Source organism: Polynucleobacter sp. AP-Titi-500A-B4 (genome assembly GCF_018688095.1).
Classification (GTDB): Bacteria; Pseudomonadota; Gammaproteobacteria; order Burkholderiales; family Burkholderiaceae; genus Polynucleobacter.
In genome coordinates this window covers 342057-432763 of record NZ_CP061311.1, presented here as the reverse complement: position 1 = coordinate 432763, position 90707 = coordinate 342057, and the positions used below count along the sequence as shown (strand labels likewise).

The 90707-nt window shown below is 45.9% G+C and carries 101 protein-coding genes and 2 tRNA genes (1 of these 103 only partly in view); 37 read left to right on the top strand and 66 right to left on the bottom strand.

Annotated features, from left to right (window positions below):
• On the bottom strand, positions 1-1892 hold a 1892-nt coding region (locus tag FD968_RS02335; RefSeq protein WP_215367189.1), incomplete at its 3' end, for an autotransporter-associated beta strand repeat-containing protein.
• A gap of 158 nt (positions 1893-2050) precedes the next feature.
• Here FD968_RS02335 and FD968_RS02330 point away from each other — a divergent pair.
• Entirely contained in the window at positions 2051-2317 is a 267-nt protein-coding gene (locus tag FD968_RS02330) for a hypothetical protein (RefSeq protein ID WP_215367188.1), read from the top strand.
• A gap of 100 nt (positions 2318-2417) precedes the next feature.
• Here FD968_RS02330 and dnaB read toward each other — a convergent pair whose 3' ends face one another.
• The 6 genes from dnaB to FD968_RS02300 form a co-directional block, all read right to left on the bottom strand.
• Entirely contained in the window at positions 2418-4871 is a 2454-nt protein-coding gene (dnaB, locus tag FD968_RS02325) for a replicative DNA helicase (RefSeq protein ID WP_215367937.1), read from the bottom strand.
• A 62-nt stretch (positions 4872-4933) separates the two neighbouring features.
• The gene (gene rplI, locus FD968_RS02320; RefSeq protein ID WP_215367187.1) at positions 4934-5386 is read right to left on the bottom strand and encodes a 50S ribosomal protein L9; all 453 of its coding nucleotides are present in this window, start codon (positions 5384-5386) and stop codon (positions 4934-4936) included.
• 13 nt (positions 5387-5399) lie between these two features.
• Positions 5400-5672: a 30S ribosomal protein S18 gene (gene rpsR, locus FD968_RS02315; protein WP_068948002.1), complete on the bottom strand. Its 273-nt coding sequence runs from the start codon at positions 5670-5672 to the stop codon at positions 5400-5402.
• A 13-nt stretch (positions 5673-5685) separates the two neighbouring features.
• The gene (priB, locus tag FD968_RS02310; protein ID WP_215367186.1) at positions 5686-5979 is read right to left on the bottom strand and encodes a primosomal replication protein N; all 294 of its coding nucleotides are present in this window, start codon (positions 5977-5979) and stop codon (positions 5686-5688) included.
• A gap of 59 nt (positions 5980-6038) precedes the next feature.
• Entirely contained in the window at positions 6039-6413 is a 375-nt protein-coding gene (rpsF, locus tag FD968_RS02305; RefSeq protein ID WP_068948000.1) for a 30S ribosomal protein S6, read from the bottom strand.
• Positions 6414-6536: 123 nt separating this feature from the next.
• Positions 6537-7583: an asparaginase gene (locus FD968_RS02300; RefSeq protein WP_215367185.1), complete on the bottom strand. Its 1047-nt coding sequence runs from the start codon at positions 7581-7583 to the stop codon at positions 6537-6539.
• 59 nt (positions 7584-7642) lie between these two features.
• Between FD968_RS02300 and lexA the strand changes: the two genes are divergently transcribed.
• Positions 7643-8362, top strand: a complete 720-nt coding sequence (gene lexA / locus FD968_RS02295) for a transcriptional repressor LexA (RefSeq protein WP_215367184.1) — start codon at positions 7643-7645, stop codon at positions 8360-8362.
• A 71-nt stretch (positions 8363-8433) separates the two neighbouring features.
• Here lexA and FD968_RS02290 read toward each other — a convergent pair whose 3' ends face one another.
• From FD968_RS02290 to uvrC, 5 genes are all read right to left on the bottom strand, one after another.
• On the bottom strand, positions 8434-8892 hold the full coding sequence (locus FD968_RS02290; RefSeq protein ID WP_215367183.1) for a hypothetical protein: 459 nt from the start codon (positions 8890-8892) through the stop codon (positions 8434-8436).
• A gap of 85 nt (positions 8893-8977) precedes the next feature.
• A tRNA-Cys gene (locus tag FD968_RS02285) sits at positions 8978-9051 on the bottom strand.
• Between the two features lie 49 nt (positions 9052-9100).
• Positions 9101-9176 (bottom strand) — tRNA-Gly (locus FD968_RS02280).
• A gap of 116 nt (positions 9177-9292) precedes the next feature.
• Entirely contained in the window at positions 9293-9868 is a 576-nt protein-coding gene (gene pgsA / locus FD968_RS02275; RefSeq protein ID WP_215367182.1) for a CDP-diacylglycerol--glycerol-3-phosphate 3-phosphatidyltransferase, read from the bottom strand.
• A gap of 34 nt (positions 9869-9902) precedes the next feature.
• Complete coding sequence (gene uvrC / locus FD968_RS02270) at positions 9903-11819, bottom strand: excinuclease ABC subunit UvrC (RefSeq protein ID WP_215367181.1); 1917 nt, start codon at positions 11817-11819, stop codon at positions 9903-9905.
• Here uvrC and earP point away from each other — a divergent pair.
• The gene (earP, locus tag FD968_RS02265; protein ID WP_215367180.1) at positions 11818-12888 is read left to right on the top strand and encodes an elongation factor P maturation arginine rhamnosyltransferase EarP; all 1071 of its coding nucleotides are present in this window, start codon (positions 11818-11820) and stop codon (positions 12886-12888) included. The genes uvrC and earP overlap by 2 nt on opposite strands.
• A gap of 87 nt (positions 12889-12975) precedes the next feature.
• Positions 12976-13536, top strand: a complete 561-nt coding sequence (efp, locus tag FD968_RS02260) for an elongation factor P (protein ID WP_215367179.1) — start codon at positions 12976-12978, stop codon at positions 13534-13536.
• Between the two features lie 63 nt (positions 13537-13599).
• On the opposite strand, the gene nagZ is transcribed toward efp, so the two are convergent.
• The 17 genes from nagZ to FD968_RS02175 form a co-directional block, all read right to left on the bottom strand.
• A complete protein-coding gene (gene nagZ / locus FD968_RS02255) occupies positions 13600-14676 on the bottom strand; it encodes a beta-N-acetylhexosaminidase (protein ID WP_215367178.1) in 1077 nt (358 codons plus the stop codon).
• Between the two features lie 35 nt (positions 14677-14711).
• On the bottom strand, positions 14712-15104 hold the full coding sequence (gene acpS, locus FD968_RS02250) for a holo-ACP synthase (RefSeq protein WP_215367177.1): 393 nt from the start codon (positions 15102-15104) through the stop codon (positions 14712-14714).
• A gap of 13 nt (positions 15105-15117) precedes the next feature.
• Positions 15118-15870, bottom strand: coding sequence for a pyridoxine 5'-phosphate synthase (gene pdxJ, locus FD968_RS02245; RefSeq protein ID WP_215367176.1), 753 nt, complete (start codon positions 15868-15870; stop codon positions 15118-15120).
• A gap of 12 nt (positions 15871-15882) precedes the next feature.
• The gene (gene recO, locus FD968_RS02240; protein ID WP_215367175.1) at positions 15883-16617 is read right to left on the bottom strand and encodes a DNA repair protein RecO; all 735 of its coding nucleotides are present in this window, start codon (positions 16615-16617) and stop codon (positions 15883-15885) included.
• A 6-nt stretch (positions 16618-16623) separates the two neighbouring features.
• Positions 16624-17517, bottom strand: coding sequence for a GTPase Era (gene era, locus FD968_RS02235; protein WP_251367664.1), 894 nt, complete (start codon positions 17515-17517; stop codon positions 16624-16626).
• A 44-nt stretch (positions 17518-17561) separates the two neighbouring features.
• A complete protein-coding gene (gene rnc, locus FD968_RS02230; RefSeq protein ID WP_215367173.1) occupies positions 17562-18353 on the bottom strand; it encodes a ribonuclease III in 792 nt (263 codons plus the stop codon).
• Between the two features lie 6 nt (positions 18354-18359).
• Positions 18360-19166, bottom strand: a complete 807-nt coding sequence (gene lepB, locus FD968_RS02225; protein WP_215367172.1) for a signal peptidase I — start codon at positions 19164-19166, stop codon at positions 18360-18362.
• Positions 19166-20971, bottom strand: a complete 1806-nt coding sequence (gene lepA / locus FD968_RS02220; RefSeq protein ID WP_215367171.1) for a translation elongation factor 4 — start codon at positions 20969-20971, stop codon at positions 19166-19168. Before lepA ends, lepB begins: the two co-directional genes overlap by 1 nt.
• A 136-nt stretch (positions 20972-21107) precedes the next feature.
• Positions 21108-22550, bottom strand: coding sequence for a DegQ family serine endoprotease (locus FD968_RS02215; protein ID WP_215367170.1), 1443 nt, complete (start codon positions 22548-22550; stop codon positions 21108-21110).
• Positions 22551-22600: 50 nt separating this feature from the next.
• Positions 22601-23848 carry a beta-ketoacyl-ACP synthase II gene (gene fabF / locus FD968_RS02210; RefSeq protein ID WP_215367169.1) on the bottom strand — a complete coding sequence of 416 codons (1248 nt, stop codon included), beginning with the start codon at positions 23846-23848 and terminating at the stop codon, positions 22601-22603.
• Positions 23849-23869: 21 nt separating this feature from the next.
• Entirely contained in the window at positions 23870-24109 is a 240-nt protein-coding gene (acpP, locus tag FD968_RS02205; RefSeq protein ID WP_028819177.1) for an acyl carrier protein, read from the bottom strand.
• Positions 24110-24211: 102 nt separating this feature from the next.
• Positions 24212-24955 carry a 3-oxoacyl-ACP reductase FabG gene (fabG, locus tag FD968_RS02200; RefSeq protein ID WP_215367168.1) on the bottom strand — a complete coding sequence of 248 codons (744 nt, stop codon included), beginning with the start codon at positions 24953-24955 and terminating at the stop codon, positions 24212-24214.
• 39 nt (positions 24956-24994) lie between these two features.
• Positions 24995-25930 (bottom strand): ACP S-malonyltransferase, encoded by a 936-nt coding sequence (gene fabD, locus FD968_RS02195; protein WP_215367167.1) that lies wholly within the window; start codon positions 25928-25930, stop codon positions 24995-24997.
• Positions 25931-25981: 51 nt separating this feature from the next.
• Positions 25982-26968 carry a beta-ketoacyl-ACP synthase III gene (locus FD968_RS02190; protein ID WP_305848943.1) on the bottom strand — a complete coding sequence of 329 codons (987 nt, stop codon included), beginning with the start codon at positions 26966-26968 and terminating at the stop codon, positions 25982-25984.
• Positions 26965-27978, bottom strand: a complete 1014-nt coding sequence (plsX, locus tag FD968_RS02185; RefSeq protein ID WP_215367166.1) for a phosphate acyltransferase PlsX — start codon at positions 27976-27978, stop codon at positions 26965-26967. The genes FD968_RS02190 and plsX overlap by 4 nt, the downstream gene beginning before the upstream one ends.
• An 82-nt stretch (positions 27979-28060) precedes the next feature.
• Positions 28061-28240, bottom strand: coding sequence for a 50S ribosomal protein L32 (gene rpmF, locus FD968_RS02180; protein ID WP_011902241.1), 180 nt, complete (start codon positions 28238-28240; stop codon positions 28061-28063).
• A gap of 105 nt (positions 28241-28345) precedes the next feature.
• Positions 28346-28921 (bottom strand): DUF177 domain-containing protein, encoded by a 576-nt coding sequence (locus tag FD968_RS02175; RefSeq protein ID WP_215367165.1) that lies wholly within the window; start codon positions 28919-28921, stop codon positions 28346-28348.
• Between the two features lie 41 nt (positions 28922-28962).
• Between FD968_RS02175 and FD968_RS02170 the strand changes: the two genes are divergently transcribed.
• The gene (locus tag FD968_RS02170) at positions 28963-29559 is read left to right on the top strand and encodes a Maf family nucleotide pyrophosphatase (RefSeq protein WP_215367164.1); all 597 of its coding nucleotides are present in this window, start codon (positions 28963-28965) and stop codon (positions 29557-29559) included.
• A 35-nt stretch (positions 29560-29594) separates the two neighbouring features.
• Positions 29595-30365 carry an SAM-dependent methyltransferase gene (locus FD968_RS02165; protein WP_215367163.1) on the top strand — a complete coding sequence of 257 codons (771 nt, stop codon included), beginning with the start codon at positions 29595-29597 and terminating at the stop codon, positions 30363-30365.
• Positions 30366-30407: 42 nt separating this feature from the next.
• On the opposite strand, the gene FD968_RS02160 is transcribed toward FD968_RS02165, so the two are convergent.
• From FD968_RS02160 to FD968_RS02150, 3 genes are read right to left on the bottom strand one after another with little or no spacing between them, the layout of a single operon-like run.
• A complete protein-coding gene (locus tag FD968_RS02160; protein ID WP_215367162.1) occupies positions 30408-31355 on the bottom strand; it encodes a S49 family peptidase in 948 nt (315 codons plus the stop codon).
• A 38-nt stretch (positions 31356-31393) separates the two neighbouring features.
• Positions 31394-32068, bottom strand: a complete 675-nt coding sequence (locus tag FD968_RS02155; protein ID WP_215367161.1) for an HAD-IA family hydrolase — start codon at positions 32066-32068, stop codon at positions 31394-31396.
• Positions 32069-32071: 3 nt separating this feature from the next.
• Positions 32072-33091, bottom strand: a complete 1020-nt coding sequence (locus FD968_RS02150) for an RluA family pseudouridine synthase (protein WP_215367160.1) — start codon at positions 33089-33091, stop codon at positions 32072-32074.
• Positions 33092-33556: 465 nt separating this feature from the next.
• On the opposite strand from FD968_RS02150, the gene FD968_RS02145 reads away from it, so the two are divergent.
• The 5 genes from FD968_RS02145 to FD968_RS02125 all read left to right on the top strand — a co-directional run bounded on the left by FD968_RS02145 (position 33557) and on the right by FD968_RS02125 (position 39613).
• Positions 33557-36172 carry an Rne/Rng family ribonuclease gene (locus FD968_RS02145; protein ID WP_215367159.1) on the top strand — a complete coding sequence of 872 codons (2616 nt, stop codon included), beginning with the start codon at positions 33557-33559 and terminating at the stop codon, positions 36170-36172.
• Between the two features lie 92 nt (positions 36173-36264).
• Positions 36265-37392 carry a GTP 3',8-cyclase MoaA gene (gene moaA / locus FD968_RS02140; protein WP_215367158.1) on the top strand — a complete coding sequence of 376 codons (1128 nt, stop codon included), beginning with the start codon at positions 36265-36267 and terminating at the stop codon, positions 37390-37392.
• Positions 37392-37997, top strand: a complete 606-nt coding sequence (gene mobA / locus FD968_RS02135; protein WP_215367157.1) for a molybdenum cofactor guanylyltransferase MobA — start codon at positions 37392-37394, stop codon at positions 37995-37997. The genes moaA and mobA overlap by 1 nt, the downstream gene beginning before the upstream one ends.
• Positions 37994-39307: a gephyrin-like molybdotransferase Glp gene (gene glp, locus FD968_RS02130; RefSeq protein ID WP_215367156.1), complete on the top strand. Its 1314-nt coding sequence runs from the start codon at positions 37994-37996 to the stop codon at positions 39305-39307. Before mobA ends, glp begins: the two co-directional genes overlap by 4 nt.
• Positions 39308-39319: 12 nt before the next feature.
• Positions 39320-39613 carry a hypothetical protein gene (locus FD968_RS02125; RefSeq protein WP_215367155.1) on the top strand — a complete coding sequence of 98 codons (294 nt, stop codon included), beginning with the start codon at positions 39320-39322 and terminating at the stop codon, positions 39611-39613.
• Between the two features lie 75 nt (positions 39614-39688).
• On the opposite strand, the gene FD968_RS02120 is transcribed toward FD968_RS02125, so the two are convergent.
• Positions 39689-40693, bottom strand: coding sequence for a D-glycerate dehydrogenase (locus tag FD968_RS02120; protein ID WP_215367154.1), 1005 nt, complete (start codon positions 40691-40693; stop codon positions 39689-39691).
• Positions 40694-40791: 98 nt separating this feature from the next.
• Between FD968_RS02120 and fdxA the strand changes: the two genes are divergently transcribed.
• From fdxA to FD968_RS02100, 4 genes are read left to right on the top strand one after another with little or no spacing between them, the layout of a single operon-like run.
• The gene (gene fdxA, locus FD968_RS02115) at positions 40792-41115 is read left to right on the top strand and encodes a ferredoxin FdxA (protein WP_215367153.1); all 324 of its coding nucleotides are present in this window, start codon (positions 40792-40794) and stop codon (positions 41113-41115) included.
• Between the two features lie 24 nt (positions 41116-41139).
• A complete protein-coding gene (locus tag FD968_RS02110) occupies positions 41140-42183 on the top strand; it encodes an NAD(P)/FAD-dependent oxidoreductase (protein ID WP_251367607.1) in 1044 nt (347 codons plus the stop codon).
• 44 nt (positions 42184-42227) lie between these two features.
• Positions 42228-43022: a thymidylate synthase gene (locus FD968_RS02105; RefSeq protein WP_215367152.1), complete on the top strand. Its 795-nt coding sequence runs from the start codon at positions 42228-42230 to the stop codon at positions 43020-43022.
• A 12-nt stretch (positions 43023-43034) separates the two neighbouring features.
• A complete protein-coding gene (locus tag FD968_RS02100) occupies positions 43035-43523 on the top strand; it encodes a dihydrofolate reductase (protein WP_215367151.1) in 489 nt (162 codons plus the stop codon).
• A gap of 42 nt (positions 43524-43565) precedes the next feature.
• On the opposite strand, the gene FD968_RS02095 is transcribed toward FD968_RS02100, so the two are convergent.
• Complete coding sequence (locus FD968_RS02095; RefSeq protein WP_215367150.1) at positions 43566-44405, bottom strand: peptidyl-prolyl cis-trans isomerase; 840 nt, start codon at positions 44403-44405, stop codon at positions 43566-43568.
• A 75-nt stretch (positions 44406-44480) separates the two neighbouring features.
• Here FD968_RS02095 and FD968_RS02090 point away from each other — a divergent pair, with 75 nt between their 5' ends.
• On the top strand, positions 44481-45104 hold the full coding sequence (locus tag FD968_RS02090; RefSeq protein ID WP_215367149.1) for an SOS response-associated peptidase: 624 nt from the start codon (positions 44481-44483) through the stop codon (positions 45102-45104).
• An 8-nt stretch (positions 45105-45112) separates the two neighbouring features.
• Here FD968_RS02090 and FD968_RS02085 read toward each other — a convergent pair whose 3' ends face one another.
• A complete protein-coding gene (locus FD968_RS02085) occupies positions 45113-45448 on the bottom strand; it encodes a hypothetical protein (RefSeq protein WP_251367606.1) in 336 nt (111 codons plus the stop codon).
• Between the two features lie 83 nt (positions 45449-45531).
• Between FD968_RS02085 and FD968_RS02080 the strand changes: the two genes are divergently transcribed.
• On the top strand, positions 45532-46458 hold the full coding sequence (locus tag FD968_RS02080) for a transporter (protein ID WP_215367148.1): 927 nt from the start codon (positions 45532-45534) through the stop codon (positions 46456-46458).
• Positions 46459-46477: 19 nt separating this feature from the next.
• On the opposite strand, the gene msrQ is transcribed toward FD968_RS02080, so the two are convergent.
• The 3 genes from msrQ to FD968_RS02065 all read right to left on the bottom strand — a co-directional run bounded on the left by msrQ (position 46478) and on the right by FD968_RS02065 (position 49865).
• Positions 46478-47065, bottom strand: coding sequence for a protein-methionine-sulfoxide reductase heme-binding subunit MsrQ (msrQ, locus tag FD968_RS02075; RefSeq protein WP_215367147.1), 588 nt, complete (start codon positions 47063-47065; stop codon positions 46478-46480).
• Between the two features lie 84 nt (positions 47066-47149).
• Positions 47150-49357 (bottom strand): xanthine dehydrogenase family protein molybdopterin-binding subunit, encoded by a 2208-nt coding sequence (locus FD968_RS02070; protein ID WP_215367146.1) that lies wholly within the window; start codon positions 49355-49357, stop codon positions 47150-47152.
• 10 nt (positions 49358-49367) lie between these two features.
• Positions 49368-49865, bottom strand: a complete 498-nt coding sequence (locus FD968_RS02065) for a (2Fe-2S)-binding protein (protein ID WP_215367145.1) — start codon at positions 49863-49865, stop codon at positions 49368-49370.
• 163 nt (positions 49866-50028) lie between these two features.
• Here FD968_RS02065 and FD968_RS02060 point away from each other — a divergent pair, with 163 nt between their 5' ends.
• Complete coding sequence (locus tag FD968_RS02060; RefSeq protein WP_215367144.1) at positions 50029-50244, top strand: hypothetical protein; 216 nt, start codon at positions 50029-50031, stop codon at positions 50242-50244.
• 3 nt (positions 50245-50247) lie between these two features.
• On the opposite strand, the gene FD968_RS02055 is transcribed toward FD968_RS02060, so the two are convergent.
• Positions 50248-50547 carry a 4a-hydroxytetrahydrobiopterin dehydratase gene (locus FD968_RS02055; RefSeq protein ID WP_215367143.1) on the bottom strand — a complete coding sequence of 100 codons (300 nt, stop codon included), beginning with the start codon at positions 50545-50547 and terminating at the stop codon, positions 50248-50250.
• On the bottom strand, positions 50544-51272 hold the full coding sequence (locus FD968_RS02050) for a pseudouridine synthase (protein ID WP_215367142.1): 729 nt from the start codon (positions 51270-51272) through the stop codon (positions 50544-50546). Before FD968_RS02050 ends, FD968_RS02055 begins: the two co-directional genes overlap by 4 nt.
• 96 nt (positions 51273-51368) lie before the next feature.
• Here FD968_RS02050 and FD968_RS02045 point away from each other — a divergent pair, with 96 nt between their 5' ends.
• Complete coding sequence (locus tag FD968_RS02045) at positions 51369-51917, top strand: DUF2889 domain-containing protein (RefSeq protein WP_215367141.1); 549 nt, start codon at positions 51369-51371, stop codon at positions 51915-51917.
• On the opposite strand, the gene FD968_RS02040 is transcribed toward FD968_RS02045, so the two are convergent.
• From FD968_RS02040 to FD968_RS02030, 3 genes are read right to left on the bottom strand one after another with little or no spacing between them, the layout of a single operon-like run.
• Positions 51914-52684: an SDR family NAD(P)-dependent oxidoreductase gene (locus FD968_RS02040; RefSeq protein ID WP_215367140.1), complete on the bottom strand. Its 771-nt coding sequence runs from the start codon at positions 52682-52684 to the stop codon at positions 51914-51916. The two genes, FD968_RS02045 and FD968_RS02040, sit on opposite strands and share 4 nt — an antisense overlap.
• Before the next feature lie 49 nt (positions 52685-52733).
• Positions 52734-53279 (bottom strand): isochorismatase family protein, encoded by a 546-nt coding sequence (locus tag FD968_RS02035; protein WP_215367139.1) that lies wholly within the window; start codon positions 53277-53279, stop codon positions 52734-52736.
• A gap of 19 nt (positions 53280-53298) precedes the next feature.
• The gene (locus FD968_RS02030) at positions 53299-53946 is read right to left on the bottom strand and encodes a TetR/AcrR family transcriptional regulator (RefSeq protein WP_215367138.1); all 648 of its coding nucleotides are present in this window, start codon (positions 53944-53946) and stop codon (positions 53299-53301) included.
• A gap of 91 nt (positions 53947-54037) precedes the next feature.
• Here FD968_RS02030 and FD968_RS02025 point away from each other — a divergent pair, with 91 nt between their 5' ends.
• Positions 54038-55627: a 4-hydroxyphenylacetate 3-hydroxylase family protein gene (locus FD968_RS02025; protein ID WP_215367137.1), complete on the top strand. Its 1590-nt coding sequence runs from the start codon at positions 54038-54040 to the stop codon at positions 55625-55627.
• A 14-nt stretch (positions 55628-55641) separates the two neighbouring features.
• Here FD968_RS02025 and FD968_RS02020 read toward each other — a convergent pair whose 3' ends face one another.
• The 4 genes from FD968_RS02020 to FD968_RS02005 form a co-directional block, all read right to left on the bottom strand.
• Positions 55642-56199, bottom strand: coding sequence for a lipocalin family protein (locus FD968_RS02020; protein WP_215367136.1), 558 nt, complete (start codon positions 56197-56199; stop codon positions 55642-55644).
• A 3-nt stretch (positions 56200-56202) separates the two neighbouring features.
• Positions 56203-57165, bottom strand: a complete 963-nt coding sequence (gene msrP, locus FD968_RS02015; RefSeq protein ID WP_215367135.1) for a protein-methionine-sulfoxide reductase catalytic subunit MsrP — start codon at positions 57163-57165, stop codon at positions 56203-56205.
• 66 nt (positions 57166-57231) lie between these two features.
• Positions 57232-57639: a BLUF domain-containing protein gene (locus tag FD968_RS02010; protein WP_215367134.1), complete on the bottom strand. Its 408-nt coding sequence runs from the start codon at positions 57637-57639 to the stop codon at positions 57232-57234.
• 103 nt (positions 57640-57742) lie between these two features.
• Positions 57743-59977, bottom strand: a complete 2235-nt coding sequence (locus tag FD968_RS02005; protein ID WP_215367133.1) for an NADP-dependent isocitrate dehydrogenase — start codon at positions 59975-59977, stop codon at positions 57743-57745.
• Between the two features lie 236 nt (positions 59978-60213).
• Between FD968_RS02005 and FD968_RS02000 the strand changes: the two genes are divergently transcribed.
• Positions 60214-61407: an MFS transporter gene (locus FD968_RS02000; RefSeq protein ID WP_215367132.1), complete on the top strand. Its 1194-nt coding sequence runs from the start codon at positions 60214-60216 to the stop codon at positions 61405-61407.
• On the opposite strand, the gene FD968_RS01995 is transcribed toward FD968_RS02000, so the two are convergent.
• Positions 61404-62420, bottom strand: a complete 1017-nt coding sequence (locus tag FD968_RS01995) for a DUF6352 family protein (RefSeq protein WP_215367131.1) — start codon at positions 62418-62420, stop codon at positions 61404-61406. The genes FD968_RS02000 and FD968_RS01995 overlap by 4 nt on opposite strands.
• Positions 62421-62505: 85 nt before the next feature.
• On the opposite strand from FD968_RS01995, the gene FD968_RS01990 reads away from it, so the two are divergent.
• Positions 62506-62853, top strand: a complete 348-nt coding sequence (locus FD968_RS01990) for an FKBP-type peptidyl-prolyl cis-trans isomerase (protein ID WP_215367130.1) — start codon at positions 62506-62508, stop codon at positions 62851-62853.
• A 74-nt stretch (positions 62854-62927) separates the two neighbouring features.
• On the opposite strand, the gene FD968_RS01985 is transcribed toward FD968_RS01990, so the two are convergent.
• Entirely contained in the window at positions 62928-63917 is a 990-nt protein-coding gene (locus FD968_RS01985; RefSeq protein ID WP_215367129.1) for a transglycosylase SLT domain-containing protein, read from the bottom strand.
• A gap of 528 nt (positions 63918-64445) precedes the next feature.
• Here FD968_RS01985 and FD968_RS01980 point away from each other — a divergent pair.
• The gene (locus tag FD968_RS01980; RefSeq protein ID WP_215367128.1) at positions 64446-65474 is read left to right on the top strand and encodes a DNA/RNA non-specific endonuclease; all 1029 of its coding nucleotides are present in this window, start codon (positions 64446-64448) and stop codon (positions 65472-65474) included.
• Here the strand turns inward: FD968_RS01980 and FD968_RS01975 are convergent.
• Positions 65466-65708: a DUF3820 family protein gene (locus FD968_RS01975; RefSeq protein WP_215367127.1), complete on the bottom strand. Its 243-nt coding sequence runs from the start codon at positions 65706-65708 to the stop codon at positions 65466-65468. The two genes, FD968_RS01980 and FD968_RS01975, sit on opposite strands and share 9 nt — an antisense overlap.
• Before the next feature lie 151 nt (positions 65709-65859).
• On the opposite strand from FD968_RS01975, the gene FD968_RS01970 reads away from it, so the two are divergent.
• The 4 genes from FD968_RS01970 to FD968_RS01955 all read left to right on the top strand — a co-directional run bounded on the left by FD968_RS01970 (position 65860) and on the right by FD968_RS01955 (position 68574).
• The gene (locus tag FD968_RS01970; RefSeq protein ID WP_215367126.1) at positions 65860-66774 is read left to right on the top strand and encodes a DUF6662 family protein; all 915 of its coding nucleotides are present in this window, start codon (positions 65860-65862) and stop codon (positions 66772-66774) included.
• Positions 66775-66786: 12 nt separating this feature from the next.
• On the top strand, positions 66787-67338 hold the full coding sequence (locus tag FD968_RS01965) for an FMN-binding protein (RefSeq protein WP_215367125.1): 552 nt from the start codon (positions 66787-66789) through the stop codon (positions 67336-67338).
• Between the two features lie 7 nt (positions 67339-67345).
• Positions 67346-68167 carry an FAD:protein FMN transferase gene (locus tag FD968_RS01960; RefSeq protein ID WP_251367605.1) on the top strand — a complete coding sequence of 274 codons (822 nt, stop codon included), beginning with the start codon at positions 67346-67348 and terminating at the stop codon, positions 68165-68167.
• Between the two features lie 137 nt (positions 68168-68304).
• A complete protein-coding gene (locus FD968_RS01955) occupies positions 68305-68574 on the top strand; it encodes a hypothetical protein (protein ID WP_251367604.1) in 270 nt (89 codons plus the stop codon).
• Here FD968_RS01955 and FD968_RS01950 read toward each other — a convergent pair.
• From FD968_RS01950 to FD968_RS01940, 3 genes are all read right to left on the bottom strand, one after another.
• Positions 68555-69070 (bottom strand): DUF6803 family protein, encoded by a 516-nt coding sequence (locus FD968_RS01950; RefSeq protein WP_215367123.1) that lies wholly within the window; start codon positions 69068-69070, stop codon positions 68555-68557. The genes FD968_RS01955 and FD968_RS01950 overlap by 20 nt on opposite strands.
• A 67-nt stretch (positions 69071-69137) precedes the next feature.
• The gene (locus tag FD968_RS01945; RefSeq protein WP_215367122.1) at positions 69138-69449 is read right to left on the bottom strand and encodes a metalloregulator ArsR/SmtB family transcription factor; all 312 of its coding nucleotides are present in this window, start codon (positions 69447-69449) and stop codon (positions 69138-69140) included.
• Position 69450: 1 nt separating this feature from the next.
• The gene (locus tag FD968_RS01940) at positions 69451-70323 is read right to left on the bottom strand and encodes an MBL fold metallo-hydrolase (protein WP_215367121.1); all 873 of its coding nucleotides are present in this window, start codon (positions 70321-70323) and stop codon (positions 69451-69453) included.
• 90 nt (positions 70324-70413) lie between these two features.
• Between FD968_RS01940 and FD968_RS01935 the strand changes: the two genes are divergently transcribed.
• Both FD968_RS01935 and FD968_RS01930 read left to right on the top strand, forming a co-directional pair.
• Positions 70414-71232, top strand: a complete 819-nt coding sequence (locus FD968_RS01935) for a sulfite exporter TauE/SafE family protein (protein ID WP_215367120.1) — start codon at positions 70414-70416, stop codon at positions 71230-71232.
• A gap of 59 nt (positions 71233-71291) precedes the next feature.
• Positions 71292-71795, top strand: a complete 504-nt coding sequence (locus FD968_RS01930) for a hypothetical protein (RefSeq protein WP_215367119.1) — start codon at positions 71292-71294, stop codon at positions 71793-71795.
• 67 nt (positions 71796-71862) lie between these two features.
• On the opposite strand, the gene FD968_RS01925 is transcribed toward FD968_RS01930, so the two are convergent.
• The 6 genes from FD968_RS01925 to FD968_RS01900 form a co-directional block, all read right to left on the bottom strand.
• Positions 71863-72591, bottom strand: coding sequence for an ABC transporter ATP-binding protein (locus FD968_RS01925; RefSeq protein WP_215367118.1), 729 nt, complete (start codon positions 72589-72591; stop codon positions 71863-71865).
• Positions 72592-72622: 31 nt separating this feature from the next.
• The gene (locus tag FD968_RS01920; RefSeq protein ID WP_215367927.1) at positions 72623-74551 is read right to left on the bottom strand and encodes an ATP-binding cassette domain-containing protein; all 1929 of its coding nucleotides are present in this window, start codon (positions 74549-74551) and stop codon (positions 72623-72625) included.
• 2 nt (positions 74552-74553) lie between these two features.
• Positions 74554-75432, bottom strand: a complete 879-nt coding sequence (locus FD968_RS01915; protein ID WP_215367117.1) for a branched-chain amino acid ABC transporter permease — start codon at positions 75430-75432, stop codon at positions 74554-74556.
• A 135-nt stretch (positions 75433-75567) separates the two neighbouring features.
• Positions 75568-76752 (bottom strand): ABC transporter substrate-binding protein, encoded by a 1185-nt coding sequence (locus tag FD968_RS01910; protein ID WP_215367116.1) that lies wholly within the window; start codon positions 76750-76752, stop codon positions 75568-75570.
• A 148-nt stretch (positions 76753-76900) separates the two neighbouring features.
• Entirely contained in the window at positions 76901-77800 is a 900-nt protein-coding gene (locus FD968_RS01905) for an EamA family transporter (protein ID WP_371817753.1), read from the bottom strand.
• A gap of 49 nt (positions 77801-77849) precedes the next feature.
• A complete protein-coding gene (locus FD968_RS01900; protein WP_215367115.1) occupies positions 77850-79469 on the bottom strand; it encodes a GMC family oxidoreductase in 1620 nt (539 codons plus the stop codon).
• A gap of 80 nt (positions 79470-79549) precedes the next feature.
• Between FD968_RS01900 and FD968_RS10605 the strand changes: the two genes are divergently transcribed.
• Both FD968_RS10605 and yjgA read left to right on the top strand, forming a co-directional pair.
• A complete protein-coding gene (locus FD968_RS10605; RefSeq protein WP_215367114.1) occupies positions 79550-79759 on the top strand; it encodes a helix-turn-helix domain-containing protein in 210 nt (69 codons plus the stop codon).
• 31 nt (positions 79760-79790) lie between these two features.
• Positions 79791-80318 carry a ribosome biogenesis factor YjgA gene (gene yjgA / locus FD968_RS01890; RefSeq protein WP_215367113.1) on the top strand — a complete coding sequence of 176 codons (528 nt, stop codon included), beginning with the start codon at positions 79791-79793 and terminating at the stop codon, positions 80316-80318.
• 3 nt (positions 80319-80321) lie between these two features.
• On the opposite strand, the gene FD968_RS01885 is transcribed toward yjgA, so the two are convergent.
• The 7 genes from FD968_RS01885 to pcaD all read right to left on the bottom strand — a co-directional run bounded on the left by FD968_RS01885 (position 80322) and on the right by pcaD (position 87351).
• Positions 80322-81380: an acyltransferase gene (locus FD968_RS01885; RefSeq protein WP_215367112.1), complete on the bottom strand. Its 1059-nt coding sequence runs from the start codon at positions 81378-81380 to the stop codon at positions 80322-80324.
• 85 nt (positions 81381-81465) lie between these two features.
• Entirely contained in the window at positions 81466-82044 is a 579-nt protein-coding gene (locus tag FD968_RS01880) for a cytochrome c (RefSeq protein WP_215367111.1), read from the bottom strand.
• 27 nt (positions 82045-82071) lie between these two features.
• Positions 82072-83340 (bottom strand): sorbosone dehydrogenase family protein, encoded by a 1269-nt coding sequence (locus FD968_RS01875; RefSeq protein ID WP_251367603.1) that lies wholly within the window; start codon positions 83338-83340, stop codon positions 82072-82074.
• Between the two features lie 117 nt (positions 83341-83457).
• Positions 83458-85635 carry a TonB-dependent receptor gene (locus tag FD968_RS01870; RefSeq protein ID WP_215367110.1) on the bottom strand — a complete coding sequence of 726 codons (2178 nt, stop codon included), beginning with the start codon at positions 85633-85635 and terminating at the stop codon, positions 83458-83460.
• A 24-nt stretch (positions 85636-85659) separates the two neighbouring features.
• Positions 85660-85845: a hypothetical protein gene (locus tag FD968_RS01865; RefSeq protein ID WP_215367109.1), complete on the bottom strand. Its 186-nt coding sequence runs from the start codon at positions 85843-85845 to the stop codon at positions 85660-85662.
• 58 nt (positions 85846-85903) lie between these two features.
• A complete protein-coding gene (locus tag FD968_RS01860) occupies positions 85904-86482 on the bottom strand; it encodes an HdeD family acid-resistance protein (protein ID WP_215367108.1) in 579 nt (192 codons plus the stop codon).
• A gap of 53 nt (positions 86483-86535) precedes the next feature.
• Positions 86536-87351, bottom strand: a complete 816-nt coding sequence (gene pcaD / locus FD968_RS01855) for a 3-oxoadipate enol-lactonase (protein WP_215367107.1) — start codon at positions 87349-87351, stop codon at positions 86536-86538.
• A 136-nt stretch (positions 87352-87487) separates the two neighbouring features.
• Between pcaD and FD968_RS01850 the strand changes: the two genes are divergently transcribed.
• The 6 genes in view from FD968_RS01850 to FD968_RS01825 are tightly spaced (at most 34 nt apart) and all read left to right on the top strand, a layout consistent with a single transcriptional unit that may run on beyond the window.
• Positions 87488-88483: a tripartite tricarboxylate transporter substrate binding protein gene (locus tag FD968_RS01850; RefSeq protein ID WP_215367106.1), complete on the top strand. Its 996-nt coding sequence runs from the start codon at positions 87488-87490 to the stop codon at positions 88481-88483.
• A 5-nt stretch (positions 88484-88488) separates the two neighbouring features.
• Entirely contained in the window at positions 88489-89400 is a 912-nt protein-coding gene (locus FD968_RS01845) for an amidohydrolase (protein WP_215367105.1), read from the top strand.
• Positions 89401-89434: 34 nt separating this feature from the next.
• Positions 89435-89668 carry a hypothetical protein gene (locus FD968_RS01840; protein ID WP_215296358.1) on the top strand — a complete coding sequence of 78 codons (234 nt, stop codon included), beginning with the start codon at positions 89435-89437 and terminating at the stop codon, positions 89666-89668.
• Positions 89669-89673: 5 nt separating this feature from the next.
• Positions 89674-90045, top strand: a complete 372-nt coding sequence (locus tag FD968_RS01835; RefSeq protein ID WP_215367104.1) for a hypothetical protein — start codon at positions 89674-89676, stop codon at positions 90043-90045.
• A gap of 30 nt (positions 90046-90075) precedes the next feature.
• Complete coding sequence (locus FD968_RS01830) at positions 90076-90357, top strand: hypothetical protein (protein ID WP_251367602.1); 282 nt, start codon at positions 90076-90078, stop codon at positions 90355-90357.
• On the top strand, positions 90357-90707 hold the 5' portion of the coding sequence (locus FD968_RS01825; RefSeq protein ID WP_251367601.1) for a type II toxin-antitoxin system death-on-curing family toxin. 21 nt of this gene lie beyond the right edge of the window; only the first 351 of its 372 coding nucleotides appear in the window; it begins with the start codon at positions 90357-90359; its stop codon lies off the right edge, out of view. Before FD968_RS01830 ends, FD968_RS01825 begins: the two co-directional genes overlap by 1 nt.

Sequence of the window (90707 nt, the reverse complement as noted above, 5' to 3'; positions counted from 1 at the left end):
GAATTATTAAGAATATTTCCTTGTAAGCTGGTCGTGTTACCAGCTAGGGTTCCAGCGGAGACTGTGGTACCCCCACTATACGTATTGGCACCAGATAAAGTAAATGTTCCGCTACCTGTCTTGGTGAGCGCGCCAGTTCCGTCGATAACGCCAGAGTAACTCGTGCTCGCATTGTTTCCCCCTGTTGCAAGCGTTGCACTCCCCAAGGAGGTATTTCCGGCACCAGCTAAAGACCCAATAACTTGTGAGAAATTATTTAAATTTAAGCTTGCGCCAGAATTGACTGTTACTGCACTATTAGGAGACAGTGTATTTGCGGCCCCTGCTTTTATTGATCCAGCGCTAATAGTGGTGGAGCCATTGTATGTATTTGTACCAGAGAGAGTTAAAACACCTGAGCCGGATTTAGTAACGCCACCTGTACCCGTAATATTTCCAGTTAAACCGAGATCATTACCATTGGTATTAATGCTGGCTGCACCTGTAACACCAATATTATTTACAAGAGTTACAGCTGATGCTGCTTGTAGAGTAGTACTGTCTGCCATCGCTAAGCTACCAGTTCCTAGGCCAGCATTATTACCAACCGCAATAGTACCGGCGCTAAGAGTGGTGCCCCCACTATACGTATTGGCACCTGAGAGAGTTAAGGTGCCAGCGCCCACCTTAGTAAGGCTAGAGGCAACCACTGGAGACGCTTGATCTTTAACTACACCGCTGATATTCAACACTGATGTTGCATCTACCGCAACTTGTCCAGTGACTAAGTCATAGCCCACTGAACTAGACAGTACAACATTAGAGCCATTATTGGCATTAATAATATTTAAGCCAGTAATGGCATTATTAAAATTACTATTTGAATAGCCATTAAAAGTTAAAGTTTCCCTAGCGCTATTGGCATTAAAGGCAATTCCGCCATTAATGACTGAGCCATTATTAATATTGAGTGTATTGAAAGCGCCTGTAGGCAATGTTCCCCCAAAATTAATGGCAAGCCCAGAAGATGATCCAATAGTTCCGGAATTCGTGATATTTGCTGCGCCAGAAACATTAATTCCATTTGCACCGGCGCCCAATGCAGAAATAGTCCCGCTATTGGTGATGCCAACAGTATTACGAGTGCTCGTAATACTCATTCCATGCGCTGTACTTCCTGATGTTGTGATAACTCCAGAGTTATTAACCGAATTAGTTCCGGCGACAGAGCTAAATTCGATACCATAAGCAGCGTTATCCTTCGTGGTCGTTAATGTGCCCGTATTCACAATTGAATTGACAACTGAAGTACCTGTTGAGCCTGACATCAAACTAATCGCTGCAGCTGAATTCCCCGAAGTTGAAACGGATCCAGCATTGGTGATTGAATTCCCAGTTGAGCCTGCGGAAGTTGGAGCTACATAAATACCATTTGCGTTTCCGCCAGCAGTAATAATTCGCCCTGATGATGCGTTCAGAACGGTATTACCACCAGTGCTTGATCGATTATTTGCACCAAATGAAATGCCATAGCCATTTGTAAAGCTATTTGAATTCAATACTCCATAGTTAGTAACAGTATTTCCGCTCGCTAAACCTACGGGGGAACCAGATAACTGAATTGTTGTGTATTGAGTAACTGTTGCACTTATACCATCGTAGGCATTTGAACTTAGCAAAGGACTCCCGCCTGGAGGAGGATTGCTAGTTGAATATGTTTGTATTGCAGTTGCTGTAGTTACGGGTGAACCGGAAGTGGCAGCAGTGCTACATGTAATACTTTGATTACCGGTAGTCAAAATTGCAGACGGGCATCCTGCAGCTTGGGCAAAAATAGTTTTAGGAGCTAATACGCCCGTCACAAGTGCTCCAGCGAACCAAATTGGTGCTTTAAGGATTTTCTGCAGGAACATTAGGTAGCCATAAATTAAGAATTAGATGCTAGAAATGATAATTAGCTATAAAGTTAATATCTATTAACCCTAAAGCTAATACCCTTAGGTGGGTTTATTATAAATAATGACCTAAAAGCTGCATACAAAACTTTTCCCTCAACCTAGGAGAATGTCACATGAAGAAAATCATCATTGCTTTAAGTATTGCTTTGAGTTTTGCAGTTCCCACTTATGTATTTGCCGATCAGGCAGCCTGTGAAGCAAAAGCTGTGAGTAAAGATGGCAAGCCGTTATACGGAGCAGCAAAAGATGCTTCGATTAAAAAATGTATGGGCGATGCCAAGCCTAATGATTGTGAAGCTAAAGCGGTTAGCAAAGATGGTAAGCCTTTGTATGGTGCTGCCAAAGATGCATCCATTAAAAAATGTATGGGTGGCAAATAAAATGAGTTAGATAAATTTTATTTATCTCCTTCAGTAAAAAAGCCTCGCACTGCGAGGCTTTTTGTTTATCTACTGTTAAAGATATTGTGTTGACTTATTTCTAGAAAGGCTCGTAACCACCAGAAGAGTATCCAATTGAGCCCATCGCCAAGTTATCGAACTTGGTATACGGACCTTGCCAACTTAATCTCACTGTACCAATTGGGCCATTACGCTGCTTACCGATAATGATCTCAGCCACACCTTTATCGGTGGTGGTATCTGGGTGATAGACCTCATCACGATAAATAAACATGATCAAGTCAGCATCTTGTTCGATAGCACCTGACTCACGCAAGTCAGACATGATGGGACGTTTATTAGGACGCTGCTCAAGACCGCGATTTAACTGTGAGAGAGCAACGACTGGGCACTGCAATTCTTTTGCGAGTGACTTGAGTGAGCGTGAGATTTCTGAAATCTCTGTAGCGCGGTTCTCAGAACCAGAGCCACTCATCAACTGCAAGTAGTCAATTACTACCAAACCTAAAGTACCGCCAAAGTTTCTGGCAATACGACGTGCACGGGCTCGCAATTCAAGGCTAGATAGAGAACCAGTCTCATCAATCAAAATTTGGGTATTGCTTAAACGCGCAATCGCGTCGGTGACGCGTGGCCATTCATCATCTTGCAACTTTCCAGTACGCATACGACCTTGATCAACACGACCAACAGAACCCAATAGACGGGCTGCTAATTGCTCACCGGACATCTCCATCGAGAAGACTACAACTGGTAAACCTTCAGCGAGTGCGACGTTCTCTGCAATATTGAGTGCAAATGCAGTGTTGTGCGTAACAACATAATCATTCGTTACGTAAGTTCTTTGTGGGTGGCTAACTGAAATACATTGCGCCTCAGACATCCTGGAAGGCTCAATACTTTGAAATGAAATTCTACGTTGGCGATCCCAGCTTGCTCTTAACCTTTCAGCCTTTTCAGGCAGAGTAAAAGCTTGAAAACCGGGGCCAAAACTCATATTCAAAACATAAGATAAGCGGCCTTGCTTCTTTTCACCCTTGTAGGTATAGCTCGTTTGCTTTTGTGCTATGGAGCAAAAGCCTCCTAATGACCTAGCTAAAGTTGCAACATCTTCAGATAATTGCTTGCTTGCTGTACAAAAACGAATAGAGCCCCACTTCTCAATCCATCCATCGGTATCCATCAAACCCTGGAGCAATGTAAGACGAGAATTCTTATTGGCCTCAAGATAAGTAGCCGGAATATATTTATCAAAACTCCTGCAACCTAAAACACCTAATTCATCTAAAGCAGCTCTAAAATAATTTGTCTTGATAGCCGCTCTTTGACCATTAGCAGCAATTCTTTCTTTCGAAACTAATCTCCAGTCATATGCATTAGCATGCACTAACTCCATCTCATAGTTCGCAAGCAAATTCATGCGTTCTACAAGCTCAGGTGACTTAGTTGAAAACATGACTGATCTATGAGATAGGGCTAGAGTGCCATCACCTAGCAACGCACCTAAAACCCAAGGGTGAATTGGTAAGGCATTTGAGTGACCAAAATCGCCTGAAACTGGGTCAATCCATAATCTGTTCTTATATCGAACACACTGCAACATTTCCATTAAGCGAGTGGTGTTGATAACTCGTGGCTCGGACCAATCGCGATACATTACCCGCCAGAGATGCTCATCACAGCACTCAGCTTGACGGCCATCTGAAAAAGTGACTTTATAGATCTGCTTTGTGCCTTGTGGATAAATGCCCGTGACCATTGAATGCTGACCATCCACAGAAGCAAGGCGATCACCAAACTTTAAATCGCCCATCAATTTCCAGCCATCAACGGTTTTCACTTTTGCATCCAAAGGCTGCGCTTTACCCATCGAGGGTCTTCCAGCAACAATGACTAAGTCACCTTTTTGTAAACCGCTAGTTTGTTTATCTAAATCAATAAAGCCCGTTGCGATACCGGTGATATCACTTCCGCCTTGACGGTTATAGAGCTCATCAATTCTGGCAACAACTGAGCGCAGTAATGGTTCGATCTCCAAGTAATCGGCTTTGCGACTACCCTCCTCACCAATTTGCAAGATGCGAGACTCCGCTTCATCCAATAGGGTTCGTACTGTACGCCCCTCTGGTACGAATGCTGAGTTAACAATACTGTCAGAGACTTCAATCAAACGGCGCAAAATACTGCGGTCACGAACGATATCGGCATAGCCTTTAATGTTCGCTGCGCTCGGTGTGTTTTGCGCTAATGAATTAAGGTAGTCAATGCTAACCAGATCACCGCCCTGCTCAGACTTAATTGCATCGTGAACAGTAATAACGTCTGCGGGATGGTTATCGCCAACTAAACGTGCAATGACCTTGTAGATCAATGCATGCTCAGGACGATAGAAATCTTTGTCGTTTAAGACTCCACCAAGGTTGTCCCAAGAGGAGTTATCGATCAGTAGACCACCGAGCAGTGATTGCTCGGCTTCTACAGAATGTGGAGGAACTTTCAAAGCCTGCACGACTGCATCCCCAGAACCCGTCATGCCGGGATTCAGCGTAACGGTACGTGAACGGGATTCAGCCATGAGGCTAGTTTACAGACTAATTAAGCTTGCTCGCCAACTACACGAATAGTGATATCCACTACTACGTCGGTATGAACAGCAACCGCAACAGGATGATCACCAACCATTTTCAATGGTCCAGTAGGCATACGGATTGAAGCTTTCTCAATCGTGAAACCTTTGGCTTTCAAAGCATCAGCGATATCGTGGTTAGTTACAGAACCAAACAAGCGACCGTCAACGCCAGCTTTTTGACCGATTTCGAGAACCAAGTCTTTGAGCTTTACACCAACCGCTTCAGCAGCAGCTAATTTCTCAGCAGCTAATTTCTCCAACTCAGCACGACGTGTTGCAAAGTCAGCGATAGCTGCTTCAGTTGCACGACGAGCTTTACGTTGTGGGATTAGGAAATTACGAGCGAAACCGTCTTTAACGCGAACTACGTCACCGAGGTTGCCCAAGTTTGTTACTTTTTCTAAAAGAATGATTTGCATTGAGGGCTCCCAATTATTTTCTATGTTGATCGGAGAATGGCAACAAAGCCAAGAAACGAGCACGCTTGATAGCAGTGTCTAACTGACGCTGATATTTAGCTTTAGTGCCTGTCAAACGAGCAGGAGTGATCTTGGCGTTTTCACCAATAAAGTCCTTCAATGTATCTACATCTTTGTAGTCGATCTGTTCTACGCCAGCAACAGTGAAACGGCAATAACGCTTACGCTTGAACAATGGGTTCTGAGCTGGTTTCTTTTTGAAATCGGGTTTCTTTCCAAACGCCATGATGATTTCCTCTTTAATTTTTCAATTGAATATGGGTAATATGGAAAACCAGTCTTTGATTACGTAGAGTCTTCGGTGCTAAGAATCCTTCAAACACCGCCTCAGCTCCTAAATCCATTTGCTCTAGATCCTTTTGTATTGGACCGATTACTATGGCTTCAACACTCATCTGAATTTTCCTTGCTACCCCTACCTCGTTTGCTTCGCCGCTATGTTCTAGCTGGCAATGCATCACCGGTATTCCTGCAGGTGTAAATCGAATCGCGTCTTTAGATACTAAGATTGCAGTGAGGGTGAAATGATTCAACGCCGCTCCGCTTCTCTAATACGTTCTCTAGTCTGTGTATTCCTCTTCAAATTTCTAACTTATTCCGCTGCTACAGGAGCTTCGGATTGAGCTGATTTGCGTGCCTCTTCGCGCTGCACTTCTTTCATCATGATAGAAGGCTCTGTTTCAGCTTTCTTAGTCTTGATGATGAGGTGACGCAAAACAGCATCGTTAAATTTGAACGCATGCTCGAGCTCTTCCAGAGTTTTCTGGTCGCACTCAATATTCATGCAAACGTAGTGGGCTTTAGCAAGCTTGTCGATCATGTAAGCCATCTGACGACGACCCCAATCTTCAATACGATGAATTTTGCCGCCCGCAGCTGCTAATGTAGCTTTGTAGCGATCGATCATCGCTGGCACTTGCTCGCTTTGGTCCGGATGGACGATAAAGACGATTTCATAATGACGCATCAAACACTCCTTAAGGATGAAGTCACCTGGGCGTCTTGCTAATTTCTGATGGTTTTGAAATTAGCGCCAGTGTGACAAGGTAGTAACAAATTGTAGGTACTGCTCACAACACTTTTTAAACCCTTACCTAAACTCAGGCAAGACCGCTATTCTAGCAAAAAAATCCTGCCAAGTCAGGGATTTAGAGCTGACCACAGCATTTAAAGCTAATTGCAGGGCAATCCTTGCTCTGGGTGCAGAAAGGCCGCCAGCCAACTCGCAGGCAAGCCCGTCTTTTGTGCTTACCGTGGGACCAGCACCTGTGCGAGTGGAACGCACTAGAGCGATACCCTGCTCTTGAGCTTGTTTTAAGGGTCTCAGCCAATTTTCGTGCAATCCACCTAAACCGGTTCCCGCCAGAACTAAACCCTGAACCCCCGCGCTCATCATTGCCTCAATGGGTTGAGCCCTTGCACCAGCATGGCTAGTAAGAATTTCCACCCAGGGCCAAGTCTCAGGAATCGGCAAATCCTCAGTTGAGGCGGCCTGAATTGCCCTAGCCCGAGATAGCCAAGAGGGATTGATTAAGCCTATTGGGCTACTGGGTGAATCTATTAATGGTGCATTGAGAGCCGAGCTGTGGCGTTTTGCCAAATCTCGCGCCAGGCAGACCTTGCCAGCAAATACGGCAAATACCCCTCCAGGACAGTTTTCAGGGGCAGTTGAGGCCCATTTCAAGGCATCCATGAGATTTTGTGGGCCATCAGCTTGGGGTACATTTGAAGGCAGCATAGCGCCAGTTAATACCACCCTTTTGCCTAATTTTTCAGCAAGCTTGCCGCAGGTAGCATGCAAGAAAAACCCAGTCTCTTCTATGGTATCTGTGCCGTGAGTAATAACGATCCCTTGTACGGCAGAGTCTTGAATAGACTCCTTTACAGTATTGCCTATCTGGGTTAGTAGCTCTTCACTAAGATCGCGACTATCGATGTTGGCAAGCTGTTCAGAGACGAACTTTACGGACCCCGGAATACCCTCTTGGATTCGGGCCAAAAGCGCCTCTATACCCACTTGCCCCGCTTGATACGCGCTTGGGTTGGCTGGGTCTTGGGCTAAGCCAGCGATAGTGCCGCCAATACCCAAAACCAAGATATGGGGGGTATTTTCAGGATTGCCATTAATCGTGCTCATACCCCATTATCCCCCTTAAATTGCTTGAATTCTGAAATAGTGCTGTATACAATCCCAGTATGGACATAAATACAGTCGATTTTCATGAGGAGCTGACTGCCCTCCCCAAGCTCACTGCACGCCAGAGTGAGATTTTGGAACTTATCACCAAAGCCATTGATGAGAGCGGTCTACCACCGACTCGCGCAGAGATAGCCACACAGCTGGGATTTGCTTCTGCAAATGCTGCTGAAGAACATTTGCGTGCACTCGCCAAAAAAGGTTATATCGAATTAACGCCAGGCACCTCTCGCGGCATTCGTATTCCACAACGATTTAACCAAACACAACATTCGAATAAATATCGTCAACTGTCTTTACCATCAGGCGCGTTACAACAACTCACACTTCCGTTAATCGGTCGCGTTGCTGCAGGTTCACCAATCATGGCAGTTGAGCATATTGAGAAACAAGTACCGATTGACCCAAGCCTGTTTAGCAAAGGTGCTGATTACTTATTAAAAGTAAAAGGCATGAGTATGCGTGATGCAGGCATTTTGGATGGCGACTACTTGGCTGTTAGAAAAACCACTGAGGTACGCAATGGCGATATCGTGGTTGCACGTCTTGATGATGAAGTCACGGTAAAACGCTGGCAACAGAAGAAGACTGCCAATGGCATGGTGATCGAGTTGCAGGCTGAAAACCCAGACTTTAAAAATATTGTGGTTGATGGTCGTCAACCAAACTTTGCAATTGAAGGTCAAGCAGTCGGCCTAATCAGGGCTGAAGGTCTCTGAGGTAGAGATTCATTTACCAAATAAAAAGGCCTCCAGTGGAGGCCTTTTTATTTCTGATTGTTTCTTACCAATTATTTCTTACTTGGCGCCACTACGTTAGCATTCTTCGGTGATGAAGTGATGGTGATGAGTGTTTTAGGTCCAGTCATGGAACCTTCATTCAATTCCACAGTAGCAGTGCGATCACCTTTGGTAAATACCAAAATACTGGTTTTCGATTTCACGGCACTTACTGTTGTCCACCCAGCGCGCGGATACTCAGACTGGAAGAAGGCATAAATATCAGTTGGTGTTTGCACCCCAGATAAAACAACACGGCCCACCCAGTTATCACCACGTCCAATAATTAATGAATCAGCGCCAATAATTTTTGAAGCTGCAGGTAAAGGCATGTCCCCCAAGAGTTGGGATTGAATTTCCTGGACTTCTTGTGGCGTGCCTGTAGGTGAATCACCAGAAGAAGCGCAAGCAGCCAAGCCCGCTATAAACAATGCGAGGAGGCTAATTTTAAAAGTGTGAATTTTGATCATTTTTCGCTTTAAAAAAGTGATGCGACTTTCTGAAACATTCTGAAAGTATTTTAGGTGCTACACCTATTTCGTCAAGCGAAATCACTGGAGGCGCGTGAGGGAATCGAACCCCCGTACGAAGCTTTGCAGGCTCCTGCCTAACCACTCGGCCAACGCGCCACATACCTGAATCAAAAATGGGAAGCTTTTTAGGGCTTCCCATCGAACTTGGAGCGGGAAAGGAGGTTCGAACTCCCGACCTATACCTTGGCAAGGTATCGCTCTACCAGCTGAGCTATTCCCGCATAACAGGGCGATAGTTTAACAAACAATCCAAAAGAAAGCATTATTCCCCGTGAAAAGGAAAACTTTAGGAATTAAAACAGCCCGATAAGCCTTTATAAATAAGGACCGAAGGGAATTAGTCTATTTTGCCAGCCAATTGCGGCAAGGCTTTTTTCAGGTAATAAAACATCGACCAAAGCGTTAAGAATGCAGCCACCCAAATTAACCAAGTACCAATCTTGGCGCAGTCGAGCCAGCCGAATAAGGTGTCATTCAGTAGTAAAAAAGGAATCGCAACAAGCTGAGCGGTTGTTTTTAACTTACCCACCATATGCACGGCGACACTCTTACCAGCCCCAAGCAAGGCCATCCATTCTCTGAGTGCAGAGATTGTGATTTCGCGACCGATGATGACCAGGGCAACCCAAACCTGAACTCGATCCATATTCAAGAGAACTAACAATGCAGCCGCAACGATTAATTTATCCGCAACGGGATCTAAAAACTGACCGAAAGCAGACTCTTGCTTTAAGCGACGCGCAAGAAATCCATCCAACCAATCAGTAATAGCAGCAAAGATAAAGATTATTGCCGCAATCAAATTCTTCTCAAATGGGGTAAACCAAGTATTGGGGAGATAGAAAATCGCTACCAGCAATGGAATTGCTGCTACACGTAACCAAGTTAGAGCGATCGGTACATTGAATGGCATTGGCTAAGCATAAACCAAATATGATCAATAACTACTAGTGTAATTGGCGATAAATTTGTTCAGCCAAAGTAAGCGATACCCCTTCTACACTGGCAATCTCTTCAATACTGGCATTAGCAACCCCCTTGAGCCCCCCAAAACGCGCTAATAACTTCTGACGTCGCTTTGCGCCAATGCCCTCAATCTCCTCTAATCGAGAAACAGTTCTAGCTTTGGCGCGCTTGGCACGCATACCTGTAATTGCAAAACGATGGGCCTCATCTCGAATCTGCGCAACCAACAAGAGCGCTGCGCTATCAATACCCAGCTCCAAAGGCTCGCGGCCATCAGCAAAGATCAAGGTTTCTAACCCAACCTTACGACCTTCACCTTTAGCAACACCAACAATTAAGCCTACGTCCATACCAAATTCTGAAAGCACTTGCCTTGCCATTTCGACCTGACCTTTGCCGCCATCAATCAAAATGACTTGAGGCATTTTTTCTGGGGGGAGTTCTTGGAAGTTAGCGTAGCGTCTTTGCAAGACTTGACGCATCGCTGCATAGTCATCACCCGGTGTGATGTCATTAATATTGAAGCGACGATACTCGCCTGATTGCATTGTATTCTTGGCATACACCACGCAGGACGCTTGTGTTGCTTCGCCAGAGGTATGACTGATATCAAAACATTCGATACGTAGGTGCTCAAGACCCTCAAGATCTAAAGCCAAAATATCTGCTAATGCGCGTGCTCTAGCTAACTGACCACCTGTCTCTACTAAGCGTTTTGTTAATGCCAGCTTAGCATTGCCTTCTGCCATAGCCAGCCAATGGCGACGTTGACCCTGAGGCTGATGTAAGAAGGTAATTTTTCTACCAGCCTGTGCATTCAATAAATCATGAAGATCTTCGGGAGGCGCTTCATTTGATTGAGTCACATCATCACTCACAGAATGTAAAGAATGATTCAACACCAAAACTGGTGGAATTAGATTCGTCGTTGCGCCTTCTTTTTCGCTCGCATCTTCTAAATAGTGTTGCGCAATAAAGGCTTCAAGTATTTCCGCAGGGGGTGGGAGCTCCCCTGAGGCTGTTCGCAAGCCTTTAGGGAAATAGGCTCTATCACCCAAGTGGCGACCACCGCGTACCATGGCGAGATTCACACAAACCATGCCTTCCATTTGCGCGACAGCAATGATGTCAACATCACCCTCACCCTCGGCAACCGTATCCATTGCCTGCTGTTGCAGAACACTTGAGAGATCTGCAATCCGATCACGAAGTACCGCGGCCATTTCAAATTCCATCGCCTCGCTATGCGCATGCATTTCTTTTTCGAGCTCTGCAAGTACACGACTGTGATCACCCTCTAAGAAGCGTGTTGCTTGTGCCACATCTTGACCGTACTGCTCAACACTAAGACGACCTACACAGGGAGCACTACAGCGATGAATCTGATGCAACAGACAGGGGCGGCTACGATTTTTAAAGACAGAGTCTTCGCAAGTTCTGAGGCGAAATACTTTTTGCAGAATCTGAACGCTATTACGTACCGCCCAGCTATTTGGAAAGGGTCCAAAGTAATGATTGCGCTTATCGACCTTGCCACGATAAGAGGCTAAGCGCGGGAACTGATGTCCCGTTAACATTACATAAGGGTAAGACTTATCATCTCGAAATAAAATATTGAATGGTGGAGCCAACTCTTTAATGAGATTGTTCTCTAGAATGAGGGCTTCCGTTTCAGTCCGTGTTACCGTTGTCTCATAGCGAGCAATTTTGCCCACCATGAGTGCTATTCGAGGTGATAACTGCTTGCTTTGAAAATAACTGGATACACGCTTTTTAAGGTTGCGAGCTTTGCCAACGTACAGAATGTTCCCCGCCTCATCAAAGAAGCGATATACCCCCGGTAATCCGGGTAGCCGTTTAACGTCCTGCTGAAGGGTTTCAAAAAGCGAATTGCTCATGCGTTGGGATATTTTCTGCCAAATCGTAGATAACTATGGTGATGCCGGTGTTTGCTGGCGCCTAGCCCGAAGCTTATCAAGTCTTCATGGCCAAGAGGTGCGTATTTTTTGCGACGACCTACCAACCCTGAATTTACTCGCTTCTGGTGTAGACCCCTCAATTAAAGACAACATTGATATCCAGCCCTGGGAAGGGAGTTACAGCAATGCAAGGCACCCCGTCCACACTCCTGATGTCGTCATCGAGGCCTTTGGATGTGAGTTACCCGAGCGCTATTTAACTGGTTTATTCATAGCCCCAGTCAAACCCCTGATTATCAATCTTGAATATCTCAGCGCTGAACCATGGATTATGGATTTCCATGCAAAGGCATCACCACAATCTCATGGCATACCCAAGTATTTTTTCTTTCCAGGATTTCAAGTTGAAGCTGGTGGAATATTGGTCGACCCAATTCCACCAGTTGGCACAACAGTAGCCAACCAAATTCCAAACGATTTAAATGAAATTTGGTCTGAGCTGCGTAGTAATGCAAAACGCGTCAGCATATTTTGCTACCCAGGCGCCCCTTTGCGAAAGTGGCTAGAGGACTTAAGCGGTCTTGGTGAGGATATCGATGTCTTGCTGACGCATGGACATACTGAGCTCCTTAATCTTTATGGTGAGCATGCATTTGAATTGCCAGCCAATATCCAATTATTATCAATGCCATTTGTTTCTCAAGATGACTATGACTGGGTGCTCTCGCAATGTGATTTCAATATCGTTCGTGGCGAAGATTCTTTTGTTCGTGCGCAATTAGCAGGCAAACCATTTATTTGGCATATTTATCCACAAGAAGATCGCGTTCATGAAGTCAAGTTAGCTGCCTTTTTAGACCTTTACCTTCAAGATGCCAATCAAGAATTGCGCCTTGCAACGATTGCTGCCATGACCTGGGCAATGCCCAGTGAATGGTTTGGCACCCTAGATACTTGGACTGCCCATTCAGAGGCATGGCGCACCCAATTACTCGAAAACCAAGGGGATGGGGGCTTAGCCGCCCGCCTATTGCGGTTCGTAGCCTAAGACCAAGCAATAAAGACTTGCGGGCGGTTACAATCTTGTTTTTGATAAAAACCGCAGAAAAATCAATCTGCACCCAGGAATAGCAAGATGAAAACAGCACAAGAACTCCGCGTTGGTAACGTCGTCATGATTGGCACCGATGCCATGGTCGTTTTAAAGGCCGAATACAGCCGCTCCGGCCGCAACTCTTCAGTTGTGAAAATGAAATTTAAGAATTTATTAACTGGCGCGCCAAACGAAGGCGTTTACAAAGCTGATGACAAATTCGATGTAGTGATCCTCGAAAAGAAAGATTGCACTTATTCTTACTTCGCAGACCCGATGTATGTTTTCATGGACGGTGATTACAACCAATATGAAGTTGAATCAGAATTCATGGGTGACGCATTGAACTACCTCGAAGAAGGTATGCCTTGTGAAGTAGTGTTCTACGAAGGTAAGGCACTCTCAGTTGCAATGCCTAACTCATTGGTGCGTGAAATCACTTACACTGAGCCAGCTGTTAAAGGCGATACCAGCTCAGGCAAAGTATTGAAGACAGCAAAATTGGCTACTGGCTATGAATTGCAAGTACCCTTGTTCTGTAACACTGGTGACAAGATCGAAATCGATACTCGTACAGGTGAATACCGTAGCCGCGCTAACTAATTAGCACACTATAGATGTTCAAAAGCCCGGCATGCCGGGCTTTTTTAATGCTTACCAATTTGCTTAAGCAATCAAATTAAATTGCTTTAACAAACCTTTAGCATGTTGATACTCCAATTCTTTTTGCAAGGCATCCCAGGTTGGAGATGGGGAGCTCGGCATGAGACGATTTAGGCGAGTGGCAGATTCGGCTTGCTTTGCCTTTGATACCTTCAATTGACTAAGCAACTGATCTGCTAAGTCAGGGCGGTTACAGATCAGCACTGCATCGCAACCAGCGTCTAAGGCCATTTCAGCCCCCTTCACTACCGAACCAGCAACACTTGCACCCTCCATAGAGAGATCGTCGCTAAAGATTACACCCTCAAAACCTAATTCCTGACGCAAGATAGAGTGCAACCAAATCTTGGAGAAGCCCGCAGGGTTTTGATCGACTTTAGGATAAATCACGTGTGCCGGCATCACTGCAGCCAAACTTAAATCCAGCCACTCATAGGGCTTAGCATCATCATTAAGAATGTCTGCCAATGAACGCTCATCTACCGGAATGGCTACATGAGAATCCGCCTCAGCCCAACCATGACCTGGGAAATGTTTGCCGCAGTTTGCCATTCCACCAAGACGCAACCCTTCATTCAAGCTCTTAGCCAATGCAAACACAATTTGTGGATCTCGACTAAATGAACGATCTCCAATGACACCGCTACGACCAAAATCCAAATCTAAGACTGGCGTAAAACTAAAATCCACACCACAGGCACGAAGTTCTGCAGCCAATATATATCCACAAGCAGTCGCAGCAGCCATTGCCAGTGCGGCAGATTCAGCCGCGTGAGTCGATTTGCTTTTAGCGCCCCATAACTCGCCGAGCTTACGCATGGCCGGCAAATGGGTAAAGCCATCCGTCTTGGCGCGTTGTACTCGGCCGCCTTCATGGTCAATGGAGATCAATACATCGGGACGTAATTTTTTAATATCAGCCGTTAATTTTGTGAGTTGCTTGCGATTGGCGAAGTTTCTACCAAACAAAATAACGCCGCCTGTTAGAGGATGCAAGATACGGCGACGATCTTCTGCATTTAAGACCTGACCCACTACATCAAGGGTAACTGGTCCCGGATTCATCGTCGCTTTACTCATTTCTTCCTCTATCAATTCTAGATTTTTGAACTTTTTTATCTCTGCGTAACGATGACATGGGCTATTGCCATATCCTGCTCGTCACTCACCGTCACTTGCGCTTCCCAATTTTTTTCTTGCATAAACTGTGCAAGCGCACCTAGGTAGCTTGTTACCGGCTTACCACTAGGCTCATTTAAGGTTTGCAGGGAACGCCAAGTCATAGGCATTCTCATTCCCAAGCCAATCGCTTTTGAGAAAGCCTCTTTCGCTGCAAAGCGTGTCGCTAAAAAAGCAATGCCACGTTTGTGATTTCTGGCAAGGCGGCGTTTGAAGACCAACATTTCATCTGGGCCCAAAATCTTTTCCGCCAAACGACCATTGGTGCGATCATAAGCAGCCTGTAAGCGCCCAATCTGCAAAATGTCTGTACCGATACCAATGATCATGTGGATGTTATCTCTAGGACTTAGCTCTACCTTGAGCCATCAAGGATTTCATATCGGTGATGGCTTTTTGCCAACCCTTAAACAATGCCTCAGCCACAATGGCATGGCCAATATTTAATTCTGATAGTTCTGCAATAGCAGCTACCGCCATCACATTGCCTTCATGCAAACCATGGCCAGCATTAACTCTAAGTCCAATACCTTTACCGAACTGAGCGGCTTTACGAATACGCTCCAATTCTGTTTTTTGTTCTGCGCCTGATAAATCAGCATATCGACCTGTGTGCAACTCAATCACGGTAGCCCCAATATCTTTAGCTGCCTGTATTTGCTTTTCTTCTGGATCGATGAATAGCGAAACCCGAATACCAGCATCTTGCAATTGCTTAGTAGCAGCTTTGACTGCATCAAAGTGCCCCACAATATCTAGCCCACCTTCAGTGGTAACTTCTTCGCGCTTCTCTGGTACCAAACAGACATCGTGCGGCCTTACCTTGCAAGCAATATTCAGCATCTCAGGAGTAACAGCACACTCCAGATTCATCCGAGTCTTAATGAGAGGACGTAATGCTAACAAATCAGCGTCTTTAATATGACGGCGATCTTCACGCAAATGCAAGGTAATTAAATCCGCCCCAGCTTCTTCAGCCAAGTGCGCCGCCTTGAGCGGATCAGGATAGATCGTGCCACGCGCATTGCGTAAAGTAGCAACGTGATCAATATTGATGCCGAGTTCTAGGGCGGGTTTGGCTACTAGGGCTGTCATGTCTCTAGATTACTAGATTTTCTTCAAATCAATCAAAATTTGACGGGTCGTCAAGACTTGATCCTGCAAATGCAGACCCAAGAGAAAACGCATTAACTGCTTACTTTCAGATAGTGTCTCTGGATCAGAAAAATCACCGGCAGCAATAGCCAGTAAAGATTGGCCTTTCAGGACCGGCCAGTGGCCAGGATCATCTCCTTGAGCTGGACGCACACCTCGCTCTGGCTGGTAGACATATTGAGTTTGAGCATCAGGAGCTTGGTTCGTTTCTACGCAACGGTCTAAGGCAGCGGCATAACCTGTCTCTTGCAATAAAGATAACTCAAAGGGGCGGAGGATTTCTTCTAGGCCCTTAGATTCAAATTCGAGATTCGATAAAGCATTAATAGTATCTGCGTAACGATCATAGAGTTTTTCGTACTCATCCTCGCGCGCCAAAAACTTCACCAGCAATTCATTGAGATAGAAGCCACAGAGCAGAGCATCGCCAACTAAGGAAGGCATACCACCAACCCACTCTGATTTGGTGAGCGTGCGTAACTCAGACTTCCCGCTCCAGGAAACTAAGAGCGGCTGAAAACGTTGCAAGACTGGACGCAATGTTGAATGCGGGCGTTTAGCTCCCTTGGCAATCAGGGCCATGCGGCCATACTGCCGCGTAAAGACGTCCAGAATTAAGCTGGTCTCTTTATAGGGAATGCTATGCAAAACAAAGGCAGGCTCGTCAGCAACGCGAATCGAGGCCATAGAAATTTATTCCAGACCCTGCGCCCGTAATTCAGCGCGATCATCTGCCCAACCACGCTTGACCTTGACCCAAGTCTCCAAAAAGACTTTGCCATCAAAGAGCTTTTCCATATCGATGCGAGCATCCGTAGAGATCTTCTTCAAGCGTTCGCCTTTTTGACCAATGATCATAGCCTTATGACTATCGCGGTCTACCAAAATGGTTGCAGCAATACGGCGCATCTTGCCATCCATCTTGAATTGATCAATCACTACAGTAGAGGTGTAAGGCAACTCTTCACCAGTGAAACGAAATACCTTCTCGCGCAATATCTCAGCGGCTAAGAAACGTTCGCTTCGATCGGTAATGGTATCGCCATCATAGACTGCTGGCGCCTCAGGTAGATAGCCCTCAAGCACATCTAAAAGTCTTTCGATATCGCCAGGGCTCTTTGCACTCATAGGCACGATTTCTGCAAACTCACACTTTTGATCTTCATGGCCACCCAACTCACACCAAGGCTTAGACATTTCCTTCATAAAATTGAGTAGGGCTTGATCACGCTCCGATGGAGTCTGAAAGCGACTATTAAATAAGTCCAACTTGTTTAATACCAGCACTACCGGCAGATCATCTGGTAACAGCTTCAATACCTTTTTATCGTCTTCGCCAAAGTAACCCGCCTCGACCACAAAGCAAGCCACGTTTACGTCTTGTAATGCAGTAGTTACAGTGCGGTTCAATGCCTTGTTGAGGGTATTCATCAAGCGCGTCTGGAAACCAGGCGTATCAATAAAAATAAATTGTGCCTCTTCGCGATTCTGAATTCCTAAGATGCGATGACGTGTTGTCTGCGCCTTACGTGAAGTAATGCTGATCTTTTGACCAACCAATGCATTGAGCAGTGTTGATTTGCCCATATTGGGACGCCCAACAATGGCGATAGTGCCGCATCTAAACACGATTAGCCCTTTAGCTTGAGGTTTAACTGCTCTTCGGTCGCTTCTTTCTTTGCTGCTTTTTTCTTGGCTGACCGGGTTTTCTTTGGTTTACGAGATTCTTGAGGCAATGCTTTCAAGACCGCAGCCAACGCTGCCTTAGCAGCTGATTGTTCAGCAGCACGGCGAGATGCACCTTCACCTTTGACGGAGATCTTGAGGCTTGGTATCAAACACTCCACTTCAAACTGTTGATTATGTGCAGCACCACTAGTACCCGTTACGTTATAGGTTGGCAATGGTAACTGGTAACTTTGCAGACATTCTTGCAAGAGCGTTTTATCGTCTTTACCTAATGTCTTGGGATCTACCTGCGTGAGAATAATCGTATACAGTTTGCGCAAACAGGTTTTTGCTGCTTCAAAGCCACCATCCAAAAAGATGGCACCTGTTACTGCCTCTAGGGTATCTGCCAAGATAGATGGCCGACGGAAGCCGCCACTCTTAAGCTCACCCTCGCCTAAGCGCAGATAGTCTGACAAAGAGAGAGTTTGGGCAATCTCATACAAGGCTTGTTGTTTGACCAAATTTGCGCGCACACGAGAAAGGTCGCCTTCATCTAAATCGGAGTAACGCTCGTATAGCAAGTCAGCTACAACACAATTGAGAATGGAGTCGCCCAAAAACTCTAAGCGCTCGTTGTTTTTCTTGCTATGACTGCGGTGAGTCAGAGCCTGATTTAAGAGCTCAGGCTTCTTGAAGGTATAGCCAAGGCGCTCTTGAAGCGGTGCGGTTTCGATGACAGCGCGCGCGTTCATGCTCTTTTACTCAAAGCCACCAATGCGACCTAGATTGCCTAGGTTAAGCCATACAAAAAATGCTCTACCCACAATATTCTTATCGGGCACAAAACCCCAATAACGAGAGTCGGCACTGTTATCACGGTTATCTCCCATGGCAAAGTAATGCCCCTCAGGCACTTTGCAAGTCAAACCACTTGGCTGGTATTGACAGAATTCAGCACCTGGAAAACGTTCTGTTGGAAAGACGGTTGCTGGACGATCTGGATCATTCAGAATCTCATGGCGATTGCCACCCAAATCTACTGGGAATGTTTCTGTGAAACGCTTGGCATAGCGCATATTCTCGGGATCGAGATAGGACTCGCCACCACTGTACTGTAAAGGCTGACCATTAATTCTTAAGCGTTTATCTTCATAGGTAATCACATCGCCTGGCAAAGCAACGACACGCTTGATGTAGTCCACAGACTCGTCGCGTGGGTAGCGAAACACAATAACATCGCCACGCTTAGGAGTTCCTAGATCAACTACTTTCTTATTTATCACTGGTAAACGAATGCCGTAGGTGAACTTATTCACCAAAATGAAATCGCCAATTTGTAATGTTGGGATCATCGATCCTGATGGAATCTTGAAGGGCTCAACAATGAAAGAGCGCAATACAAATACTGCGCAAATGACTGGAAAGAAGCCTGCGGTGTACTCCAACCATAAAGGCATACGATCAACACCAGCCACTTTTCTTTGTGGGGCAAAGTACATCTTATCCGCAATCCAAGCGATACCTGACACGATTACCAGAATGAAGAGAATAAGAGCGAAGTTCATTAATCTTCTACCTGCAAAATAGCCAAGAAGGCCTCTTGTGGAATCTCGACGTTACCCACCTGCTTCATGCGCTTCTTACCTTCTTTTTGCTTCTCTAATAGCTTACGCTTACGGGAAATATCACCACCGTAGCATTTAGCCAATACGTTCTTGCGTAATGCTTTGACGTTTTCACGAGCAACAATATTGCTGCCAATAGCTGCCTGAATAGCTACATCAAACATTTGACGGGGAATAATGCCCCGCATCTTAGAAACCACTTCACGACCGCGATGTTGGCTATTGCTTCTATGCACAATCACGGAGAGCGCATCAACACGATCGCCATTAATCAAGATATCAACTTTGACCACATCTGCTGGACGATATTCTTTGAACTCATAATCCATCGAGGCATAGCCGCGAGAGATGGATTTAAGACGATCAAAAAAGTCGAGGACGATTTCTGCCATGGGTAATTCGTAAGTAAGTTGCACTTGGCGACCTAAATAATTCATCCCTGTCTGAATACCGCGTTTACCAACGCACAAGGTAATCACAGAACCCACATACTCTTGCGGCATATAGAGATTGACAGTCACAATCGGTTCCATGATCGTATCGACCTTGCTGGTCTCTGGCATCTTAGAAGGGTTGTCGACCATCAAGATGGTGCCATCGGATTGTTGTACTTGATACACCACAGTTGGTGCAGTCGTAATCAAGTTCATGCCGTACTGGCGCTCTAAACGCTCTTGCACGATCTCCATATGGAGCAATCCTAAGAATCCACAACGAAATCCAAACCCTAAAGCTTGCGATACCTCTGGCTCATATAAAAGAGAAGCGTCATTTAACTTAAGCTTCTCAAGTGATTCGCGCAATTGATCATACTCACTGGCTTCAACGGGATAGAGGCCAGCAAACACTTGAGGCTTCACTTCTTTAAATCCAGGCAGAGGCTCAGTAGCGGGAACTCGCCCTTGCTGTCCAGGAGAATGCGTCACAGTGTCGCCAACTTTGGCGGCTTTTAATTCCTTAATTCCAGCAATCACAAATCCCACTTGACCCGCAGATAACTCTGGGCGATCAACTGACTTTGGACTAAATACACCGACGTGCTCAACTAAATGACTTGAGCCATTTGCCATTAAGGTAATTTTTTCTTTTGGCTTTAAGGTGCCATTCACTACGCGAATCAGCATGACGACGCCAACGTAGTTGTCAAACCAAGAATCAATAATCAATGCTTGCAATGGATCTGCCGCATTGCCTTTTGGTGGAGGCACCTTAGCAATCATTTCTTCGATCACATCTGCAACACCCATGCCTGTTTTGGCTGAGCAAGTAACAGCTTCTGATGCATCAATACCAATCACGTCTTCGATTTCTTTTTTTGCGCGCTCAGGATCGGCTTGCGGCAAATCAATTTTATTAAGCACCGGTACGACTTCAACACCCAACTCCAGAGCCATGTAACAGTTGGCAACGGTTTGTGCCTCAACACCTTGACTGGCATCAACTACCAATAAAGCACCCTCACAAGCAGATAAAGATCGACTTACCTCGTACGAGAAGTCGACATGCCCTGGAGTATCAATCAGATTGAGGTTGTAAATCTTGCCGTCTTTGGCTTTGTAATTTAAGGCCGCTGTTTGAGCCTTGATGGTGATTCCGCGTTCACGTTCAATATCCATTGAATCGAGAACTTGGGCTTCCATTTCGCGATCAGAAAGGCCGCCACAAAGTTGAATAATGCGATCCGCAAGCGTAGATTTGCCGTGATCAATATGGGCGATGATAGAAAAATTGCGGATTAAATCCATAGCGTCTTATTTAGTGATTCGAAAAACGCCTTGTCAGAACGCACCACAATGATGCGCTGCAAAAAGTCGTCTTAAAGTGATTGTAATGGGTGGCGCCCAGAAGGCGCCGAACCCCATTTTTTAGCCTAAAAAGGGCTTATTTTGGCCTTACAGGGATGACTAGGGTGCTGTCAGCGCGGCGTATAAAGACCGGAACAGCCTTATTGGTATCAAGGCCTTTAACGAGGGTCTCAAACTGCTTCACGCCGGTAATATCGGTATCTGCCACCCGAATGATGACGTCTCCAGGACGAACTCCTGCTCTAGCAAGCGCACCGTCACCCAAACCGGTGACCTCTACACCACTCTTGATGCTCAAATCCTTCTTTTTAGAATCGGACAATTCCGTCACGGTCACGCCTAAGGTATTTGCGCTACTGCCATTTGCAGCAGGTGCATCCGCTTTCTTGGCAGCTTGTGCAGACTCAGTATCGGTAACTGTAACGGTTAATTCACGAGTAGCACCTTTACGCCAAACTTGCACTGGCACAGAGCTTCCCGGTTTCGTATCACCAACCACTCGAGGCAAGTCTGTAGATTTCGCAATCTCACGACCATTAAAACTGAGAATCACATCGCCGGATTCAATACCACCTGCAGCAGCAGGACCGCTTGGCTCCACATTACGAACATAAGCGCCACGAGGCTTACCCAAACCTAAGCTCTCTGCTATTTCTTTTGTCATCTCACCCAAAGCAACACCAATACGACCCCGTGTCATTTTTCCGTTGGTACGCAATTGATCAGCAACACGCATCGCTTCATCAATGGGAATTGCAAATGAGATTCCCATGTATCCGCCAGAACGACTAAAGATCTGAGAGTTAATACCAATCACTTGACCGGCAGTATTCAGTAATGGGCCGCCCGAGTTACCAGGGTTGACCGCTACGTCAGTCTGGATAAAGGGCAGATAGTCGCCAGTGTCACGACTCTTGGCTGAGACAATACCTGCCGTAACAGTATTCTCAAGACCAAACGGCGAACCAATTGCGAGCACCCACTCACCTACGCGCACTTTAGATGAATCCCCTAAAGGAAGCTTAGGCAAATCGCGTGCTTCAATTTTGACAACCGCAACATCGGTGCGCTTATCCATGCCAAGTAACTTCGCCTTGAACTCACGCTTATCCGTTAAGGTGACATAGATCGTCGTTGCACCCTCCACAACGTGCGCGTTTGTCAAAATCAAACCATTCGATTCAATAATGAAACCAGAGCCCACGCCACGATCTGCTTCTTGTGGCTTACCTGGATTTGGCTGCGCTTGTTTAGGTCCATTCGGAATACCTGGAATAGGCACACCAAAGAAACGACGGAAGAATTCAGCTTGATCTTCAGGCATTCCAGGAATACCGCCCTGTTGCTGAACCATGACTTTTTCAGTCGTGCGAATATTGACGACGGCTGGACTTGCGCGCTCAACCAAGTCGGCAAAATCCGGAATAGTGACCCGAGGATTTTGAGCAGCAGCAGGTGCAATAAATGACATCTGCCCAAGACTCAAAATAGCCAAGAGCGCAATAAAGTGCTTTTTCATAATGCTATGACCTACTTGGTAAAAACCAAAAAATGGAGATAAAGAGAATATTAGGTCAGCTTACCAAAAATCAAGGTGCCGTTAGTACCACCAAAGCCAAAGTTGTTTTTGACCGCATGCTCAATCTTCACATCCCTAGCGGTATTGGCGCAGTAGTCCAAATCACATTCAGGATCTTGGTTGAAGATATTGATGGTGGGTGGGGATTTCTGGTGATGAAGCGCCAGAATAGTGAAAACAGACTCCAAGCCGCCTGCGCCACCCAAAAGGTGCCCCGTCATCGACTTGGTTGAGTTAATGAGTGCCTTTTTGGCATGGTCACCAAGCGCTGCCTTGATCGCTTCGGTTTCATTCTTATCGCCCAAAGGCGTAGAAGTGCCGTGAGCATTTAAGTATTGAATTTGGTCTGGATTCAAACCAGCATCGCGCATGGCATTCACCATGCAACGACGTGGACCATCCATATTTGGAGCAGTCATGTGATACGCATCACCGCTCATACCGAAGCCCATCAATTCGCAATAAATTTTTGCGCCACGTGCTTTTGCGTGCTCATACTCTTCGAGTACAACAACACCGGCACCTTCACCAAGAACAAAACCATCACGGTCTTTGTCCCAAGGACGGGAAGCGGTTGCAGGATCATCATTACGAGTGGAGAGTGCTCTTGCAGAAGCAAAGCCACCAACCCCCAATGCAGAGATTGTGGATTCAGCACCACCAGCAACCATCACATCGGCATCACCGTACTGAATTAAACGCGCAGCCAAACCAATGCTGTGCAATCCAGTGGTACATGCAGTCACTGCAGCAACGTTTGGACCTTTGAGGCCAAACAAAATACTGAGGTGCCCAGAAATCATATTAATGATTGAGCCTGGAACGAAGAATGGTGAGATGCGACGAGGCCCGCGAGCGAGAAGCTCAGCGCCAGTCTCTTCAATCATTGGCAGGCCGCCAATACCAGAACCCACCATCACGCCTACGCGCTCGGCATTTTGCTCTGTGATTTCGAGACCGCTGTCGCGAATCGCTTGCGTACCAGCAGCGATACCGTAATGGATAAAGGTATCCATATGGCGCGCTTCTTTGGCAGAAACATATTCTTCGACGTTGAAATCTTTCACCTCTCCAGCGAAATGAACGCTAAGTGGAGCGTGGTCAAATTTGGTGATCGTAGCAATGCCTGATTTGCCTTCCAGCAAATTAGACCAAGCTACGTCAACTGAATTACCAACAGGTGAGATGAGGCCAAGGCCGGTGACTACTACCCGGCGTCGGCCATTTGATGCTGACACAGTAGTACCTAGGCTCGGGAATTAACCCTGAGCTTTTGATTTAGCGAAGTCGATCGCGAGCTGAACTGTGGTGATCTTTTCAGCTTCCTCATCAGGAATTTCGATGCCGAATTCATCTTCCAAAGCCATAACCAGCTCAACAGTGTCAAGAGAGTCAGCGCCCAAGTCGTTCACGAAAGAAGATTCATTTTTGATATCTCCTTCAGCGACGCCCAATTGCTCAGCGACGATTTTCTTAACGCGTTGTTCGATGTTGTCCATTAATTTCCCCAGGGGTTGTAAAAAACGATGAAAAGGATTTTATCAGTTTGGTGGACCGAATTAGCAAATTCGCCTAAAAACGTCCAAATCCTTGCTTTGCCGTTAGGCTAAATAGAGTCCGCCATTGACATGTAGGGTGTTACCCGTAACATAACCGGCTGCTGGAGAGGCTAAAAAAGCCACTGCCTGAGCCACATCCTCAGGGCTACCCAATCTAGCCAGCGGAATGTTCACTTTTAGGGCATTTTGCTGTTCTTCACTCAAAGCACGAGTCATATCGGTATCAATAAAGCCGGGGGCCACGCAATTGACAGTGATATTGCGGCTACCAATTTCGCGAGCCAATGCTCGAGTCATGCCAGAAACGCCCGCTTTTGCAGCGGCATAATTTGCCTGCCCTGCGTTACCCATATGCCCCACGATAGAGGTGATATTAATAATGCGACCACCACGAGCTTTCATCATAGGACGTAAAACCGCTTGCGATAGACGGAACACAGAACTTAAGTTGGTATCAATCACATCAGTCCACTCTTCAGACTTCATGCGCATGGCTAAGTTATCACGTGTAATGCCAGCGTTGTTCACCAAAATATTGATGCCGCCATACTCTTTCACAATGTGATCAATGATGTCTTCACATGCATTTGGTGCGGTGACATTCAATACCAAACCAGCACCACCAGAAGCCTTTAAACGATCGTCGATCGCTTTCGCACCGTTCTCTGAAGTAGCGGTACCAATCACCTTGGCACCACACTTGACCAACTCATCCGCAATCGCTTGACCAATGCCGCGCGAGGCGCCAGTTACCAGGGCAATTTGTCCGCTTAAGTCGAGATTCATATTTGTCTTCCGCTGTATTGTTGCTTAATCTATTTGTTTTTATTTAAAAGTGGCAAGCACTTCATTCAGGCTAGCATCATCAAATACCGGTACACCAGTCACTTGATCATTAATACGCTTAGTCAGTCCTGCCAATACCTTGCCTGGGCCACACTCAACTACTTGAGTAATACCTTGAGTAGCCATTGCTTGAATCGTTTCTTGCCAACGCACTGGTTTTGCAGCTTGTCGTACTAACGCATCTTTAATAGCAACAGGATCATTCAAAATTTCTACGTCAACGTTGTTAATCACAGCAATCGTTGGCGCCTTAAATTCGATATTCGCTAAGTAGCCTTTGAGTTTTTCAGAAGCTGGTTGTAATAATGAAGAATGAAATGGCGCAGACACTGGGAGTGGCAAGGCACGTTTTGCACCTGCTGCTTTTAATAGCTCGCAAGCTTTTGTTACTGCATCACTAGAGCCAGCAATCACCACCTGACCAGGAGCATTGAAGTTCACTGCCTCGACTACGCCACTAGAATCAGCACTTGCTTGTGCACAAACTTTGATCACGGTCGCATCATCCAAGCCAAGAATGGCAGCCATACCACCAGTGCCGACTGGGACAGCAGTTTGCATGGCTTCTGCACGAAAACGCACTAAAGGTACAGCATCTTTAAATGAGATTACGCCAGAGGCAACCAAAGCGGAGTATTCGCCAAGACTATGGCCTGCCATCACTTTTGGAGCGGGGCCACCCGCAGCCAACCAGGCGCGGTAAAAGGCTACTGCGGCAGTCAACATAACAGGCTGAGTATTGGTGGTTAATGACAACGCTTCTGCAGGACCTTCAGCAATCAGCTTTGCAACATCTTCACCTAAGGCATCAGATGCCTCTTGCAAAGTAGTGCGCACTTCAGGACGCTCAGAAATCGAGTTGAGCATACCTACTGATTGGGAGCCTTGTCCGGGGAATACGAATGCAAATGTCATGGGATTAATTTATTGAATAGTCAAAATAGAATAAATACGGATTAACGCTCATTAATACTTTAGAGCAACCGCGCCCCAAGCGAAACCACCACCAACGCCTTCTAACAAGAGATGCTGGCCACGTTTGATTTGACCGGAACGTACGCCCGTATCCAAAGCCAATGGAATCGATGCTGCCGAAGTATTGCCGTGCTCATGAACAGTCACAATCACTTTATCCATGGACATACCCATCTTTTTAGCCGTGCCTTCCATGATGCGAATATTGGCTTGGTGCGGAACTAACCAATCAATCTGCTCTGGCTTGAGGTTGGCTTTTTCCAAAACCTCATGTGCCACTTGCTCTAATACTTTGACTGCCAATTTAAATACCGCCTGACCATCCATAGTCATAAATGGTGAGCCATGCACTGAACCGTTACCAGCACGCCCAGGCACACACAATATGTCGCGTTGACTACCATCGGCATGTAAAGCAGTAGACAGAATGCCAGGCTCACTAGAAGCCTCAAGCACTACGGCACCAGCACCATCACCAAATAGTACGCAAGTGCCACGATCTTGAAAATCCAAAATGCGTGAGAAGGTTTCTGCGCCAATCACTAAAACTTTTTTATAGGAGCCGCAACGAATAAATGCATCTGCTGTAGCGATGGCATAAGTAAAGCCTGCGCATACTGCTTGTACATCGAATGCTGCACAAGCTGTATGAGCCCCCAATTTATCTTGTACTACGCAGGCTGTACTCGGAAAGCCGCCCAAGTGATCTGGTGTTGAGGTTGCCAAGATGATGAGGTCTAAATCTTCTGAAGTAATGCCGGCGCTTGCGAGTGCCGCTTGCGCCGCTTTCACTGCGAGATCACTCGTCAGCTCATTTTCAGCAGCAAAGTGACGCGCAGAAATACCGCTACGAGTGGTAATCCACTCATCGCTCGTCTCTAGGCCGGACTTCGCCAAACGCTCAACTAAGTCTTGATTGGTTAAGCGCTGGGCCGGAAGATAACTTCCAGTGCCGGCAACTCTTGCAAAAATACTCATTCTTTTATCTCCGCCACAAAGGCTGCGGCAATTCGTTCGACCATGCGATTTTTTGCTGCTTCGTACGCACGGTCTAAGGCAAAACCAAAAGCAAAACGATCCGCAGAACCATGGCTCTTAATCACACAGCCCCGCAGACCTAACAATACAGCACCGTTATAGCGGCGATGATCAACCCGCTTACGTACCCGTAGCAATGGCACCATGGCGCAAATTGCCATCAACTTGGTCAATAAGGAGCGATTAAATTCTTCACGAATCATGCCGCTCATCATTTTTGCCAAGCCTTCACTCGCCTTTAACACCACATTGCCTACAAATCCATCGCACACCACGATATCGGTAGTGCCTTTAAAAATATCATTGCCTTCTACGTTGCCGTAAAAGTTTAAATTGGTTTGACGCAGCAACTCACTGGTTTGCTTCACGACTTCATTGCCTTTGATTACTTCCTCGCCAATATTAAGAAGACCAATCGAAGGATTTTGTTTGCCATCCACTACCTGGACCATGACATTGGCCATTTGTGCGAACTGTACTAAGTGCATTGGCTCACAGTCTGCGTTTGCGCCAAGATCTAACATCGTCGTACCGCGCCCTAATTCATTGGGGATAGCAGTAGCAATAGCCGGGCGATCAACGCCGTCAAGGGTTTTTAAGATGTAGCGAGAAATAGCCATCAACGCGCCAGTATTGCCAGAAGAAATGACTGCATCAGCAGCGCCTTCTTTCACTTGCTCAATGGCAACACGCATCGATGAATCTTTTTTGCGACGCAAAGCAACTTCGATGGGATCATCCATCAATACCACTTCACTCGCGGGAATAATTTGAATACGCTCGATTGGCGCTTTAGGAGACTTATTCAAGACTTGCTTGATCAAATCGGGATCACCCACTAGGGCAATCTTGACGTCAGTATGTTTTTCTAGGAAATCGCAGGCGGCAGGAACCGTCACGACGACTCCATGATCTCCGCCCATGGCATCAATAGCTAGAGTAACGCTCATAAACTCATTGATTGCTACAAGTCATTTGTCTAAGAAAAAAGCGGCTTTATATGAGCCGCTTCTATCTGTTTAGACTAAAAAATTAGTCGTTTTTAGTTTTAACAACTTTACGGCCACGATAGTAGCCGTTTGGTGAAATGTGGTGGCGCAAATGAGCCTCACCAGTTGTGGCTTCAACAGCCGTAGCAGGTGCGGTCAAAAAGTCGTGCGCACGGTGCATGCCACGTTTGGAAGGTGATTTTTTATTTTGTTGAACGGCCATATTGAACTCCTAAGCAAGGCGACATTCTAGCATGGAAAAGCGTCTAAATGCTTGATTTATCAACCCAGACTACTGAAAACAACAATGCTAGTTAAAGCCCTATTTTCAGTTTTTCTTCATATTTTTCAATATGTTAAAGGGATTTTCGCGCTTATCCTCCACCTCTCCACCATCTTCACCCCCAAAAACAGAGGCATGCGGCTCGCAAAAGCCTTCTGGGTGCTTAGGTATCAAGGGGATAGAGAGCAAGACCTCGTCCTCAATGGTTTCCAGGAGGTTAAATTGCTGGCTTGCCACTAAAGGCTCCTGCTCCTCGTCTTCCAGGGGGTAATCATCTGCCTCAAGCTCTGAAGTCACCAGGATAAAACGGCGCTTTTCATCTAAATCCACCGCACAATCCTGCAAACAGCGCTGACAAACTAGGTGTAAGCGCCCTTTTAGGCCTAATTCCAGTATTTGACGGGGATCACTGCCTGGAGAATCCTCAAAATGGGTCTCCAAATCCCAGTTAAATCCATCCCCCGAAACCACGGTGGAGACCTCTTCAGCAACCCTGGGAATATCAGAGATGCTTAAAAAACCAGCACCTTTATAGGATTGCGGAGCGCAAAAATCCACCCTTTTCAAAGAGCTAGGATCTGCGGATAACTGGACTTGAGGTAAAACTTGATTACGATTCATGGCATCAGTCTAAATCAAGGCATCCTCGAAAGTCAGTAGCAATGAGTATTTCAAAGAACCCGTCCCTCATCCTAGCGTCCACCTCGGTGTATCGCCGCGAACTGTTAGAACGCCTGCGCATTCCCTTTGAAGTGGTTTCTCCAAAGGTAGATGAAACACCGCTCACTGGTGAAAGCACACTCGATCTAGCACTCCGCCTTGCTAACGCAAAAGCTACTGCAGTTGCTAAGCAATATCCCGATGCATGGGTGATTGGTTCTGATCAAGTGGCAGATCTTTGTGGTGCAGCAATTGGCAAACCCGGTAATTTCGAAAGAGCGATGGCGCAACTCCAACTGATGCGCGGTCAAACCGTCACTTTTCATACAGCGCTCTGCTTGATGAAGGGCGATACACAAACTACCTTGAGTATCCCGACTGAAGTGGCATTTCGAAAACTCTCGGATGAAGTTCTAGAAAGTTATTTACTGGCCGAAGAGCCCTATGACTGCGCAGGTAGTGCCAAGTCTGAAGGTCTTGGTATCAGCCTCTTGGAATCCATTAAAAGCGATGATCCCACCGCACTCATTGGCTTGCCTCTCATTGCCCTGACGGGTTTATTGCGTGATGCTGGCTTTGTCCTTCCATCAAAGAATTAAAAAATAAACCGCGAAGAAAATAGTAAATACTTTTCATGACAAAGCTCGGTACGCTCTATTTAGTTCCCAACACCTTAGGTGACGATGCTCGCGCCGAGCAATTGCCTTGGGTATTGCCAAGCGAAACCATTGCCCACACCTCGAAACTAAAGCATTGGATTGTGGAAGACGCTAAAACGGCACGCGCATTCTTAAAAGCCGTGGATAGCATGTCACCTCTTGTCTGCACTATTCAAGAAATGCAAATGAGTGAATGGCGTGGTACTGCGCGTAATGCAAAGTATGGTGATTCAGTCAAGCCTGCTGATTTATTAAAGCCACTCCTTGCTGGAAATGACATGGGTCTCATGTCAGAGGCAGGCGTACCAGGCGTTGCTGATCCTGGCGCTGAATTAGTCCTTGCAGCCCACAAGCTCGGTGCGCAAGTAAAACCTTTGGTTGGTCCAAGCTCTATCTTGCTAGGTCTGATGGCCAGCGGCCTCAATGGCCAGCGCTTTGCCTTTCAGGGTTACTTACCTCATGACACTCACGAGCGTAGCGCCAAACTAAAGCAACTAGAAACTGAATCCAGAAAATTACAGCAAACCCAAATTTGGATTGAGACACCGTATCGGAATACTGCCATGTTGATGGCGTGCATGAATGCTTTAGCACCACAAACATTACTCTGTCTGGGCGTTGATCTCAGCCTCAAATCTGAAATGATCACCACCTTATCAATTGCAGACTGGCACAAGCGCTACTCCAATGAAGCGGCCTGTACCTCATTACAAAATAGGCCAACAGTATTTTTACTGTTGGCCTAGATTCATTCACTCTTTTTTGAGCGAATCATTTTCAATGTGTTTTTACTTCAAGTCTGGCGCCTTTACTAGCGCTTTACCAGCAGCCGCTCCAGCTTCTGCACCAAAGCGTTTAGCAACTCGCTCTGCAAAGTTTTCTTTCATGGTGTAGTCAAGCACATCCGGCGCCTTAAAGACATCACGCGCTACTGAGTCAACAGTGCCATAACCATCCGCCAAACCGAGCTTCACTGCTTGCTCACCATTCCAAATACGTCCGGAGAATAAATCTGGGGTGTCTTTTAAGCGATCGCCACGACCTTCTTTAACTACCTGAATAAATTGTTGATGGATTTCATCGATCATCTTCTTGACCATCTCCACTTGTTTAGGCTCTTCCTTACTAAAGGGGTCGAGCATGCCCTTGTTAGAGCCCGAAGTGATCATGCGACGAGTCACCCCCAATTTATCCATCAGGCCTGTAAAACCAAAGCCTTCCATGATCACACCAATAGAGCCGACTAAGCTGGCTTTATCCACCAAGATTTGATCTGCAGCCACAGCAACATAGTAGCCCCCCGATGCGCAAATATCTTCCACTACTACATAAAATGGTTTATTCGGATACAGCTTACGCAGACGATGAATTTCATCATTCATCATGCCTGCCTGAACCGGTGAGCCGCCAGGGCTATTGATGCGCAGAATCACACCTGCACTATGTTCATTCTCGAATGCAGACACTAATGAAGAGTTAATGTCCATGGCATTAGCCATCGAGCTTGAGGAGATCTCGCCCTCTAAGGTCACCAAGGCTGTATGTTTTTCAGTACTCATTCCGCGCCCAGGCAGATGAAAATCAAATACTGACAAAACGACGCCAACGATTACTAATAAAGTGAGAACGCGAAGCACTGCTTTCCAGCGACGCGCCTTGCGAGTCTCTTTGAGATTCTCCAAGAGCAAGTGCTCTAGCGCCTGACGTTCCCAGTTTGGGTTTGGATTATTTTCCATCTTGATTCCTTAGTATTGCCTATTAAGTTACAAATAAGTTACAAATTTTCTTTGAGCCATTGGGCCAGCTGTGGCACATCATCCACATGAGCTAATGACGGTGATGTTTTTAAAGTATCTGGTGGATGGGCACCATAGGTCACTGCTACTGCATCTACACCAGCATTAGCAGCCATATCCAAATCATGCGTGGTATCGCCAATCATCAACATGCGACGAGTAGGCACTTGCGTGACATCGGATAACTCTAGGAGCATGCCAGGATGAGGTTTAGAGAAAGACTCATCCGCCGTTCTGGTTTCATGAAACAGGTGGCCGATCTGATGATGCTTCAGCGAGCGATCTAATCCAACACGGGATTTACCAGTGGCAACACCGAGGAGATACTGGTCAGCACGGAGATTTTCTAGTAACTCACGAATACCCACAAATAAATCAAGCTCATGATCTTTTGCTAAGTAGTGAAAGCGAAACCGATCGGTCAATTTTGGAAAGTTTGCTGGCTCAATCCAAGGTACTGCGCGTCGCAATGAATCATGAATGCCCAAGCCAATCACTGAGCTTGCTAATGCGTCATCCGGCTCTTTAAAACCCAAATCACGACATGCTTGCTGAATACAATGCACGATGGTTGGGGTGGAATCCATGATGGTTCCATCCCAATCCCATACGATCAAGTCATAGCGACGATCTGCTTTATCTACTTGGGTCATTCGTTATTGCGCTTCAGATTGTTCAAAGTTTTTTATCATGGCTGCAAACTCGGATGGCAAGGGCGATTCGATACGCATCTTCTCGCCTGTGCGGGGATGAGTAAAGCCAGCCAAGTGAGCATGTAAATACAGTCTTTTGGATTTGATGAGCTTATCCTGCTCTTCAAATCCATACTTATCATCACCCAAAATCGCATGGCCTAACTTTTGCAAATGAACACGGATCTGATGGGTGCGCCCCGTTTTTAATTGTGCCTCCGCCAAAGTAATTGCAGCATCATCACGCTTCATCGTTTTACTGACACGCAAAGCGGTATGGCTTGGCAATCCTTCAGGATCGACGCGCACACGACGCTCGCCATTGGCTAACAAGTATTTGTGGAGCGGATATTTGAGTTGCATCACTTGGGCGCCTTGCTGGATTTCACCATGTGCAAGCAAGTAATAACGCTTATCGGTTTGGCCTTCGCGAATCTGGCGATGCAACTCCACCAGGGCGCTGCGCTTTTTCGCCAACAGCAAGACTCCAGAGGTATCGCGGTCTAAACGATGAACTAATTCTAAAAATTTCAACTCAGGACGGGTAATACGCAAAGTCTCAATGACCCCCAGCGCAATACCAGACCCACCATGAACCGCCAAACCAGCCGGCTTATCGACTATTAAGAGAGCCTCATCCTCAAACAGGATTGGCATTTTGTCGGAATAGCCCCGCGCACGCGATTTGGTTTGGGCAGTATTGACTGCTGCCATTTGAGCAGGTTCGGCGATTCTGACAGGGGGAACTCGAACAACATCCCCCTCAACCAAGCGAGTCGTTGGCTCAGCCCGTTTTTTATTCACTCGGACCTCGCCTGAGCGAATAATCCGATAAACGTGACTTTTGGGGACCCCTTTGGCCCAGCGCAGCAAATAGTTATCCAAACGTTGGCCAGCCTCTTCTGGACCAATGGTCTGCAAATGGACTGCGGGCGGCGTGGACGTTTTTGCCTTTGGAGGCTTAGATACTGGGTCAGATTTCATGATTTATCTCTCTTGCCGCCTCGTTCAGGGACGACAAGGGACTCAACAATACCCCATTGTCATTCAACTTGTGCCGTATAATCAACGCTCTAGCCAATTTATTGGCTTGATCCCAACCTGAAGTCAGGTTTGAATCGTGGAGCTTGGAGTCGCCCTTTAAAAGACTCCCGGGGTTGCCCCTCCCCCGTTGTAATGAGGCGCAGGGTTGGTGTGCCGTATGCCGCGACCCGCGATTAGAAGACAGTTTTCAGGCGCGCGCCTGCATTGATGACCTAAAGGAGGTCTCTGCGGCGATCGTCAAGTGTGGCACCGAATTAACCAACAGTTAACTGGGTGAACTAGGCAAAAAGTGCCTAGATTTGCATGAACCACACTCATATACCGCCTTAGGCTTAGTCCTTTGCGGCATCTAACTTGTCCCCTAACGCAGCGCGCTTACTTCATCCTCCCCCATAGGAGAGTGTTATGAAACGCATGTTGTTTAATGCAACTCAACAAGAAGAGTTGCGAGTTGCCATCGTTGATGGCCAAAAACTCATAGATATTGATATCGAAGCTGCCGGTCGCGAACAACGCAAAGGCAATATTTACAAAGGTGTGATTACCCGCATTGAACCCTCTCTAGAGGCTTGCTTTGTGAACTACGGTGAAGAGCGTCATGGCTTCTTGCCATTTAAAGAAGTTGCTCGAGCTTATTTCAAAGAAGGTATCGACGTCCGCAATGCTTCCATTAAGGATGCCCTGCGCGAAGGTCAAGAAATCATTGTTCAGGTAGAAAAAGAAGAGCGTGGCCAAAAAGGCGCTGCCCTCACCTCCTTTATCTCCCTGGCAGGTCGTTATTTAGTGTTAATGCCTAATAACCCACGTGGTGGTGGCGTTTCCCGTCGAATTGAAGGTGAAGACCGTCAAGAACTCCGTGAAGCCATGTCCCAATTGGAAGTACCAGATGGCATGAGCATCATTGCTCGTACCGCTGGCATTGGCCGTGACGCTACCGAATTGCAGTGGGACTTAAGTTACCTCATGCAATTGTGGAAAGCGATTGATGAGGCTGCCAAAGGCAACTCAGCCCCACTATTGATTTATCTCGAATCTAGCTTAGTGATCCGCGCAATCCGCGATTACTTCCAGCCAGATATCGGTGAGATTCTCATCGATACCGATGACATCTACGAACAAGCTGCTGCATTTATGTCAGTAGTGATGCCAGACAATTTGCCACGAGTAAAACGCTATCACGATGATGTGCCTTTGTTCTCTCGTTTCCAAATTGAACATCAAATTGAAACTGCGTACTCACGTACTGTGCCATTACCATCAGGCGGCGCGATTGTGATTGACCACACCGAAGCTTTAGTGTCTGTGGACGTCAACTCTGCACGTGCTACCCGTGGCTCTGATATTGAAGAGACTGCAACTCGCACCAACTTAGAAGCAGCCGATGAAATCGCTCGTCAAGCACGATTGCGTGACTTGGGCGGTTTGATCGTGATTGACTTCATTGATATGGAATCGAGCAAGGCTCAGAAGGATGTTGAGAACCGCTTACGCGATGCTCTCCGCCATGACCGCGCTCGCGTTCAAATGGGCAAGATCTCCAAGTTTGGTTTGATGGAAATGTCACGCCAGCGTTTGCGCCCAGCCTTATCTGAAGGTAGTCACGTAACTTGCCCGCGTTGTAACGGCACAGGTCACATCCGTGATACCGAATCTTCTGCATTGCAAGTTCTGCGCATCATCCAAGAAGAGGCAATGAAAGAGAACACAGCAGCGATTCATACACAGGTACCAGTCGAAGTGGCTGCTTTCCTCTTAAATGAAAAACGTGCTGAAGTGATCAAGATTGAGACGCGCTTCAAAGTCAATGTCTTAATGGTTCCAAACAAGCATCTAGAAACACCACATTACAAGCTAGAGCGTTTGCGCCATGACGATCCACGTCTGGATGATCAGAAAGCTAGCTATGTGATGGCTGAAGAAGCTGCCCGTGAACTTGAGACAGATACAACTGTTAGCAAAAAAGATGCTGACGTTAAAGTGCGTCCTGAGGCTGCTGTCAAAGGTATTACACCAACACAACCCGCACCAATCAGCCAACCACGTCCAGCTCGCACAGAAAAAGTAGCGACTGAAAGCTCTGGCGGTTTCTTTGGTTTTATTAAGAAACTTTTTGCTTCCTCTCCGGCAGCAGAAGAAAAGCCAACACCTAGTAATAACCGTGGTCGCAACCAAAGCCGCAATGGCAATGGTGGTGATCGTAACCGTGGTCGTAATCGTCGTGGCGAGCGCAATGGTGAGCGTACTGAACGTCCAGCAGCAAATGCCGCTGAAGGTACAAGCACTGAAGGCAGCAACAATCGCAACGGTAATCGCAATAACCGCAACGGCAATCGTAACCAAGGCAATCAAAACGGCCCAAAACCTGAGCGTCAAGCAAATCCAGCTGCAGTAACACCTGCAACTGAAGCTGCTCCTGGCAGCGAAGCAACACCGAGCGCTGATGGTGAAGAGCGTCGTGGCCGTGGTCGTAATCGTCGTGGCCGTGGTCGCAACAGAAATGACCGTGGTGAGCGTACTGAGAATGGTGATGCTGTTACTACAACACCGTCAGCAAGTCCATTTGCAGGTCCTCCTGTAGGCATGGCTGGTGCATCTGCATCGATGCCGATTCAGAACCTCGCTAATAGCTTTGGTAACAAGCCTGCTGCTGAAAAGCAAGAGCGCACCGAGAGAGCGCCGCGTCCTCCGCGTCAATCAAATCGCCCAGCGCAAAACTCGGCACCTACTGCAGTTGCAACACCTGTTGCTGTAGCAGTAGCAGCAAGCGTTGAAGTCATTGCAAAGCCTGCACCCGAACTTCCAAAAGTTTCCTTCCAGGCACTTGAGGAAACTCCTTTGCATAGCGTGGTGCAATCTGCCGGAATGATTTGGGTAGCGACAGATGCTTCTAAGCATGCTGAAGCACAAAGCCAAATTCAGCCTGAGTCGATCAGCTTAGGCAGAACGCCGAAGCCTGCTGCAACCCTTCCTGAAGGCCCAATGGTGTTAGTTGAAACCGGCGGCCAAGAAAAAACGGTCTAAGCCTTTACAGCTTTTTCTCCAGACCGCCTTTTATCCCAAAAGGATATTGGGCGGTTTGGCAGAAACCCCGTTTCAAAGCCATAATTGAGAATATGGTTGAAAAAGCAATCCCCAAAGTAATCCCCATTCGCATTGATGAAGGCAAAGGCCTAACGCCGCCTATTGGCGAGGAATTGCTTTCTCCTCACGATCGCACCCAAGATACTCGCGGTCGCAGTTTGCGTGATCTGCGCATCTCTGTGACTGATCGTTGCAACTTCCGCTGCACCTATTGCATGCCTAAAGAAGTGTTTGATCAAAACTATCCCTACCTAGCTCATAAAGAATTATTGAGTTTTGAAGAAATTACTCGCCTCACCACGATCTTTTCTACGCTTGGGGTTGAGAAGATTCGCCTCACGGGTGGCGAGCCCTTACTCCGTAAGAACTTAGAAGTCCTTATTGAGATGTTGGCGGCGGTGCGCACCCCTACAGGCAAACCTTTAGATCTGACCTTAACAACCAATGGCAGCATCTTGCGTAAGAAAGCTGCTGCGCTGAAAGCCGCCGGTCTTCAAAGACTAACGGTAAGCCTAGACGGGTTGAATGACGACATCTTTAAAAAGATGAACGATGTTGATTTTCCAGTTGCTGATGTATTAGATGGTATCGCTGCTGCACAAGAAGCTGGTTTTGAAAACATCAAAGTGAACATGGTGGTAAAAAAAGGCACAAACGATCATGAGATTGTTTCCATGGCGAAACACTTCAAAGGTAGCGGCATCATTTTGCGTTTTATTGAATTCATGGATGTTGGTAGCTCTAACGGCTGGAATATGGCTGAAGTTCTCCCCTCCAAAGAGGTGATTGCCCGAATCAATGCAGTATTTCCATTGGAATCGATGGAGCCAAACTACACCGGCGAAGTTGCCCAGCGCTGGCGCTACGCAGATGGCTCTGGTGAGCTTGGCGTGATCTCTAGTGTGACGCAGACCTTCTGCCATGAGTGCACTCGTGCACGCATCTCAACCGATGGCCAACTGTATCTCTGCCTTTTTGCAAACGAAGGCTTTGATTTCAAAACCATGTTGCGCTCTGGTAAAACTGATTTAGAAATTGCAAACGCGATCATGAATACCTGGTCTGCACGCGATGATCATTACTCTGAAATTCGAGGCTCACATACTGCAAATCCATCGACCGGCAATCGCAAGGTCGAAATGTCTTATATCGGTGGCTAATGATTCTAGCTGAGCACATTACGGGACTGATTTTGGCGGGCGGTCGCGCGCAACGGATGGGTGGCATTGATAAAGGCCTCATTCCATTTCATCAAAAACCTTTGATCGAATCAACAATCACCAGACTCAAGTCACAAGTGAGCACGATGCTCATTAATGCCAACCGCAACATCACCAAATACGCCACTTATGGCTACCCCGTCATCATGGATGAAACACCTGATTTTTCAGGGCCATTAGCAGGGTTCTCAGTAGGTCTCAAGGCTTGCAAAACACCTTATTTATTAACTAGCCCCTGCGATTCGCCACTCCTTCCCCTTGATCTCGCAGCAAGACTTGCCACTGAATTAGAACGTGGAGACTTTCAATTGGTCTACGCCTCTAGTAAAGAGTCAGACGGCAAAGTATGGGCGCAGCCTGTGTTCTGCCTGATGCGCGCAGACCTAAAAGATTCATTGGGCTCTTTTTTGCAAAAGGGAGATCTCAAGATTGATCGCTGGTTCAAAGAGCTTAAAAGTAGCACGGTGGTTTTTGATGATACCCAAGCATTTGCCAATGTGAACACCCCAGAAGAACTCAAATCTTTAGAGGCAGCCTCTGTATGAAGCACTCGCCTAACAGTCCTATCTTGCTCACTTCATCGCTACATGTGGATGAAGCTCGAAAAGCAATTTCGAGTTTAGTCAGCGAGCTACTCCAAGAATCTCATGCCATTAACGATCCTGCAGACATTGAAACTGTTTTATTAGATCAAGCGATCAACCGTATTCTGGCAGAGGATTTACTCTCGCCAATTGATGTGCCTGCAGCAGATAACTCTGCCATGGATGGCTATGCTTTTGATGGTAAATGTTTGGGAACTAGTAGTAGCCCTATTCATTTACGTGTAGTGGGTACAGTCTTAGCAGGTCAGCCCTACAAGGGCCAGATTGAGGCTGGCGAGTGCCTAAAGATCATGACTGGTGCAGTGATGCCTGCTGGTTGTGATACGGTGATTCCCCAGGAGTTCACTGCTAGCAGCAATGATGAATCTATAAACTTCAAATCCGACCAACTCAAAGCTGGCGAGAATCGTCGCTTACGCGGCGAGGATTTGCAAAAAGGTAAGGCAGCCATCTCTGCTGGACGATTATTGCGGCCCTCTGATTTAGGTTTAGCTGCATCACTCGGAATTGCCAAGCTGAAGGTACGTCGCAAATTAAAAGTAGCGATCTTGTCTTCAGGCGATGAACTTCGCTCTTTAGGTCAAGCTTTGGATGCTGGCAGTATTTATGACAGTAACCGCTACAGCCTGACTGGCTTACTCAATCGACTCGATCTAAAAATCATTGATTGCGGAATTGTGCGCGATGACCCCAGTTCTCTGAAGCAAGCTTTTATAGAGGCGGCTAGTAAAGCAGATGTACTCATTTCTTCTGGTGGCGTTTCGGTAGGTGAAGCAGACTTCACCAAACAAATTATGCAAGAGTTGGGTGATGTGGGTTTCTGGAAAATTGCAATGCGCCCCGGACGCCCAATGGCCTTCGGAATATTAAAACCCGTTTCAGGATCTTCCTCTCGCAAGACCCTATTCTTTGGGCTGCCAGGCAACCCTGTCGCTGTGATGGTGACTTTCTATCAATTTGTTCGCAGTGCACTCTTACAACTGAATGGCGCCAGCCAAACTGAAACACCAATAGTGCAGGCAATTTCGGAAACAGCCATTCGCAAGAAGCCAGGCCGTACTGAATTTCAACGCGCCATCTTGGGGCGTAATGCTGAAGGTAAGCCCAGTGTCAGGCTGACTGGCAGTCAAGGAGCAGGCATTCTGCGGTCCATGAGCGAAGCCAATTGTTTTGTCATCCTCAGTCATGACCAAGGAAATATTGCCGCTGGTGACTGGGTGGATATAGCACTTTTTGATGGCTTGCTTTAAGATTGCGTCATCATGAAACTTACCAAAAAAGAACTCGCTTTTCTCGATCCAACCCATACGGCTAAAACCTTGGTATTGGTTTACTTATGCTTCTCTGTGCCAATCGTTCTATTAGCTTTATTTGTAGCCTTTATCCGTGACGGCGCCATTCCTGGATTCACCGTTCTGTCTGCCCTAATTCTCAATGCACTCCTTGGCTTTGGTTTACTCTGGGTTGCATGCAAGGTTTACAACTGGGTTGCTGGAAAATTCGGCGGTATTGAATTAGCACTTCGTGATCTTCCAGAAGAGGTTGATGCAGAGTAATTGAGATCAATGCGCTCAAATAAAAAGCCGAGAATTTCTCGGCTTTTTTACTTTCTACCTGCTTATTTTTACTGCTTACTTTTGAAATACCTCAGTATTAATTAAGCTTGGTGGCTTCTTGCCATCCAGAGCAGCCTGTAAATTATCAATAGCTAGGTCAACCATTGCTCTACGAGTTTTCTCAGTTGCACTCGCAATATGTGGAGCCAGAACAACATTGCTTAATTTTAATAACTCTGGATTAACTTTAGGCTCACCCTCAAAGACATCTAAGCCGGCAGCAAAAATCTTTTTATCTTTAAGCGCCTGAGCCAAAGCCAAATCATCCACAATTCCACCCCGCGCAATGTTTACAAGGGTTGCAGTAGGTTTCATGAGTGCAATTTCTTTGGCACCGATGGTATGGTGACTCTCAGCGGTATAGGGCAGAACCAATACAACATGATCAGCAGTGCGCAGTAATTCTTCTTTAGAAACATAACTTGCACCACAGGATTTTTCATCAGCCTCTGATAATTGACTGCGATTGTGATAAATCACCTTCATTCCAAAACCAAGCGCACGCTTCGCAATGCCTTGTCCAATGCGGCCCATCCCAATAATGCCAACCGTGCTGTGATGCAAATCCATCCCTAGTGGATTATTCACAATCGACCATTTATCCCAGTGGCCAGCACGCACCCAGTGCTCAGACTCTGTAATACGTCTAGCAGTTGCCATCAGCAATGCAAATCCAAAGTCAGCCGTAGTATCTGTTAGCACATCTGGCGTGTTGGTCGCCATCACTCCAGCGGCGGTAATCGCCGGCACATCAAAATTGTTATAGCCCACAGAGATATTGGCAACAATTTTTAAGTCTTTGGCATTAGCGAGTGCATTGGTATCGATTCGCTCACTACCAGCGACCAATGCCCCTACTACGCTCGATAGCTCTTTTTGCAATTCTTCAGGGGTAAATATGCGATCTTCCTGATTGGATCGAACCTCATAGGATTCCTCTAATTTGGCCAAGGCCTCCGGAAATATGGCTCTAGCCACCAAGATTTTTGGCTTTTTTGTGGTATTTGACGGTGTATTCATAGGGGGAACTTTACCTCAAGTAAATCAGGCTATTTCAGCTAAAATTGGTGTTTTATAACTTAGCAGCCCCCAATTGAGGGCTCTTTAGATTAAACACCATGACTTACGTTGTTACCGAATCCTGCATCCGTTGCAAATACACCGACTGTGTTGATGTTTGTCCAGTTGACTGCTTTCGCGAAGGCCCTAATTTTCTGGTGATTGATCCGGATGAGTGCATTGACTGCGCAGTCTGCGTTCCTGAGTGCCCAGTAAATGCTATTTATGCAGAAGATGATGTGCCTGGAGATCAACAAGCATTTATTAAACTCAATGCTGAGCTTTCTCCTTCATGGACGTCCATTACCAAATCTAAAGGCGCTCTTCCAGATGCTGAAGAATGGAAAGACGTCAAAAACAAACTTGATCAATTAGTAAAGTAATACCTCTACTTCACGAGAATTGATTTGTACTCACCCACAGAAGCTGACGCAGTCATTATTGGCGCCGGTCCTGTGGGCCTCTTCCAAGTATTCGAACTTGGACTCCTTGATATCAAAACTCATGTCATTGATTCACTGCCAGAAATTGGTGGGCAATGCATTGAACTCTACCCCGATAAACCGATCTACGATATTCCTGCAATACCAGTCTGTACTGGGCGCGAACTCACCAATAACCTTCTCAAGCAAATTGAGCCCTTTAAACCTCAGTTTCATTTAGGTCAAGAAGTCACTCAACTAGAAAAACAAGCAGATGGGCGCTTGTTAATTAGCACCTCACAAAATCAGTCCTTTCTAGCGAAGACCGTCTTTATTGCTGCTGGGGTAGGCGCCTTTCAGCCTAGACTCCTAAACCTTGAAGGTATTGATACCTTCGTGGGTAAGCAGGTTTTTTATCACGTCAAAAATCCCGAGCAGTTTGAAGGTAAACGAGTCGTCATTTGCGGTGGCGGGGATTCTGCGCTCGATTGGACACTCTTCTTTGCTGATAAAGGAGCAAGCGTCACCCTTATTCATCGTCGCGATGACTTCAAGGCGGCGCCCCAATCCATTGCCAAGATGCGCGAACTATGTGCCTCGGGAAAAATTGAATTACTCATCGGCCAAATTACTAGCTACGAAACTAAAGAGAATCAATTAAGCGATGTCATTGTTACCGACATCGACGGCAACTCGAAGCAACTAGGCCTGGATGCTCTATTAATATTCTTTGGACTATCCCCAAAGTTAGGCCCCATTGCAGAATGGGGTTTAGATATCGATCGCAAACAAATTGCTGTTGATACCGAGAAGTTTCAAACCAGCATTCCAGGTATTTATGCAGTTGGTGACATTAATATCTACCCCGGAAAGAAGAAACTGATTTTGTCGGGCTTTCATGAAGCGGCTCTAGCTGCGTTTGCTGCTGCTGCCTACCTAAATCCTGATAAGCAAATCCAGTTGCAATACACGACTACCTCCCCTAAGCTCCATAGGGCACTTGGGGTAACCGTACCCACCTCCGAGTAAGTTATCCTTTAATCTATTTACTAAACCCTATTTAGCTATTTTTTATGCGCCAATATCACGATCTCATGAAAGAAGTCCTTGCCAAGGGCGTCCAGAAGTCCGATAGAACTGGTACCGGCACGATCTCGGTATTTGGACACCAGATGCGCTTTAATCTGGCTGAAGGCTTTCCCATGGTCACCACCAAGAAGCTACATCTCAAATCCATCATTTATGAATTACTGTGGTTCCTCAAAGGTAGCACTGATAACAATTGGCTTAAAGACCGTGGCGTATCCATTTGGAATGAATGGGCAGCTCCGGATGGTGACCTAGGTCCTATCTATGGCTACCAATGGCGTTCTTGGCCAGCACCGAATGGTCAACACATCGATCAAATTACTGAAGTTGTTGAGACCATCAAAAAGAATCCCGACTCACGACGCATTATTGTTTCCGCGTGGAACGTAGCAGATATTCCGCGGATGGCTTTAGCGCCTTGCCATGCTTTCTTTCAGTTTTATGTAGCAGATGGCAAGCTGTCCTGCCAACTCTACCAACGCAGTGCTGATATTTTCTTAGGGGTTCCTTTTAATATCGCCAGCTATGCCTTGTTGACTCACATGATGGCGCAGCAATGCAATTTAGAGGTTGGTGACTTTATTTGGACCGGTGGGGATTGCCATTTATATAGCAACCATTTAGAGCAAGTAGATCTTCAACTTTCCAGAGACTTCTTCCCATTGCCTAAGCTGAATATCTTGCGCAAACCAGATTCCATCTTCGATTATGAATTCGAGGATTTTGAGATTGTTGGCTATGAGTCACATCCCCACATTAAAGCTCCTGTAGCCGTTTAAGAAATCCCAGATATGACACAACCTGCCATCTCGATGATTGTTGCGCGCTCACGAAATCACGTGATTGGTCGCGACAATCAAATGCCCTGGAAAATCTCAGCTGATCTGCAGTTCTTCAAGCGCGTGACCATGGGACACCCTGTCATCATGGGTCGTAAGACTTGGGAATCCATTGGCCGCCCACTTCCAGGCCGACGCAATATTGTTGTGAGCCGAAATACTAGCTACGAACCAACTGGTGGGGAATTGGCTGGCTCCTTAGACGAAGCACTCAATCAATTAAGCGGGGCACCGAGAGTCTTTGTGATTGGCGGTGAACAATTATTCAAACAAGCATTTGATAAAGCGGATCGCTTGTATATCACTGAGATCGATATAGATATAGAGGGTGGTGACACCTTCTTCGAAGTGCCCAATGAATCAGACTGGAAGGAAGTAGAACGCACCCCTGGATCTGAAAACGATATTCAATTCAACTTTGTGACACTTGAGCGCAAATAAAAAGGACTCCTCGGAGTCCTTTTTATTTAATCACTCTTGCTTTTACTGAACCACAATTTTTGAGTTCTTAGCAATGCCGGAGATGAATTCAAATTGTTTCTTCTGCGCTAAACCTGCACGAATTGCTGGTTTAGCCTGCTCAAAGGCGGGTGGCTTGCTAGACTTTTTATCTTCTAATCTCACCAAGTACCAACCTTGCTGCAGTTGAATTGGGGCAGATGTTTGTCCTTTGCCAAGATTGACTAAGACAGCAGATATTTGCGGAGGCACCTGCCCAGGCTGAACCCAGCCAGCAGCACCGCCTTGTACTTTATTCGGCGCCAATGAAACACTTTTTGCCACCTTATCAAAAGCCTCGCCCTTCTTGATGCGATTCAAGGCTGCTTGTGCATCTGCTTCTGTAGCAACTGCAATATCACTAATCTTGTACTCCACGATCATGCCTTGAGGACCGAGTGAGGCAACTTGCTTGTTGTACTCTGCCTGAATATCAGCTTCGCTGATGGGATTTTGCGCCATGAATGTAGAGAGCTCTAGATCTGCCAAATAATTTTGACGAATCATCATTAACTGAGAGTTTGCTTTTTCAGAATTGGCTAAGCCATCTTTTTCAGCCTGTTGAGATAAAAGCAAAACCTCGATGAACTTTTCTATCACGGCTCTACGTAACTCTGCAGAATCTTTTTGCCCCTGTGAAAGAGCCACCTTAATGCCTTGCTCCACCATATCGTTTGTGATGATGGCGCCGTTTACTGAAGCTGCTGCATTAATTGGCAGGCCACTTTGCTGAGCATATACAGAGCCACACAAAGCAACAGTCAAAATACTGGCAGAAATCAAACGGACTGATAGTGGTTTTAGTCGATGTAAAAGGGAGTTCATGAGTATTGCTCTTTCTAGGCTTTTTCTTAAAAGTAGCTCCAATAGTAACAGTAGCCCAGACAGTAAAATGAGCGTATGTGCGTTCAATACCTCACAACCACCAATATCGATTGGGTCAAGACACATTTTGACCTTGATCTACCAGTCTCAACTGCGCATGACGTCTTTCCGACCTACCCTGGAAGCATTGTTTTAAAAAGTCACAACACCCAGCGTACCGCCATTGGGCCAGCGCGCTTTGGATTAATGCCCTCTTGGGCAAAAGATGAAGACTTTGGCAGAAAGACCTATAACGCGAGATCAGAAACCGTTAGTGAGAAACCTTCTTATAAGCACGCATGGTCAAAACGTCATTACGCATTAGCTTTAGCAGATGCATTTTATGAACCCTGCTATGAATCCGGTAAAGCTGTACGCACCAAGATTCAACAAGCGAATCATGAGCCTATGGCAATCGCCTCTATCTGGGATACCTGGACCGAGCCAGAAACGGGCGAATTGATTGTATCTTTCTCTATGCTGACGATTGCGGCAGGCAAGCATCCCCTCATGAATCGCTGCCACAAGCCTGAAGATGAGAAACGCACGGTCGTACCCTTGCGACCTGAGCTATTCAATGATTGGTTAAATGCCACCCCCGATACAGCGCAATCACTTTTAAATCTTGAATCCATTCCTGAACTTGTTTTCTCTGAATAAGCTCAAAACTAAAAAGTGATTACTGGAGTCATAGGTTGATAAGGATCAGCAGATTCCGTCTCTAATGCTTCAGCCTCTTGTTCCCCAACGGGAACATTAAAAGATTTGGAATTGAGTCGCTGCTTTGTCTGCAAATTGATTTGTTGTTGAGTTAAGTCAACCGGTCCAAAGACCCCCTCTGCCGGGGAAATCTTTTGATCATTAAAAGATTTCAGTTGTTCAGGGGTGTAGGGAGAGAAAGTCTGGACCCCTTGATTGGATGGGGTTTGCCCTAGTACAGCAAAACTGATGGCCATGAAGACGGCGCCTACATGCCAGCAATAACGATTTCGATCTCTTTTCATTGTCTGATTGTATGAGGGTTATGCAAACCCATCACATCAATTAACAATCTGCAGATAAAAAGTATATTTATTACAATGCTTGCATGCGTTTATATCGTCTAGTCCTCATCACACTCTGCATCCAGCCATTGGCTGCTTTGGCGATTGACTTACAGCCTAACGATATCGTTGCTCCGCTACCCGGCAAAAACCATGCAATGATTAGTTATCTCAATACGGATAACAGCACTTACTATCTCAATGGCTCAATCCCGCCAAATACTCTGAAATATAAATCCTTACAAAATCCTAATATCAGCACCCAAAGTGCCATCCTGCGGGTTAGTACTTCATATACCCTGAGTAGTTTACCCGCCATCTCGTATGTACAGTTACCCTATGGAACCATTAAGCCTGCTGGCTCACTCAATCAATTCCCAACTATTACCGGCGCCAGTATTGGCTCAGATACAGGTATTGGAGATACCACCTTTGCAACGGCAATTTGGCCTTATGCAGATAGGGAGGCTAAAAAGTATTTTGGTATAGCAGGCTATTTCACGGTGCCAACTGGCAGCTATAACAGTCAGCGCCTGACAAATATGGGTGAGAATCGCTATAAATCCGATATTCAAATGGGTTATCAACAACCTATTGTGGAAAATTTAGATGGCATGATCGCGGTAGACACCATGTGGTTTGGAGGCAATGGTTCATGTCAGGCCTCATGCCTCTCAACAACGCCAACAACCCTAAATCAAAAACCCCTAACAACCACACAAGTAGGCCCTATTTATAAAATTAATCAGACCTATACCGTGGGTGCTTCTTATTTTTATGTGGCGGGTGGAGCAACTACAGTTGGTAACGAATATAAAAATAATGTTATCAATACCCAACGATTCTTGCTGAGCGGCTTAGCGTACTATCCGTTTGGCAGGATCAGCCTGCAATATGGTCGGGATATGGAGATTAAGAACGGCTTTGTTGAAACACGCCGTCTTGCCCTGCGCTTCACCACTGAGTTCTAAATTGAGTTTATTAGCGGCTTTATTTAAACCGCAGGCGCTCACGTATCGGTGTAAGTCGCATTAGCAGAAGTAAAGCAATCACTCCGGCATAGATCGAGACTGTTTGCAAATCATTCTTACCGGCCTTATGCCACCAATAATGAGCTATTGCTGTACAAGCAATTACATAAATTAATTTGTGCAGTAAAGACCAACGGCGACCTAGCTTTTTTACAGCCCATGCAGTTGAGGTCACTGCCAAGGGAATTAACAAAACTAGACTCAAAAATCCCATGGTAATAAATGGCCGCTTGAGAACATCATGGATCATCGCCTGTAAATCGAGACTTTGATCCAAGAAAAACCAAATGCAGAAATGAATGCTGGCGTAGAAAAAGCAGAACAATCCAAACATGCGACGCATCTTGATCCAAATGCTAGAGCCTGTCATCAGGCGTAAGGGTGTCATTGCTAAGGTGACACACAAAAACACCAAAGCCCAAGTACCGGTGGATCTGGTAATAAATTCAATAGGATTAGCACCTAAGTCATCTGTGTATGCAAGCCAGACCAATCGACCCAAGGGAATAAGGGAAGCAAGAAATAAGATGCTTTTAAAATACTTCATCAGTAGATGTTAAACGACCCCATCAATCTTCACTGATGGGGTCGTTGTTATTAAACAAACCTTAAGGTAAAGGCTAAACCAGGCTTATGCCAAGCTCAAACCTTCTTTATAAAGCGGGAAGTTACGAACAGGCCTACCAATTGCTGCAGATACGGCATTTGCAACTGCTGGGCCAACTACACAAATCGTTGGCTCACCCACTCCACCCCAGAAATCATAAGTTGGCACTAGCACCGTTTCAATTCTGGGTGTAGAGGCTAACTTCAGCATTGGATAAGAATCCAAATTCTGTTGCTTGATACGTCCATTTTCAACCGTGATCTCTGGATTGAAGATAGCACCCAAAGCCATGGCTACAGATCCTTCAATTTGCTCACGCGTTAAGTAAGGGTTAACAACATGGCCAGAGTTCAAAGCAAAAACTAAGCGCTTGACGTGAACCATATTGCCATCAACCGAGACCTCAGCAACACAAGCAGAGTAACTGGCATAGCCCATGAATTGCGCTACCCCGCGAAAGGTGCCTGCTGGAAGTGGTTTATCCCAATTGGCTTTCTGAGCAGCAGCATTGAGCACACCCAAATGCTTAGGATGACTTTGCATCACGGCCTGCCTAAATTTCACCGGATCCTTGCCAGCCGCTTTGGCACACTCATCCATAAAACATTCCATGAAAATACCATTCTGATTGGTATTCACACCACGCCATGGACCCACGGGCACATGCGTATTCTTCATGACGTATTCAGTCAATAAGGTTGGGAATGTATAGCCTAACTGAGCATCAGGGCCGTTTTCATACAAACCTTGAAGCTGCCGCTCGTCCTTACCGTTTTTAATGGCTGTTGGCGCAAGTGTGGCATTAATAGATTGACCCGAGACTTTGATGTGCATCCCCGTCACATTGCCACTGCCATCAATACCTGCAGTCATTTTTGCCATAGCGATTGGATGGTAATAGTCATGCGTCATATCTTCTTCACGACTCCAGAGCACTTTTACAGGTACACCTGGGTATTTCATGGCGACCTTAGCGGCAAAAGTGGTGAAGTCTTGAGTAGAGCCACGACGACCTAAACCACAGCCAGAGTCCAATTTATAGATTTCACAATTGGCTAGCGGAATTCCTGTTGCTTCTGATAATGCCGCTAACGATCCTTCGCCATTTTGTGTAGGCACCCAAGCCTCAGCACGATCGCCACTAATTTTGACGGTGGCATTCATAGGCTCCATCGTGACGTGAGCGCGATACGGTGTGTAATAAACAGCTTCTACTTTTTTAGCCGAGCCATTAATGGCCTCAGGCGCATCGCCCACCTTACGCTGCCAGAAGTCGCCTTGCTCATCTAAGCCCGCACGCAGCATCTTATCGATATCAACCTGGGAAACGTTAGCGCTCTTACCTTCATCCCACACGATTGGTAAAGCACTTAAAGCAGTATTGGCACGCCACCAAGTGTCCGCAACCACCGCAAGCGTACTGTCATTAATTTGAACCACACCTTTAACACCGCGCATATTTTTGATCTTCGCTTCGTCATAACTGACTAGCTTGCCGCCGAATACAGGGCAAGACTTCACTGATGCGCTCAACATACCTGGCATTTGTAAATCTGCGCCATACACTTTAGTACCATTTACTTTATTGGCGGTATCTAAGCGCGCATAAGGCTGACCAGCAACCTTCCAGTTACGAGGATCTCTTAAGGTGATTGATTTAGGATCTGGCGGAGTTAGGGTGGATGCCAGTTCAGCAACTTTGCCGAAGGTAGTTTTACGACCTGTCGGCACATGGGTAATCACACCCTTGTTGACTGTCAATTCGCTGACGGGAACATTCCACTGATTTGCGGCAGCTTGTACTAGCATGATGCGAGCTGCGGCTGCACCACGGCGCACATAGTCTTCAGAGATACGAATGCCACGACTACCGCCCGTTCCATGCTCGCCCCACACCCTTTTACGAGCCAAACTTTGTCCAGGCGTTGCAGACTGGGTTTTGACATTCTTCCAATTGCACTCCAACTCTTCAGTAACGAGCTGCGCTAGGCCAGTACGCGTGCCCTGACCCATTTCTGAACGCGCTATTCTGATATACACCGTGTCATCTGGTTTGATGCTTACCCAAGCGTTGACTTCAGCCTCGCCAGTCTTGGGCGGAGAGTTTGGATCGTATTGACCAGCCTGCGCAAAAGCAAATTCAGGCAAAGCACCTACTCCCAACATCAAGCCACCACCAACTAAGGTGCCCTTGATAATAAATTCGCGACGTGAATGATTTTCTAGTGTCATGTTCTTCCCCTTAACCACGAGTCGCAGGAGAGGCTTGGTATTGCGCCAACACATCTGCTAGTTTTTTCTGACCAGAGGCGACATGAATACCATCTCGGATTTTTTGATAGGTACCACAACGGCAAATATTGGACATTGCGTTATCGATATCTGCATCCGTAGGTTTTGGAATTCTCTTCAGTAGCGCTGCAGCTGCCATGACTTGGCCAGACTGGCAATATCCACATTGTGGAACATCCAGTGCAATCCAGGCTTTTTGAACTGGATGAGTATTGTCTTTGGAGAGAGATTCAATGGTTGTGATCTTGGCAGCACCAACAGCAGATACGGGAATCGAACATGAACGCACAGGTTCACCATTCATATAGACAGTGCAGGCGCCACACTGAGCGACTCCACAACCATACTTTGTACCTGTCAGCCCTACGACCTCTCGGATTGCCCACAGCAAGGGCATATTAGGCTCTACGTCGATATTCTGGGTTTGTCCATTGATATTTAACTGCATGCTGCCTCCTCTGTTTTATTTTCAAATCACTATAAATCATTATTGTCTTTTTGCGGGTGCACATCAATTTTTACCAAATGGTGAAATCACCCCCTCCAGAGGTATTTACTGCTATCGAAGCTAGGCGGAATTTGCTATCCTGAGACCTCAATTAAGGACATTTATGACAAACGAAAATCAATCCCAAAACGACGAAGATTTTGACTATGGGTGTGAGTGCGCCATGACGCTACTCAATGAGCCAACGGAGGATTGTCTCAACGACCTGATTGATGAATTAGATGAAGACGGGATGATCGCTACTGAAGTGGTTTATGGCTTATTGGCCACGATTTTGATGAGTCTGAACGAAGAAGATCATGAAGGCGAAGAGCACTAGCCTTTAAGACTCCACTTGCAAGGCAAAAGCATCCATTGTTTTTGCCATTTGTATATCTAACTCAGTCAAGGCTTTTGCTGAGTGCGTGCTCAGATGCACGACAACCTTATTCCAAGTATTCATCCAATCTGGATGATGATCAATTTCTTCGGCGTATTGGGCACATAAGGTCATGAAGGCAAACGCCTGCTGGAAGTCTTTAAAAACAAACTCCCGCCGAATTTGAATACCCGAAGGCTCAAGAGTCCAAAGCGGAATTACTCTCTTTAGATCAAAGTCTTTTGGTAAAGCCTGATAGCTCATTTAGTCTCCACACTTTGCGATAGGCGCTTTAAATCCTCTGCATACAACCAGCGCCATTGACCTTCAGCAAGATCTGCAGGCATGACATATGCGCCGATTTCAGTCCGATGTAACTTGGCAACATGATTACCCACAGCAGCCATCATGCGTTTTACCTGATGATAGCGACCTTCCACAATCGTCATTGCTAAGAGATGATCAGACAGTTGCTTGCATGCAGTCGCGTAGCATGGTTTTGGATCATCATCCAACATTACACCATTCATCAGATGCTCTATTTGAGATTGTGTAATCGTCTCTGGAGTTGTGATCTCATACACTTTGCCAATATTCTTTTTGGGTGTCGTCATTTTATGAATGAACTGACCATCATCAGAGATTAATAACAAACCTGTCGTGTCATAGTCTAGGCGCCCTACACATTGCAGACCTCGCTCAACAAAAGGGGCTGGCAATAAACTATAGACGCTGGGGTGATGAGTAGTCTTATGAGAGCACTCATAATTGGGTGGCTTATGAAAAGCGATATACGCTTTTTCGTGATACTCCCAGTCCTTGCCCTCTACATTCAGTATGAGACCTTCAGTAGAAATACGTTCCTCGGGATCTTCTGCCATCACGCAGTTGACCTTCACGAGGTCAGCATAGACCAAGTCAGCGCAATAGCGCCGCGTGCCAAAACCTTGGCTAAAGAGGATCTTTTCAAGGGAAATCGGTTTTGCCATATGCAGCAGAGAATACTACAGAGCACTACTACTTTACAGGCTTCGCCGTCAGGAATTCATTATCATGAGAGTATCCATTTGATTTGAATCCTCCCTATGCTTCCCGATCCAAAACCACGCACACCATTACACACTCGAGAAATTACCTTTCAAGGATTTGCAAGGGAAGATGGCCTATGGGATATTGAAGGCCACCTCAAGGATTACAAGGCAACACCATTTGTCACTGGTGCAACGACTTGGCAACCTGGTGAAGCTTTTCATGACATGTGGGTGCGTCTCACATTGAATGATGATCTTGTCATTAAAGATATCGAAGTCAGCATGATTGGTCATCCGCACCCTGAATGCCCTCAAGCAATTCCTCCCATGGAAGGACTGATCGGTGAGCGCTTAGGCAAGGGTTGGCGCAAGACCATCCAAACCCATTTAGGCGGGATTGCTGGTTGCACCCATTTGCGCGAATTACTCAACAGCTTGGCAACAGCCGCCTTTCAATCGATACCAAGGGCGCTATTTGATCCTGATGAAAACAAGCCACCACTCTATCTGGGCACTTGTAAATCCTGGGACTTTAACGGCCCGGTTGTAATGCGCATCTATCCCCAGTTTTACCGCTGGAAAGACCAAGACAAAAAATCTTAGAGCTCTCCGCGGTGAATATTGAAGGGACTAAATGCCTGCTGAATTGGCATGAGTTCAAGCACATTGATGTTCATATGGCTTGGTAAAGTAGCTGACCAATAAATCGCCTCTGCAACATCATCAGCACTTAAAGCCTTTACGCCTGTATAAACCTTGCCGGCTTTATCGTTATCACCCTTAAAGCGCACGTTTGAAAATTCTGTTCCAGCGCACATGCCAGGCTCAACGCAGGTCACACGAAGTGGGGTGCCAATTAAATCAGCGCGTAAGTTCAAACTAAATTGCTTTACAAATGCTTTGGTACCGCCATATACATTGCCACCAGGGTATGGGTAGTTTGCTGCAACCGAGCCGATATTAATGACGTGACCACACTTACGCTCAACCATACCGGGTAAAAATGCGCGACTCATATGAACTAGACCCTTGATATTGGTATCTATCATGCGATCCCAATCACTCAAGAACGCTTTATGGGCAGGCTCTAGACCCAAAGCCAAGCCGGCGTTATTGACCAAGACCGTGACATTGGCAAAGTCAACAGGTAGAGTACTCGCCAATGTATCTACTTTGGCGCTGTCACAAACATCCACCGCTAAAGTGAGTAACTTCTTTTGTTGATCTGCCGGCAAAGATGCTTTGAGTGCCTCTAAACGCTCAGTTCTTCTACCTACTGCAATGACCTTGTGCCCATGAGCCAAAAATCGACGAGCGGTTGCTTCGCCAAATCCAGCAGTAGCACCAGTAACTAAAACGGTATGTTCCATATTGCCTCTTTATTTTCTTAAATGATGTATGGATGAATTATTCACCCATTTAGGTTCTGTTTTTAATCAACTGCAAAATATTTTTAAACTGGGGATGCTCAGAAGTCTTGAGCCATTCAAATGCCAGCATTTCAGCACCGAGTAAAGCAACCCCCTGCCGAGCTAAACGATCTAGAGCTAACTGTTTATCTTGTGGCAATCTGCTGCCACTAGCCTCAGCGACAAGTGCAAGCTCATAGCCCGCATCCAATAAACCCAAAGCCGTTTGCATCAAGCAAACGTGCGCTTCACAACCAGCCAATACGATCTGTGAAATTTTCGGGTTAATGGCTTTAATCGAATCAACCAAACCATCCGCAGCAGCATTAAAAGAATGCTTTACAAGTGTTTGACTACAGAACTGTTTAATGCGCTCATCATTGGGCCCAAGACCCTCTGGGTTTTGCTCAGTCCCCAAAATTGGAATCTCTAAAACTTGTGCTACCTTAGCTAAAAATAGTGCTGAAGCAATAGTACCCTCTCCCTCATGAATGCTCGGCATTAAGCGAGTTTGATAGTCAACTAAAACAAGAATGCTGGTGGCTTGATTGATCATGATGTAGAAAATTATTCAGTTATTTTTTCTTAGGCAGGCGAAGTGCTAAGTTATCCAAATAGTGCGCCATTAATTCATCCGCGCCCTTGCCAAACATTCGGATACGACCCGTATGATTTAGTAGTAACACCCCAACAATATGGGCAAATATGGCTGTCAATTCAGAGTCTACCTCTTTAGCATTGCAAGCCAAATTGCGCAGAGCCATTTCCTGAGGGCGCATGGCATCTCTTAAACGTGTATTGAGCGCTTGGTCCCATTCATTCCCTAACCCGCGTGGCTTCAACCCTTGAAAGAGATAGAAGCCCAAATCTAAGTCTCGTGGGTTGTCTCGATAGAAGCGATAAAACGCCAAAGCACTCTGACGCAACTCTTCAAATGCATTGCCTTTTGAGCTTGTACTTTTTTCAGCTGCAGCACTGACAAACTCATTCAAGCGCTCAAGTGATTCCGCCAGTAAGGCGCCATAAATCTCTTCTTTATTAGCAAAGTAACTGTAGATTGCGCCTGCGGTATAGCCAGCACGCTTAGCAATCTCACGCATGCTGACTGCCTCCAAACCAAACTCAATAAATACCGATGTTGCGGCACTCAAAATATGCTTGCGCTTGGCATCGGCTAGGGCCTGCTGACGAAGGTCTCGAGGGGATGCAATGGCTTGATTCATGGGTTAATTATACAACTGTAGCAATAATTGAACAGTGTTCAATTATTGTGTATGATTTCAGCTATCACCAATATTCAGCCCCAGGACTTCTATGAGCCAAAACACTACTCCATTCATGACCAGCAAAGACTATCAAGAGTCCTTGCGCGCCTTAAAACCGACGGTATATGTTGATGGTCGTCTTGTAGAGTCGGTGGCTGATGAGCCCTCTTTAAGACCGGGCGTACAAGCCCTGGGGGTGACCTACGATATGGTGCACGATCCCGCATTAGCGCCCTTAATGCTCGCAGATCAAAATGGTGTGCAAGTACCTCGCATGCTGCACATCAACCAATCCTCAGGTGATCTCCTTAATAAATTAGAAGCAATACGGGTACTGTGCCAAGAAACAGGCTGTGCTCAACGCTATTTGGCGCATGATGCATTAAATGCTATCGGCCAAGTATCAGCACATATTGATGATGCGCGTGGAAGCAATGAGCATCGCGCAAAGTTTGCAGAATATCTTTCACACGTTCAGCAAAACGATTTATCACTTGGCATTGCCATGACTGATGCTAAAGGTGATAGATCACGTAGACCACATGAACAAGCAAACCCCGACACCTATGTTCATGTGGTCTCACAAGATGCAAAAGGTGTGGTCATTTCAGGAACTAAAGCCATTGTGACTGGTGCACCCTATATGCATGAGTTTTTAGTGATGCCGGGCCGGAATATGAGCAAAGAAGATGCCGCCTTTGCAATCTGCTGTGCAGTCCCTATCGATGCCAAAGGCATCACCATTGTTGCCCGCCCCGCTGGGCGCCCAGGCGATAAAGTGGAACATGGCAAGCCGCTGTTTTCCAGTAAATACGGGCAATCGACTGGTGTGGTGATTTTCGATAAAGTATTTGTGCCTTGGGAGCGCGTATTTTATGCGGGCGAGTGGGAACACTCTAGCGTGCTGACTTATAGCTACGCCACTCATCATCGTCACAGCTGTATTGCAGCAAGAGCGGGCTTTGGAGATCTCTTGATTGGTGCTGGCGCCTTGATGTGTGAAGCCAATGGATTTGATCCAGAAACTAAATCTAACTTGCGTGATCCCATGGTTGAGCTCATCAAAATTACCGAGGGGTTTTATGCCTGTGGCGTTGCTGCCAGCGTCTATGGCACACAAGATCCTCACAGTAAATCGTTTATGCCTGAGCCTGTGTTCTCTAATATTGGCAAACTATTACTAGCTACACAAATTTATGACATGCATCGCCTGGCGCATGAAGTATCGGGAGGTCTCATCGTAGCGCTACCTGGCCCTGATGAAGATCACAACCCAGCAACGGCTGCCACTCTAGCAGAGGTATTGCGCGCTAATCCAGCAGTCCCCTACGATAAGCGTATTGAAGTAGCCCGCTTCATTGAAGATCTGACAGCTTCGTATCAAGGTGGTTGGTATTCCGTGATTAGTCTGCACGGTGGTGGATCGCCTGCAGCCATGAAAAAAGAGATCTATCGCCAATATCCAATCGGTAATAAAGTGGAATTGGTAGAGCGCTTATTGGATCGCGGGGTATTGACCAGCAATCAAGAGCGCGCAATTACCAAAAATAAACAGCCGGGCCGTTGCTGTGATCAAGGCTGTAGCGCTCCTGGTCAAGCAGTGATGGTGCCACTACCAGAGCCTGGCAGAAGAACTTAACTCTAGAACTTTATTTATTTACTAGCCTGCGGAGTCAATTCAAGCTTTTGCACATTAAATTGCTGAGCTTGAAGCCGCTGGAGTAATTCTTCATAGACTTTCTGATCAAGCTGCGGTGTTCTAGAGAGTATCCAGAGATATTCTCGCCTAGGATCGCTCACCGCAGCTAATTGATATTGGGAGTCTAAATCGATTACCCAGTAATCACCCCAAACCATTGGTAAAAATCCAAGCCACGCAGGAGCAAAACGCACCTCCAGCTTTGGAGAATCTTTTGCGCCAATTTGTCTCGCGGTACCCTCGGCCTGTGAGGTCTCGCCATCAGCTCCTTTGCAACTATTGAGTACCTTTAAATTGCCATCTGCTCTCACTGAATAGACCGCCTGGGTATTGCTCAGACACTTTCTTTGAAACCAGTTTGGAAATTTAGCAATCTCATACCAAGTCCCCAAGTAACGCGGAACATCTAGGGATGAAATGGTTTTTACTGGAGTATCAGCAGCCTGACTAAAGACAGATGTGCTGAATAGAAAAAGAAAAGTGCTAAAAACTGATGAGTAAATTAGATTCATCTATTAATAGTACTTCTTTAAATCCATACCAGCGTACATACTGGCTACTTGGTCAGCATAACCATTAAACATTTGAGTCTTGATCTTGGGCGCAAACATACCCTTAGCGTCGCCAATTCGCCGCTCTGTAGCCTGACTCCAGCGCGGATGATCCACCTGTGGGTTTACATTGGAATAGAAACCATATTCACGAGCATCAAATTGACTCCAACTCGTCTTGGGCATGTCTTCGGTAAACCGAATTTTGACAATTGACTTTGCACTCTTGAAGCCATATTTCCAAGGCACCACAATTCGCACAGGTGCCCCATTTTGTTTTGGCAATACTTCGCCATATAAGCCAAAAGTAAGCAGTGTAAGCGGATTCATGGCCTCATCCATCCGCAAACCCTCGCGATAGGGCCACTCAATAATATTGCTACTGATTCCCGGCATTTGTTTACGGTCAGCCAGCGAAATAAATTCTACAAACTTGGCCGAACCTAGAGGCTCAACTTTGTTAATGAGTTTTGATAAAGAATATCCATCCCAAGGAATCACCATCGACCAACCCTCGACACAACGCATACGATAAATGCGCTCTTCCATTGGGGCCAGTTTTAATAAGGCATCTATATCCAGTGTTATGGGTTTTTTCACCAAACCTTCAACCGAAATCGTCCAAGGCCGTGTTTGCAAGCTACCTGCATAAGCAACAGGATCTGATTTATCTGTACCGAACTCATAAAAGTTGTTGTAACTCGTTACATATTTATAAGGTGTAGCTTCATCTTTAACGCTGTAAGCAGAATTGAGCGTTGCAGCCAATTTATCGGGAGTGGAGGCAAGCGCTTGCCTTGAAAACCAAGGGGCTAGCGCCGCACCAAAACTGCCGGCAGCAGCAGCCTTGATTAAAGCGCGACGATTCTCAAAAACGGTTTGGGGTGTGATATCACTAGAAAGAATTGATTTATCAATAAAGCCCATGGCATGCTCCATCAAAGTAATAGAGCTATTTTGCTACTGATATGGATTTGTTGCTCAGACCACAGATTAAACCTGGGCCTCACGCATCTTATTAAGCAATAGAAGGCTATGCTTATCCAGGCCACCAACCATGCCGGCCAAGACGGGATAATCCTTAACCAAAGTTTCTCCGCCATAAAAGCGGAGTAGCCACTCAGGAAAACTACGCTCTGCGACTTCCCGAATTTCCAGTAGCTCAATGCGATGATGGCGCTTATCTTCCTGAATACGCTTCCATACTTTCATGACATTGGCACGCTCGCCCTCAATGGCCTGTCCAAATTGCTGGTTGTCATAAAACAAGATGCCAGTAATACCATGTCGTAGATTGAACGCACGGGCTGATTCCAATAGGCGCATCAGACCCAAGAAGGACATATCAGAGACGGCCTCGCTTAGATAAGTTAACTCAACAAGGTCTTTTGGTTTTGGCATGAAGACTATCGAAAAATGGATGGCGATAAAAAAGCAAACCCGAGAGTTTGCCTTTTTATCTTAAACCGAATCTTAAAAATTAGATTCTTATCGCTTATACCTATTAAGCGCTAGCTGCTTTGAGCGCTGCATTGAAGGTCGCACTTGGACGCATGACGGCTGTGCACTTTTCAGGGTCAACTACATAGTAACCACCAATATCAGCAGGCTTACCTTGAACTGCCTTGAATTCTTCAGTAATCTTTTGCTCATTTTCAGCCAAAGCTTTAGCTAAAGGCGCGAAGTAAGCTTGCAGTTCTTTATCTTCCGTTTGGGCAGCTAAGGCTTGGGCCCAGTACATCGCTAGGTAGAACTGGCTACCACGGTTATCCAACTCGCCAGTTCGCGGTGAAGGAGACTTGTTGTTATCTAACAATTTGCCGGTCGCATCATCCAAGGTGCGGGCCAAGATCTTCACTTTAGGGTTGCCAGTCTTGTCGCCAATGTCTTCGAGCGATACACCCAAAGCTAAAAATTCACCTAGTGAATCCCAGCGTAGATGGTTTTCTTCTACGAGTTGCTGAACGTGCTTAGGAGCAGAGCCACCAGCACCTGTTTCGAATAAACCGCCACCAGCCATCAAAGGCACGATGGACAACATCTTCGCGCTAGTACCCAATTCCATAATCGGGAACAAGTCGGTCAGGTAGTCGCGCAAGATGTTACCGGTAACAGAAATGGTGTCTTTGCCACGAATCACACGCTCTAAGGTGTAACGCATCGCACGGGTTTGAGACATGATTTGGATATCCACGCCCGTGAGATCGTAATCCTTGAGATAGGTGTTGACCTTCTTGATTAACTCAGCTTCGTGGGGACGGTACTCATCCAACCAGAATACTGCTGGAGTATTGGAGAGGCGCGCACGATTGACTGCCAACTTCACCCAGTCACGAATTGGTGCATCTTTGACTTGGCACATACGCCAAATATCACCCTCTTCCACATTCTGCTCAAGCAATACGGTACCGTCATCTGCAACGATACGGGCTACTCCTGCTTCTGGGATTTCAAAAGTCTTGTCGTGTGAGCCATACTCTTCAGCCTGTTGAGCCATCAATCCGACGTTAGGCACCGTACCCATCGTCGTTGGATCAAAGTTGCCATGAGTCTTACAGAAATTGATAATTTCTTGATAAATACGGGCAAAGGTACTTTCTGGAATCACCGCTTTAGTGTCGTGCAAACGACCATCTGCACCCCACATCTTGCCGCCAACACGAATCATGGCTGGCATAGAGGCATCCACAATCACATCGCTTGGAGAGTGAAGATTGGTAATGCCTTTAGCAGAGTCCACCATCGCCAAAGCTGGGCGGTGCTCGTGACAAGCGTGCAAATCTTGAATGATTTCTTCACGCTTCGATTCTGGCAAGGTCTTGATCTTTTCGTACAGACTGCTCATGCCGTTATTGACATTGACGCCTAGCTCATCAAATAGCTTGCCATGTTTAGCAAACGCATCTTTATAGAAAATTCTGACTGCGTGACCAAAGACGATCGGGTGAGAGACCTTCATCATGGTGGCCTTGACGTGCAAAGACAACATCATGCCAGTCTTATAAGCATCTTCGATTTCTTTTTCATAGAACTCGCACAATGCTTTTTTGCTCATATACATGCTGTCGATAATTTCACCAGCCAATAAAGAGACTTTTGATTTAAGCACAATATTTTTGCCACTCTTGGTCACCAGGTCCATCTTCACATCGCAGGCCTTAGTCATGGTCATTGACTTTTCACCAGCATAGAAATCACCGCCATGCATGTGTGATACGTGAGTGCGGGAGGCTTGACTCCACTCGCCCATCGAGTGTGGATTTTTGCGAGCATAACGCTTAACCGCATTCGGGGCACGACGATCGGAGTTACCTTCACGCAATACTGGATTTACAGAACTACCTAAACATTTGGAGTAACGAGCACGAATCGCCTTTTCATCATCCGTCTTCGGATCTTCAGGAAAATTGGGGATCTTGTATCCCTTGTCTTGCAATTCTTTAATCGCTGCGAGTAACTGAGGAACAGAAGCGCTAATGTTGGGTAGCTTAATAATGTTAGCGTCAGGCATTAAGGTCATCTTGCCAAGCGCAGCCAAATTATCAGGAACTTTTTGCTCGGCAGTTAGGCAATCGGAGAACTCAGCCAAGATACGTCCAGCCACAGAAATATCGCTTTCTATCACTTCCACTCCAGCTGGCGCTGTAAAAGTACGGATGATTGGTAGAAACGCGCAGGTCGCCAAAAATGGTGCCTCGTCTGTCAGTGTGTAAATAATCTTTGATTTCTCTGAAGCCATTAACTTTTCCTCGATATTGATAAATTTACAGAGCCAGGTTTTTACCCTGCCACTCTCATATCCGCATTTTGCAAGCCGCTTTTAGCTGACTCATTGCCAATGAGGCGAGTCTTCGATTTTAAATCATTGGGGGTAGCAAAAATGGAGGTTTTGCACCCCAAAGCCTCCTCTGAGGCTGAATTTAAGGGAATCCACCAAGACAGCCAAAGCCCTTAATTGCCCGTAAACTGCATGACATGACTAGCAAGCACCCCTTACTCAATAAAAACCTCGTCTTGCTGATTCTTTGCCAGGGTCTATTCCTGACTAATAACGTCACCTTTATTGCCATTAATGGTCTCGTAGGGTTGAGCTTAGCCCCGGCCAGTTGGATGGCCACCCTACCCGTTATGGGCTATGTTGTTGGTGCGGCCTTTTCTACCTCTATCGTTGCAAAATCTCAAAACCGTTTTGGTAGAAAGATTTCTTTCCAGTTGGGATTGCTAGTAGCGGTCTTATCCGCCTTGTTATGCGCCTATGCAGCTGTGAGTCGAAACTTCTGGCTCCTCGTGACGGGCACTTTTATTGCCGGCTACTACAGCGCCAATGGTCAGCTTTACCGTTTTGCAGCAGCAGAGTTGACTGAGACAAGTCAACGCGACAAAGCAGTATCTTGGGTTTTGGCTGGCGGTATCTTGGGGGCGGTGATTGGACCCAATCTTGCCTCCTGGACGCGCAACCTGTTTGACACTGCTTTTTTGGGTGCCTACCTCACACTTTCGATCGCTGGCTTAATCGGAATCGTGGTGATGCAATTCATTCACTTCCCTGCAGAATTCAAAACGCAACATGCCCTTTCGGATGGGCGCCCCCTAAAGACGATTCTCCAACAGCCCGTGTTCATGGTTGCGGTCATTGGTGCAGCGCTCGGTTACGGCGTGATGAATTTATTGATGGCGGCTACACCATTGGCCATGCAAATTTGCGGTCTACCGTTTTCTGACACGGCATTGGTATTGGAGTGGCATGTCATCGGGATGTTTGCCCCAGGATTTTTTACGGGCACTTTGATTCAACGTTTTGGCGCCCTCAAAATTATGGGGCTTGGAGTTATCCTAAACTTTATCTGCATCCTGATTGCCTTAACGGGAGCAGATCTGCATCAATTTTTAATCGCCCTTTTCCTGCTCGGCGTTGGCTGGAACTTTTTATTTACTGGCTCAACCTCTTTGGCAATGACGGCCTACAAACCCAATGAGCGAGACAAAGCACAAGCATCGATTAACTTCTTTGTCTTTGGGACGATGGCCTTTACTTCTTTTGGATCAGGCGCCCTTGTCACCTCTCAGGGGTGGAATATCCTCAATATGGGCTCACTCATTCCAGTCATCATTACTGCACTTGCGCTTCTGTGGCTTTCAGCCCAGAACAAGAAGCAATCGATCGCTTAAGAAACTCTTGCTAGCGGCAAGTTAAATAGCAAGTTTTGCGGCTTGAGCTTTAATTGCTGTTGATCATTCATCGCGATCGCTAGATAAACTGGCTTGCCTTGCTGCACCTTAGTGACCGCTGCCTCATCAATAAAGTCCAAACGAAATAGACAAATGACTTTCTCAAGCTCGTCTGCCTCTAGCAGCTCTTTGTTGTAAAGCTTATTCAATATATCGGTTGCCGCTGCATCTAAGCCCACATGCCAGGACCATTTAGGATCGCTAATTTGCTGCATGGGGGTAATGCGGACAGCTACGCCTAAAAAGTGTTTAATCCACTTTTCTAGTACGCGACAAAAATGATTGATAGGCTCATGACCAAAATTGAGTTGAATAGCAAAATCAAAATCTTCATTGCGCGCCCAATATTCACTGGCATTGTCTTCGTATAAGACATCTAGATCTGCTGATTTGGTCAGCATCGATTTACCTTTAAGCAAGTCCATGATATTTCCGGACTCGCCAGCCTGTGCATTACGAGCGACAACCTCTTCATCGGCGGCCATGACAATACTGTCTTCTAGAACGGTGATTTTTTGAGTTCTAAAAAAGATCTCGGCCATACGCACTTCTAATGGATGCGCCGCTTCACCCAGGATATGACGAACAAAGATCTGCGCGAGCTGTATCACAAATAAGGGCGGCACATCTACACCATCACCCTTAAACAAGCTCATGTAAAAGCCTTCTAAAGAACTTGCTGCAAGTAGACGTGCTCGATAACGCAACCAGACTCGATAGTTTTCCTGGATGTCCTCATCAGCCATTGCGGCAATCTCTTGCTCAGTAATGCTTGCCCGAGGGCTTTCAGCAAGACGCTGATGAAGCGCTTTTTCAGCAGCGCAGGATTCGGGCACGAGGCTCAGCTCAGGTCTTTGCAAATACGTCCGCAAAAAATCATCTGTTACCAATAATTGCCCATCAGGGCTTGGTAACAATGTTTGATATGCAGAATTGGGCCAGTAATTACTCATGTCATTGGGCTTTCGTTACGCTTGCAGTCAGAATCTAGAGCTCAGAATATACTAGCCAGTCAATTTGTACCCAATAGGAAAAATCATGACCGAACTCAAAAAAATCGATACCGTAGTTGGCGACGGCAAAGAAGCTACTGCTGGCAACCACGTTGATGTGCATTACACCGGCTGGCTCTATGACGAGAATGCCCCAGGCCATAAGGGTCAGAAATTTGATAGCTCACTCGATCGCGGCCAGCTCTTTAGCTTTCCTCTGGGGGCAGGTCATGTCATTAAAGGCTGGGACCAGGGTGTTGCTGGTATGAAGGTTGGTGGCAAGCGCACCTTAATCATCCCTTCTGAGATGGGTTATGGCGCAAGAGGTGCAGGCGGTGTGATTCCGCCCAATGCAACACTGGTATTTGATGTGGAATTGCATGGAGTGAATTAAGCACTCGTATCAGCATTCCTCAGTACAAACAAAAGCCACCCTAGGGTGGCTTTTATAATGGGTCACTTCTTTAATTAAGAACGTACGTTCTTACCATTCAGGGTTAAACGATTAGTTGAACGATTCTGGCAAAGGCTAATCAAACGATTACGCTCAGCCATCACCTTATCGGTATAACCCCCGTCATCCTCCGCATTAGCTGCACCTACATAAAACTTCAGCCCATTACGCAAAGAACCTGCAGTAGCAATGAGGTACTTCAAAATATAAGCGCCGACACGAATATTCACTTCAGGCTTGACGGCCTCTTGAGTACCGCCATACAAGGCATATTTATCACGGTGAACTGAAGTCATCACTTGCATCAAGCCTTCTGCGCCAGCATGACTCTTGGTATTGGGATTGAAGTTTGACTCAACGGAAATCACTGCCAATAACAAGACAGGATCAATATTGACTTCTTTAGCAATCAAAATCGTTTTGGAAACATATTCTTCAATCTTGGCGCGATCGAGACTGTATTTCTTTTCAAAGAAGTCGGCTACTGCGCGCTGATTCTGAATCGAGCCCATCAAATTACTATCTAAAGCCTGAGGATCGATCTTGGCAGCCGGAATCCGGTCCGCTAAATGGGAGATCGACTTCACCTGCACCTGGGCTACAGAAGGCATCAATAGGGCAATAGTTTGCTGTTTTGCACTACTTAAACCAGAGTTACCAGCAGATGGCTTGGGATAAATGACGCTCGCAATATCAGTTTCAGAAACTGGGGTGCTAGAACTTTCATTAGCAGTCTTGTATTGATCGAGCATGCTAAAGCCATTACTCCACACAATATGCCGCGCTTCATCTGGCACCAAGATACGGGCAAGATCAAAAGCACCTGCATTGGTTCCATTGCCAGACAGCCAAAGACCAACCACCATGAATACGGTCACAACGAGCAAGCCATTGATAACTCGATACACCGGAGCCATAGCGTGGGCTAGCAGATTTTTAGCGGCCAACATTGCTGGCTGCTTATCCTGCATCTCACTCAAATTGTTTGATAAACATTTATTCATTCATTTTGTTGCGACACTCCAAAACCTTGAATCTGGTTTATGTTGCAGCGCAATATATAAAAAACATGGGTCATCCTAAAAAGGTTCTTATATCAAGTCAAGAATAAAGAACTAGGTTTCAATAACTTTTAGGTCTTGAAATACGGGAGATCCCTCATAAGGACCAAATCATTCCAATAAAAATTATATAAATCAATTACTTACTGATGTTAGGGAGCACTAATTTCATTCTGTAAAAAATTCCCTAAATTTCGACTTTTTTTCTATTTGGAAGGAAAAATTTCCATCAAAAACCATACATCTAGTATTTTGATCTCCTGAAATTTCTACCGGTAGTGCCAGACAAGAAATACTGCAAGGCATGATTTTTCAAGGGGCCCGAGGAGATTTGGTCATTTCTTAAGGCCTCTCAAGGGGATTTTTCTATTCCCTCAAGAGCTAACTGAGGAGCCAATCCAAGAATGGAAACGCTGGATGTTTTTTTAAAGTGTGGCGGCATCGATAAGTCAGCCCCTACACTTACAGAAGATGAAGCTTCCACCTAAACTCATTGCGCACCTAATCTCGCTGGCTTTACTCCTAAGCCCGCTCTCAGCTTTTGCCCTCTTTGAGGAATGTAAAGACCTTTTTCCCAACCAACAAGTGCCGGTTACCACTCAAGTGGGACGTGATCTTTGCTTTGATAGCTTTGCAGTCCTCTATTCACCCAGGGACAAAAAACCAATCTATACAGTAGAGAAGCTCAACCGCGAGCAGCTACTGGCCCCACATCCTCGCAGAAGCAATCAGTTTTATGAAGAAGCAAGGCTGCCGTTTGCAGAGCGATCTTTACACTCAGACTACCGTGGCAGTGGCTTTGATCGTGGGCACAACGCCCCCGCCGGAGATATGAGCAATGAGAGAGCTATGGCACAGTCATTCTCCTTGGCCAACATGATGCCGCAGGCAAGGCAAAACAATCAGGGTATTTGGGCAAAGAATGTTGAAGAACCTACTAGGCTCTATGTCAAAAGAGCTACTGGAGATGTTTATGTTTTTACCGGCTCCACTGGAAGCCAAGGAAGTATCGGTAGAAGTCATGTCACCATTCCAAGCCATTTATTTAAGTTGGTATATGACCCCAGTAAAAATGATGCGTGGGCATACTGGATTGAAAACAGTAACGATGCTCAGATGTCGCCACCCATTACTTATGCAGAGCTAATAGCCAAGACAGGGATTGATTTTCAACTACCTGTGAAGCCGAGCGCCTTGTCCAACAAGCCCAATACCTCAGAGCCCAAGCCAGAAAAGCCTTTGGCGGGTGGGTGGTATCCAATATTTTTTGATGATTACTCGGTAGACAAGGTTAATACGCTGATATCAGGCATCCAAGATGGAAAAGTTGCGAGTGTTCAGATTCAATACGATCGCAATGGTGAATTAGCTAACAAGATTGCTACACAAATTACATCGAGAACATCTCTCAAAGTTAGCCTTACCCAAAGCAGTCCACCAGATTCACCCAGCGTGACATACGAACGCAATCGCGTGATCGCAATCGTCCGCTCAAAGTAGTTTTGATTTAGCTTGTAAGCCATGAGCCCGCTGAATAGGGGCTAGTAAGCCGCGCAATCCGTTGTGGTCAAGCGTATGCATCAACTCAAGTAACTCACCTAATTCCCCCTTAGGAAATCCCTCGCGCGCGAACCACGCTAAGTAATTTCCTGGCAAGTCTGCCAAAGCTCGCCCAGCATGCTTGCCATAGGGCATCTTCATGAGTACGAGTTTTTCAAGTGCTTGGGAGTTCATTGAAGAGAAATCTTACAAGGGAAAACATATTCCCCCACAAAACTCACCATTTATTGAAAAATAGTCTTTTTCCTATTTGAGAATCATTCTCATTTAGTGTTATATTGAGAACCATTCTCATTTAACTTTATCAACCCACTCTCACAAAACCATGAAATTGACCATTCAAAAACTGATAGCCTTTAGCCTAGTCCTCGCTGCTACCCTTCATTTCTCACTAGCCCATGCGGGTGAAGGTGCATTTGGCTGGATCTATACCTTAGACCTGCAACCCAAAGGGAAGTGGGAATTTGAGCAGCGGGTGCAGCTCAATCAAACACAAGCAGCAGGCACTTACGATGCATGGACTGCACGAACAGAGCTTGAGTATGGACTCACAAATGATTTACAACTAGCCGGTTATATCAACTCTTACTCCACCAGCGCCAATCAAAACTACACCAATCCTGAGGCCTGCGGCGATGCGCCAACCTGTACAGGTGGTTACGGAGTTCCCTCCTCACACGATCCATCCACCGCTTACAGGAAGAGCGGCATTGAAGGCGGATCTTTAGAGGCTATTTATCGCATTACTAATCCAGTGACCTCACCTGTAGGTATCGGACTTTATTTAGAGCCTACCTGGGGCAGAAACAAAGATGAGATTGAAGCCCGACTATTGCTACAGTCCAACTTCATTGATGACCGCTTAATTTTGGCCAGTAACGTAGTAGTCGCTAATGAGCGTTTGAAGTTTATTGAAAATGGTAACGTACCAGAGTCGATGCTAGATATCTTAGTAGGTGCTAGCTATCGCTTTGCGCCCAAGTGGTCTGCTGGTGTTGAAGCGCGCTTTCATAATGACTATTCAGAACTGAATTTACGCAATCAAGTACAACGCGCAACTTTTGTTGGCCCAAACTTACACTACGCAGCTAAAGACTGGTGGGTTACTGGTGCGTGGCGCTATCAATTAGCCGGTGGCACTTGTATGGGTGGTGGTGAAGCGGAATGCTCCAATGCCCGCGTATGGGATAGCCACTCAGTCAATGAATACATCCTCAAGGTTGGCTTCCCCCTGAACTAATAAAGATTGCACATGATTCATTGGAAACCAAATCTATATGCATTAGCTGGGTTGGCCCTATTAACGACGCCAATCTTTGTACAAGCAAAAATTTACGTCTCTATTGAGCAAGCCCAGCAAATACTATTTCCGAATAAATTGATGAGTAAGTCGCCCATCATCATTACCGATGATTTACAAGAAAGGATGCGGGTGGCCTCGAGCATCCGTCATCCTTTTCAAGGGGAGCGCATCTGGAGAACATCCGATGGTGGATGGTTCATTGTTGATGAGGTTGTAGGTAAGCACGAGATGATTACCTACGCCGTTGCCCTGAATGCCAAGGGAAGTATCTTGGGTATTGAAGTATTGGAATACGTTGAGTCTTATGGTTATGAAGTTGCAGAAGTACAGTGGCGCAAACAATTTTTTGGTAAAACTATTAACGACCCCATCAAGCTTAATCAAGATATTCAGAATATTGGTGGGGCTACCCTCTCTTGCAAGCACCTTACTGATGGCGTCAAACGTATCACCGTGCTCTACGACTTGGCATTGAAGAATATTCCAACCAAATCGAAATGAGCATTGTATGATCACGCGCTGCAAGCCGCTTCTTGGAACCTTTGTTGAAATCACCATAGATCAAGATGATGATCAAAGGGTAATAGATCGTGCATTTACTGCCATTGAAAAGATCCAAGAATTAATGGGTTTTCATCAAGCAAATACCGAGCTCAATCACATCAACCGTTATGCCCATAGCAAGGCGATAGATATTCACCCTTGGACTGCACAAGTCCTCCGGATTGCAAAACAAATTCATCGTCATTCACGCGGCCTATTTAACTGTGGCATTGGCCATCGCCTCGTTGCTGCCGGACTTCTGCCTCGTCATATTGACTTCACCAATCACAATCTTGGCGGTATCGAAGATATTTGTTTTCTGACGCCAGAACTAATTACTTCTTCTCGGCCAGTCTGCCTCGACCTTGGTGGCATCGCCAAGGGGTTTGCGGTTGATATGGCTGTCAAGATTCTGATCTCCGAAGGCGTGAGCTCTGGCTTAGTCAATGCAGGGGGTGACTTGAGGGTATTCGGAGATAGCCCTATACCCATCCATATTCGCAACCCCAAGAATCCCTCAGAACTACTAGAAATTGGCACCCTGCAAAATGCTGCTCTAGCTACCAGTAGTCTCTACTTCTCCAAAAGAGATGGGCAAGTTAGCCATCTTATTAATCCTTTGGTAGATGAATCTGATGGCTACCTTGAATCATCAGGCTCCTATTCAATCGTTGCCAAGGAATGCGTCTATGCAGATGCCCTGACTAAAGTACTGGCGATCTCAAATCAAGCTCATCACCCTTGCTTTGCGAAGTTTTCAGCGCAAGCGATTCAAATTGCCATATGACTCGCTTAGGAAAGATGCCCCAGTGGCAGAAATGGTTCGTAATGCTTGGGATTTTGAGTTGTTCGCTTAGTGGAAGCGTTTACTTAGTAGGCCATGAGTTCCAGATACAGAGGTCCATTTTTGGCTCACATAATATATTGGCATTACATGGAGTTGCAGCGATGTTGGCGATGTTGGCACTAGGATCGGTTCTACCCTTTCACCTTAAGGCAGGCCTGAAGTCCAAACGAAAATGGCTCAGCGGCTTAGGTCAACTGGGTTTTCTAGCATCATTAATCATTACAGGGGCTTTGCTATATTACGGCCCCGAAGGTATTCGAGATACCTTAGTCAATCTCCATTGGATGATTGGCCTAGCGTTCTTTGTTATTTTTTTACTGCATACAATTAATGTGCGTGATCGGTAGGCATAATTATTGGATGCGCAGTACTTTGATACCCAAGCAAGCCAGGGTCTAGCATGCCACTGATCATTGCAACGTGGCCAAATACTAAAAATAATGCAACACAGATTGCATGAACTTTTAATTTACCCTCTTGGTTTAATTGCTTATTCACCAAACCAAACTCTTGCAGGGCGATCCAGATCAAAGGCAGTCCGCCGATGAGATAAGAGCCGACTGCAATAACATCAATCACTGTTCTCCACTCACCCGATTTGGTAATCGGTATTACAGCAGCAGTCATCAGATAGATGATGATGCCAATAAAGTAAATTCCGACTGCCGTTCCGGAAAATCGATTCAAATTCCATATCGCCCCCTGAAATTTCCGGGTAAACAGAATATAAAGTTCGGTGATAGCTAAAGTCTCAGCCAGCACGATTGGGATTGCCATAAAAATCATGAGATTCCATGGCTGGTTATCGGCCAATAACTGCATGTAGTGGGTCATACTCATCATCAGATTCCAGTCGTACTAAAGATAAGCCAAAGATTACTAACCAGCATACACCTCGTTGCGAGGGCTACTATCTTTTGCAATAGTGCTTATAGAGGAGGCCCATGACAGCTACAGCAATTTCACTATCTAGAGAATAGTAAATTTGTTTACCCTCTCTGCGCGTCTTTACTAACTTCTCTTTACGCAATACGGTTAACTGCTGCGATAGTGTTGGCTGATGCAGATCGAGAGCAAGCTCAAGCTCACTAACGCATTTTTCGCCTTGCCCGATCTCGCATAACAACATCATGCGATCACTGTTTGATAGGACTTTCATTAACTTGCATGCATCACTTGCAGATGCCTGCATTTTTTTAAGTTCAGATTTACTAATTGCCATATCAAAGCATATTCAGAGGGATTTTTAAGTAGGAATTGCCATTGGCTTCAGGCTCAGGCAGATGCCCTGCGCGGATATTGATCTGAATAGAGGGCAATATGAGGTTTGGCATATCCAGAGTGGCATCACGTTTATTCCGCATTTGAATAAAGTCATCCTCGCTGATGCCAGCGTGAACATGAATATTGGACTTTTTCTCCTCTCCTACGGTTGTGTAATACGCGACAGGACGATCCGTTGGTGGATAGTCATGGCACATGTATAGCTTGGTTTCATCAGGGTAAGACAGTATCTTTTGAATAGACCTGTACAAAGTCTGAGCACTGCCTCCAGGAAAGTCACACCGTGCGGTGCCAACATCAGGCATAAAGAGAGTATCCCCAACAAATAACGCATCTCCGATTTCATAGGCCATACAAGCAGGAGTGTGGCCAGGAACGTAAAGCGCCTTTAATGAAAGATTTCCAAAAGCCAAGGATTCATCTTCTTTTAATAGGTAATCAAATTGGGATCCATCAATGGAGAATTGTTCATCCAGATTGAAAATTCCTTTAAAAACATTTTGCACATTGGTGATGTGATTACCAATGACGATCTTCCCACCCAATATTTTTTGAAAGTAAGGGGCAGCCGTAAGATGATCGGCATGGGCATGAGTTTCCAAAATCCATGACAACTGCAATTGTTCAGCTTGTATAAATGTAATTACCTCATCCGCAGATCGAGTAGAAGTTCTTCCCGACTTAGGATCGTAATTGAGGACCGAATCGATGACTACGCATGGGCTGCCTTTGCCTGAGAAGACTACATAGGTAAAAGTCCAAGTCTCTGGATCAAAAAACGCTTTTACGTCGGCACGGGGGTTTTGATTCACAATAGCCTTTCTTGAATACTTTATCTTCACTGTTGAAGTAAGCAATTAATATATATATTTATATATTATCTTAATATAAAATAATTAGCAATGGACGACTCAATACTCCTCAGCCCCTTTTTGGGTCTCATAGTGGGTTTATTAATGGGCCTTACCGGTGCCGGTGGGGGGATTTTGTCAGTGCCCCTGCTCGTTTTTGCGCTTCACTTGAATATGGTGGACGCCAGCCCAATCTCTCTTGCAGCGATTGCACTCGCCGCTAGCGTGGGTGCATTACTGGGGCTGAAAAATAAACTGTTACGTTACAAAGCTGCCATCTTCATGGCAATCTTTGGAGTTGCATTAGCTCCTGCTGGATTTTGGATCGCAAGCCGCATCCCAAATGGTCCTCTATTACTTATTTTTAGCGGTGCCCTCTTTTACTCTGCCTTGAATCAATATCGACAAGCTCGAAAAAAGACTTTAGGTATCCCCGACCCTCCAAGAAAAGCTCCGCCTTGTTTAATAGATCCTGCTATCGGAAAGCTCTATTGGAATGTACCCTGCGCTAAAGCGCTTGCTCTCACCGGCGGATTAGCCGGTCTCCTATCGGGACTTCTTGGTGTGGGTGGTGGCTTCATCATCATCCCAGCATTAAAGCGCTATACCAATTTATCTGCACAATCGATCATCGCAACTTCACTCGGTGTACAAGCCCTTATCTCCGGCGGTAGTGTGGTCTTCTCTGCGGCAACTGGTGGCTTTAATTTTATTGTGGCAGCCCCTTTTTCTATTGGAGCATTGGGTGGCCTTCTCTTAGGCCTAGCTATCAGTAAAAAACTGAGCGGGCCTAAACTGCAACAGGTTTTTGCCATCATGGTTTTTGGTGTGGCAGTAAGCCTCACGATCAAAGGTCTGAGTAGCCTATGAAACATCCACGGCTCTCACTTCTCTATATACTGATCTTTAGCCTTCTAGGAGCCCTGCTGATGTCTGTTACCAAACCCAGCAATTTCTTATCCACCTCGATCAGCGCCATATCGGGCACAGTGAGCAATCTCAATCATGAGCTCTTGGAATATGTGAATCCCGAGAAGCCTACCCACGATCATTCCTCGGTGTATTACAAGCGCTTCTTTATTTCTAAATTTGACTTGGGTGATAAAGCAATTGAAGCTAAGTTTTCGACTCCGATGGCCATTGCCGATGGTGACAGCATGATTGTTTCGGGCTACCCCAAAGACAATACTTTTCAGGTTCTAGCTTATGCCAATCAAACCCAGCAAGTGCGACATCATGAGAACTGGATTGTGCTGGGTTTGGGCGCGATCTTCTTTTTTGCTGTTGCGATTAGCCTACTCAATAGCGAATTAGTACTCGAAGGTGCTCTGATACCCAAGCTCTTCTTATTTGGATTTACCTTGGTGGGCATTTATATGGGCTATCGCGCCCTGTTGATTCGAGAAGCAATCAAACTGATTTCCGGAGCCTAGTAATCCTTGTTCCAAAAGAAAAAGCCCTTAAATCTAAGGGCTTTTTCATTTACTAAAGGAGGCTTACTTAGTGACCGCCTGCACCACCCAAGTAGGCTGCTTTCACAGCTGGATCATCTTTGAGCTTAGCGGCAGGTCCATGAGTAGCAATCTTACCGTTCTCTAATACGTAGCCATAGTCAGCAACATTCAAAGCTGCGGCGGCAAACTGCTCCACCAACAACATCGTGACACCCTGTGATTTGAGATTGGAGATGATCTTAAATACTTCCTCAACCAAAATTGGTGCTAGACCCATGGATGGCTCATCCAAGAGAATGATCTCTGGATTGAGCATCACGGCACGGGCCATTGCTAGCATCTGTTGCTCACCGCCAGACAAAGTACCAGCCAATTGATTGCGACGCTCTTTGAGACGTGGGAACATTTCGAGTGACTTTTCTAAGTCATTCTTAATGTCACCCTTTGGACGGCTTCCAGTAAAGCGTGGAAATGCGCCAAGCAATAAATTGTCAGTCACTGACATGGTTGTGAATACACGACGACCTTCCGGGCTATGCGCCAAACCTAAGCGAGCGATTTTATGAGAGTCGTAACCGTCAATTTTTTCGCCACCCAAGGTAACTTCACCGCCCGTTGGCTTAATCATGCCAGTGATGGCACGCATCGTAGTTGTTTTGCCTGCGCCGTTAGAGCCGATCAAAGTGATCACTTGTCCTTTAGGAACATCAATATTGATGCCGTGGAGGACTTTGACTTTGCCGTAGCCTGCTTCAAGATTCTTAATAGATAACATGGTATTTACCGATTCAATATTGTTCTAGTGATTAAGTACCCAAGTAGGCATGAATCACCTTCTCGTCTGCCTGAACTTCAGCTGGCTTACCTTCTGCAATCTTCTGACCAAAGTCCAAGACAGAAACGGTATCGCAAACTGACATCACCACGTCCATATGGTGTTCGATCAGAATGAATGTAATGCCGTTATCGCGAATCTTACGAATAATGCGCAAGAGTTCTTTGATATCTGGAGCAGTCAAACCTGCGGCTGGCTCATCCAAAAGGAGCAACTCTGGGTCAAGTGCCAATGCACGAGCGATCTCGAGCAAACGTTGCTTACCGTATGGCAAGTTACGTGCCTCTTCATTCGCTAAATCATCCAACCCAACAAATTTGAGAAGCGCTAAGGCGCGAGCGTGGGCTTCTGCTTCTTCCCGTTTGTAACGTGGCAGATTCAAAGCAATTTCTACCATGTTCGACTTGAAGGTGTGATGCAAACCAACCAAAATATTTTGGATCGCAGTCATCTCGCCAAAAAGCTGAACGTTTTGGAAGGTACGCGCAATACCGGAGAGCGCAATGTCAGAAGAAGTCTTACCAACCACTGTCTCGCCAGCATACAAAACGTTACCAGCAGTCGGCGTGTAGATACCAGTCAATACGTTCATCATCGTGCTCTTACCGGAACCGTTTGGACCGATCAAGCCATGAATCGTGCCGCGTTTAACGCTGAGATCAACATTGTTCAAGGCCTTCAAGCCACCGAACTGCATCAAGATGGAGTCCACCTTGAGGAGCTCAGTACCAGCATTTTGATTGCCAATTGCACTAATAAAGCTAACGGAGTCGTCAACTACTTCAGCATCACCACCGCGAGTAGTTTTAGCTTTACCGACAATGGATTGGTAGAAGCTCTTCGCAAAACCTACGATACCGTTTTGCAAGTAATACACCACGAGCAAAATCATGAAACCGAAAATACTGAGGCGCCAGTCAGAGATGGTGTTGAGCCAGAATGAGAATGCTGCCAGACCAACCACACCTGCAATCGGAATCGCTACACGTCTTGGTGTGGTGACCTTCTTAGATAAGGCCATACCAGCACCGACCACCACTACGATAGCGATGATGGAGGCAACAATACGGAACAGGTTGATATCGTCTAAGAGTTTTGGCAAGAGCACAATAATCGCTGCGCCAATCAATGCACCTAGGCGTGACTTGCGTCCACCCATAATGATGCCAAGCAAGAATAAAACAGCTAGTTCGTTGTTGTAAGTATTCGGTGAAATATATTGCTCAGAATAAGCGTACAAGCAACCAGCTAAACCAGCAAAGCCAGCGCTGATCACAAATGCAATCACTTTAAAGCGGTATACAGATACGCCCATACAGTCACAAGCGATTGGGCTATCACGTAAAGCCTCGAATGCACGGCCAACTTGAGATTTGACAAAGCGATCTACTATGATCATGGAGATGATGAGGATGATGCCTACCATCCAGAAATACTCCGCCTTGGTCATCGGTACGCCCATTAAATCAGGCTTCGGAATCTTGATGCCTAATGGGCCTTCAGTCATCCAAGTCATCTCATTAATCAGAATCTGCGCAATGGTTCCAAAAGCCAAGGTCACCATCGCTAAGTAAGGGCCGATTACCTTCAGGGCTGGTAACGCCAAGATACCGCCAAAGATGGAGGTCACCACGATAGAGGCAGGTAGAGTGCCCCAAATGGTCCAACCAAAGTGGAAGTACAAGACACCGGCAGTGTAAGAGCCAATGCCGAAAAGCGCCGCGTGACCCAGGGAAACCTGACCCACATAACCCACCACGATATCCAAACCATATAACAAGATGGTGTAGATCAGAATGGTTTCAACTAAGTGAATGTAATAAGGGTTGTGAACAAATAAGGGCAGGGCAAAAAGTGCCGCAATCGCAATTAATAGCGGTAATAGAGACTTCAATTTCATCATTAAACTTTCTTAATTGCAGATTTGCCGAAGAGACCAGATGGTTTGTATGCCAACACGAGCAATAACAAAATCAAACCTGGTACGTCTTTGTATCCAGTAGAGATATAAAAACCGGTAGCTGTTTCGACAATACCCAAAATCAAACCACCCACAATAATGCCAAGGCCACTAGAAAGACCGCCAATAATCGCTACAGCGAAAGCTTTCAAACCTAAGGCGCCGCCCATAGTTGCACCAGTCAGCGTTAAGGGCGCAATCAATACACCAGCAAAGGCTGCTGTCAAAGAAGAAAGTGCATAAGAGAAGGTAATCACTTGACTGGTATTAATACCCATCAAGCCTGCAGCATCACGATCGTTTGCCGTCGCAACGACTGCTTTACCGTAAATAGTTTTACGGTTAAAGAACTCAACCAATAACATCATCACTAAAGCACCAACCACCACTAAGATTTCCATGGGGAGAATATTTGCACCCAAGAAATTCATTGGCTCCATTGGCAATGGTGATGGAAATGGCAATGCATCACGGCCCCAAATATTTTCAGCCACGTTCTTGAAAATAATACCGAGCGCGATCGTCGACATAATCCAACCAAACTCAGATTTAATTTTGATTGCGGGGCGCACGCCGATCATCTCAACGAAGCCACCTTGAATCATGCCGAATAAACATACCACTGGGATCATCACCCAATAGTTCATTCCAAAGGTATCCACACAAGTCAAACCGACCAGTGCGCCCAACATTAGGGCCTCACCTTGTCCGAAGTTCAATGTGCCGGAGGTGGCAAAAGTTAGCTGGAAACCGAAAGCGATTACCGCATAGATCATCCCCACAGCGATACCGCTTGAGAGGATTTGTGCAAACATGTCCATTTTTTGGCCTAAATATTTAAAACTGTTTTATTGACGAATCCGACATTGTAAGCAAAACGCCGCTTTTTGGGCGGCGTTTTGCTTTACTATATGTTGCAGTGCAAAATAACTTATTGCCTGCAGATTGAAGCTGAATTACTTCTTCTTAGCAGTTGCATCCTCAGCATTCAGGAACTCAACACGACCGTTCTCAACTACACCCATGACAACGTCTTTAGCCTTGATAGCTTCGTGATCATTTGCAGAGAATGGCTTGTTGTAAGTAATCACAACACCATCAACTGGAGACTTGAGGTCTTGCAATGCTGCCAAGATCTTTGGTCCTTCAGTGCTGTTAGCTTGCTTGATCGCTGCAGCCAAGAGGTATACAGAATCGTAACCTTGGGCAGCAGAAACTGGTGAGGCGATGATGCCATTCTTTGGCTTGAACTCTTTTAAGTAAGAGTCAACGAATGCTTTACGTTTAGGTGTTGTTGGAGGGTTCTGAATGAAAGTTTCTGGCATAGTTGCGCCGTTACCATTCTTACCAGCAGTGTCAATGAAGCTAGCCATAGACAGAGTCCAGCTACCGATCATTGGTTTTTTCCAACCCAATTTCGCCATACCGTTAGCGATTTGTGCCAACTCAGGTCCAATTGCGTAGGTCAAAATCACTTCAGCGCCAGCATTTTTTGCCTTGAGCAATTGTGCAGTCATATCAACGTCACCAATGTTGAACTTTTCAGTTGCCACTGGAGTTACGCCATAACCCTTCAATGCCTTCTCCAAGTCCTCACGACCCAATTGGCCGTAGTTTGTAGAGTCAGCCAAAATCGCTACTTTCTTCAAGCCACGCTTCTCAACTGCTTCTTTAGCAATCATTGGCGCTTGAATATTGTCAGCTGCAGCGTTACGGAAAACATAGTTTTCGGGAGCATTAGGGAATTGCTTGGTAATCAATGTACCAGTAGCAACGTTATTCAATACTGGAATCTTGGCATCTTGATAGAAACGTTGTGAAGCCAATGCAACACCAGTGTTAATGTAGCCTAAAGTTGCTACCACTTTTTCATTGTTGATCAACTCTTGCGCAATTTGCACGCCACGCTCGTTTTTCGCTTCATCGTCACGCTCGACCAATACAATCTTGTTGCCATTGATACCACCAGCAGCATTAATTTCTTTTGCAGCAAGGCGAACACCGTCACGCATACTGACGCCCATTGAGGATGAACCACCAGTAAATGGACCTGCAACGCCTACTTTGATATCGGCAGCGTTAGCGCCTGTTGCGAGAATTGCAGCAGCAGCTACTGCAAAAATGTGATGACGAATATTCATAAAGTCTCCATGACTAAAAAATGCTAATTAAATAAATACTTTTTTATAGGTACAACAGATAACGAATAGCTATCTTACAGTCAATGCAAGGGCAAAAAAAGAGAGTTCTATTAGGGTTTTACACTAGCCCCAGGAGGCAATAAATGCCTCAAGAAAAACGGTGTTTGAGCTGCTCTGCGATGCTCGGCCAAAATAAATTAACCACTAAGCCAGTAATCACTAACCCCGCAGCCAAGATCTTCCATAGCGGCAGCGGTTCACTTAAGAAATAAGTTGCCGCACCCATGCCAAAAATGGGTACCAATAATCCTGCAGGGACTACAACTGCTGCAGGGTGCTTGGAAAGCAACCAAGCCCAGGCACCAAAGCCAAATAGCGTATTTCCCCAAGACTGCCATAGAACCCCAAGCCAAGCACCTATTGGTGCCGAAGCCAGTGAAGTGCTCATTGACACCCAACCCCCCTCAAAGACCCAGGAGATCAAAAACAGTGGAGGAATAGCAAAGATACTGGCCCAAACCACATAGGAAAGCATATTGATTGCACTGGCACGGCGACTGACTGTATTGGCAATACCCCAAGAAAAGCCAGCAAAAACGACTAAAGCCAAACCTAGGAAGGTAGTAGTCGCATCTGTGTGCACTGCAATAATTCCGAGACCAGTGATGGCCACTGCTACAGCGATGACCTGATAGAGCTTAAGACTTTCTTTAGCAAAAATCATGGCAAAGCCGATAGTAAAAAATACTTGGGTCTGAACGACCAAGGAAGCTAAGCCTGGGGAAATATTGCCATCAATCGCAAAATACAACATTCCGAACTGACCTACCCCTACCGCCAAACCATAGACACAGAGATTGATCCAAGATACTTTTGGCCTTGGCAAAAAGAATGCTGCTGGCAAAAAAGCAAATAGATAACGCAGGGCAGCAAATAAAAATGGCGGAAAACTCTCTAAGGAGACTTTGATCACCACAAAGTTAGTACCCCAGACCGCCACAATCGCCAGCGCTAGTAACAAATGGCTGATTGGTAACTGGTAACTCAGTTGCTTACTCAGTTGCTTGTTTATTTGCTTGCATTCTTGATTGAGTGAACTATTCACGCGTGAGCAATTCCGCCACGCGCTGAGCCATCATCATGGTGGGTGCCGCAGTATTGCCGGAGGTAATCGTTGGCATAGCAGAAGCATCAACAACTCGTAAATGATGAATGCCCCGAACTCGCAACTGTGAATCAAGCACTGCCATTGGGTCATCATCACGCCCCATCTTGCAAGTACCGACCGGGTGAAAAATCGTTGTGCCGATATCACCAGCCGCTTTAATTAACTCTGCATCACTTTGATGCTGTATCCCTGGCTTGTATTCTTCCGGCGCATATGGGGCAAGCGCAGACTGCTTCACAATATTGCGCGTTAAACGCAAAGACTCTGCTGCTACTTTGCGATCCTCATCGGTCGATAAGTAATTCGGATGAATTGCTGGAGGCGCTTCAGGATCAGTCGAGGTGATATGCACACTACCGCGCGATGTGGGTCGTAAGTTGCACACACTGGCAGTAAATGCATTGAAGGAATGCAGGTCCTCACCAAACCTTTCAAGAGACAAAGGTTGCACGTGATATTCCACGTTGGCGCTCTTTTGCTCCGGAGAAGTATAGGCAAACGCGCCAAGCTGGGAAGGCGCCATCGACATGGGGCCCGAGCGCTTAAAGAGATATTCCAAACCAATCATCACCTTGCCAAATAGAGAATTGGCTTTAGTGTTCAGTGTTTTAATGCCATTTACTTTATAGACCATACGCAACTGCAGATGATCTTGAAGATTTTCACCAACACCTGGTAAATCAGCAATCACTGGGATACCGAGTTTGCTTAAATGTGCAGCAGCGCCAATGCCAGAGCGCTCTAAGATTTGTACGCTACCAATAGCGCCTGCACTCAAAATAACTTCACCACTTGCATTGATCAATGCTTCATTCGTGGCACCGTTCTTGCGATACTCAACACCAGCACAATTTTTAGTGTCTGGATCGATTTTCAGTTTGGTCACAATCGCTTCAGTCAGCACTGTTAGATTGCTACGCTTGGCGGCATCTTTTAAGAAAGCCTTTGAAGTATTGAGTCTCCAACCTTTACGCTGACTCACATCAAAGTAACCTACGCCAAAGTTATCACCACAATTGAAGTCATCCGATGCTGGAATACCCGCTTCAACTGCAGCATCTTTAAACCGATCCATGATGGGCCAACGCAAGCGCTGCTTAGATACTGTCCACTCACCACCTTTGCCATGCCATTGATTGGCGTCGCTGTGATAATCCTCAAACTCTTTGTAGCGCTTGAGGGCATTTTCCCAAGACCATGCATCATCACCTGTTGCTTGCACCCAAGATTCATAATCACCCGCTTGACCACGCATATAGATCATGCCGTTAATCGATGAGCAACCACCGAGCACGCGACCGCGGGGATAAAGTAATGAGCGACCATTGAGGCCTTTTTCAGCAACGGTCTTAAAGCGCCAATCTGCTCTGGGGTTATCAATGCAGTAGAGGTAACCCACTGGAATATGAATCCAGATGTAGTTGTCGTTCTTGCCGGCTTCAATCAACAAAACCTTCTTTTGAGGGTTTTCAGTTAAACGCTTAGCCAACATACAGCCAGCACTGCCTGCCCCAATAATGATGTAGTCGTAAGTATTTGCTTGAGTCATAACTTATGGAAATAACCTTTATCTCAATAGTAGCTATTATTTACTAAAACTCATTTCTAAGCACCGCGTAAAATTAAAAAATGAACTATACGCATGAGCAAGTATTTGGACATCTAAGAGAAGCATCCTTTTCGGCAGAAGAGGCTGCAGAATATTTAGAGATATCACTTCCCACCTTACGAAGGTATGTTCAAACTGGAAGATTAAAGCCTAGATTAATCATTGGAAGAAGCCAGTTATTTTCAAGCAACGATCTGAGACTACTGAAACAGAAAATCAGCAAAGAATAGTGAAAGTCCAATACCCGTCTAAAATAGTCACATGCACATTAATGAGAAAAACCGCACTCCCAAGCTTGCTGAGGAAGACGAAGGTCCAAGCAAGTCGGAGTTAAAGCGTCAGATGACTGAACGCCAGAAATTGGCGGAAGTCTTGGCCGCTTTGAGTAGCGATGCCCTCAAAACCATTCCACTGGATGAAGCGATTAAAACAGCGATTGCTGAGACCAACAAGATTAAGAGCTTTGAAGCGATTCGTCGCCACAAGCAATATCTGGGTAAGCTGATGCGCTTTTTAGATGAAGAAGAGCTTGAAGCAATCCAAAAACGTCTCGATGCCATTCAAGGTGTGAGCAAAGCAGAAACTGCAAAGCTGCATTTCCTAGAAAGCTATCGTGATCGACTTATCGCCAATGATGAAACCTTCACCAAAATGATTGAGCAATATCCCGATATGGATATTCAGAATATGCGCACCCTCATTCGTAATGCGCGCAGAGAAAAAGAACAAAATAAGCCGCCCAAAGCTTATCGCGAAATTTTTCGCGTCTTAAAAGAGATGGGCTTGTAAAGCTTAGATTTTGAGTTTCATCGATGGTACTTCAATCCATCGATACAAATAGTTTGCCGCAATCGTACTAAGCACCACTACCGCAAACATCATGGTTATTGCCAGCGCCCCACTCTCGTGTTGATGCAAGTTGCAAGCGATATATACCGTGTTGGCCAACAAGATGAATGCAAAGTGAATTAAGAAAGCGCAATAAGAGCGAGGGCTTGCCCAGGCAATGGCTTTGAGGATTCCTTGATTAGTCTGATTGGGATAGGTTTGATCACCCCAGAACAGCAAGGCGACTGCAACTGACCAAGCCAAGATATTTCTGAGCCATAAGTGTTGAAACGAAGAAATCAAAATAATGATGCCAATCAGAGTCAGTGAAAATTTGACTAATCGATTAACACTTTGATTGTCAAAGCACTTGGCCAGATAGGCCAGCACTCCAAGTCCGTATGAGCCAATGAAGTAAATAAAGTAAGCCTCATAATTTCCGGAGCGATTAAAGAATAGTAATGAGCTCACTGCTAGGATGCTAATAATCCAGATCACAGATTGATAGCGCGGAAAAGAGATCAGCAAAATAGCGAGGACAGAATACAACTGCCAATCAATCGCAATGTACCAGGCGCCCGCAGAAATAGAATCTAACCCTAGGATGCCTTGGATCAAAAAGAGATGCGCTATAAATTGAGCCAGGGTTTCAGATTCACCCACGAATTCATCATTCACCCAAAAGCGCGCAACATAGGCGCAGGCAATGGTAAATAACAACGCAACAGCGTAGGGGCCGAACAAACGCAAATAACGATTCAGGATAACTTTCAATAAACCTTGAGCGCTAAATGGAGCATTGGCGTAGCGACTTAATGACTGTGCCGCTAAGTAACCCGCCATGACCAAGAAGATCTGGACCGCATAGCGCCCATACTCAAACAACCAAGTCATTAGTCCTGGCAATACAACGCGTGCATCCTCAGCGATCTGGCCGTAGCTCGACAGATGGTGAAGAATAATTAAAAGAGCCGCAAAGACCTTGAGGAAATCAATTAATAAAAAATGGTTTTTGACTTGCAATGAAGTGATCTACTTAAAAAGGCGACTCATCGAGTATTCGCTTAAACCAGCTTAAGTCGAATCTTTTGATGCAGCGATAAAAATCTTATTTTAATTGGGATAAGTACTGGGCGATAGCCCTAAGGTCATCATCGTTCATACCATACAAGGAGGCCGCCATGATCGTGTCGCGCCCAGTTGCTTGATTATTCCGAAATTGACGCATGGTATGGAGCAAGTAATCTTCGCGCTGCCCTGCTAGACGGGGCATTTGCTCACGCCCCACGTAATCAGGCAAATGGCATGTGCCACAAAGCGCTTGTTTTGAAAGGAGTTGCCCTCTCTCATATAAAGCTTCATCACGCTTACCTGGCATTGGCTTGAGTGTTTGTGCAGAATAAAACTTTGCGAGAGCAATAATTTGAGGATCGCTCAAGCCATCCAATTGGCCCTTCATCACAGGAATATCCCGAATGCCTTCCCGAATCATGATGAGGTTGTTTTCCAGGAATATCTTAGGTTGACCCGCTAGCGATGGGGTACCTGCCATCGTGGAATTGCCATCGGCGCCATGGCAAGCGCCACAGACAGCCAACTTGGCACTCATGTCTTGCCCATAAGAAAGCGGCGCAACTATCGAGAGATAAACCCCCGAGAGTAACGCCGCTATTTTTACCAATCTCATTAAAGCCAATACGTTCTATATCAATGTTTATTTCTTGTAGGTAATTCTATAAATAGCACCCAACTGCTCATCCGTCAGCAACATAGAGCCATCGGGCAATTGCATGAAGAATGTAGGGCGACCCCAGAATGATTGATCAGCAGGATTCATAAAGCCGGTAATGAATGGTGTGATCTTGGCATTCTTGCCATCAGCATCTGCTTTGACCGTCACAACGTCATAGCCAGACTTGATGTTGCGGTTCCATGAACCTTTACGAGCAATAAATGCCACATTTTTATATTCAGCAGGGAACATATTGCCGGTATAGAACTTAATACCCATTGCAGCGGCATGAGCACCTAATAAGGCAACAGGTTTAGTGACACCCTCACAAGCATTTGGCTTAATGATTTTGTCATCAGGCATATTGCCTTCATGACAATAAGGGAAGCCAAAGTTTTCACCTTTTTTGGCGAGGATATTCAGAGTGTCATTCGGCTTGTCATCCCCCATCCAATCGCGGCCGTGGTTTGTAAACCAGAGTTGTTTGGTAACGGGATGCCAATCAAAGCCTTGGGTATTTCTAACGCCGGTGGCTAATACTTCCATGCCTGATCCATCTGCGTTATAGCGACGGATCTGAGCATATTCAGGTGTCGGCAGTTCGCAAATATTGCAAGGCGCGCCAAAAGGTACATACAACTTACCATCCGGCCCGAAAGCTAAATATTTCCAGTTGTGATGTTGCTCTGGTGGCAAATTGAACTTAGATGTTAGATCGACTGGTGCCACATTGGGATTTTTGCCAATGCCGTCGTAGCGTAAGACTTTATCAATCGCCATCACATAGAGCGATCCATTTTTATAGGCAACACCTGAAGGCTGCACCAACTTATCCACTACAACTCGGCTGGTACGCTCTTTGCCGTTATCGCTAACTTCATAGACACGACCAATTGCACGGGTACCGATGTAAATCTTTCCGTTATCACCCATAGCCATTTCACGAGCGCCAGGAATGCCAGTTGCATAGACTTCAATCTTGAAGCCCGGCGGCAATTTCAATGTATTGAGTGGAATTTCATTTGCTGGGGTAGCAGTCATCTTGCCAGCCAATGGCGCAAGCTTAGAGGTGGACATATCTGCACCCATGCCCTGCTTCCATGCTGGCGCTGGTGCAGCTGCCGGCTTAGGAGCCTCAGCAACAGCAGCAGTATTAGTAGAGCAACCTTGCAAACCGATTAGTGAGGATGCCAATAAAGCGGCTGCCAGTGGGATGAGTTTATTCATCGCCGGCTTATTCATTGCGTTCATTTAAATCTCCCATATTTCATATTTCTTAGTATTTATTTTGACTTCTGCACTATTTAAGCACTCTTTTACTCAGGGGGCTAGCCCATTTTCTAGGGTAATGCCCTATATAACTAAGACTTAGAAGGTAATGCGTGCACCAACAGTGACTGCCTGGGGCATGCCCGCCTGATATGAGGAAGCCTGGGAAGCAATATTGAAGGTGACGTATTGGCGATTTAATAAGTTCACGACAGATGCAAAAACTGATGCCTGAGGGGTAACTTGATAGTTAGCCTTAAGGCCAACAATTGCATAAGCTGGCACAGGTAAAGTACCTGTTGCCATCCAAGAGTTGCCTACATAACGCACGGTGGTTGTCAGACTTGCTTGCGGTACTGGGTAATAGGTAATCGCCGCATTGGCCATATTCATCGGTACACCGCCAACTTGTGCGTTAGTTGGGTCGGTCGTCGCAGTCCACGTCAATACAGTACGTGTATAGGAATAACCACCATCCAAAGCCCATTGCGCATTGACATCATGGTGATACTGCAACTCAATACCGCGACTTAAAAGATTTTGTTGGTTCGTGTAGTAACTGACATTGGTATAGGCTGAGCCTGCAGGAATATAACAACCTGTGGAAGTGCCAGTAGCTATACCGTTAGCACTACAAAGACTATAGGCATACGCTGAATTAGCGCTGGTAATTTTGTAACTAGCAATCGCATTTTGAATATAGTTATTAAAAGCAGTGAGCTGAGCGAAGCCACTCTTCCAACGGTAATCTGTTCCTACTTCGTAGCCCGTCATCGTTTCGGGGGTTAAATTTGGATTCGCAAAAGAATATCCACTAACTGAATTGCCGTAACTACGCAATGTGTTATTCATACTAGGCGCATGAAAGGCTTGATATGCAGCGCTCCGCAAATCCCAATTTTTGTTTGCTTTATATAACAAGCCTAAGGTTGGGCTGAGCTGGGTCTTACTTTGATTCGGCACTCCCTGATAGACAGGGTTCGAACCATTGGCGCCCGCATTGTATGAAGTCGGTGTTTGACTATTCCAAGCATCGACTCGGGCACCTAAAGTTGCTTCGAGTGGAATCGTGCTTGCACTCGATTTAATTTGACCTAAGAGGCCATAAAAATTTTGTTGGCCCTGTGCGTAGCTCACAGAATTGACAGCACCAGCACTACTGAGGGTATTGGTTTGATTAGATGCCGAGATATTTCTGGCATCAATGCCAATAATGTATTGATCAATTCCAGCAACCTTTAAATCATGCGTGTATTGAGCTGATGCGCCAACCGTTGAGTAGGGATCGGTGTAATTGGCATTGATATAAGGCTTATAAGGTGCTGCCGTTAAGTTATTGGCCGTTTGCTTATAAAAGTTCGTATTTTGATAGTAGACATTCACCTGAACTTTTTTATTCACGTCAAGATTGGTGGTTGAGCCACCTGCCACATCTGCCGTCTGAATCAAATTTGGGGCAATGGCGTAGTTATTACTGAGATCCGCCATCGTGCTATAGCCCAATCTCAGGAACGCATTGGTATCTTGCGTAGGCTTAAAGTAATTTTGGAGACGGATATTGGAATTCTTGACCGCATCGGTACCCATGCCATTTTTAATATTGCTAGGTGACCCGGGGGAAATCGTAGCGTAGTTCTGAAAGCCTTCACTGGAAAAGTAATCGGCAGAAAAACGCATTTGCATCGCATCTGAAACAACGAGATCTTTAGAGGCGGCAACATTACCCGTCGCAAACGAACCAATACTGGCAGATACTTCTTGAGAACTATTTTTAGGTGTTTTAGTGTTGATATTAATCACACCACCCATACCGTAGTTGCCATATAAGCTAGAAACACCACCGCGCACAAACTCAACCGATTCAATCGAAGACATCGGCACTAAGTTCCACTGTACCGTTCCATAGAAGGCATCATTTGCAGGCAATCCATCAATTAATACTAGAGTGCGACCGTAACCTAAACCACGAACGTTAATACTTTGGCCTGTAGGATCTTTTTGGTAATAAGGCACATCATTTAAAAACACACCTGGCACATTCTTGAGCACCTGATCAATTGTTTGATCTGGAGATGACTCCAAGACTTCTTTAGTGAGGATCGTCGTATTCAGCGACATTTGATCTAATTGAGTGCCAGAACGCGTGGCATTGACTACCATGTCATTGAGTTTTTGATCGTAGTTCAGGGGCGGTGCAATTTGCGACCAAGCTTGACTTGATTGCAGAAGAAATATGAGGGTCAGCGCATTAGCGCTAAATCGCAGTTGCTCAAGCATGACTATTACTAAGCGCGACTACCATTACTTTTTCTTTGCTTTGCTCTTACCCATCAAAGAAGCTAGCATCGGGTTTGCCTCTGCTAGCTCTTTTTTGGTTTTAGCATGCGCTTCAGCTGCGCCAGGCTTAGGAGTCTTGGCAGCATTCTTCATCCGTTGAGCAGTGGTCAAGGCCAAGTTCTTATAGAGATCGGTTTTTTTCATTGCCATGACAACTACTCTTTTTTATTAAGGATGAAGTGAATGACTTAGTGAATGACTGAGCGAATTATTTTGTTAAAGACTTAGCTGCAAAGCCCAAGAACAATAATGACCAACCCTGAAGCAACAATTCAATCGCAATTAAGAGTCCTGGCAACCATAAACTTGATGATGGGAAACTATTCATGATGAGTACACCCATCAATATAGAAATCGCCGCGGATAGGGCAAGCCAGAACCACTCAGCAAAATGACGATGCTGAAATGCTGAAACCAAACGCAAGAAGCCAGTGATAAAGAAGATTGCAGCTAACCACAAAGTAATTGCCTCTAGCGCTGGAATTGGAAACGCCCATACATAGATTGCAGCGCCAATATATAAAACAGCAAAAACGAGCTGAACACTGACACTCTTCCAGCCAGTAGATTTAAATGCATGGGCACCCTGCAGTACGCCGCCCGCAAATAAGAAGATGCCGAGAACATTGACAGAGATTAAAGAAAAGAGAACCTGACCAGCAACACCAATCATGCCAAGAATGATGAACAAAACACCAAGCCCGATGAGGGCGCCTGGAACTTTTGCCGCTGCACCTAATACATTCGTACGAATTGCTTTAATTTGATCTACAGATAAATCGGCCATTTGGAACCTTTTTAGTTATCACTACATCATTAGAAATACATCTTGATTAATACTTAAAGGCGATCATCCACTGAATCAATAAACGCTCGCACTGCCTGGTTAAATCTTGTTGGCTGCTCAATATTTGATAAATGCGCTGCGTCTTCAATAATAACCATCTGCGATCCATCAATGAGACGATTCAGCACAATACCTTGATCTACCGTACAAGCAGGGTCATGGCGACCAGATAGAACCAGTGTTGGCGCTTTGATCTTCAGCAACATCGTGCTTTGTGCCATGTCGCGTACCGCACTACCGCAACCGATATACCCATCCACATTGGTTGCTAAAATCATTTGACGCACTTTTTCAATATCTTGTGGAGCGCGTTCTACAAATGGCGCGGTGAACCAGCGGCCAATCGTGCCATCCACCAAACCAGTAAGACCTTGTGAGCGAGCTGTTTGAAAACGGTCTTCCCACAAACTGCGGGGTGGCATTTCACTAGCAGTATTGCAAAGAGAAAGTGAGCGAATGCGCTCAGGATAACGCGCACCCAATTGCTGTCCAATCATCCCGCCAATTGAAAGGCCCATGAAATGCACCTTCTCAATTTTCAGTGCATCCAATAGACCAACTGCATCATCAGCTAATTGGGCAATGCTGTATGGGCCAGGCACAACTCCAGACTGGCCATGCCCTCTTTTGTCATAACGTAGCACGCGATAGCGATCGGCAAAAGCAGGCACATTCCAATCCCACATGCTGCCATTGGCCATCAAACTATTCGCCACCAAAAGTACTGGGGCATCCTGGGGGCCATCAAATCGATAGGCAATGTCAACGCCATTTACGTTAACGGTTTTAGTATCTTGTAATTGGGTCATCTGTCTCCGCCTTTTTTGGATCTACCGGCCTCTATTTATCTATTTTTAAGACCGTGTTAGATTATCCAATGAAATACCCTAGAAGGTATTCACATGCCACTATAAAAACGACGCTATAAAAGTCATAGGAGACACGATGTTGACATCACTAATTCAGGGCAAACGCGCCCGTATGCTTGGCAAGCTCGCTCTGATACTGAGCCTCTCCGTCTCGGCGGTCATAGTCAATGCCCAAAGCTACCCTAATCGCACTGTCAAGATGATCGTGCCTTTAACTACTGGCTCCGGGGCTGACATTGCTGGACGAGTCGTCGCAAAGAGCCTAACCGAGACTTGGAAACAACCTGTCATTATTGAAAATCGTCCTGGTGCTGGCGGACTGATCGGGACAGGTGTTGTAGTCAACGCTGACCCAGATGGTTACACCCTGCTCGTGCAATCGGCTTCCTATGCAGCGAACCCTGCTATTTATAAAAAATTGCCTTATGACCCACTCAAGAGTTTGATTGATGTGGCCATTCTTGGGCAAACACCTTACGTCATGATTACCGCTGCAGACGGCCCTTATCAAACGATTCGTGATTTAGTGATCGCGGCAAAGTCAAAACCTGGTGAGATTACCTTTGCTTCAGCAGGCGTTGGTAGCTCTACTCACCTGGCTGCTGAGTACTTCAATCAAATGATGGGCATCAAACTCATTCATGTTCCCTATAAAGGATCGCCAGAAGCGATTTCTGACACCATGTCAGGCCGCACTGCTTTTTATATGGCACCACTGGATACCGCGATTGGGCAACTCAAAGGCGGTAAGGTGCGCGCCCTCGGTATCACTAGCAAAACGCGTAATCCCGCCGTTCCAGAAATTGCTAGCATCGCTGAACAAGGCTATCCCAATTTTGAGATTGGTCTTTGGTTTGGTGTTTGGGCGCCAACAGGTACTCCAGCTGCAGTAGTTAAAAAGATTAATACCGACATCAACCAATCGATGCAAGATCCTGAAGTCAAAACAGCTTATGAATCCAAAGGCATCAAAGCAACGCCAATGAGCCCAACTGAATTTGGCAAATTTGTTCGCGAAGAAATGGCGAAGTATCAAAAGATTGCCAAAGATGCGAATATTGAACCGCAATAAAGCAATTGACCAATCATCCTTCAGCGCCTCTGTGCCAAGCCCCTGACCCTGAGATACGATCTCCAAAGATTGCGTTTCCGGTTGGGGCTGTTGATTGTCATGCTCACGTCTGTGGTCCTGCGGCTCAATTTCCGTATGCGCAAGAGCGCATATACACACCACCAGATGCTAGCTTAGAAAACTACAATTTTTTGCTGCACATGCTTGGTGTGGACCGCGCAGTTCTAGTCCAACCAAGTGTATATGGTACCGATAACAAAGCGATGCTTGCAGCACTCAAGGCAGAACCCAAAAAGTTTCGTGGCGTAGCTGTTATCCCCACCAATCCAAATACATTGAGCGACAAAGAGTTAGAGCAACTGAATATAGCCGGTGTGCGCGGCATTCGTTGCAATATTGTAGATGTGGCTGATCAGTCCGCTGGCTTACCAACACAAAATCTAAAAGCTTTAGCAGATCGCATCGAACCGTTTGGCTGGCATCTTGAGCTACTCATGCATGTGAATGAATACCCCAACCTTGCCAAGACCTTTGAAAACTTTCCGGTAGATTTAGTATTTGGTCACTTTGGTTACAGCCATGCAAAACATGGAGTAAATGATGCAGGATTTCAGGGCTTATTAGAGTTGCTCAAAAACCAACAGGCCTGGGTCAAGATGACAGGTCCTTATCGTATCTGCGATGGCGATCTTCCATATGCCGATATGCGTCCGTTTAATGATGCCGTTATCAACACAAACCCTAGGCAACTCGTTTGGGGTAGTGACTGGCCCCATGTGATGGTCAAAAAGCAAATGCCTCACGATGCTGATCTGTGTGACCTATTTGGCGATTGGGTTACAGACCCAAGCTTAAGAAAATCGATCCTGGTCGATAACCCCTGTATCCTATATGACTTTCCGGCAATCAATTTGTAAATAAGCCAACAAATACAGTAGAAAGAAGTTTTATATGGATACCACCCTTACCGTCATCTTAGGCATTGTTGCGATGTTGCTACCCCTAGTGGTAGGTCGCCTAGTTTGGAAACGATTTGATCAATGGTTTGGTCGTAATGATGAAGCTTATATGGATAGCCTGGAATATTTCCTCAAGAAAATTGGCTTCACCGTACTTGTTGCCTTCATTCTCTTATGGCTTGGCATTAGCCTGGTCTTTAATGGCAATGGCGCTCCATTAGCCTGAGCAATATGAACGATCAACTGAAAGCCATTCTGTCCAAAGCAAAGTTGAACTTTGCGATCTTAGCTAGCATTCTGACCATTGCCGTTTTGGGAAAATTTACTAACCCAGAATTAACCAATTCTATTTTTGTTACTGCAGACCAATTGGTTTCAGAACTCTATTTAGTATTTGTTGCAATCACCTTGGGCGCATTTATACCCAATTTCAAACTAGTAGCCTTTGGATCGATTGGTGTTTTTATAGCAGCCGCGATACTCATTCAGCTGAAGGTCTTTAACCACCTCAGCACTGAATACCTATTTGCAGTACTGATTGTGACTCTGGGGTTTGCGTCAATTGCTAACTTATACAGGCACTATCGGGAACACGGGTTGTAAACCACGCTGTTCTAGTGGCCTTATTATTTCTTGATTTTTCAAGAATTTTCAAGAATAATACTGAAAAAGTGGAGAAAGCCCATGGGCACTATAAATTTAAGCAAATTTTCCTCTCAGGCCAACCCTGAGATTTTAAATGTTCTTCATCAGATTGCTGACGCAGAGGGTCGGAAATTTCATGCAGTTTTGGATGAAGCATTCCGCGACTATCTCAGCAAAAAAGGGATTGCAATCAATAGTCGAAAGGTAATGTCTCACTTTGCACAAAGCTTGCAGGAGTTTGAAGAGCTTTATAAAGAGCTGGCCAAGTAGTGATTTACCCCTCGCTCGAAGACCTCATGTTGATGCATGAGGTCTTAATTAATAGATTTGGCGGATCGACTGGAGTTAGAGATAGAAACGCTCTAGAAGCAGCGCTTTATCGAGCTCAATCTGGCTACTATAACGATGTCATTAGCCAAGCAGCAGCCCTATTCGAAAGCCTCGCCATCAACCATCCATTTGTAGATGGAAACAAAAGGCTTGCGTTTGCCGCAATGGATACTTTTTTGCGCTTAAATGGCTTTCGAATATATGCAACTCCGAAGGAATCCCACATCAAAATTATTAGCATGTTTGAAAAACATGAATTAAACCATCAAGTTATTGATAAATGGTTACGC

Bases quoted from the DNA above. Each gene is read 5' to 3' on its own strand.
- FD968_RS02330 (WP_215367188.1), top strand. From the start codon at position 2,051: ATGAAGAAAATCATCATTGCTTTAAGTATTGCTTTGAGTTTTGCAGTT.
- dnaB (WP_215367937.1), bottom strand. From the start codon at position 4,871: ATGACGGGTTCTGGGGATGCAGTCGTGCAGGCTTTGAAAGTTCCTCCA.
- rplI (WP_215367187.1), bottom strand. From the start codon at position 5,386: ATGCAAATCATTCTTTTAGAAAAAGTAACAAACTTGGGCAACCTCGGT.
- rpsR (WP_068948002.1), bottom strand. From the start codon at position 5,672: ATGGCGTTTGGAAAGAAACCCGATTTCAAAAAGAAACCAGCTCAGAAC.
- rpsF (WP_068948000.1), bottom strand. From the start codon at position 6,413: ATGCGTCATTATGAAATCGTCTTTATCGTCCATCCGGACCAAAGCGAG.
- FD968_RS02300 (WP_215367185.1), bottom strand. From the start codon at position 7,583: ATGAGCACGATTAATGGCAATCCTGAAAATACCCCCCATATCTTGGTT.
- lexA (WP_215367184.1), top strand. From the start codon at position 7,643: ATGGACATAAATACAGTCGATTTTCATGAGGAGCTGACTGCCCTCCCC.
- FD968_RS02290 (WP_215367183.1), bottom strand. From the start codon at position 8,892: ATGATCAAAATTCACACTTTTAAAATTAGCCTCCTCGCATTGTTTATA.
- pgsA (WP_215367182.1), bottom strand. From the start codon at position 9,868: ATGCCATTCAATGTACCGATCGCTCTAACTTGGTTACGTGTAGCAGCA.
- earP (WP_215367180.1), top strand. From the start codon at position 11,818: ATGCGTTGGGATATTTTCTGCCAAATCGTAGATAACTATGGTGATGCC.
- uvrC (WP_215367181.1), bottom strand. From the start codon at position 11,819: ATGAGCAATTCGCTTTTTGAAACCCTTCAGCAGGACGTTAAACGGCTA.
- efp (WP_215367179.1), top strand. From the start codon at position 12,976: ATGAAAACAGCACAAGAACTCCGCGTTGGTAACGTCGTCATGATTGGC.
- nagZ (WP_215367178.1), bottom strand. From the start codon at position 14,676: ATGAGTAAAGCGACGATGAATCCGGGACCAGTTACCCTTGATGTAGTG.
- acpS (WP_215367177.1), bottom strand. From the start codon at position 15,104: ATGATCATTGGTATCGGTACAGACATTTTGCAGATTGGGCGCTTACAG.
- pdxJ (WP_215367176.1), bottom strand. From the start codon at position 15,870: ATGACAGCCCTAGTAGCCAAACCCGCCCTAGAACTCGGCATCAATATT.
- recO (WP_215367175.1), bottom strand. From the start codon at position 16,617: ATGGCCTCGATTCGCGTTGCTGACGAGCCTGCCTTTGTTTTGCATAGC.
- era (WP_251367664.1), bottom strand. From the start codon at position 17,517: ATGGGCAAATCAACACTGCTCAATGCATTGGTTGGTCAAAAGATCAGC.
- rnc (WP_215367173.1), bottom strand. From the start codon at position 18,353: ATGAACGCGCGCGCTGTCATCGAAACCGCACCGCTTCAAGAGCGCCTT.
- lepB (WP_215367172.1), bottom strand. From the start codon at position 19,166: ATGAACTTCGCTCTTATTCTCTTCATTCTGGTAATCGTGTCAGGTATC.
- lepA (WP_215367171.1), bottom strand. From the start codon at position 20,971: ATGGATTTAATCCGCAATTTTTCTATCATCGCCCATATTGATCACGGC.
- FD968_RS02215 (WP_215367170.1), bottom strand. From the start codon at position 22,550: ATGAAAAAGCACTTTATTGCGCTCTTGGCTATTTTGAGTCTTGGGCAG.
- acpP (WP_028819177.1), bottom strand. From the start codon at position 24,109: ATGGACAACATCGAACAACGCGTTAAGAAAATCGTCGCTGAGCAATTG.
- fabG (WP_215367168.1), bottom strand. From the start codon at position 24,955: ATGAATCTCGACTTAAGCGGACAAATTGCCCTGGTAACTGGCGCCTCG.
- fabD (WP_215367167.1), bottom strand. From the start codon at position 25,930: ATGACATTTGCATTCGTATTCCCCGGACAAGGCTCCCAATCAGTAGGT.
- FD968_RS02190 (WP_305848943.1), bottom strand. From the start codon at position 26,968: ATGAGTATTTTTGCAAGAGTTGCCGGCACTGGAAGTTATCTTCCGGCC.
- plsX (WP_215367166.1), bottom strand. From the start codon at position 27,978: ATGAGCGTTACTCTAGCTATTGATGCCATGGGCGGAGATCATGGAGTC.
- rpmF (WP_011902241.1), bottom strand. From the start codon at position 28,240: ATGGCCGTTCAACAAAATAAAAAATCACCTTCCAAACGTGGCATGCAC.
- FD968_RS02175 (WP_215367165.1), bottom strand. From the start codon at position 28,921: ATGAATCGTAATCAAGTTTTACCTCAAGTCCAGTTATCCGCAGATCCT.
- FD968_RS02170 (WP_215367164.1), top strand. From the start codon at position 28,963: ATGAGTATTTCAAAGAACCCGTCCCTCATCCTAGCGTCCACCTCGGTG.
- FD968_RS02165 (WP_215367163.1), top strand. From the start codon at position 29,595: ATGACAAAGCTCGGTACGCTCTATTTAGTTCCCAACACCTTAGGTGAC.
- FD968_RS02160 (WP_215367162.1), bottom strand. From the start codon at position 31,355: ATGGAAAATAATCCAAACCCAAACTGGGAACGTCAGGCGCTAGAGCAC.
- FD968_RS02155 (WP_215367161.1), bottom strand. From the start codon at position 32,068: ATGACCCAAGTAGATAAAGCAGATCGTCGCTATGACTTGATCGTATGG.
- FD968_RS02150 (WP_215367160.1), bottom strand. From the start codon at position 33,091: ATGAAATCTGACCCAGTATCTAAGCCTCCAAAGGCAAAAACGTCCACG.
- FD968_RS02145 (WP_215367159.1), top strand. From the start codon at position 33,557: ATGAAACGCATGTTGTTTAATGCAACTCAACAAGAAGAGTTGCGAGTT.
- moaA (WP_215367158.1), top strand. From the start codon at position 36,265: ATGGTTGAAAAAGCAATCCCCAAAGTAATCCCCATTCGCATTGATGAA.
- mobA (WP_215367157.1), top strand. From the start codon at position 37,392: ATGATTCTAGCTGAGCACATTACGGGACTGATTTTGGCGGGCGGTCGC.
- glp (WP_215367156.1), top strand. From the start codon at position 37,994: ATGAAGCACTCGCCTAACAGTCCTATCTTGCTCACTTCATCGCTACAT.
- FD968_RS02125 (WP_215367155.1), top strand. From the start codon at position 39,320: ATGAAACTTACCAAAAAAGAACTCGCTTTTCTCGATCCAACCCATACG.
- FD968_RS02120 (WP_215367154.1), bottom strand. From the start codon at position 40,693: ATGAATACACCGTCAAATACCACAAAAAAGCCAAAAATCTTGGTGGCT.
- fdxA (WP_215367153.1), top strand. From the start codon at position 40,792: ATGACTTACGTTGTTACCGAATCCTGCATCCGTTGCAAATACACCGAC.
- FD968_RS02105 (WP_215367152.1), top strand. From the start codon at position 42,228: ATGCGCCAATATCACGATCTCATGAAAGAAGTCCTTGCCAAGGGCGTC.
- FD968_RS02100 (WP_215367151.1), top strand. From the start codon at position 43,035: ATGACACAACCTGCCATCTCGATGATTGTTGCGCGCTCACGAAATCAC.
- FD968_RS02095 (WP_215367150.1), bottom strand. From the start codon at position 44,405: ATGAACTCCCTTTTACATCGACTAAAACCACTATCAGTCCGTTTGATT.
- FD968_RS02090 (WP_215367149.1), top strand. From the start codon at position 44,481: ATGTGCGTTCAATACCTCACAACCACCAATATCGATTGGGTCAAGACA.
- FD968_RS02085 (WP_251367606.1), bottom strand. From the start codon at position 45,448: ATGAAAAGAGATCGAAATCGTTATTGCTGGCATGTAGGCGCCGTCTTC.
- FD968_RS02080 (WP_215367148.1), top strand. From the start codon at position 45,532: ATGCGTTTATATCGTCTAGTCCTCATCACACTCTGCATCCAGCCATTG.
- msrQ (WP_215367147.1), bottom strand. From the start codon at position 47,065: ATGAAGTATTTTAAAAGCATCTTATTTCTTGCTTCCCTTATTCCCTTG.
- FD968_RS02070 (WP_215367146.1), bottom strand. From the start codon at position 49,357: ATGACACTAGAAAATCATTCACGTCGCGAATTTATTATCAAGGGCACC.
- FD968_RS02065 (WP_215367145.1), bottom strand. From the start codon at position 49,865: ATGCAGTTAAATATCAATGGACAAACCCAGAATATCGACGTAGAGCCT.
- FD968_RS02060 (WP_215367144.1), top strand. From the start codon at position 50,029: ATGACAAACGAAAATCAATCCCAAAACGACGAAGATTTTGACTATGGG.
- FD968_RS02055 (WP_215367143.1), bottom strand. From the start codon at position 50,547: ATGAGCTATCAGGCTTTACCAAAAGACTTTGATCTAAAGAGAGTAATT.
- FD968_RS02050 (WP_215367142.1), bottom strand. From the start codon at position 51,272: ATGGCAAAACCGATTTCCCTTGAAAAGATCCTCTTTAGCCAAGGTTTT.
- FD968_RS02045 (WP_215367141.1), top strand. From the start codon at position 51,369: ATGCTTCCCGATCCAAAACCACGCACACCATTACACACTCGAGAAATT.
- FD968_RS02040 (WP_215367140.1), bottom strand. From the start codon at position 52,684: ATGGAACATACCGTTTTAGTTACTGGTGCTACTGCTGGATTTGGCGAA.
- FD968_RS02035 (WP_215367139.1), bottom strand. From the start codon at position 53,279: ATGATCAATCAAGCCACCAGCATTCTTGTTTTAGTTGACTATCAAACT.
- FD968_RS02030 (WP_215367138.1), bottom strand. From the start codon at position 53,946: ATGAATCAAGCCATTGCATCCCCTCGAGACCTTCGTCAGCAGGCCCTA.
- FD968_RS02025 (WP_215367137.1), top strand. From the start codon at position 54,038: ATGAGCCAAAACACTACTCCATTCATGACCAGCAAAGACTATCAAGAG.
- FD968_RS02020 (WP_215367136.1), bottom strand. From the start codon at position 56,199: ATGAATCTAATTTACTCATCAGTTTTTAGCACTTTTCTTTTTCTATTC.
- msrP (WP_215367135.1), bottom strand. From the start codon at position 57,165: ATGGGCTTTATTGATAAATCAATTCTTTCTAGTGATATCACACCCCAA.
- FD968_RS02010 (WP_215367134.1), bottom strand. From the start codon at position 57,639: ATGCCAAAACCAAAAGACCTTGTTGAGTTAACTTATCTAAGCGAGGCC.
- FD968_RS02005 (WP_215367133.1), bottom strand. From the start codon at position 59,977: ATGGCTTCAGAGAAATCAAAGATTATTTACACACTGACAGACGAGGCA.
- FD968_RS02000 (WP_215367132.1), top strand. From the start codon at position 60,214: ATGACTAGCAAGCACCCCTTACTCAATAAAAACCTCGTCTTGCTGATT.
- FD968_RS01995 (WP_215367131.1), bottom strand. From the start codon at position 62,420: ATGAGTAATTACTGGCCCAATTCTGCATATCAAACATTGTTACCAAGC.
- FD968_RS01990 (WP_215367130.1), top strand. From the start codon at position 62,506: ATGACCGAACTCAAAAAAATCGATACCGTAGTTGGCGACGGCAAAGAA.
- FD968_RS01985 (WP_215367129.1), bottom strand. From the start codon at position 63,917: ATGAATAAATGTTTATCAAACAATTTGAGTGAGATGCAGGATAAGCAG.
- FD968_RS01980 (WP_215367128.1), top strand. From the start codon at position 64,446: ATGAAGCTTCCACCTAAACTCATTGCGCACCTAATCTCGCTGGCTTTA.
- FD968_RS01975 (WP_215367127.1), bottom strand. From the start codon at position 65,708: ATGAACTCCCAAGCACTTGAAAAACTCGTACTCATGAAGATGCCCTAT.
- FD968_RS01970 (WP_215367126.1), top strand. From the start codon at position 65,860: ATGAAATTGACCATTCAAAAACTGATAGCCTTTAGCCTAGTCCTCGCT.
- FD968_RS01965 (WP_215367125.1), top strand. From the start codon at position 66,787: ATGATTCATTGGAAACCAAATCTATATGCATTAGCTGGGTTGGCCCTA.
- FD968_RS01960 (WP_251367605.1), top strand. From the start codon at position 67,346: ATGATCACGCGCTGCAAGCCGCTTCTTGGAACCTTTGTTGAAATCACC.
- FD968_RS01950 (WP_215367123.1), bottom strand. From the start codon at position 69,070: ATGATGAGTATGACCCACTACATGCAGTTATTGGCCGATAACCAGCCA.
- FD968_RS01945 (WP_215367122.1), bottom strand. From the start codon at position 69,449: ATGGCAATTAGTAAATCTGAACTTAAAAAAATGCAGGCATCTGCAAGT.
- FD968_RS01935 (WP_215367120.1), top strand. From the start codon at position 70,414: ATGGACGACTCAATACTCCTCAGCCCCTTTTTGGGTCTCATAGTGGGT.
- FD968_RS01930 (WP_215367119.1), top strand. From the start codon at position 71,292: ATGTCTGTTACCAAACCCAGCAATTTCTTATCCACCTCGATCAGCGCC.
- FD968_RS01925 (WP_215367118.1), bottom strand. From the start codon at position 72,591: ATGTTATCTATTAAGAATCTTGAAGCAGGCTACGGCAAAGTCAAAGTC.
- FD968_RS01920 (WP_215367927.1), bottom strand. From the start codon at position 74,551: ATGAAATTGAAGTCTCTATTACCGCTATTAATTGCGATTGCGGCACTT.
- FD968_RS01915 (WP_215367117.1), bottom strand. From the start codon at position 75,432: ATGGACATGTTTGCACAAATCCTCTCAAGCGGTATCGCTGTGGGGATG.
- FD968_RS01910 (WP_215367116.1), bottom strand. From the start codon at position 76,752: ATGAATATTCGTCATCACATTTTTGCAGTAGCTGCTGCTGCAATTCTC.
- FD968_RS01900 (WP_215367115.1), bottom strand. From the start codon at position 79,469: ATGACTCAAGCAAATACTTACGACTACATCATTATTGGGGCAGGCAGT.
- FD968_RS10605 (WP_215367114.1), top strand. From the start codon at position 79,550: ATGAACTATACGCATGAGCAAGTATTTGGACATCTAAGAGAAGCATCC.
- yjgA (WP_215367113.1), top strand. From the start codon at position 79,791: ATGCACATTAATGAGAAAAACCGCACTCCCAAGCTTGCTGAGGAAGAC.
- FD968_RS01880 (WP_215367111.1), bottom strand. From the start codon at position 82,044: ATGAGATTGGTAAAAATAGCGGCGTTACTCTCGGGGGTTTATCTCTCG.
- FD968_RS01875 (WP_251367603.1), bottom strand. From the start codon at position 83,340: ATGAACGCAATGAATAAGCCGGCGATGAATAAACTCATCCCACTGGCA.
- FD968_RS01870 (WP_215367110.1), bottom strand. From the start codon at position 85,635: ATGCTTGAGCAACTGCGATTTAGCGCTAATGCGCTGACCCTCATATTT.
- FD968_RS01865 (WP_215367109.1), bottom strand. From the start codon at position 85,845: ATGGCAATGAAAAAAACCGATCTCTATAAGAACTTGGCCTTGACCACT.
- FD968_RS01860 (WP_215367108.1), bottom strand. From the start codon at position 86,482: ATGGCCGATTTATCTGTAGATCAAATTAAAGCAATTCGTACGAATGTA.
- pcaD (WP_215367107.1), bottom strand. From the start codon at position 87,351: ATGACCCAATTACAAGATACTAAAACCGTTAACGTAAATGGCGTTGAC.
- FD968_RS01850 (WP_215367106.1), top strand. From the start codon at position 87,488: ATGTTGACATCACTAATTCAGGGCAAACGCGCCCGTATGCTTGGCAAG.
- FD968_RS01840 (WP_215296358.1), top strand. From the start codon at position 89,435: ATGGATACCACCCTTACCGTCATCTTAGGCATTGTTGCGATGTTGCTA.
- FD968_RS01835 (WP_215367104.1), top strand. From the start codon at position 89,674: ATGAACGATCAACTGAAAGCCATTCTGTCCAAAGCAAAGTTGAACTTT.